Source organism: Polaromonas sp. CG_9.5 (assembly GCF_035984465.1).
Taxonomy (GTDB): domain Bacteria; phylum Pseudomonadota; class Gammaproteobacteria; order Burkholderiales; family Burkholderiaceae_C; genus Polaromonas.
The window spans coordinates 1-112,363 of record NZ_JAXCHR010000009.1 but is presented as its reverse complement, the minus strand read 5'-3'; the positions used below and the strand labels follow the sequence as shown (position 1 = coordinate 112,363).

The window sequence follows — 112,363 nt, the reverse complement described above, 5'->3', positions numbered from 1 at the left end:
CTGTAATACGTACCTTCTGCATTGGAAATTGCAAGAACCAGCCCCAAGCGGCCATCGAGAAATCCAAGGCGCAAAAAATAAGTCCGGAAAAAAGCCCAGAACCCGTGCCCCAGCGCTTTGCTGAGAGACGCTGTCTTGCGTTTGTTCAGCAAGCTTTTGGCACCTGCGCTTGAATATCGATTGGTTTTATCAAGGACTGCTTCAAGGTCTCTGAAACTTTCATGCAACAACGGTGAATGCAAAACACCGACCTTGCTTGAAGTCAGGATTTTTTCATGCACAAGGTCATCGGAGAACCGGGCCGAATGACGGCGAAACAAGCGCGTTACACGATCAGGGTACCAACCGGAATGGTGCATGTACTGCCCGCAATAACTGGAAAGGCGCGGGAAAGAATAAACGTCAAAATCATTGGACTTGATCGCAGCGAGGATTTCAGCTTGCAACTCGGGTTGCACGCGCTCATCGGCATCGATTGACAGCACCCAGTCTGAATCTGCCAATGCCAGTACCCGGTTTTTCTGGACGCCGAACCCCTGCCAATCGGCGTTGGTACTGACTTTGGCACCCAGCGCTTTCGCAATCTCGACGGTGTTATCCGTGCTTCCAGAATCCAGCACGATGACCTGATCTGCAAAGGCTACTGAGCGCAGGCAAGCCTCAATGTTATGCGTTTCATTTTTGGTGATAACTGTGACGAACAAGCTTGGCAAGGGGCTCCTTTTTATAACGATTGCCAGAGTTTTTAAGCAACCGCCTTACCCTGATTTGCGTAAAGCATAGCAGAGCGTCCTCTGTATATCAGCGGTTCGCCGCATTGGGGAATCATCGATAATGCGGGCAAATCATCACCCGCCACTTGACCCATTTTGTTAATAAAGACGATAAATTTCCGGCTTGCTGCCATCTGCTTTGCTGCGGCTTCCGTGGGATTGTCGATGGTGATCATCAGCATGGCCAAGCTTTTACTGGTGGTCTGTGGCCTGACAACATTGCTATTCGCCAGGCGCCTGCCTGCGATTGAAAAACCGCTGGCTGAAATGCGCACCCCGATTGCGGTGCTGATTGCATTTTTTGCTTTTGCTCTCAGTCTTTTCTGGAGCGTGGCGCCACCTGCTGAAGCCTTGGAGTCTCTGGCCAAATATGGCAAGCTGATCATGATCATCTTGATGCTGCTCTTGATCCGTGACCGGCGCGAGGCTGGGTATGCGCTAGGGGCGTTTGTAGCGGCACAGATATTCCTGCTGGGAAGTTCATGGATGCTTTTCGCACATGTTCCTGTGCCTTGGGCAACATCGAATATGGCGCTGAGCGAGTACGCAGTATTTTCCAGCTACCTTGACCAAGGCATCATCAGCGCCGTATTTGCGGCAATTTGCTGGCATTTCAGGGCGTATGCACTTGGCCGGTTCGGTCGGCAAGCTGCTCTATTTTTGGCACTTACAGCGCTTGCCAACGTCTTTTTTGTACTGAGCGGACGCAGCGGCCATGTTGTTGCGATCGTGCTGCTATCCATGGCGGTCATGTGGGAACTTCCAAAGAAATACCGCGCAGTTGTGGTTCTGCTGCCGTTCCTTCTAGCATTGGGCTTGTTTTTCAGTTCAACCAAAGTGAGAGATCGATTGACTCTGGTCGAAACTGAAGTGCAATCGTATTCAAACCAAACAGCGCCTTCCACATCTACAGGCATACGACTTGATTTTTGGCTCACTGCGATGCAGGCGATTGCCCAGCATCCCCTCGCTGGCGCTGGCGTTGGCAGTTGGAGCACTGAATTCAACCGGCTTCAACGCGAGAAAAATCCTGCCCACCTTGATATTGACAGCAATGGAAATCCGCATCAGGAATACCTTATGTGGGGTGTACAGCTTGGCGTTCCGGGCATCCTTCTTCTGGTTGCGCTGATGTTTTCAATTTTTCGTGACACCATGAAAATGGAAAGACACCACGCTCGCGCAACGCAGTCCGTACTCTTGGCATTGGTCATTGCCTGTCTTTTCAATTCTTCCATTTACGATGCGCAGATTGGTGATTTTTTCTGCATTCTGATTGGCTTGCTGCTGGCTTTGGGCCTCAGCAAGCCTGCCATTGAAGAGGGTTCGATGCCACTATACGAGCACGCTACGTGACCAAATCTCTGGAAAAAAGCATTTCTGATCTGCCGCAAAAGCAAACGTTGCTGCGCAGGCTGGGGCGCGTCTGGCCGTATTTCAGCGGCTCGCGATCGGGCTGGGCGCTGGCCATAGGCGCGACCATCGTGGCCTCAGCGACAGAGCCGTTTGTGCCCGCCTTGCTCAAGCCATTGCTTGACCGTGGATTTCAGCAGGACTCGTTCAACCTCTGGCTGGTCCCGCTCACTTTGATGATGCTCTTCATCATCAGAGGGCTGTCCGGGTTTCTTGCGCAGCTTGCACTGGCCAAGGTGACGAACGACGGGCTGCTCCAGCTGCGCAAGGCCATGTTTGGCAAACTCCTGAGTGCCCGCCTGACCTTGTTTACCGACCAGAATGCCAGCACCATTGCCAACACCGTGGTGTACGAAGTGTTCAACGGCTCATCGTCATTGATCAACGCCGTCATGCGGCTTGCCCGTGACGTGCTGACACTGCTGGCGCTGATCAGCTATCTGATTTACCTGAACTGGAAGCTGACGCTGATCGTTGGCTTCCTGTTTCCTGCGGTCGCGTTTGTTATCCAGGTCTTGTCCAAACGCCTTTACCGTTTGACTAAAGAAAGCCAAACGGCCACCGACAGCCTGGCTTATGTCGTGGAAGAAAATGTCATGGCGCATCGCGACGTTCGCTTGCATGGCGCGCAAGCCAGCCAAGCGGGCCGGTTTGACAGCTTGAGCCATTCCCTGCGCCACCTGTCAATGAAGTCCACTGCAGCCTATGCAGGCATGAGTGCGATCACCCAGGTGCTTTCAGCAATGGCATTGTCAGCCGTCATTTCCATCGCATTGATGCAAAGCGCCGAAAACACGACTACGGTGGGCGGCTTTGTGGCGTTTGTCACTGCCATGCTGCTCTTGATTGCCCCAATCAAAAGCTTGTCGGATGCCACCACGCCCATTACGCGCGGACTTGCCGCACTGGAGCGCGGCTTGGACCTGATGGACTTGACTTCTGATGAAGCCAGCGGCTCGTTCGTGAAGGCAAGAGCGGCAGGCGACATTGAGTTTTCCAATGTCAGCGTAAGCTATAAAACAGACGCGACACCTGCACTTCAGGGGTTCAGTCTTTCCATCGCAGCGGGCGAAACCCTCGCCATTGTGGGCGCTTCGGGTTCCGGGAAAACAACGCTGGTGAACCTGTTGCCCAGATTTATTGACATGACCACTGGCAGCATCACGCTCGATGGACAGGAAATTCGGGACTGGGATCTGTTGTCTCTGCGTGCGCAATTTGCTTTTGTGAGCCAGCATGTTGTCATGCTCAACAGCAGCATCGCCGATAACGTGGCGCTGGGACAAGATGTCAACAGGGCGCGTATCGAAGAAAGCCTGGCGGCCGCCAATTTGGGCGCACTGCTTGCCCAGCTTCCGGACGGAATGGACACCGTTCTGGGGCACAACGCCATGCAGCTGTCAGGCGGTCAACGTCAGCGGCTAGCCATTGCGCGCGCACTTTATAAAAATGCACCTATCTTGGTTCTGGATGAAGCCACCTCTGCGCTGGACACAGAATCCGAGCTGGCCGTCCAGGATGCAATCAAGCGGCTGACGTCCCAGCGCACATCCCTGGTTATCGCGCACCGTCTGTCCACCATTCAAAATGCTGACCGCATCATCATGATGGATGCGGGGCAAATCATTGAGTCAGGCACCCACAAGGAACTGCTGGCAAAAAACGGGGCCTTTGCCCATCTTTACAGGCTTGGTTTTCAGGCCTCCTGAACTTTTGATGCTGGCTTATTGCAGCCGCTGGCCAAGTGATCATCGGGCAATGACGCAGACGTATTGACGTCGTTTCAGCGCGCCTGAATTTTTGTAAATGCGTGCATGTCCGCATAAAACTCGCTGTCTCCGCCGCGTGTGACTTGGTCTTCCACAGGTTCAACTTCCATTTCTCCCAGAAAACTTGACCGCATGCTGACTGCTGTCGGCAGTTTTTCTGCGCTCACCACAATGTAGGCAATGCCGCAGTCCAGCAGCAATGTTTCCTTGAGTTCGTGGCTGCCTTTGGTGAAGGTTGGCTTGCCTGACACGTCCACGCATCCGATGATTGTGCCGCCTGCTGTCGAGATGGTGAAGGTCGTGTAAATACCTTCGAGCAATTCCAGCCAGTGTTCGCTCTTGGCACGGCTATCGGCTAAGGTATTGGCATTGATGCTTGCGTTATAGGTGTCATGCAGCATCGTGAAGCGCAGGATCGGAACCTTCACCATGACGATATGGTCAGGAAAGCAGCTCCTTAACCAGACCCAGACTTTTTTTTCGTGGCCGCTGACGATTTTTCTGGCGCGCAGCGGCCAATGGTCAGGCAAACGCGGCTTGATCTTGGTTTTGCGGCGCAACCACGCTGCGCAAAGCAGGGCGCCCAGCGCTGACCCCGCCAACAGGCTCAGGCTTGATACCAGTAAAACCCCAGTGTTCAAAATATTTTTCCTTGGTTATCCGCTATGGCTGATGCGGTTGGCCCTGGCTGCACCCACCTGTCCCGGGATCAGCAAACTTTCGCCGGTTGTCACAAAACACTGCGCATCATTAACGACGTGGCAGCCTGCCGTCAAGTAGTCCGTGAAGATCAGTCTGGCGCATAAAAGACCTTCAAGACGCACGCCGTTGATTGCGCACGCAGCGACTCCAGAAAACGCCCCACATCTTGCGCGCGTTACCATTGCGTTCCCTTGTTTTCGTCCTGATCCAGTGCGATTAAACACCTACCTATTCACTCTTTGAGTTTCATCATGAATTTTCTGCACAAAATCGCGGCGGCGACCGGCATTGTTTTGTTCGCGCTTGGCAGCGTCCAGGCGCAAAACAAGGAACTGGTCGTTGGCTCCAGCGCCACTTACCGGCCTTTTGCCTACGAAAATCCGAACAAGGAAATCATTGGCTACGACGTGGACATCATCAAGGCAGTCGCCCAAAAAGCCGGCGTGCCCATCAAGATCGTCAATACGCCCTGGACCGGCATTTTTGCAGCCTTGAACAATGGCGATGTCGACCTGATCATCTCCGGCGTCACCATCAACGACAAGCGCAAACAGTCCTACGACTTCACGGCGCCCTATTTTGAAGCCCGCCAGCTGATTGCCGTGCACAAGGACAGCAGCGTCAAAACACTGAAAGACCTGGCCGGCAAAAAAATCGGCGTTGTCAATGGCAGCACGGGCGACGACATCGCCTCACGCCAGTTCGGCAAAACCAACTCCGACATTCGCCGTTTTGAAAGCACACCGGTCGTGATCTCCGAGCTGGTCAACAACGGCCTGGATGCCGCCATTGGCGACAACGGTGTGATTTCCTTCCGGGTGCAAGAGCACAAGCAGCTCAAAACTGTCAACGACCCGAGCTTCCCGAAAGAGTTCTTCGGCATCGTGGTCAAGCAAGGCAACAAAGCCTTGCTTGACAAGCTCAATGCCGGCCTGGTGGCTGTCAAGGCCGATGGCAGCTACGCGCAGATCTATAAGAAGTGGTTCAACGCTGATGCGCCTGTTCTGCCCGCGCAATAAACACTAAACGTCATTCTCTATGGAGCAAGTTCTCTGGTTCGGCTGGTTTCGGGCCGACATCATTTCAGAATATGCCGTGCTGTTTTGGCGCGGCCTTCAAATGACCATCGCCGTCACCCTGATCTGCATCGTTCAGGGTACGGCGCTTGGTCTGGCGATTGGTCTGGCGCGCGTGGCCGAAGCACGTCATTCCCCGGCCAAGCAATTATGCAAATACCTGCTGCAGTGGCCTTCAGCGGTGTATGTGAGCTTCTTTCGGGGCACGCCGCTGTTTGTGCAGATTTTGCTGATCCACTTTGCCGTGCTGCCGCTGTTTATCAATCCGACGGACGGCCTGCTGATTTCCGGAGAAACCGCACGCGAGCTGAAGCAAAACTATGGCGCCTTCCTGTCGGGCGTGGTGGCGCTGACACTCAATTCGGGCGCCTATATTTCCGAGATTTTCCGGGCCGGCATTCAGTCGATTGACCGGGGCCAGGTGGAAGCGTCGCGCTCTTTGGGCATGTCGTTTCCCCGGACGATGTACCACATCGTGCTGCCGCAGGCTTTTCGCCGCATGCTGCCGCCGCTAGGCAACAACGCCATTTCGCTGCTTAAAGACTCGTCGCTGATTTCCGCGATTGGACTGGCTGAACTGGCGTATGCAGCCCGCACGGTGGCCGGCGCTTATTCGCGCTACTGGGAGCCGTATCTGACCATTTCGCTCATGTATTGGGTACTCACGCTGGCCTTGGCCTATGGCGTCAAACGACTGGAGGACCGTTATGGACGAGGTGATTCGCGTTAAAGGGCTGACCAAACAGTTTGGCAAGCTCGCCGTGCTGCGCGGCATTGATTGCTCCATCAAGGCAACCGAAGTGGTGTGCGTTATTGGCCCTTCAGGCTCGGGCAAAAGCACATTTTTGCGCTGCCTCAATGGCCTTGAAGACGCGTCCAGCGGCGAGGTGCTGGTACACGGCATTTCGGTGCACGAACCCAAAACCGATGTCGATGCGCTGCGCTCGGAAATCGGCATGGTGTTCCAGCGCTTCAACCTGTTTCCGCACAAGACAGTGCTCGAAAACATCACGCTCGCCCCCACCAAGGTGCGCGGCCTGACCGGGGCGCAAGCGCGTCTGCGGGCCAGCGAACTGTTGGAAAAAGTCGGTCTGCTTGACAAGATCGACGCCTACCCGAATCAGTTGTCGGGCGGCCAGCAGCAGCGCGTGGCGATTGCACGGGCGCTGGCCATGCAGCCACGCATCATGCTGTTTGACGAACCCACGTCTGCGCTGGACCCTGAAATGGTCGGCGAAGTGCTGGCCGTCATGCAGTCGCTGGCCGAAGAAGGCATGACCATGGTGGTCGTGACCCACGAGATGGGCTTTGCCCGCCAGGTGGCCGACCGGGTGCTGTTCATTGACGAGGGGCTGGTGGTTGAAGAAGGCATACCGGCCGCGATTTTTGACCACCCCTCCGAAGAGCGCACACGCCGGTTTCTGAGCAAGGTGCTGTAAGCAGTGGGCGGGTTCTTGCTGCGCAGACCAGAATCGGTAGTAGCAGGAAACGCCGGTATCGCTGGCAACCCGTCGGGGCTGGAATGAGAATTTCAGCCCCGAATCATGACTTCAGCCAGTCATTTCACCGCCCGGCATGCTTGATGCCCTCAAAAAACCTGAATTCATGATAAAAAATGCCGCTTGCGCATACTGTACGGGCGCTGGCAGCTATTATTAATATAGCAAATGATGGTGGGCGGCAATGCGTTCAGCGTTTGCGCAGTGGATCCAGCAGCGACGACAGTCCGTTGTGGTCAATCTCGTGCATCAGCGCCAGCAGGCGGCCAATTTCACCTTTGGGAAAGCCTTCCCGGGCGAACCAGTTCAGGTAGTTTCCCGGCAGGTCGGCAATCAAGGTGCCCTTGTATTTGCCGAAAGGCATTTCGCGCTCCAGCAGCAGCGGCAAATCTTGCGCGCTCACGTTCAGCCCCCGGCCCGTTTGGCAGTAAAGCCCTGCTTGCCCAGTGCCTGCATCACCTGATCGCAATGGTCGCCCTGCACTTCAATCACCCCGTCTTTGACCGTGCCGCCCGAGCCGCAGGCCGCCTTGAGTTGCTTGCCCAATTGCATCAGCGCCAGCTCATCCAGCGCCAGCCCGGTGACCAGCGTGACTGTTTTTCCGCCCCGGCCTTTGGTGCTTCGGGAGACACGCGCCACGCCGTCAGATTTGGGAACTGCCTTGGTCAGCTTGCAAACGCAGGCTGAGATTGGCTGGCGGCAGTCCGGGCACATGCGTCCTGAATCGGTCGAATAGACAAGGCCGGTGTTGGAGAGTGCTTTTTTCATCATCAGGGTGTTGCGGTTGCGAAATACGAGGGGCCGATGGTTGAATCGTCAGGATGCTCACTGAATGAGTGGGCGAAAAGCTTGCTAAACCCGCGTTTATGAACCCAATCAGCCTCCAGCGCATGCAGCACGGGCGCAAGCAGCTATTTATTTAATAGCAATCAGCCAAGACACTCAACGCGGCTCAGGCGGTGCGCGGAATTCCGAAGCCGGGTAGTCAGGTGCGGCGTTGGGGGGCGGACGGTAAAACTCTGGACGCCTTGGCCTGCTGGAGTCTAGCGGCATCAGGTCATTCGGTATCGGCGGGCGCTGCACGTTCTGCTCCTGCCGTGGCATGTCCGGCTGGCGTAATGCTGGCGGCGGTGGCGGTGGCGGTGGCGGTGAAGCCGGGCCGTAGCCTATTGGGGGCACGGGCGGCAATTCGTTCAAGGGGATTGCGCGCGATTCTTCGGGCGGATAGTTGTTGTCGGGTGGCGGTGCGGCGTCATTTCCCTGACCTTGCATCGGTTCGGCATCGGCTGAAGGGTTGTCCTCGTCGGAGCTGATCGCGCCGGCGCTGGCGGGGGCCGCCGCAGTCGACGGGGCCTCAAAACGCGCTTGCGGGTCAATCACCTTGCTTTTCAGCGCGTGCTGGAAAAAATCACCCACTATAGGCAGCGCACTGCGCGCGCCCTGGCCCCAGCTGTCGCCCATCGTCACCCGGTTGTCGTTAAAGCCGACCCACGCGCCAGCCACCAGTTCCGGATGCATCAGGATGAACCAGCCATCGGTATTGTCTTGCGTGGTGCCGGTCTTGCCCGCCACATCGGCCTGAATGCCGAACCGGCTGCGAATGCTGGTGCCCGTCCCCCGGTCAACCACGCCGCGCATGGCGTCTACCAGCATTTGCGCCGTGGTGACGGACAGGGCGGTTTCCGGCGACTTGGCGCGAAACGCTTCAAGCACCCCGCCGTTGCGGTCTTCAACCTGCGTGAACAGCACCGGCTCGATGTAGTGGCCGTCGTTGGCAATCGTGCTGTAGCTCGACACCATTTCCTTCAGGGTGACGGGGCTGGTGCCCAGCGCGAGCGAAGGCACCCGTTCGAGCTTGCTCTGGCGCACGCCCAGGGCTTTGGCCAGTTGGGCCACTTTTTCGGGGCCCACCAATTGCATGACCTGGGCGGTGATGGTGTTTTTGGAATACATCAGGCCCTGGCGCAAGGTCAAGGTCGCGCCGCTCGGGCCGCCGCCATCGGTTGGCCGCCAGAAAGCGCCGTTGCCGAGCGGAATTTCCACGTTTCGATCGACAAACGTGTCGGTGGGTTTGGAGCCGTTTTCAAACGCAGCGCCGTACACGAAAGGCTTGAAGGTAGAACCTGGCTGCCGATGCGCCTGCTGGACATGGTCAAACTGGTCTTGTGTGAAGTCACGGCTGCCGACCCAGGCGCGCACTTGGCCGTCACGCGGGTCCATCGCCAAAAATCCGGCCTGCAAACGCGTTTTTTCGTCATGCAGCTTCTGCATGAACGCCTCGTCAGACTGTAATTTTTTCAGGGCGAGTTCTTCGGTTTCCCCGGCCTCAATGGCGGCCTTGAACTCGGGCGTTGCCCGGATGAACGCCTGCACCAGCTTGTTTTTGTTTTTCCAGCCCGCGCGCAGCCCCCACTGCGCATTGGCCAGGCGTTGCAGACTGTCGGCCTGACGCGCCACGGCGGCATTGGCCATTTTTTGCAAGCGCGAATCGATGGTGGTGCGCACCACCAGCCCGTCGGCATAGATGTTGTAGTTGTTGCGGTCAGCCCACTCGATCAGCCAGCGCCTGAGCTGCTGGGTAAAGTGAGGGGCCGGGCCGAGGGTTTCGATCTGCCGCTCAAAATCAATCTTGAGCGGCATTTTCTTGAGCGCCTCAAACTTGGCCTGCGCCAGTTTGTCATGCTTGACCATTTGCTTGAGCACGATGTTGCGCCGCTCGACGGCGCGTTCAGGGTTGATCACCGGGTTGTAGTAACTCGTGCCTTTGAGCATGCCGACCAGTGTGGCGCTTTCGAGCACATCGAGTTTGTCCGCCGACTTGTCGAAATACGTGCGCGCGGCCATTTCAATGCCGTAGGCGTTGTACAGAAAAGGCACGGTGTTCAGGTAAGTCTCCAGAATCTCGTCCTTGGTGTAGACCGACTCAATTTTCAAAGCCGTGATGGCTTCCTTGAGCTTACGTTTCAGCGTGGCCTTGCGGCCAATTTCTTGGGGGAACAGATTGCGCGCCAGTTGCTGTGTGATGGTCGAGCCGCCTTGCAGGTCGCCCTTGACGGTATGGAGCACGGCAGACACGGTTCGCGTCAAGTCCATGCCGTGGTGCTGGTAGAAGCGGTGGTCTTCGGTGGCGATCAGCGCGCCCACCACATGGGGTGAGATGTCGGCCAGCTTGACCCATTCGCGGTTGGCCCGCTTGAACACGGCCAGCTCTTCGCCATCGGCCGACAGCACAACAGACGGCCTGGCGTCCCTGACATTGTTCAGATCGGAAATGCTGGGCGTGAAGGGAATCAGCGCCAGCGTATAGAGCAGCAGCAGGACGGGAATGGCCAGAACAGCCAAGACGATCTGGCGCCGGGTGAGGTGACGCAGCCGGTCAGGAAGGCTGAAAGCAAATTGCTTGAAACGGGGCAGGAGCATTTTCATTGCCGCGATTCTAGGGTGCGGCCGCCCACCCCATGTTGCATGGGTGTTGCCACCTTATGCCAAGGCGCTGGTGTACTGCAAGCCAGGCCAGCCAGCGTCAGTGCCGACTCTGCATAATCACTTTCATGAACCAGGCCCCCAAAAGCATCACGATTGACGAACCACCGGCACGCCGCCTGATGCTCGCGCAGGCAATTGAAAGCAGCGACCCGCAAGGCAAGTTGCTCAGCCCGGTCGAGCGCGAAGAAGTCGACCGGCTTGCGCTACAGTCCGCCAGAAAAGGCTTGCCAGCCCACAATGGCGTGACTGCGCTGACCGACGCCAATGTCCAGGCCTTCTTGCAAGAGCGCGCAACGCAGGTGCTGCGCATCACCGAAAACCGCAATCCGGCGCTGGCGTCGCTGCAGCAAGCCAGCGCCTGGACGCATTGGCTGGGTTGGGCCGCCTTCCTGGGGGCGGGTCTTTTGGGCACCGTCTCTGACCGTATTGCCAATCCGCATCGGGTAGACCTGCTGTCGTTGCCACTGTTGGCCATCCTGGCGTGGAATCTGGTGGTTCATGGCGCCTTGATCGCCAGCTATTTCCTGCACCGGCAGCGCCAACGTCCAGAGCACCCCGCGCCGACGCCCTTGCTGCGCTGGGCCGGCGGCTGGCACAACTGGCATCGCCGTGCGGGCCAGTTGCGCACCCAAGTGACCGCCCTGTTCGTGCGCAACTGGTATGGCGCAACCGCCGCGCTGCAAGCCCAACGGGGGCGCAAGGTGCTGCATCTGGCGGCGGCGGGTTGGGCCTTTGGCATCGCCCTGTCCATCGTGACGCGGGGGCTGGTGGTGGAATACCGTGTCGGCTGGGAAAGTACGCTGCTGAATGCCGACCAGGTGCATGCCATTCTGCGCGTGCTGCTTTTGCCGGCGATGGCGCTGTTTCCGTTTCAAGGCTTCACGGTGCAGGACATCGCCAGCCTGCAATTTGGCAACATCAGCAGCGGCAGCGGCGCGGTTGCCGGCGCGCGCTGGGTCTATCTTTATGCCACTTTGCTGGCGGTCGTGGTGATTTTGCCGCGCCTTGGGCTGGCGATGTATGCCGCCTGGCGCGAGCGGGTGCTGTCGCGGCGCATCGTGGTGAACCTGAACGCGCCTTACTACAAGCGGCTGCTGGCCGTGCTGAACCCGACGCGCATCCAGCTGGGGCTGGTAGCGCTCCGGGAAGAAGACCGGGCTGCGCTGCTGCGCATCCTGCACCCTCGCCCCAAAACGCTGCAAACCCTGGAAAGCGGGCACGAAGGGGCGCTGGCCTTGCTGCGAACAAGTACCGGCGAAGAACTTTTCCTGGCCCGGACTGTGTCGGTCAGCCAACAGCCACCGCTGCAAGCGCCTGTACCCAATAACCCTGCTGGCTGGGGCGAACGGATTTTTGGCCGACTGCTGCCACGGCGTGCTGCCAGCCCGCCTGCGGCGCAAGACAGCCTGCTTCAAAGCACCCCGGATGACAGCGATGCGCTGCTGCTGGTGGTGCAAAACGCTGACGATATTGAAGCGGCCTTGCCGCTACCCGTTGAATCCGGTAAGTCAACGCTGCTGCTGGTCAACGCAGCAGGCCGCACAGAAGCCGATGCGGAAGTCGCCGTCGCGCGGTGCCGCACCCAGGCGCGCGCCCTGGGCCTGTATGCCGAAGTGATCGGGTTTAACAGCTTTGCGAAATGCTGGGTACAAGACCCCGTCCTTCTTGAGGCGCTGGCGCGCAGCATGCCCAGCCATAAAAAAGAAAGCTTTGCCCGGCTGGCGGATGCCTGGCTCAGCCGCAATCAAACGCTTTTTGCCAAATCCATGCAGCTGATTGCCACCCAGCTGTTCAATGCCGCCCGCGAAGTCGAAGAAGTGCGCAGCGCCCTGCCCTATGTCAAAAGGCTGATCAGCCCCAGCGACAGGCAAGCCGACACGCAGGCCAGAAAAGACGCGATGGCTGCCGTGGCCGAACGCTTGCAGCGCGCCCTGCGGCACACCCATGTCCAGTTGCTGCGCCTGCACGGCATTGACGATGCCCAAGGTGCCTTGCTGGAGCAGCCGCTGAAAGAAAAATTCGACTTTCAGGCGCCCATCAACGCAAAAGAAGCCGGCTTTGCAGGCGCTGCCACCGGAGCCGCTTCGGGCGCCTCCATCGACCTGGTCACCGGCGGCATGACGCTGGGCGTGGCAGCGGCGCTGGGCGCGTTGATTGGCGGCGGCGCTGCATTTGCCGGTGCCGCCTGGAAGAACCGGGCAACGTCCGCCGGCACCACGCTCGTCCAGCTCAGCGACGACATGCTGCAGGCGATGACGGCAGCAGCGCTGCTGCGCTACCTGGCGCTTGCACACCTTGAGCGCAGCGCCAGCGACGGCGAGTCGCAAGAAACACTGGCGGGCTGGGAAAACAAGGTGGTTGCAGCAGTTGAGGCCACGAAGGACAGCCTCATTCGCTTTTGGGCCGAGGCACGCCAGCCCCAAGGCAAACCGCCCGCCATTGACGACTTGACCGCCGTGCTGCAAACAACCCTGCGCAGCGTGCTGGAGCGGCTTTATCCGGGCAGCCACGACGGCCAGGAAAGCTTGCTGAACCTTGGGTTGCCTGAACAATGAAATCCTGAAGGCACAATATCCGCATGAACATTGTGATCCTCGAAACCTGTATTCGCTTCTGAAAAACAGAAGTAAATTTTTAAATCTACGCTTAAAGTTACGCTAATCAGTTACGGCACTGCCGGATACCGGCGCTCTTCGATGTCCAGTATCTGGTTGACCTGGTCAGCTACTGCGCCGTAGCTGGCGCGGCAATCGGCGATGGCTCTGCTGACATCTCGATCAGAGGCAGCGGCTTGGGCCGGACTCGCAACGTCGCTGGCAACGGCTCGCACTGGCTGACTACCGATGGCGTTGAGCATGCCGACAGTGCCAGCATCAAGGCAAGCACGGCCAGACAATTTAGCAATTTTTTCACGAGCGTCCCCGAGTTGATTTGATAGCGTTGCCACAGCGCTGGCGTGGCTGTCGGCGGCTTGATCACTGAATTTTCGCCGCTGCCGAGAATCACTTTCGCGCAGCTCCTTGGCCACCAGCTCGCGCTTCGCATCAATCCCCACGTGGTACTTTATGCCTGCCGCACCGCCGGCCGTGAAGATGACCAGCGCCAGCACCAGCTGCAGGGCCCAGCTCATGACAGCGCCCGTATACCCAGCTGCGCGCCGGCGTCGGTGATGGTGATGACGCGGTTGCTGATTTTGTCAGGCGTGCGGGTCGAAACATGCACCCACTGCTTGCCCTTAACGCCCTCTAGAACCAACTGCCCAATGCCCAGCGGGGCCATCAACTGAGACAGCAGCTTGGCGACGGTGTAGGGGTTGCCAAAACCGGGCACCACGATGTCGGCCGCATGCCCCTGCGCGTGGTCGCTTGATGTGACACCACCCACGGCGCGATTGACAGCGGGCGAGCGGTAGCCGCTGGTGACCGTGACGGGCGCGCCCAGCTCAGCGCGGATGCGCTCCAGCATTTCGGCCGTGCGCACCAAGCGCGGTACCAGCTCAGATGCCGGGGTGTTGTCCAGGCCCAGGCGCTGGGCTGTGGTGCTGTTTGTCAGTTCAGCCAGGGAAAAGTGTTGCGTGAGTTTCACAGGAGTCCTTTGTTGACAGGCAATAAAAAACCCGCTCAATGGCGGGTTCGTTGGGATTGAGGGATGAATTGGTTTGCTCAACCTTCCTTCACACAGATTCGAATGCTTGGTCGAAATTCATGATCCATCCTTTGGTAATTCAGTTTTAGTTGCCGCTGCAGCTGCCGCTTTCGCAGCAATCCACCCGACTGCGCCGTCGGTCACAGCAGACAGCAGCCGTTTCGTACTTTCTTCAATTAGCGAGATAAACCCGCCACGCAGCAAGCCTGCAGCAAAAATGCAGCCGACCATGACCCATTGATTGACCGGGCCGCGCGCCGTTTGCCAGATCATCAGCATCAAAAACGCCAGCGCGCCGACGACGAGCGAGATTGCCGCGTCCACCGCGCCTTCTTGCAGCACGCGGTACGTCGGCACTTCGCTGCGCAGCGTCATGCCGGTGCGCACCGCGCCTGCGACCAGCGAGATAAACCCCGCAGTGCCGAAACTGGCCCAGTCGATGCGTTTCCAGAAAAACACGGCCAGGCTGTCCACCCCCGCATCAGCCGCCGCTGCTTGCACCTGCATCGCCGTGGCCAGCAACAAAATCCCGACATACCCGTGCAGCCACATCAAACGCTTACTTGCTCGCATACACCCCCCTGTGCGGTGGGTGCCTTGCTGGCACGGATGACGCGGCTGTTGTGCCAGCACGCCACCAGCAGTCCGGTGACGATCAGCATGGTCGCGCTGCCACGATATGAGTCAACAACATGGGGGATGTCCAATCGGTCGGCAAATGAAGACAGCACCGCGTACCCGATGCCGCCCATGAACAGGCCAACACAGGCCGCGCCCTCGCACCGGCGCGTCAGCGGCGCGTTAGGCACCATCGCCAGCGTGACAATCAGCGGCGCAATCAGCAGCGCAGTCGTGGCGAACCAACACACGACAATCAGCGGATAAGCGCTTTGCGCCGCCAGTTTGTAGGCCCAGCTTGACGGGTAGCTCCAGGCGTAACGCGCAGGCTCCAGCGTTTCGCGCAGCATCCAGATCAGGTCAAACACGGCCCACCACCGGAGCGAGGTGATGACCTGCTCCAGCTTGAGCTTTGCACGCGCGTGCGACTGGCGCTCAAACTCACCGGCCTTGTGCTCCCGGTCTTGCGTCAGCCGCACGGACAGGAGCTGCTCGTTGCACTGGCGCAGATTTTCTGAGAGGTTAGCCAGAACAGCTTTCATGAAATGCCCAGCCCAGCACCAAAAATGCTTGACCTCACACCATCACCACGCCACGCTTCTCCAGCTTGAACTTGAGGTAGTCGCGCAGCTCCAGCAACTGCGCCTGCGTCATCACCGAGGGAAACAACATGGATGCCGCCCAGCGCGCAGGCTGGCTGGTGCTGCTGGGACGCGCACCGAACGGGCCAATGCGAAAGGTGTTAACAGCGGGTGCTACGACTGCTGCCCCTGTAATAGCTTGCATCCCTGTGCCGTCATGGGTGTACAGCGCCGGGCCCGCTGCAGCGCTGGCCGAACTGGCTGCAAAGCCAATAGACCCTGCAGCCAGAGTAGAGATGGGGGCCGTTAATAAGGCTGCACCCCCAGAGAACGCTCCGCCTACGCGCGTTGAAGGCGAGAAACCTTGAACAATGTCGCTGCCGGTAATACCGCTGTGCCAAGTTCCGCACAAACCGCGTTGGAGTCCTGCGCCCCCGGTAATCAAGTCCGCCACCACAATGTAGGTGAACGGGTGCGTCGGGTTCAGCGTGATGCCGGAATTGATGGCGCTGGCGTTATCCCCAGCGAAGCTCATTTCCACGTAGCCCTGCCGGTAGGCAGGAACCCCCGTACCGACCAGCGAAGCATTGGGGATAATGGCATTCGGTGCAAGGTTTTTCAGGCTTTGGGCCTGATCGCCGCCGAACAGCCAAAAGCCGGACATGAGGGAGGCATAGGGGACGGTCTTGTCCACGACATTGGTGAAGTTGGCACCAGCTATTTTGATTGAAAAAGGCATGAGAATCTTTCGAGGGTGGGTTAAATGGTGCGGCTGAACAGGACAGACCAGTTGTGCATTGGCTTGCCAATGGCGGCATAAACCAGCTGGTCGCCTGCTGAGTCGCGCAGGTTGCCACCGCCGCCTGTGTAATTGGTTTTTCCAACCACATTGATATGCCCATACTTGACCGTCCAACCGGGCTGTGGGGGTGTGGCGAACGTCAGCCGCACACGGTTAGGCCCAACAATTGAGACTGCGCTGATAGCTACTACCGCCGAAGCACCGTCGAATACAGTGATGCCTTGATTGACCTGTGCGGGCATGCCAACCGTGTCAAACACCAGGCCCTCTTTGTTGAAGTACAAGTCCAGGGTGTTACCCAAGACAGCATGCTGCACAGGCTTGAGTGGTTGCCAGTCCTTGCCGTCAATGAGCACACGCTTGTAAACAAGTCCGTAATACCCGCCTAACCACTTCGACGACTGGCCTTTCAGGTGGGTTCCATCGTAGAAGTCCATAAAGTAGATCGGTGTGGCTACCTTGAAAAGCGGGGACTCTTCGCTAAGCTCAAGTTGTGCAGGCGCAATCGTGTCACGGGCTGCATAGCCGCTCAGCTGATAGCCAATGCACAGAATAGGACTGATTTGTCCAGTTGCAGCCTTGCCGTCAATCTGGTAGTCGGCAATCATCTGTTTGAGCTTGGATTTGTACGTCCCTTTTGGCATTGCGGCGTCTGACTCGCCCTGCGTCCAAGTGATAGCCTGCCAAGCAAACGACCGCCCGCTGCTGGTTGCGATGGCCTTGCCTGAAGCTGCCTGCGAAATCGACCGCTCATACATGCCAGTTGCACCCCCTTTGCTCAGCCGGTCAATCGTCTCACCACTGTTGCCGTTGCAGCAAGACAGTAGCTGGTAGTCATTCAGGGTGTAGCTCAGGCCATGTTCGGCAGCAATCAACGCCTTGATGTGGCCGGATGTGCCGTACATCGGATTTTCTCCACCCTGCGATGTTTGCGTATTAGCCACGGTCAACGCACTGGCGCTACCGGGACTGGTAGACATAGCACCAAAGCCGATGTTGTCGTACTCTTGCACGGTGGTGAGGGCAGCGTCCGAGCCGCCCGCCAGCGACTGCCCTTGCGTGGCAATAAAATTAAGCTGCGCAGAATAGGTGCCGCCGTAGCGCTCGACCAAGGGTGCGGCTGAACCGGGCTTCTCAAGCGGCGTAGACTCCAGCTTCCCATCTTCCCGCAACCCCAGAGCCACATTGCCCGCCTCATCCCGCACAGTCCAGACATACCCTGGCGTGACGGCATCTTCCACTGCTGCCCCCCCCACCGACTGCGAATCGAACTGGACTTTGGCGGCGCGGAATGTGCCATTGTCTGTGATGCCGATAGCTGCATTGCCGCTGTCGTCAAGAACTGACCACGCTAAGCCAAGCGGGGTTCTTGATGCAATGAATGCACTGCTTGGGTAGCGCCCCTGCTCGACTGCCACGCCTGCCACGTTTTTCCAAAGAATCAGCAAGTCGGTACTGCCGACAACCGGCGTCCAAAAATACTTGTTGGCAGTCGATGTCGTGTCTGTAATACCGATGGCCGTGGTGTCTTTGATGCCAGCGTTGGCCTGCGCTGCGCTCAGGGCAAGCTCTGAGCCGTTCTTGGCCGCCACAGCAGCGTCCTTTGCCGCACCCGCTTGGCCCACATAAGTAGCCGCCACGGCCTCGTCGACTAACGCAATAGCGGCCGGGATAGCATTGGCAACAGCGTTGTTTTTTGCAGCTTCGACGGCTGCAACCTTGGTTGTGATGGCATCTGTTGCCCCCTGCATCGTCTGCTTGATGTGGCCTAGCCGATCTGTTGCCGTCGGGCCCAATGATGTGGCGATGGCGGCGATGTGGTCAACGTCCAGTTTTGCGTTGTTCAAGTCCGTGATATTGATGGCTGGCATGTAAACCTTTCTGAAATAAAAAAAGCGCCTGTAAAAAGGCGCTTTGCGTGGGTTGATGAACGGTCAGTTGATGACGGAGGCTTTGGGCGGAATCGCCGCGTAATCGGCGGCGAAGTAGTCGGGCGAGTAGTTGATGGCGCGCACGGTGCAATATTGCGGGTCGGACAGGTCAATCTCTTGCACCAGCCAGGCCATGGCGCCGCGCGCCGAGTCGGCGGCAAAGCTGTAAATGGTGCGGATGCCGTCGGCGCCGTATTGCGTCGTGATGGCCTCGCTTGGGAGGCTTTGCAGGATGACTTTGTTCGCTGCGCTGCCGGCGGTGACGGGGATGCTTTGCAGCGAGCCATCGCGGCGCATCAGCACAATGGAGTGCGGCAGGCCGGGCGCAAAGGCCACGCCCTGGCTGAGCGTGAGTTCCAGACCCGCCTGCCCGACGACTTCGCCGTCAAAGCACTTGAACCGGGTGTTGTCAACCACGTCGATGCGGCTGTTGGGCAGCAAGCTGCGGGCATCCAGCGTCGTCGTGGTCTCGATGCTGATGCGCTGGCCCACCAGCTTGCGGTATTCGCGGTTGGCCCTGAGCCATGCCTGTGAAAACGAGCGGATACCGGCAATCTCGTACTTCTTCAGTTTCGTGTAGGCGCCACTGAGCGGCAGCGTGATCGTTTCCGACTGGTTACTGTCCGGATCCACATACACGAACTCGACGCCATCGCATTCCGCATCGCTGGCGAACTTGCGCGTGATGGTTTCGGCGTTCGGCTTTTTGTTGCGGTGCGTGAACAGCGCCGTGCTGGCGGCCTGCGCCCGGTCCAGCGCCAGGCGCAGCTTGCCGTTTTGCCGGTAGGCGATGCAAAACGCCGCGTTCGCAATGCTGATGATCGTCTCTTCAAAAGACACGTTGTCGCTGTCGAAGGTGAAATTGAACTGGCCGCAGGCCGGATTCCAGGCGTCGAGCTGCTGCTGCACGCTCCAGATTTGCGCCATATCGACTTCCGTGGCCAGGTCGCGCGCGCCGATCTTGGGGTCGGCACTGACGGCGGCGATGATGTCGACGATGCGGCTGGTCGCCACCAGCGTGCCGCCCGTGAAGCGGCCGGTCGCATCGAGCGTGCCGCTGAAGGTCGAGCCGTTGTACGCTGGCAGGTTGCGCGAAGCAATGCAGTTGACCTGGCGGGACTTGACCGCCGTGGCGCGGGCCGTGGCCTGGGTCACGGTGTGGATCGTCGTCTTGTTGCCGAACTCGGTCTTGGACACCGGGCTGACGCTGTACAGGTCGGCCCACTTGATTTCGTCCTGCACCGTGCCGCTAAACCCGTAGTCGTAATCGGTGGTGCGGCGCATGCGCACGCGGGCCGGGCCGGTCCACGCGGTGGCGTGCTCGACGGTTTCGGCGCGCTCTTCGCTGACGGAGCCCGACAGCGTGCCGGTGACGGTCTCGACGATGCCCAGCGGCGCCAGGCCGGCGCTCAGCTTCTCGATCTCGACGGCATAGCTGACGCTGGCCACGCTCTTGCCGCCGTTGTCCTTGAACAGGCCATTGGGCGCAATGAGGTTGCACCAGACTTCGGTGCGGCCGGCATCGGGCAGCGTGATCCAGTCGGTGCGGTCGCTCGCGCCCACGAGCTGGACGGTCGAATAGATGGGGGTGCTGGCCATTACGCGCTCCCTCCGGTATCAGGTGGCGGCGGGTCGGCCGTGATCAGGTCAGCCGGGATCGTGACCGGCCAGTACATTCCGCTGACGGTGATGGTGCCATCGCCGACGCTAACAATCGTGTACGTGCCGGTGTAGTCGTGGTTTTCATAAAAACCCGGCGAGACTTCGATCGTATAAACATCCATAACAACGGCGATCTGGTCGCCCACGGCGCACACAGCGTTGAAATTGGGCTGTCTGGCGGTTTGCGTGATCACGCCGCCAGGCGCATAGCTGTATTGCGCAGAGCCGGGCAGATGCCCCTGGTTGGGCGCTTTGAGCGTGAGGCCGTCCACCTCGATGGCACGGCTGACCGTCAGCACGTCGTCAATGATGGCGTCGCCAATCAGCAGCTCGGGCGCGTGGCCGCTGTTCGGGCTGGTGAAAGGCCCGTACACCGCGGCGCTGGCGCCATTGATGTCGCTGATCAATGTGTCGCCATCGCGCAGCTGGCTCAGGCTGTAGTAGCCGCGCCCGACGCAGTAGTACCCATACTCGAACTTGCGGTGCCCGATGTACTTGTTGTAGGTCGGCATCATCAGCGACGGGATGCTCTTGACCGTGCCGTAGATGTCTTCGACCCGCTCCAGCAGGCGCACCTGGTTCTCCCGGCTGCCCAGGGCGTTGTTGGGCGACTGCTGGGTGCGGTTGATGTTGCCCGGCAGAACCGGCTTGGGGATCAGCAGGATGGTGGCCACCGTGACCGCCACGGCAATGATGATTGCCCAGGTGAACGGGTCAAACCCGCCCGGGCTTTGCAGGATCACGTATTCGGCGCAGTCGCCGGCCAGGATGGCGCGGGCGTCGTGGCTGATTTCGTTTTCAGTGGACGGCTCGCCCTTGAAGATCTGCACCTTGACCTCGGGCACATCGCCATAGTGCGCCAGCAGCCACTCGGCCAGGCTGGGCGCCTCAAAGACTTGCGGCGCCACCACGGCAAACGGGTGGTCATACAGGCGGATGCGCGTCATGCCTTGGCCCAGAACTGCACGACCTCGAAGGCGTCGCGGATCACCGACAGTTCTTCGTACAGCGTGATGCCGGTCAGGGCGTGCAGCACCTTGCCCTCAAAGTAGATGCCGCAATGGTGAATGCCGACACGCTCGGTCTTGCCCAGCAGCACGATGCACAGGTTCACCGGCTCGGCCGATTCCACGTAGCCATGCTGGCCTTTGCTCAGCGCGATGCGAAACTCCGACGCCATCTGCCGCACCGAGCGGTTGATGGTCCGAAAGGTCAGCGGCGTGGCGCCGGTCTCGGTGGCCACGACGTCGGCCACCAGCGACCAGCAGCCTTGCAGCCCGTAGTCCTTGGCCAGGTAGTCATTGACGATCATAAAAAGCCTCTCAGCATCGGAATGTCTTTCGGTGTGTAGCTCTCGCCGGTGCGCAGCATCGACAGGCGCGGCGAGACGGCGGTGATGTTGGCCACGCCCTTGGCGTAGCTGATGGACTCGACCTGCAGCCGGGCGCTGGCCTGGGGCACGCTCAGGTCATCGCTCAAAAATTCGCGGTAGATGATCACGATCTTTTCCAGCGTGTCCACCGGAATGCGGTCGAGTTCGTTGCGCAGCGTGTTTTCTTCATCGACCGTGGAGATGGCAATGCTGAATTTCTGGTCAAGGTGGCCTTCGCTGCCGGCCAGCTTGATTTCAAAATTCACCGGCCGCATGACCCGCACGACGCCGGACACCGACGTGGTGCTGACGTAAGGCTCGCGCCACAGGTGATAGGTTTCGGACATGGCGCTGTGCCATATCTCCAGCGTCTGCACGGTGTGGATCGTCTGCGGCGCCGAGGCCAGGAAGGTGCGCAGGCGGGCTTCTAGGTTTAGGCTCATGGCGCCAGCACCCGGGTGTCGTGGTTGGCCAGGACGGCCAGGCGGCGCAGCAAATAAGGCATGCCGATGACAGTGGGCACAAAGTTTTTTGCCGTGCCCGCCGGGCCGGAGGCGATCACGCGCAGGGTCCTGGGCGCAGGCCGCCGGATGATGGCGCTCATTTCGTCACCGCCAGGGCCAAACAGAACCGGCCGGCCATCACCACGTCGACGCGCCCGCCAGGGAAGGTCACCCGCAGGTCGTACACGCCGGACTCGCAGCTCAGGGCAGCCGTGGCCGGCGCATCGACCAGCAGCTCGATGATGCCGGTGGCGCCCGCCAGCAACAGGCGGGTGTTTTGCGTGGACAGTTCGAGCAGCACCGGCGTGGCCGGGGTCGCGCGCAGCTGCATGCGGGCCGTGCAGCCGGTCAGGTCGATGGGCTGGCCGTCGTCGTCCAGGTATTCGAAGGACAGCATCCAGGTGGCGCCCTGGTCGAGGCTTAAGGTTTTGTTGATAGCTTGACTCATTTTTTGGCCTTAGAAGTTGAGCACCAGGGTGTCCAGGGTGGCGAAGCGTTCGAGCCTGGCCAGCAGGGCATCGGCATCCGGGCCGAGCACGGTGTAGATGCTGATCAAGGCATCGACCTCGGCATCGGTCATGCCGTAGGCCATGTTTTCAGCTTCGACGACGAAGGACACGGCCATCGCCCGGCCGCCGGTGCGCGCGGCCGAATAGCTGCCCGGCACGATGTTGCACAGGTGCGGCGCGGTGCCGAAACCGCTGTCCAGCGGCATGGTGAACGAGCGCGCGCCCTTCCCGACCAGCCGGTGGTACCAGACAGTCCAGACGGCGAACTCGTCAGGCGTCAACATCAGGGTGACGCTGAATTTCTCCAGGCCCCGGTCGTAGTCCAGCGCATAGGCCGCCACGCCGCCGGCAATGCCGTCACGCACCGCGCCGCCCGCGCCTTCGACTGAATAGGCCGCGACCGTGGGCGTGAAACCGGCTGGCAGCGCGGCCGCGCTCAGCCCGTAGGCCGCCACGGCCGCGTCGCTCAGGCCGTAGGCCATGTTTTGGGCCTCGACGACGAACGACACCAGCGTGACGATGCCGCCGGTGCGCGTGGCCGAGTAGCTGCCGGGCACGATGTTGACCTGGTGCTCGGCGGTGCCCAGGCCGCTGTCGAGCCGCATGCCGAAGCGCACGGCGCCTTTTTTGATCGTGCGTGTGTAAAACAGCACCCACAGCACGAGCTGGCCGGCATCCAACACCAGCGTCACGGAAAAGCGCTGCGTGCCCCCGTCGTATTCCACGCTGTAGCGGGATGGGCCGCCGGCCGTCTCGGTGCGCAGCACGCCGCCCGGCCCGTCGTGCGAGTAGGCCGCCACTGTGGGCACCAGGCCGGTGGGCATGGTGGGCACTTAGCGGCTCCTCGGGGCGCTGAAGTTGCGGCCAAAGGCGCGACTGGTCTTGCTGTTGGGGTCGCCCATCTGCGAGGCCACGGTGCCGACCGCCTCCTGGATGATCAGGGCGCGTTCGGTGGCGCTGATGCGCTGCTCGGTCACCTGGCCGATGGGCGCGCTGGTGTTGTTGACAATGGTCAGCTTCATCTCGCCGCCGGCGCCGCCACCTGACGCCAGTCCGCGAATCACATCGGCCTGCGCCTGGGGCAACACCATTTCTTTTTCGTGCAGCTGCGCGATCGGGTTCTTGCCGGCCGGGATGTCGTAGCCGCCCTCGGCGCTGACCTCGGCAATGGCCATGCCCGCCACCATGCCGGCTCGGGCATAGCCTGTTGCCAAAATAATCCCCGACATAGGCAAGCCGAAGATGCCAAGCTGCCCTTGTGCCTTCTGCGCGGCCACGTTGGTCTGCATGATGATTTCAGCAACGGCGATGGCTTTGCTTGCCAAAAATGCAGCTTTGCCCAGTGCACTTTGCTCTTGTCCGGCCTTTTGCATCAGTCCATAGAGCGCGTCTGCAGTCTCGCCATACATACTGAGCGAATTCATTTCATGTGCAGCCTGCATATCAGCCTTGGCCTGCTCATGCCGGGCGGTCTCGGCTTCCATAACTTCATTGACCAGCCGGACGTTTTCAGCCTTGTCATCGTGGAATTTCTGCAGTTCCTGCATGCGCAGGCCATAGGCCAGCACTTCCTGGTCAACTTCGCTCATCAGGCCGATGCGGATCTGCTCCACATTGGCTGCATTGCGCGCCGTTTCCTTCGTCTTTTCCGCTTCGATCTCGCGGATGGCGTTGATCGAGTCCTGTTCGTCTTTCTGGCGCAAGACCTGACGCTCAGTGGAAATGCGAATCGCTTCCTTGGTCGAGTCGATTTCCTGAGCAATGGCCTTTAGCCGTGCCTCTTGTCCAACGTCAACAGTCAACGTGCCATTGCGAATGTCAGACAGCAGTTTTTCAGACAGCGTCAACTCGTTGGTCTTAGAAATCTGGTTTTGCAGATTTTTTACATAAGCCCTGTAGTCGGCATCCGGGTCTTTGCCTTTTGGCCCCTTTGGGCTTTTTGGCGTTTTCTCTGCAAATTCCTCTCGAATGCGCTTTTCAATTTCTGGCGTGAAGGCCCCGCCCATATCTTTTTTGGCCTTTTTTAATTCGGTGGCCAGCTTTTCTGCTTTGTTGGCATATTTGGTCATCCATTCGTCTGCCTTGGATTGCTGACCCACCGCAGCAATCCCATCGCTCAACTCCTTGACCGTGCCCAGCTGCTTGATGCGCTCGTCATATTTCCCCTGCAGTTCCACCATTTCAATTCGCTCAACGCCAGTCAGCTGGTTGCCTTTGGCTTTGAGCGTGTTTAATTTTCCAAGTGTCTGTGCGGCATCCTGCGCGCCTGCGCTGTCTTGCTTGGCAATTTCAGCCTGCCCGTTTTTAGCCAGGGCCAAGCGCTCGCGCAGTTTATGGATTTGCTTGTCCAGCAAGGCAGTGATCTCACGTGAGCTGGTCTGCGTGCTGGCCAGGGCATCGGCGTTGGCATCCGTGGACGACTTCCCCCACAGCATCCAGGCCGTGACACCCAACCCCAAAATAGTGGTAATGGCGCCAATGGGGCCACCCAGCAGCGCGAGCGCACCTGATGCGGTAGACGCCGCAAGCGAAGCACCTTTTTGCGCAACAGATTGTGCTATCAATGCCTCAGTGTGGGCCACTGAAGCGGCTGCAGCGCGGGCTTGTGCAGGAATCAGGCCATTGGTGGCCACAGCAAGTGCCACAGCACCTTCAGCCGACAGCACAGAGGCACGGAGCTCTGCTACCCGCGCTGTCGCAAGTGCCACCGACGAGGTTGTAGCGGTCACCTGCGCCTGTGCGGATGCCAGTGTCGCCACGGCTTGCGCCTGGCTTGCTGCCATAGCTTTATACGACTCAACGGCAACCCCTGCGGTCCACTGGGCCAGTTTGGAGGCCCCCAGCGTGACGGTGACGCCGGTCAAGAGTCCCAAATTGTTCGTCAGGCCATTGATGCCGGTGGTCAGCACGCTGACAGAGCCGCTGGCTTGCGCTTCAGCACCGACGAACAGCATCACTTCATTTTTGAGATTGACGAAAGCGCCGCTGATGGTAGTGATGGCTTTTGCTTCTTCTCGCAGATCTGCAAGCGCCTTGGGCAAAGACATTGCCAAGACTTCGCTGGTCAGCTTTCCGTCTGTGGCCATCTGCTTGAGTGCGCCCACAGGAACGCCAATACCTTCAGCCAAGGCCCTCATGAGCCGTGGTGCGGCTTCATTGACCGCATTGAATTCTTCACCACGCAAAGCGCCAGAGGCAAAGGCCTGCGACAGCTGCAGCGTGGCTGATGCCGACTCAGCCGTCGTGGCGCCGCTGACTTTCAGCGCAAGATTGACTGTTTCCGTGATGTCGGCGACCGTTTGCTGCGCCAGGCCAAGCTCTTTCGTGCTTGTCATGATGCGGGCATACAGCACGCCAGTGGCGGCTATGTCGGCCTGCGAACCCTTGGCGATTCGCTGCACATCGGCAAATGACTGGACAAACTCGGCCTGCGAGTCGCCCGCGAGTTTGAGCTGTGCCTGGAACTTGGTGTATTCGTCCGTCAGGGTGATGATCTGACCGATACCCATACCCCCCACTGCCACAGTGGCCAAGCTGGCAAGTGCCATTTTTACCGATGCAGCTGTCGCGTCAAGACCGGCCAAAGCCCTTTGCGCTTGCGCGCTGGTGGCATCGATTTTCTTCATCGCTTGCTCGGTCTGATAGGCCGCTTTCCCCATGTCTGCCGTGAACTTGGCCATATTGGCTTCAAGCGAAACGACCAAAGAACCCAATGCGGCCATGTTTTATCCAAATAAAAAAGGCCCACGGGTTAGCGTGAGCCTTGGAATTAAAAAGCCCGAGCGCGGCGGGCTGTGTCTCGGTCAGAAGTTCTTCAGTCGATCTACTGCAGAGTCGTTTTTAAGCGCCTTTCCCATGGATTCAGCAATGGCGTTGAACTCGCTGACGATCTGCGGATAGTCCTGCTTTGGCGGCGAGGCCCACCCGCAACTGGCAATTGCTTTACCATCTACAAGCGTCAACTGCAAACGAGCTTTTCCGTCTTTGGCAATAAAAATGATGTCGTAATTCGACGCGCACGGAATGGAGGGGATCATCACCGAACCGGTGGATAAATTCCAGTTCGCCACGGCCTTGCCGATGATCGTGCCCTCTTTTTCATCCTCAACCCGGTTCACTGCCTTGCTGTTGCCATAAGACAGCGCCAGATAGTTGCGGGCGCTGGTGAACAGCTCTTTTTGCGACTTGCCGGGCGCTGGGTAGTCATAAATGAACTCTCGCTGCTCCGTTGTGATCGGTAGCTGCTGGGGCTGAACGGTCACGCAACCCGTCAAAAAAATAGCACCCGCAAGAATCAAAATATGCATATCAGTCCCTGTTTAGTTGGGGCTAATCATGCCATCAATCCGGCGCCTTCCCGAACATCGCAGCGCGGATCAAATTGCTCTGCGCCACCGGGTCATCCAGCAGCACCGGCTCGGCTTCATCCACCCGCTGGCCGGTGTCGCGCCAGTGAATGAAGTCCTCTGCCTTGTACGGCTCTGGCCGGGCCTTGCTGTCGCGGTTGACGTTTGCCAGTACAGAGACAGCCACGCCGTGCCGCAAGTCGGCTATCGTTTCCCCGAACGGCTCCAGCTCGTAATAAGCCTGCCATTCGGTGAACTCGGCTGAACTGATTTCGAGCTGGGCCTGCCTTACGCTTTTGCCGAGTTCTTTGGCAAGACGGAACCAGAATCGTCGCTCTGGCCGCTTTCTGAGTTTTTTACGGCCTCCTCCACCGCACCGGCGCCCAAACCGTTCAGTCGCATGGCCACGGCCGCCGGCACATCGAGCGACTTGGCGCTTTTGGCATGCAGCGCAGCCATATCCTCGGCAGAAAACAGGCGCTTGCCCGCATCGTCAACAAGAGTCGCTACCAATAGGGCGGCGCTGAATTTACCCATCGGCATGGCTCCATCAGTTGAGATGGCGGCGCGGAATTCGTCGCGTTCCTGGCCGGTCATGGCGCGCACGCGCACGGTGCCGCCCCAGGCCGGAACATGCACGTCTTCGTGCTTGAGGTCGGACGCGCCCAGGATGGCGCTTTTGCTCAGGAGCCCGCTCATGACCACACCACCGGGCCGCTGATTTTGCAATCCACCGAACCCTTGAGCACGGCATTCACGCCGCCGGCGGTCGGCACCGACTTGACCAGCATCGCGAAGGTGGCAATGGCCGCGTCAGGCAGCGTCAGCTTCATGCCGGTCAGGGCGCCGCTGATGCGGGCGGCGCGCACAGCCATCTGGCCCGCATCGGTCTTGAGGCGTTTGATCTCAAAGCCGAATTTGCCTTCATCGACCAGCCCGCTGATGTATTCCATCGCCGTGCTGTCCAGGTCGGTGGTGTCAATGTCGGAGGCCGAGCCGTCCATGCCGCTGAAGGACAAAAGGCCGTTGATTTTGAGCCAGACCGGGACGGCCAGCGTGCCGGTGTTGATGTGCAGCGTGCTGCCTTGGGCGGAAATTCCAGACATAACAATTTTCCTTTGGATGAAAAAACCCGCTCAGTAGCGGGCGGGTTGAGAAACGGGTGCTGGCTACAAATGCCAGATGGAGGTGTCAAGCATCACGCGGTGCAGCTTGGTGTCGGGCTCAAAGCCGTCCTCTTCGGACAGCACGATGTTTTCATTGCTCCAGCCTTTCAGCGCGGCCTTGACCGCGGCAGCCGTGCTTTGCGCCGCGCCGTAGCTGGCCGCCCACACATCGATCTGCAGGCGGGTGTTGATCAGGTTGCCGGTGCCGCCGTTGGCGTCGAGCGTGGCCTGCTCGATGGCGGTGATACGGGAATAGGTGATGTAAGGCGTAACGGTTGACGCGGTGCCCGCCGGGTAGGCGCGTCCGGCCACGGCGCCTGACACCAGCGCGACGAAATCGGTTTGAACGCTCATGTTTTGGCCAACTCCCGTGCATATTTTTGGATGCGTTCGTCGAGCTTGGCGCCGATGCCGTTCACGGCATCTTCTTTCTTGGTCTCGAAGGCCGGGCGCAGGAAGGGGCGCGGCGCCATCTTCGACGTGCCGAACTCCATGAAGCGCCAGTAAAACGTGGTGCCGTCGTCCTTGTAGGTCTTGCCGGCCTTGCCCGACTGCTTGTTGGCCTTGTTGTTCGCATACTTGGCCACACCCTTGCGCACGCCGACGTAAAAGGTTTGCTGCATCGGGCCGGACTGCTCGCGGATCTGCTTCTGGTAAAAATTGGCCTTCAGCGCGCCGGTGTCTTCGGGCGCCTTGGCGATGGCTTCTTTCTTGATGACGCCGGCGCCGGCGTTGACGGCTGCGCGCAGGCCGTTGCGCGCCACGCGCTCGGGCAGCTCGCGCAGGGCGGCGGCGAGTTCCTTGAAGCCGGTCAGTTGCATGAATTCAGACACTGGCAATTCCCCTCTCACACATCAGCAGCAGTCCGTCTTGGCTTTGGCGCAAGACGGCCAGTACGTTGTAAATATCGGTCTTGTGCATGACCCGCATGGCTGCCACGATTCCAGGCCTACAGCGGATCAACACCTTTGTGGTGACCGTGGCCTGTGTCGCTTGTGCAGCAATGAACTCGCGGCCTGACAAGTCGGTGACGCTGGCCCACACGGTCACCACGTCAGCCCAGCCAGCCAGCGGTTCGCCGTAGGCATCTTGCCCGGTGGCAGGCGCTTGGATGGTGACGCGCTGGTCAAGTTTTCCGGCTTGCATGGTCACATGCCCATCCCGACACGGAACGGCTGCAGCAAATCATCTACGCCCCTGGGCAACTCGGTCGCTGTGCTGCCGGTGTTGACCGACTCGCGGTTGGCGTACAAATGGCCCAGTGTCAACAGCACAGCCGCCTTGATCATGTCGTTCACCACCATCGGGTCGCTGCCGGCCGTGCCGTCCAGCACGGCGGCGGCCAGGGTCGCACTGTCGGCATACACATTGCGGTTGAGGTGCTGCATGGCGGCCTCTCCGGCAGCACCCAGCCACAGCGCAATCAGCGCGTCGTCCTGGGTGCCGTCCACCCGCAGGTGCAGGCGTGCGGTGGCGATGTCGACCAGCATTTATTCGCCTTCGGCTTCGGTGGTTTTTTCAGCGGCTGCGTCTGCTGCAGCGGGTTCGGCCTTTTGGCCGTCAGCGGTGCTTGCCTCGCCGGCTGAAACCTCAGCGTTGGCAATTTCGGGGTATGGCGCGGCGTCTTCAGCGGGCTTAGGTGCCGTTTTGGGTGCCTGACGCCGCACCGAAGCCGCTTTTAGCATCACGGTGAGGGGGGTTGCTTTTTTGGCTTGGGTGTATTTGGCCCCGTTGGCTTCCTCAACCAGGTGCTTGGCAAAGGCGGCGTCGGTGCGCAGAATGTCGCCCGTGTTCAGCGTGCCGTAGCGCTGGGTAATGACCATGCCGGTGATCTCGACTTCGACTTGTTCCATGAAATAACTCCTGAAATGCAAAGGGCCTGACGCTTGGCCAGGCCCCTTGCCGATTGAAAACCCGGTGCTTACGCGGGAACGAGAGCGCCGTAACGGGCAGCGGCCGGCTTTTCAACCGTGAGTGCCAGGCGGCGTTCGGCGCGGATGGTCAGCAAGTTGAGCTGGAAGTTGTTTTCGTCGGAGTCGCTGATCTCGACCACCACGCCTTCGCGGTTGTGAAGCGTGGCGGCCTGGGCCAGGCTGCCGACCCACACGTTGCCGGCCGTCATGGCGTTGGATGCCACCACCGGGCGGCCGAATAGGCTTGGCGGCACGCTGGAGCCGGGGTCGCCCAGCAGGTAGCGGCCCTGGCCGTCTTTGGCCAGGCGCATGGTCCACCAGTCGCCCGTGTTAAGGATCACGACGTCGGACGGGTAGTCGGCCAGTGCCGCGTCACCCATCATCTTGCCGATCAGGTCAAACCGGTTGGTGGGCGACAGGCCCAGCGCCGTCAACGATGCAGCGGTGTAGCCGTGGGCGGTGAAGTTGCCGGCATTGGTCAGGCCGTTGAGGTTGGGCGCGGTGCCATTGCCGGCGACCAGCTGGTTTTCAACCCGCAGGTTCACGCCATAGATCATGCGGCGGTTGATGTACGCGGCCAGGGCGGCGTTGTCCATCGCCAGCTGGCGCGTGATCTTGATGAAGTGGGCAATGGTGCTGACGGGCATGGTGCCGGGCACGAAGGTCAGGGAGCTTTGCGGCTTTTGCACGCCTTCAGCCGTTTCGGCAGCGGCATTGGTGAAGACGTTTTCACGCACCCAGTCGATGGCGTTGGAGGTGGTCGGAATGCTGGTCAGCAGGTCTTCGATGGTGAAGACGCGGAAGGCGCCTTCGACGATGCCGGGGCGGCGTTCGCTGAAGGTGTTGCCGATGGCGTTGGTGATGGTGTTTTTCACCTCCATCCGCACGCTGCCGCGCTGATCCGGGCTCTTCAGGCGTGCCTGGTAGCCGGCGCCCTTGACGAACTCGGCGCCCGGGCTTTCGACCTTGACTTCATCGTCTTTGGTGGCAGTGGATTTTTGCTCCAGGGCCAGCATGCGGTCGGCCAGCGTGCGCTGCTCGATGCCGATGGTGTCGAGGGCGGTCTTGGTGTCTTCAGAGACTTTGCCCAAAGACTTCATTTCGCCGTCGGCTTTTTGCGACATGGCGGTGAGTTTGCCTTCTACGGCGTCGAGTGCTTTGAGGATTGCTTCAGACATGCTGATTTGCCTTTTTAAAAATGAAAAAACCACCTGAAAAGGTGGCCAAAGGGTGGAACTGATACGCCTATGCGGCGAGTTTCTGGATTCGGGCCAAAATCTCGCCGATTCTTTTCGCCTCGCCGTCTTTTTGGGCATCCCGCCCGTCAAAGATCGTCTTGGCGCGGGAGACAATCGCCATGGCCTCCCATTTGCCCAGCCCTGCATCCCGCAGCAGCCGCTCAATATCTCGCTCTGTCTTACACTCAGGCAACAGCGCTTCAAAATCAACATTCTTCACGTCAACAATGCGCGCGGCGCTGTCGGCAGGAAACACCACGGGCGATACCTCTACCAACCTTGTCCACTTGTGGATCAGCCGGCCGCCCTGGTCGGTGCTTTTGAAGTCGCCTTTGGCCAGCATGCCGCCAATACTCAGGCCATCGAGCGTTTCATGCAGCATGGCGGCACGAACGTCTGACGCCAGGCTGTGATTCGGGGTCGTCTCGCCCTCGACCCAAAAACCGTGCGAATCCTCGTCTGCATTGGTGTATTTACCCACCGGCATGTCCCACTTGTGCATGTAAAACATCTTGGGCATGCCGTAGTCGCGCAAAGTGTCAAGGAATGCGCCTTTTTTAATGGTGTCGCCGTATGAATCAAGGCCGTCCCACACCGACGCATAGCCCTTGAAGGTGCCCGTTTCAGCATTGAATTTCAGCTCAGTGGCTGACAGGCTAAGTGTTTTTGTCAAATTCATGGTGTGATTTCTTTCATTGCGCGATGACCGTGCCGCCACCGCCCGAAGCGGCCTGAACTTTTCCCAAGCTAGACACCGGCACAAGGTTGGACTGGGCGTGCAGCGTCTCGGTGCCTTCGATGTAAGGCCAGCCTTCGAGCTGGCGCGCCTCGGCGATGTTGATAACGCCGTTTTGCAGCAGCCGGGCATAGTTCTCTGCGCGGTCTTTGGGGTTGCCGCGCAGCAAAGCGTCCAGGCTGAATTCAGCGCTCATGGTGGCGCGCTGGCGCGGGGTCATGACACGCTTGCGCACCGCCTGCTCGATGTTGACCAGCATGGGCCGCAATGAAAACTTGTGAAAGCCGTCAACGATCTCGGCAATGCCGCTGCCCCAGGTGGTGACGTTGGCGTGGTGCACCAGCACCGGCGGCACGTCAAACCAGCGGCATATCTCTTCGATGCCAAAGTTTCGTGTCTCCAGCAGCTGCTGGTCTTGCGGGCTGATGCTGAGCTGCTGGTATTTCATGTTGGCTTCGAGCACAGCCAGGCGTGAGGTGCTGCCGCTGGCCAGCTCGGCGTAGCTGGCGCGCAGGGATTCGCGCTGTTTGTCTTTCAGAATGGTGTCAATCATCAGCACGCCGGTCGGCTTGCCGCTGTTGCCGAACACCTTGGATGCGTTGTCTGCGGCCTTGGCTTGCTCGTCGGTGGTGGCGCGCATGAATTCGAGCTTGGACAGGCCAACGGTGCCGTTGCCCAGATTCTTCAGGTGCAATACGTTGGTTTCAGCCAGTATGGCGACGCTGCCATTGATGGTGTATTCGTAGGCCATCGCGCCGTCATCCAGCACAAAAGGCGTGACCTGGTCGGCGGGCATGGGCCACAAAGCCACCGCTTCGCCGTCGGCAGCACGGTCGATGCGCGCATAGGCGTTGCCGCGCAGGTCGTGGTTCATCATCATGGCGCGCCAAAATTCAAAGGGCGTCATGCGTGAGTTGGGCGTGTCGTGCAGCAGCGCATACAGGCGCGCGGTTCGGGCCAAGGTTTTTTGCCCTGCTTTTTGCTCGTAAACGAAGAAAGGCAGGCTGGCCACGGCGCTGGCGCGGCGCTCAATGCAGGCCCACACGGCGCTCATCTGCAGCGCGCCATCGACACCCAAGTCGCGGGCGATTTCAGTCAAGGATGAACCGGGCTTGGTGCTTTGCTGCCCCCCGCTTTCGCCCAAGGCCCCGCCCCAGCCAAACCAGCGGCCCACTGTCGTGAAAATTTTTGCCATTACATGATGATCGGGTTGTTGATGACATCATCAAAGTTGTCAACAGGTAGGTTTTGCAGCGCCCGGCCGAGCGCCATGAGCATGGCCATCGGGCCGTCGATCTTGTTTTCGGGCCGCTCTTTGGTCGGGCTGCGCAATTCGTTGAACTTGGACACCTTGACCACCAGGTTGCTGACCATCCAGGTCATGACCGGGTTGCCGTCAAATACCAATTTCTTTTCCAGCACCAGGTTCTCGACCTGGATCAAAGGCGGCGTAAAAAACAGGGCGCGCTGGGCAATTTCGACCAGTGGCAGGCCTTCTTCGATCAGCTTGCCGGCAAAGTACATGCTCAGCGCCGGGTCAAAGGCAATTTCCTGCACGTCAAACAGGCGGCAGTAGCTGCGCATGTCTTCGGCCAGCACGTCAAAGTCGGTGATGTCGCCGTCGGTGACGATGACGTGGCCGGCCCGGGCCCAGCCGCTCAGGTGCGCATTGCCGCTTTCCTGCACGGCCAGCTCGTTCAAGTACAGACGCGTGCACACATGCCACACGCCATCACGCTCGAACACCAGGCACAGCGCGGCGAAGTCTTTTTTCTGCGCCAGGTCCAGGCCCATCCAGCATTTCTCGCCGGCAAAGTCGGGCAGGTGCAGCGTGGTGTCGGCGCATTTGGCCCAGGCCACCATGTCCATCCAGGCGCTCTCGCCGTTGACCCAGACATTCAGGCGCTTGGTGAAAAAGTTGTTGCGGGAGCTTTCAGAGTTCTCGGCGTTGCGGCTGGCGGCTTCCATGTCGTCGCGCAGCACAGATTGGAGCCAGTTCGGATTCGCTTTGGCCCAGCTGGCTTCAATAAAAGGGTTGTCGCCGTCGTCTATCGAGTAAATCACGCCGAAAGTGCTGTGGTCATCGATCACGCCGTCGAGCACCTTGGTCAGATAGGTGCGCCGTTCGTAGCAGATGCCGCTCAAATCAGTGCCCGACGTGGTGATGTTCCACAGCAGCGACTGCTCCCGGGCACCCCGGGCGGTGTCGATCACGTCGTACACGGCGCGGGTTTTGTGCGCATGCAGCTCATCGAGCACGGCGAAATGCACGTTCAGGCCGTCGAGCGTGCTGCCTTCAGCGGCCAGCGGCTTGAAGGCGCTGGCGGTTTCGCGCACCGTCAGCGCATGTTGCAGGATAGCCAGGCCCAAGTCGCGCAGGCCTGGCGAACGCTCGGCCATGGCCTTGGCGTCGTCGAACACGATGCGCGCCTGGTCTTTGGTCGTCGCAGCACTGTAGATCTCGGCGCCCTGCTCGCCGTCAGCCGTCAGCATGTACAGGGCGACGCCGCTGGAAAAAGTAGATTTCGCATTTTTGCGAGGTACCTCCAGGTACACGTCGCGGAATCGGCGCAGGCCGGTGTCCTTGTGCACCCAGCCGAAAATCGTTGTCAGGATGAATGACTGCCAAGGCCCCAGCTCGATCAGCTTGCGGTCGCGCGCCCACTTGCCCTTGATGTGCGGCAGCAGTTCAATGAAGCGACATGGCCTGGCGGCGGCGGCTTCGTCGAACACCCATGGCCATTCATCGGACACGGGTTTTGCCAGGTCGTCTTCCTGGCGTTGCACGGCCAGCCGGACCCACTTGCAAGCAGGGACCAGGCCTTCAAGCACGTCGCGCATGTAGCCGCGTGCGGCGGCAATGTGGTCAGTCATCGAACGAGGGCAAAGGCGGCGAAGCCTTGGGCCGTGGGCTTGGCTTCGACGCCGGGCAGTTCTTGCTGCAGGTAGTTCGACGGCTGCACCCGGGCGCGGGCCGCTGGCGACAGGCCAAAATGCATCAGGTAGCGGTTGACCTGCTCGCGGTGCGACTTGATCAGCTGCACCATCACGCTTTGCTGGGCGTAGCCGCTGGGCGTGACCGCATGGCTGGCCTCGTACACGGCGTCGGCATACTTCTTGCCGCTGGCCTCCAGCAAATCGACCTTGCCGTTGAACGCGGTTTCCAGTTCAGTCATCCGGCCCACCGCCTGGCAGTACAGCCCGAGCGCGGCGCGGTCCAGGCCGCTGACCAGGCCGAGTTCTTCCAGCAGCGGCGTGATGCGCTTCCATTCCTTGCGCGCCTCGACGCCCAGGTGCTTGGGCATCGACGGCACTTCGACGCGCGGGTTCACGCCGTCCGATAAATCGAGCGCGCGCTTGCCGGGGTTACCTTCCAGCAACTTCAGTGCAGCTGGCTTCGGCAGTGGTCCGCGTGATCCAGTCATACTGAAATTCCTTGCTACTTAATTGATAGCTCAAAAGCCATACCCGACAAGCGGGAGAGTACCCCTCCCCCCGAAACCTGCGCGTGTGAAAAAAGAGGGGAACGGTCGGTTTCCGGTGGCGAGGGTTTTGACTTTTTTACCCCCCCTGGGTGCCTAAAAATGAGGCAGATGCCCAAAAAACAGGCAGATGCTTAAAAAACAGGCATTTCAGGCAAATCGTGACCGGCGCAGGCCTCGCACCGCTTCAGCCTTGCTTTTGACCTCATGGCAGGGCTCGCACAGCCCTTGCACGTTGTCGGCATCATCCGCACCGCCTTCAGCCAGTGGCGTGATGTGGTCCCGCTGCGTGGCCAGGGCAACCCGGCCTTGACGCTCGCATGCAGCACACAGCGGATGCGCGGCAAACAAAGCAGCTCGCATCGCCTGCAATCGCCGGCCCGTGATGCGCTTCGTGGCGGTGACAGGCTTGTTCCATACCGGCTTGGGATGCTTGGCACAGCGGCCCGAGCCGTCATGCACCAGGGCACCGCAGCCGACTTTCGTACAAGGGCGTGGTGCAGCTTTGGGCATAAAAAAACCCCGCAAGCCAAAAGCCGACGGGGTTGAATAAAACGCTGAGCCTGATGCGGAATGCACCGAAGCCACAGCTTGCCTGAAATGTACCTGAAGTCTCTATGTGGACAAACTATTTCTAACGCGCGTTGCGGCGTGTGTCTTGCGCCGCCTTGCGGTCGGTGTACCACTGGGCCAGCTTGACATCGGCCATGCCCAGGTTGCCCGCCACGGTGGACTCAGCGCGGCCCAGCGCCCGGGCTGTGCCCTTGATGCCGATGCCCTTGATGTAGTACAGCATCAGCGTCTGGAACAGGTGCGGTGCCGGCACCTTGAGCGCGCTGACCGCTTTGTCCATGACCGACGCATCGACCTCATCGACCGGCAGGATGACTTCATGATCCCGGTCAACCACACATGCCAGAAACACCGACTGCGTGGCATAGCCCAGGCCACCGGCCCGGTTGCGTTCTGCCCACAGCGCCCAGTTGTCCAGCGCCTGCTTGACCCATTCAATGCGCGCCATATTCAAGCCTGCCCTTCAGGCGTATGGAAGATGCACACGAACGAACAACCGAACTCCACCATCAGTTTGGCCACATGGTCAGGCAGCGGCCCCGTGGCAAACGGCGTGCCCACCACCCGGCCACCCTCAAATGCGTAGAAGCAATTGGTCTCACCGCGCAAGCCACGACGCACCAGCTCAAACGCCACGTTGCCAATCTCAGCGGCCTTTGCCTTGATGGCCTTGTAGGTCTCAGGCATGTACGTCTGAATTTCCACGATCTTGGCACTGACATCGACCTTTGCTGTCTGAGTGTCCATACTGTCCATCCTTTTCTATAGAGGTAATAAGGTGAAGGTGTCTGCCCGCGAGCGCGAACGCGTCTGTGCGCCTCTGCATGGGCATGCCTGCATTAATGAGGTGAAGGTGAACAAGGTAGGCCATGCAGCAGCTTCAACTCCCCAAAAGGAGATTTACAGAAGTACCAAGCCCTCTATGGGAGCGCCTGGACACCTTGGACACTGGGGTGCTAGGTCATGGGCCCACGCACTGATATCCCCGCCACCGCGCGGCAATGGGGGCGCAGCGCACCTCCCAGCCTTTCAGGCGCGGTGGCGTGAATCACACCTCCCCCAGCGCTTGCAGCACGGCGCGTTTGCTGCGCCATGACCTGTCGGTCAGAACGGCGCATCATCAGCTTCCTGTTTTATGGTTTGAACGGTCGCGCCCACCGGCTCAGGCGGGTCTTCCTGAGGCTCAGGACGCGGCCACACGTCAGGCCGGGCATATCCCCAGGCTCTGACGCCGTTAATCATTTTCTTGACGCGTGTCCAGCCTTCATGCTCGAACCAGTTACGCATCTGTTGCTCAAGCGCCGGGTTGCTCTTGGCAGAGTCCACGCCCAGAGCCAGCGCCATCTGTGCAATCGTGATGAACTCCGTCAAGCAGTTGACCGTAGACGAAATCCCTTCCGTCTTGCCCTGCCGGGTCAGCACATTCAGCATGTCGCTCATGACAGCCGTTTCTACCAGGCGGCTTTCCTGCACTGGCACAAACAGCCGCAATTCGTCTTTCACCGACGGCGTGAACTGCACCCCCTGCCCGTACAGCACAAAGGCCTCGGCCAGCAGCTGCTCGCGGTACTTGCGCACCCAGTCGATGTTGATGATGTTGCGCACCGGTACCGGCCAAAACCGCCGGTTGCCCGTGCGGTCGCGCAGATAGGTCGATTCGTTGGTGGTGCCGACCAGCACGCACTGGCGCGCAAACGCCTCGACCACCCGCCCATACGATGGCCGATAGCGGTCAATCTTCGCCGTGATAAACGCCTTGATCAGCCCGATTTCAGCCTTGCCAAAGTTCGCCAGTTCGGCAATCTCATACATCCACAGGCCTTGCACCTGTTCCTGGCCTTCCTTGCCGCGACTCACATCAAAATGCGTGTCGCTGAAATACGCCGTGCCCGCCAGCGCTTCGACCAGCGTCGATTTGCGAAACCCGCCCGGCCCTTCAAGCACCGGGCAATAGTCGAACTTGCAGCCCGGCTCCATCACGCGGTTGACCATGCCCAGCAGCCAGTAGCGGCCCACCAGCTTGAAGTATTCAGCCATTGCCGGCGTCAAGGATTCGGGCGATTCGCCCAGCGCATGAATCAGCCACTTGTCAATCCGCTGCACGCCGTCGTGCCGTATGTCTGCCAGCCAGAGCCGGATCGGGTGAAACGGCCGCGCATGCGCGGCCGTCTCAATGGCTTCCATCAGCGCTGCCCGTGTGATGCTGGGCAGGCCGTAGGTGCGTGTCAGGTAGTCGCCCAGGCGCAGATCCACCGCGCCCGTGATGGGCCCGGCCTTGCCGTGTTCCCACGGCCACGGCAGGCGCGCATCAATCGCATTGCTCAGCTCATTGAGGCCCAGCACATCGCACAGCGCTTCGTCATGTTCCAGCGCCGCAATGACCAGTTTGCGCGAAACCAGCCAGCGCGACTTGTCCGCATCCCAATAGGGTTTGAGCCACCAGGGCAGCGGCATGCCCGACTGGCCCACTTCGCACTCCACCGGTGCTGTGCCAACGAGGCCATCGATTTTTTTTGCGGCCGCATCCATCGCAGGCGATTCAGGCGCCTGCAGCGGCTGTGCCCGCGCAAAGAACGCCAGCACCCGCTCAGCGTCCCAGCCATCCGTGTTGATGGCATCCGCGCAGTCCCAGCCGTCAACCACATCGCCCGGTGCAGGAATGGGCAGCATCTGCACCGTGCAGGCGTGTGCATCGCGCAACAGCGCACCAATGCCCAGCATCGCCGCCATGCCCGGCTGCTTGTGCGCAGGCAGCAGCGGCTTGGCTTGCTCGGCCAGGTGCTTGGCCAGCTGGCCCGCCTCATCATCGGCAAACGCCTTGCGCTCTGCAGCCGTCAGCGGAACCCGCTTGGCGTCACAGTCCGGCCACAGCAGCACCGTGCAGCCCGTCAGCCAGTCCCACAATGCTTTCTTCCAGGCCTTGCAGCCGCCCGGCCAGCTCGCCACCAGGTACACGCCCGGCGTGTGCGCTTCCAGCAGCGCATGCAGCACGTCCGCCTTTTTCTCACCCTCGACCAGCACCACCGTGCGGCCCGCGGGCAGCGTCTGCGCCGGGATGTACAGCGGCCGCGGTTCGTCCCACTGCTTCCAGCACCACTTGCTGGCCCCGTCACGCGCACTGGTGCAAAACGTCAGCGGCAGCGTTTCCTTGCCGCCATCGCTGGTGCCAAAGCGCACCACATAGCCCAACAGCTGGCCATCGAGCCGGTAAGCGGCCGTGTGCTGAATGTCGGACGGCTGGCGGTACTGGTGCGCAAACGTGGCCGCCGGCGCAAACTCGGGCACCGGCACCATCGTCTGCCAGCCTTCATCCGTTTTGGGCTTGGGCACAACAACCGGCACCGGCCGTGGTTCACGCTTGGGCGCGTCTGACCCACTGCGTACCGGCTGCACGCCCGCCACATCTTCCAGGCCTTCTTCCCGCGCCACCTGCAATGCCGCCTTGCCCATGGTCAAGTCGTAGCAGGCTGCGTACAGGCTGACCAGGTCATTGCCGCGTTCATCGCCCGCAAAGTCTGCCCACTTGCCCGACGACAGGTTTACTGCGCAGCTGTCGCCCGCGCCACCCTGCACCGACCCGCAAACATATTCATGGCCCCGTTGCACACCGCCCGGCAGCCACATTGACACCAGCGTGGCAGAACGGGCCAGCAGCGCATCGGCCAACGCCGCAAAGTTGATAGGCGGTAACGCGTCGTGCGAACTCATCAGGCCGGCGCCTTCGCCCAGCCGGCCAGGCAGGCGCCCACTTCCACCCAGCCGGGCAGCTGTGTCGCCTCGGTCAGTGCCGGTGCGTATTCGGCCACCGGCCGGTTGCGGTACGTCACCCGGCGCAGGCCCACGATGCGCAACTGGCCCCGGCGCTTGAGCTTGGGCACCAGCACACGCGCCGACGCCTTGCCCACTTGCGCATGTGCCGCCAGTTCGGCCAGCGTCACGCCCCGGCCCGCCGCTGACAGGCGAAGCGCCGTTTGCAGCAGCGCCGTGGCTTCTTCACTGCGGGGCCTCATGCGGCACTGCCAGCGGTATCGCGCCTGCCCGCCCGGTAGCGCGCATTCACCGCCGTCATCAGCGCCGAAACGTCGCGCACCAATGTCGCGCAGTCTTTTTCAATCCGCTTGCGCTCGTTGTCGGTGATCACATCGTCTTCCAGGGCGCAGACCGTTCTGCGCACCACCTCGCCCGAGTCCCGCAGCACCTCTGACAGGCGCTTCATGCAATCGCTTTCAGGGGTCAGCAGGCATTGCGGCAGGGCCAGCAGCATGTGCCCGCATTGCGCCGCAAACGCCGACAAAATGCGCATGTCGCCACTCATGAGCGAGACCTTCACCGCCGTGTCCAGGCCCAGTTTGGCCGTGCCCACGCGCGCCACTTCATGGCTCAGCGTGGTTGCGTTCTTGCCGATGCGCGGCGCCAGAGATTCGGCACCGCCCGCATAGTCATGCACCACGTTGTAGGCCGCATCAATCACATTCATCTCACAAACTCCGGGCGTTGTTGTGACTGACAGCGCCGGCCAGCCCGGCAACACTACAGCCATGCATCAAGAAAAACCCCCGCACCACCCCGCCAGCAGGAACACCGCACGCCTTCCCGCGCGCAGTGGACTGTGGTGTATGAGCGGAGTAGCCCAGCAGGCCGGCTGGCAGTGCGTGGCGATGCGGGGTGGGAAAAGGCGAGTGCCCGCAGTCAGGGGAGAATGGCGTTCTCACACAACCAGAACGACTGAAAAGGGCACCCATGAAAAAACACGATCCGTTCGACGCACTCATCGCCAGGCAAAAAAGCATGCCGGAGCACATCCGGGAGTCGGCCATCGAACTGACCGACACGCTCAATGTGTGCCGGGCCGCCGTCGAATCCGTCTTTGGCGAACATGCCAAGCCCGAACATGCCCTGGCGCTGCTGGCGCACGTCATGGAACGGGCAGACGGGAAACATCAACGACTATTAGCTCGCTTTGGGCGCGATATGGACGGCGAAGCTCTACCACCATCAGACACCCCGTAAAGCCCGACGGCACGGGCAGCGTCACCTCGGCGGCCAGGAAGTCATCCTTACGCACACTGTCAAAGCGCTCCGTGTCATCCCACACCGGCAAACTCGACAAAAATTGTTGGGCATTCATCTCAAACTCCTTTGGGTTTTTGCTTGTTGGCCTGGGCCTGCAGGAACTCAGCATGGGCGGCCGGGGTTGCTTTACATTGGGCGTTCCACAACACCCCACGAAAGGCCCCGGCCATGAACGAAGAGATACCACTATTTCCCGTTGCCACCTTGACAGTCGGCCCAGTACCACGAATGGGAATCGTCGTCATGAGGCCCGACTTTCTGACGACGTTGATGCAGTCGCCTGCACAAGCTCAGCCGGGCCGAACGTACGCGTTGACAGTTCCGCAGGCTCATTACCTGGTAGAACAAATTCAGAAGTCACTTGCGATGCTGGAAAATTCACCCTCTCCAGATGGCGGCAATCTGCTGCAGTAAGTAGGCAAGCCTGGGCCGGTTTGATATTGCGCACGTCAAACCCCCTTCACCAGCACAGCAGGCAGCGCAAAGCCGAGCCGGTCAATCGGGGCATTGAGCTTGCGGCGCTCGGTGACGCCATCCCACGGTGCATCCTTCTTGCGCAGTTCCTCGGCGGCTTGCTTGATCTCGACCGTGGCCTCATGCAGGGCGGCCTGGGCTTGTGCTACGGTTTCAATAGCTGGTTGTGCAGGTGTGGCCTGCGCTTGGGCCAGTTCCGGCCATACAACCTGCCAGCTATTGGGCAGCATTTCTTTGCGTGTTACTTGCCGATCAGTGAACGCTTCAATGGGCGCCATGTGTTCAAAAGGAACGGGCTTGTCCCCATTGACTATTTTTGACACAAATGACGGAGGCACTTTGAGAAATATAGCCAATGCTTTAGCACGACCATGCTTAAGTTTTACCCATTTTTTAAGTTCCATAGATACCATTATATTGCCCAATGGGTACTTTAACAAATTACCCTTTGGAAAATTTACCAAATGGGTCTAATTTGGCACTATTCATTGGTGCAAACCATTGATGAAACTAGGCGTGTCCGCTTAGAAATGCTGATAAAACAGCACGGCAGCAAATTAGCCAATTTAAATGAGGCGCTTGGCTACGAACGAACGCATTCACAGCTGGCGCGGATCAGAAATAAAAATGCCCGAACAGATCGCCCTGGAAAGTTTTTCATCATGGGTGATGAACAGGCGCGCGAAATTGAAGAAAAACTCTCGCTGCCTGTTGGCTGGATGGACACGCCGCCGACCCATGCAGAAATTCATGGTGAGCCTGATCAGCGGGAAATGATGGGGGAACTGATGGACTCGCTGCCGCCCGAGGATGTAGCAATTGCCATGCGCATGCTCGCTGCGCTTAAGGAATCAGCCAGCCCAAAGAAAAACGGAACCGACCACTGAGCCCAAGGCCAGCGCCACCATCCTGCCGTTCAAGCGGCGTGGAATCTGAATCCTTTAGAAATACAACAAAAACGATGCTGTTCTATCACCCCATTTCCAACCCCCCAACGCCAAGTGAAGACTGGCATGAGCGGTGGAATGGCCCAGACCAAGGGCTGATCTGTAGTTGGCTACGCGGTATCGAGAAAAGCCAAGAAAACCCTGACTTGGCGGCCAAGGCGAAGGCGGGCGAATTGCCAATCTTGTCTTGGAAAGGCGGGGTCGTCAAAACCATAAAAACCAAAACAAAAGCTGGCTCCATGGCCTATCTGGCCACTTGGCAGGGTTTGCGTGGCGAAGACCTCAACATCGACCTTGATATTGAGATCAGCATGACTTGCAGTCGTACTGGCGTTCCGGTTTTGTTCACCAATCAAATTCAAAAACTTCTAGAAACCGAAGAAAACGAGGACGCATGATTGACGATTTCGCCACCCAAGTGGTTTTGCAAAAACGCAAACTCAACAAAGGAATCGAGCTGCTGCTGGGACTGGTGACCGGCATGCTTGCCGATGGGCATTTAAATGATCTGGAGGTTAAATTCCTCAACGCCTGGTTGACTGAGCATGACGATGTTGCCGCCGTTTGGCCGGGCAATATGGTAGCCAAGCTGGTCAGCGAAATGCTGGCCGACGGCACTGTGACTGAATCCGAACATGCCCGGCTGATAAAAATGCTGACGGACTTGACTGGCAATAATTTTGCGCAGACCGGCTCTGTCACCGCAGAAGTGATAACGCTGCCGGTTGATGAGCAATGCCCGGTTTCACTGCGCGATGCAAACGTGTGCCTTACCGGAGAGTTTTTATTTGGGGCCCGTGCAAAGTGCGAAGAAGTGGCAAGCCATGCCGGTGCCACCTCTTACAACACGGTCACCAAAAAAATCGCCTACCTCGTGATTGGCACCAACGTATCGCCTCACTGGGCACATACCTCTTATGGCCGCAAGATAGAGCAAGCCATCGAACTGCAGCAAAAAGGCCACCCGATCAAGATCATTTCAGAGCGGCGCTGGCTGGATGCAATGTCTTGATCTAAAACCAAGAAAGATGCCCAGTGACCCAAGCGACCAATCCTTTTCCCCCGCCAGACCCTGAGCGCAAAGACTACCGCCCTCCCCAGCCTATCGACCGGCCACGAGCGCCGCTGCCGAGAATACAAGCGGCGTAGCAATCACCCCGTAACGGCAGCGGTCCAGCCATGCCGAAACCTGCAGGTTCCTGATCTTTGTCTTGTTGATCTGGATCTGCAGGTTTTCCATTTCAAAAGCCAGCACCTGCGTTTGCGACAGGGCAAGATCGGGCTTGTAGATGTGGGCAGGCTCATTGAAAAGTGTTTGGGTTTCTCGGGTCACGATGCATTTAGCCGTCAGGATGGCTGCCATGCCACACAGCCAGGCCGCAGCCAAGGCGCACCCCCATTCGACAGGGCCAGCACCGCCGGCAAAAATGCGAACCCCATAACTTAGCAACCCAGCCACCGCAATCAACACCAGGGAAAGCAGCGTGTTGGCCTGTCCCATCAAAAAGTCGCCAGTTGCCAGGCGCCCCCGAAGGTGTTCCCTGCCGCACCGTTCTGCCCACTCTGCATAGTTCCAGTCTGCCATAACCACTCCTTCGCACCAGTTGACCACAGCCGCCCCTTGAGGCGGTTTTTTTTCGTCTGTCATCGTTCATTCCTTAGCCCGCACCGTGCTGGCGGTTGAATTATCGCAAATAAATACCCAGTGGGTATTGTTTTATAGTGCCCTTAGGGCAATAATCACTCCAAGCCGCACTTCAAGCGGTATCTGGAGTGACCCCATGCAAATGCCTTCCCAACCCCGTGCAGACGCCTGCACACCGCCGCCCACTGGCGCCGTGCCCGCAGGCCGCACCAGCCTGAGCCTGAACACCACCCGCCAGGTCTGGCTGTCCGCCCTGCCCAAGGGCGCGAACAAACTGGTGCTGCTGTGCTTTTGCCAGCACCTGAACGATGGCAGCGCGCTGAGCTGGCCGTCGATTGCCCGCGTGGCCACGATGTGCGGCATGAGCGAGCGCACGGTGCAATGCCACATCCGCGCCTTGGTGTGCGCCGGCATCTTGATTCCCCGCCTGCGCACCGGCCGCACCACGCGCTATGCCGTGGCCTTGAGTGGCCTGCAGGCGCTGGCGTTTGAGACCGACACCGTGGTGCTGAGCAGCGCACCCGAGTTGTTCGAGGCTGTGGATAACTTTGAAGCGCCTGCTGAAATTGTGGACAACCTTGCGCCGACCCCCGCAACTTTTGCACTAAACCTGTCGGAAGTTGCACCCCAACCCGCAGAAAACGACACAAAACCTGTCGAAATCTGCACCCTAACGGTAGATGGAACGCCTATTGAACTGAAAGGAACAGAAGACGGCGCACCGGCATTGCCGGCGACGCTGCTGATGTTTGACCAAGTGGCCCCGCAAGTCCGGGCGGACTTCGCCGCCATCCGCAAACAAAAACGCAAAGGCGCGGTGACGGCAACAGAGCTTGAAGACCTGTGCCAACAAGCCGCACTGGCTGGCCTGACGCTGGAGCAAACGCTGCGCACTTGCTGCGTGCGCAAATGGGCACGATTTGAAGCTGCATGGTTTGTTGACAGCCAAACCGCCCGGCCTGCGCTGTTTGCCGTGACCACGCCCGCCCCGGCTACCCCGCCCCAGCCGCGCACCGTGCTGGCCGCGCCCGAAGTGGCCGCCGCTGGCCGCCAGCGCCTGAGCCTGATTCGCTCGACACCGCCCGCCCCGCCTGTGCCCGTCGCCGGCATCCAGATTGGCGCCACCGGCCCCGGCTGGGCGCACACCATCGTCAACAAGCACCGTCAAGGCCAGCACGTCGGCCACGCTGCACTGAAAGACGCCTGCATTGCTTTGAAGATCACCCCGGCCAGCCTGAGCGCTGCCCGCCTGCACTGAAAGGCGCGCGTGATGAAAACCCAACCCCTTGATTTCGCCCTGCCGCGCTGGCTGTACCTGGTGCTGGCCGTGCTGGCCGCTGCCATCGGCCTGGCCAGCAGTGCGGTAACGGCCAAGTTCTTCATTTTTGGCCTGCAGCGCGTCGAGCCGGACACGTTTGCCCGCGAAGCCTTGATTGCCGCCGGCCTGCTGATGATCGTCACCGAGCTGGCCGCGTTTGGCCTGGCCGCATTGCTGCCCAAGCACCAGCTGCGCGCCCTGCGCTGGCAGCTGATGGGGTGCGGTGTGCTGCTGCTGGCGTTTGAGTCGGCCACCATCTATGTCACGCAGGTCACGCTGGTGAAGGCGGGCGAATCGGCTGCGCTGTCAAGCGGCACCCGCATGGCCGACCTGCGCGCCAGCATCGACAGCCGGCGCGCGGCGGCGGCAGGCCTGCGCGCCAACGCCGCCCGCCAGTCGGGCAGCATTCACGGCGTGAACCGCGTGGCCGGTGCCACTGCCCTGCGCCAGTCGCTTAACGCCGACCAGCAAGTCGAGCCGCTGGCCGCAGAGCTGGCCCGGCTGCAGGCCGAGCAGCGCCCTACCCTGACTGATGTGCTGGGCAGCAGCGGCATGCTGGCGTACAGCGTGGCGCGGGCGCTGTTGATCAGCATCATGGGCTTGGTGATGTTTGGCGCGGCCGGTGCCCTGCTGCGCGGTGCGCTGTGCCTGCCGGTGCGCGCCGTGGCTGTGCCTGTCGCCCTGCCGGTCCGTGCTCAGGCCAGCACACTGCCCGCCTGGACCACCCGCATGCCCAAAGTCGGCACCGCAGCGGCTGCAGCGGCCGTGCCCATGGGCGCGATGGCCGCCCCGATGGCTACCTACGCGCCGCCCCTGCCCACACCGCCATCGATCAGCGCGCCCGCTGTGCTCAGGCAAGCACAGGCCACGCTGGCCGGTGTGCCTGCGCAGGCACAGCCAGCACCGCGCCGTGCCCGCCGCGCCACCGCCGTAGCCGATGGCCAAAAGATGGACGCCGGCACCCGTGGCAAAGCAGCCGCCCGTTACCTGCGCATCAAGTCCGCCGTGCTGGCCGGCAGCCTCAAGCCGTCGGTGCGCAGCCTGCAAGCCGCAGAAGGCGGGGGCACGCTGGTGGCCCGGCGCTACCTGCAGCAGCTGGCCGCCGAACGCGTCATTGAGCGCGCAGGGCAGGGCTGGGTACGCATTGCCACCGCGCATCCGGACCAGCTGACGCTTGACGGCCTTTGAGCCACCCCGACAACGACAACAAAAACCATCCTTTATGAACCTCACAAGGAACCCCATGCCAACCTCACTCAACACTGCCGCTGCAGGGCAATGCTGCACCCACGACTGCAAGCAGGGCCGCGCCTGCCCGCTGCGGGCGCTGCGCCAGGCCCAGCGGCGCGAACAGGCCCTTGCCCGCCCCAAGGGCCACGTAGACCCTGTAGCGCCTTATCGGGTGGCAGTGATGCTGGTTTTGCTTATCACCCTTTTCATCATCCTGTCCGTTTACCTCTGGCTCTAAGCGGCCAACCCCATGCACGAAATCATCCCCGTCACCCGCATCGAGCGCGAAGCTGCACAGGCCGCACGCGACTACAGCGACATCAACGACGCCTGTCCGTACCCATTCGGCAGCAGCGCTGGCCAGCTGTTCAAGCACCTGTTCCTGCAAGCCCGCGAATCAGCAACAAAACCACCTATTACGCAAGCCACACGGGCGCAAGCAGCTACTGAATCCATAGCATGAAAACCACATCAAAGCCCACCAAAACCGCGCCTGCCCACCTGGCACGGCCAGCCAGCAAAGCCGCGTTTGTGCCGCACGCGCCCTACAGCGACGCCGCCATGAAGACCATGCGCACACTGGTCAAAGACGTGCAAGACGCCCGCACGGGCAATGCAAAAACCCACAGCTACAGCGCTTACCCGCATTACGACGGCGCAGAACTCAAGCCCTGCGTGGGCCGCCTCGATGCCACCCACGCCCTGACCCTGCCCAGCCGCACCAACAACCGCCTGCATTACCCCGACGGCCGCATCACCGACATGGCCGGCAACTCCTTGAAAGAAACCTGGAGCAAAGCATGAGCCTCAAAGAATACGCCGCCGACAACGGTCAGCAGTTGCCCACCCAGCCGCTGCCCACGATCGACCAGTTCGCCCACATCGAAACCCGGCAGATCGTCGCCAGCCTGACCAACCCACGCACCACCTTCAACCAGCCAAAACTGCAGGAGCTGGCCGACAGCATCGCCGCCACGGGCGTTCACCAGCCCATCCTGGTGCGGCCCTTGCCCGGTAGCCGCGTGTCTGAAACCGACCGGTTTGTTGAATACGAAGTCGTCGCCGGCGAGCGCCGCTTTCGGGCTTGCACGATGGCCGAGCTGAAAACCATCCCCGCCATGATCCGCGCCATGACCGACGGCGAAGTGCTGGAAGTGCAGATCATCGAAAACCTGATCCGCGACGACCTGACTGAGCTGGAAGAAGCCCAGGGCTACGACCGCCTGATGCAGCACAGCAGCCTGAGCGCCGACGCCGTGGGCGCCAAGATCGGCAAAAGCCGCAGCTACGTCTATGCCCGGCTCAAGCTGCTGGACCTGGCCGGTGAATGCCAGCAAGCCCTGCGCGATGGCAACCTGGACGCCAGCAAGGCGCTGCTGCTGGCCCGCATCCCCGACCACAAGCTGCAGCTGAAAGCGCTGAAGGAAGCCACCGAACTGCGCGGCGGCGAAACCTGCAGCCTGCGCTCGCTGCAAATCTGGCTGCAGCAAAACGTCATGCTGCCGCTGGAGCGCGCGCCGTTCCAGATCACCGACGCCCGCCTGGTGGAAGTCGCCGGCAGTTGCACCAGCTGCCCCAAGCGCACGGGCGCCGCGCCCGACATTTTTGCCGACGTGTCCGGAGCCGACATTTGCACCGACCCGCCGTGCTACCAGAACAAAGCCAGTGCGCACCAGCTGCGCAACCTGACGAAGGCCGAAGGCAAGGGCATGCGCCTGATCAGCGGCACCGAGGCTAAAACGATTTGCTATGAAAAAAGCAACACCCTGAACGGCTACAGCGCGCTCAGCCAGGTGCGCGCAGACGCTGGTGGTGAACGGCTCGACACGCTGCTGGGCGAGGGCTTTGAAGGCGCGGTGCTGATTGAAAACCCGTGGACGCATGCGCTGATCGAAGCCGTGCCGACGGCAGAGGCCGAGGGCGTGTTGCTGGCGCGTGGGTTGATCAAGGCCGACGTGGCGAAGCAAGGCAAGGCCGAACGCGTCGATGCACAGATCGAACAGATCAAGAAAGCCACGGCACGCGAGATTGAAAATGGGTTTCGGGAAGCGGCGTATGCCGCCATTGCAGGCCGCATCATGGCCACGCCCGACGCGCTGGCCAGCGACCTGCTGAGCCCGGCCCTGCTGCGCGCCTGGCTGATCAACCTGATTGACAACACCCCCAGCAAGGAAATGGCCAAGTGGCTGCAGATGACGCTGCCCGAAGACCAGCCCGAATCCCAGCGTGAAGAAGCGGTTCGTCTGCGCATCCAGGCTACGTCCGGCGCCATGCTGTACCGGGCCATGGCCATGGCCATGATTGCGGAAGATCGCTACTTTTTTGGCCCGCTGCAGGACACCAATCCGACGCCCATCTTTGCCGCCATCGCTGCGCCCCACTGCATCGACCTGCCCGCCCTGCGCGCCGACGTGACAAAAACTGTCAAAGCCGACGTGTCCGCTCGAATTGCCGCCCTGAAAGCGCTGAACAAACCCGAAAAACCGCCTGTACCCACCGCCCCGCTGGCGCAGCCAGATACTGCGCCCGTCGCTGGCGCTAAACCGGGAAAGGCCCAAAGCGCGCCGGCTGCGCTGCGCAAGCCCAGGCTGTCGGCCAAGGAAGCCCAGTCAGGCATCGCCCAGGCGATGCAAGGCATTGAAGCCGGGCAGGTGCCCTGCCCGGTCGCGCCCGGTGGTGACACTGCGCAGGCGCAAACACCAGGCCAGCAAGTAAACAGCCTGGAGCCGATTCAAGGCACTTTGCCCGTCGGTGTGGTCGCCTTGGGCCAGCGCGTCAAAGTGCTGGTCAACGTCAACACCCAGCAAAGCAAGTGGATAGGCAAAACCGGCACCGTCACCGCCAAGATGGGCGACACCGGCTGTGATGTGACCTTTCGCGGCCGCGCTGGCGGCATTGCCAGCTTTGACGTGACGGAAATTGAGGTGGTGGCGTGATCAAAGAACGCATCCTGCGCTGGGCACGCGCCCGCAAACCCGACTTTGTCATCGGTGGCCATGCAGACCCCTACCTGCTGCGCTGGTGGCTGATTCCGCGTAACCCGGTTTTTAACATCTACGTTCATCAGTTCCTGCGCAGTGACGACGACCGGGCGCTGCACGATCATCCGTGGCTTTTCAATATGAGTTATCTGCTCGATGGGCGTTATCTGGAATGGCTTTTCTTTAAACGCCCTGATGATGGAAGTGTCGTTTCGTGGGGTCGATGTGCGGTCCGTCAAGCCGGAGACATCAAGCTCCGATTCGGCAGCGCCCCCCACCGGATTGAATTGACCAACGGCCCGTGCTGGACACTGTTCATCACCGGCCCGCGCTACCGGGCGTGGGGGTTCCACTGCCCGAAAGGCTGGGTTCACTGGCAAAAATTCACCGCCCGAGGTGACAAGGGCGCTATCGGCCGGGGGTGCGACCAATGAAAAAAACCACTGCCCACGGGCTAAAGCTCAAACGACAGCAGGCGCATGCACGGTGCGGCCAAGCCAGTGCGGCGCATGCAAGCCCGGTCGGGCGCGCCGTCATGGCCAAGGAAGAGGTCGACAGCGTGACCGAGCTGATGACGCTCATGACAGCGGACAGCGTCAGGATTTACCTCACCGAAGACGGCGAGCGCGACACCAAGCTGCTGGCCAATCTGACCTTGGTGCTGGGTGTCGGTGCAGAAGTAGCGTTGGCTTTTGCACCGCACAACCCCGAATCCAGACGCCTGCATGCGGCCCTGCGCACAGTCGTGCAATGCAGCGTGAACGGAGGGCGCTGGAACAGCAGCCAGGCCAAGATCCTGCACGAAGCCGCACAACTGGCCACCGAGGTCTTCCTGGCGCAACCCGTCTTTGGGGCCAGCATTTTCCCCGGTGCGTTCGAGCTGGCAGAAAAAGTCAGAAACGGCACAGCCCGCATGTCGGATGTGGCCGGCGCCGAGATCTACAACACCCCAACACTATCGCCCCCAGTGCCGGAACAAGAAATGGAAAAAGCATGACCGCCAAAATGAACACCCCCATCAACCCAGTAGCCGAAGCCATCCGCCTTCTGCGCGACAACGCGGAAAGCATCAAGTGCTGCATGTCCGTTGCCGGTGTGCCGATGTGGAGCGACGACCAGGACAGCAAGCAGTTGTACGACGAGCACGTCGAGGCGGCTGATGCGCTGGAGCGCTGGGCGGCTCTGCAGACGGGGCCCCATGTCGGGGATGTGGTAGATATGGTTCAACCAGCTGAGACAGTGAAAAATATAGCGAACTTTGAACACTGGTATGCAGAAAAAGGCCGATTCCCAACATCTGCCAAAGGTCTGGCATTACGTGCATGGGATGCAGCCAAAGCTGATTTACCCGATGGGGTCATCCTTATGTGTGGCAGTGACCTTATCCCTAAACCACCAACAGATCCAACAGGTGCAGCCATCAAGCTGAAACTGGTGCGCGACTGGAGCAGCTGCCTGAATATCCAGCAGTGGGATAACTTGGGCGGGCTGGATGTGGGGGTTCACTACCTATTTACCGGAGAGGTTCGCAATGGCTGAAAAAACCAATGTCGTCAGCATCAAGCCTGCCTATCTTGACCGCCATTCAGTGGCCGCATTCGTCAGCCTGTCCGTTGTCGCAATGGAGCGCGCCGTGGTAGCCGGCACATTCCCCAAGCCGCGCCAACTGACCAAACAGCGCGTCGGCTGGCTGGTGCGCGATGTAGAGGCGTGGTGCGAAAGCCGACCGACCTCAAGCATCCTGCCCGTTGCCAACTGCGGCCAGCGCGCAGAGCTTGTCGGACAGGCACTGCAGCCATAGCCGGCGCTCTTTGTCGTAGCGGTGCAGGTTGTAGATGCCGGCCACCCCCGGCTGGACGTGGCCCAAAATGGATTCAGCCACTTCGCCGGGGCAACCCAATCCCGCCAGCAGGGTGCGGGCGGTGCGGCGCAAGTCATGCGGCGACCAGTGCGTGACGCTGAGCCGCCGTCGCACCACATCGGGCCGCTGGACGGAATACGGCTGGCGAAAGTTGACCTGCGACTGGATGCTGGGCTGCGCCGGGTGCCCCTCTTTTGATTTTGAGGGGAACAGGTGGCCTTTCGGGCTGGCCTGCAGCCGGCGCTGCACCACGTCGAGCGCCTTGCCGATCAGCGGCACGCGCAAATCCATCGCATTTTCCCGCTTGGCGTTTTTCTGCAGCGCTTTGGGCACGGTCCACCACCAGCCATCCGGCTCTTGCGTGATCTGGCTGGCATGTATCTGGACAATCTCCCCGCCCCTGGTAGCCGTCCATAAATAGAGCGTCAGCACATCCCGCACCACTTGGGACAGCAGCGCAAAATCTTCCCTCAGCAATTGCCTGATTTCCGCATCAGACAGGACGCGCTTGGCAGTCCCTTTATGAACGCCGTCCCGCACCGCGCCCTTGCTGCGCAGTTTGCCCGCCATGATCTGGCGCCACCAGTTCGGTGCGTCTTCATGCAGTTTCCCGGCATCCAGCGCCAAGTCCCATGCGGCCCCCAGTTCGTTGCGCACGCTGCGCGCCGCCACAGGCTTGTCAGCCAGGCTGGAAATCAGGTCAAAGGCAATGCGGCGAGTGATGCTGTCTGCCGGTTTGTCAGCCAGCGGCGCGATGGCTTTATTGAGCCGGGCCGCAATGGCCCGCGCGCCGTCGGCCTTGCGGTTGACAGCCAAATGGCCGCTGATGTAATCGGCCACCAGGTCGGCAATGGTGTATGCATGCACCTGCACAGCGCGACGTTGCTGCTTTTTCTCTAGCGCCGGGTCAGCACCAGCGTCGCGCCGGTCCTTGAGTTTTTGCCATTCGGTTGCCGCCTGAGAAGCTGGCATGGCGGGCCAGTGGCCCAGTTTGATCTGGCGCATCCGGCCATCGACCGGGCTTTTGTAGCGGTACGTCCAGGATTTTGACGATGCTGTAACCTCAAGGCGTAAGCCTGGGCAACCTTCAACGACAATGTGCTCTCCGGGCTTGAGTAGCTTCGCCGTACGTGCATCGAAACGCATAAATCACCACCTTGCGGCGCAGAGCGCAAGGGGTTACGCCAAAAGCTACGCCAGTCGGTGAAGTGTATAGGTTGCGGGTAGGGGGTTGGTAGAGGTGGCGGGCGGCGTAGGTTTCCAAAAAACCAACAACTTTGCCAATGAAATGAGAAAAAATTCTGAGTTAAATCAGCAGGTTAGAAGAGTTTTAAAATCATGAACATTGTGATCCTCGATGACTACCAGGATGCAGTCCGCAAATTGGCCTGCGCGACCAGGCTGCAGGCCCATACCACCAAGGTGTATACCAACACCGTCAAGGGCACAGGACAGCTGTCGGTTCGGCTAAAAGACGCAGATGTGATTGTGCTGATTCGCGAGCGCACCCATCTCACCCGGCAGCTGATTGAAAAGCTGCCAAAGCTCAAGCTGGTGGTGCAAACGGGGCGCATCGGCAGCCATGTCGATGTCGCCGCCTGCACGGAGCGCGGGATTGCCGTGGCCGAAGGCACCGGCTCGCCCACCGCGCCGGCTGAATTGACTTGGGCGCTGGTCATGGCAGCCATGCGCCGCATTCCCCAGTATGCAGCGCACTTGAAGCACGGCGCCTGGCAGCAGTCAGGACTGAACGCTGCCTCCATGCCGCCGAATTTCGGCCTGGGATCGGTCTTGAAAGGCAAAACGCTGGGCATCTGGAGCTACGGCAAAACCGGTCAGCTGGTGGCCGGTTATGGCCGCGCTTTTGGCATGCGGGTCATCGTCTGGGGCAGCGAAGCATCGTGCGCCCGCGCCCAGGCCGATGGCTATGAACTGGCACCCGGCAAAATCGAGTTATTCAAACAATGCGACGTGCTCAGCCTGCACCTGCGCTTAAGTGAAAAAACCTTCGGCAGGGTGACGCTCGAAGACATGTCACACATGAAACCCACTGCCTTGCTGGTCAATACCTCGCGCGCGGAGCTGATCGAACCCGAGGCGCTGGTTACGGCCCTAGAACGCGGGCGTCCGGGCATGGCGGCCATTGATGTGTTTGAGTCCGAGCCGGTCTTGCAGGGCCATGCCCTGCTGAGCCTGGAGAACTGCCTGTGCACGCCGCATATCGGCTATGTCGAGCAAGACAGCTATGAAATGTATTTCGGCGCGGCCTTTGACAACGTACTCAATTTCATCAAGGGCACGCCGACCCACATCGTCAATCCAGAAGCACTGCAAGTCAGCCGCTAAATCATCCCTCTCTTTCAACCCCAGCTTGGCTCTTACTTAAAAATGCAAACAATTTACAAAACTGTCGGCGTTGTCGGCACCGGCGCGATGGGTCGCGGCATTGCACAAATCGCCGCCCAAACCGGCAGCGTCGTCATCTTGATGGACGCCCAGTCAGGCGCGGCTGAAAAAGCCCGTGAAGCCCTGTTCAGCCAGTGGGACAAGCTGGTCGAAAAAGGCCGCATCGACGCTGGCGTGGCAAGCGGCTACAAGCGCCAGTTGCGCGTAGCCGGCGCGCTGGCTGAGCTGTCCGGCTGCGATCTGGTGATTGAAGCCATTGTCGAGCGGCTCGACATCAAAAAAACGCTGTTCGCCGAACTCGAAACCATCGTGCCAGCCCAGACCGTGCTGGCGAGCAATACCTCGTCACTCTCGGTCACGGCGATTGCTGCAGCGCTCAAGCACCCGGAACGCTTTGCCGGCTACCATTTTTTCAACCCGGTTCCACTGATGAAGGTGGTCGAAGTCATTGCCGGACTGAAAACCAGCGCCGATACCTGTCACGGCCTGAGCCAGTACGCACGCCAGATGGGCCACACACCCGTGCAGGCGCAAGACACGCCCGGCTTCATCGTCAACCATGCGGGCCGGGGCTACGGCACGGAAGCGCTGCGCATCGTCAGCGAAGGCATTGCTGATTTCGCTACCATCGACCGGATTTTGCGCGACCAGGCCGGCTTCAAGCTCGGCCCTTTCGAGCTGATGGACTTGACCGGGCTGGATGTGTCGCATCCGGTGATGGAGTCGATTTACCACCAGTATTACGAAGAAGACCGCTATCGCCCCAGCGTCATCACCGCGCAGCGTCTGGCCGGCGGCGTGTTGGGCCGTAAAACCGGCGAAGGTTTTTACCGCTATGAAGGCAGCGCGGCGCAGGTTCCAGCCGAAGCGCCGGTTCCTGAAGTGACTGAAATGCCGCCGGTCTGGGTGTCGCATCGGGCGGCCCGGCGTTCGGAATTGCTGGACCTGCTCAAAACCTTGGGCGCCCAGATCGAAACCGGCCAGTCGCCCTCGCTTCAGGCGCTGACGCTGGTTGCCCCGCTGGGCTTTGATATCACGACGGTGGCTGTGGTCGAGCGGCTGGACCCGGCACGCACCGTCGGCATTGACATGCTGATCGACGACGCCGCCACGAAACGCCGCGTGCTGGCCACCAACCCGGCCACCCGCAGCGACATGCGCGATGCGGCCCATGCACTGTTTGCGCGCGACGGCAAAGCCGTCAGCGTGATCCGCGACAGCGGCGGTTTTGTCACGCAGCGTGTCATCGCCACCATCGTCAACATTGCCAGCGACATCTGCCAGCAGCGCATCTGCAGCCCCCAAGACCTGGAAACCGCCGTCACACTGGGACTCGGTTACCCGAGGGGGCCGCTGGCGATGGGAAACCTTTATGGCCCGACCAATGTGCTCGAAGTGCTGTTCAACATGCAAACCGTGTACGGCGACCAGCGCTACCGCCCGTCGCCGTGGCTGCGCCGCCGGGGCGCGATTGGCCTGAGCCTGCTGCAAGAAGAAAGCTGACATGTCGGGCGCTTTGACAAGCACCAGCGAAGGCAGCACCCTCATCCTGACCTTGAGCGATCCTGCGCACAAAAATGCGCTCGGCCCCGACATTTACGCGGCAGGCATCGAGGCTCTGAACGCCGCCGAAAACAACCCTGAAATCCGCAGCGTGGTGATTACCGGCGAAGGCGCTGTGTTTTGCGCGGGCGGCAATCTGCAGCGGCTGCAGGCCAACCGGCGCGAATTGCCCGAAGTGCAGGCGCAGAGCATTGAAGCGCTGCACAACTGGATTGACGCCATCCGCACTTATCCCAAGCCGGTGATTGCCGCCGTCGAGGGCGCAGCCGCTGGTGCCGGGTTTTCGCTGGCGCTGGCGTGCGACTTTATCGTCGCGGCTGGCAATGCCGTGTTTGTGATGTCTTACAGCACCGTGGCGCTGTCGCCCGACGGCGGCGGTAGCTGGAGCGTGGTGCGCGCCCTGCCCCGCGCCCTGGCCAGCGAACTGCTCATGGGGGCCGAGCGCATCAGCGCCGACCGGCTGCATGCGCTGGGTGTGGTGAACCGCGTCACGGCTGCAGGCGCTGCGCTCAGCGAAGCCCTGGTATTGGCCGCCCGGCTCAATGCACGGGCGCCCAATGTGCTGGCCAGCATCAAGGAGCTCATCAACGATGCGCCCGCCAACACCATGAGCCAGCAAATGGACAACGAGCGCAATCACTTCGTTCGCAATCTGCATCACGCCAACGGCGGCGAAGGCATTGAGGCGTTTTTGCAAAAACGCACGCCGCATTACCGTTAAAACGCTGCTGGACGCGCCAGGAAAAAGAAAACGCCACGCTCGCAAACCGTGGCCGTTTTCGATTCCAAAAATTATCAGCGCCCGGTCAAGGTGCGCTCTTATTTTGATAGCTGTCTGCGCAAGTGGGCCGTGCACAAGCGCATGATTTGATGCTAAATTCATGCCTGTTTACCGTTTTTTAACCCTGCGCAGCCATGACATGCACCCGTCAGGCGCGGCGGGGCCGCTTTTGGCCATTTGACGCCGCTTTCGCCATCGGTTAAAAATTCACCGCGTGCGCGACACGCATGCGACAGTTGACCGCCTCAACGCAGGTCGCTAAAGCGACAATGCAAAACTTCTCAGTCACCGAAAAGACACACCATGGACGCTCCTATTCTTACCATAGACGAAAGAACGGCCATCAACAGCGGCCGCTGGTTTTCATCCCTTTCACCTTCCCTGAGGCATGACATTCTTCGATGTGCTTACGTCAAACGTTTCAAAGACGGCGACCTTATTGCGGCCCGGGGCGACCCGCCGGAAGAATGGATTGCCTGCGCCACGGGCGCGGTGCGCGTGAGCTCAACTTCACTCTCTGGCAAGCAGGTGACGCTGACTTACGTAGAGCCGGGCATCTGGTTTGGCGATGTGGCGATTTTCGACGGCGAACGGCGCACGCACGACGCTTATGCGCATGGCACCACCACCATGCTGTGCGTAGCGCGCGCCGATCTGCGCAAAATCCTGACCCAGCACGTCGAACTCTACGAAGCCCTGCTGCGCCTGCATGCACGGCGCATTCGGCAGTTGTTCGGTCTGGTGGAAGACCTCAACACCTTGCCGCTGCGCGCGCGCCTGGCCAAACAATTGCTGCATCTGGTGCGCAGCTACGGTGTGCCCAGTCTGTCCAACGGAAGCGACACCCGCATCAGCCTGCAACTGGCGCAAGAAGAACTGGCGCAGTTGTTGGGCGCGTCACGCCAGCGCGTCAACCAGGAACTCAAAGCCATGGAACGAGAAGAGGCGATTCGCATTGAGCCGGGCGGTCTGGTGGTGCGAAACCGTGAAACGCTCATGCGCATTTCAGAAGCGGATGCCGACAAATAACGAACGACAAGGAGACTGCAACGCATGAGCAATTTTGACCATTTCATCGGCACCCGCGCCGTCACCGACAGCCAGGCGTTTGATGCCGACGCCCTGAGCGCTTACCTAAAGGTGCATCTTGACGGCTTTGCCGGCCCCCTGAGCGTTGAGATTTTCAAGGGCGGCCAGTCCAACCCGACTTACAAGCTGATCACGCCCAGCGCGTCGTATGTGATGCGTGCCAAGCCCGGCCCGGTCGCCAAATTGTTGCCGTCAGCGCATGCCGTCGAGCGTGAATTCAAGGTCATGAAGGGCTTGCAGGGCACGGCGGTGCCGGTGCCAAAAATGTATTGCCTGTGCGAAGACGAATCGGTCATCGGACGCGCTTTTTATGTCATGGAATTTGTGGAAGGCCGCGTGCTATGGGACCAGGCCCTACCCGACTTGACAAATGCCCAGCGCGGCGAGATTTATGACGAAATGAACCGTGTCATCTCCGAGCTGCACAAGGTCAAGTTTGCAGAGCGCGGGCTGGCCGACTACGGCAAGCCGGGCAACTACTTCGAGCGCCAGATTGGCCGCTGGAGCAAGCAATACACCGCTTCCATCACCCAGCCCATCCCCGAAATGGACCAGCTGATGCAGTGGCTTCCCGCCCACATTCCGGCCAGCGCGCGCGACGAAAGCATGGTGTCCATCGTGCACGGCGACTTCCGGCTCGACAACCTGCTGTTTCACCCTACCGAGCCGCGCGTGCTGGCCGTGCTCGACTGGGAACTGTCCACGCTGGGCCATCCGCTGGCTGACTTCAGTTACCACTGCATGGCCTGGCACATTCCGCCGGGCGCGTTTCGCGGCATTGGCGGGCTCGATGTGTCTAGTCTGGGAATTCCTACAGAAGTAGATTACATCCGACGCTATTGCGAGCGTACCGGACTCACCACGCCCGAGGCGCTGAAAGCCGACTGGAACTTTTACCTGGCCTACAACCTGTTTCGCCTTGCCGCAATTTTGCAAGGCATTGCCAAGCGGGTCGAAGCCGGCACCGCGTCCAGCGCACAGGCCGTCAGCTCAGCAGCGGGTGCGCCCCTGCTGGCAAAAATGGCCTGGGACTTTGCGCTTAAAGCGCAGGCTTGAGCCGCTAATTCGCCATCCGTTTTCCGACCGCATCCTTTTCACTTCAGGAGATTTTCATGGACTTCGACTACACCCCCAAAGTACAGGAACTGCAGGCACGCCTGCTGAAGTTCATGGATGAGCATATCTACCCGAACGAAGCACGGTTTTTCCGGGAAATTGCCGAAAACCGGGCTAATGGCAATGCCTGGATTCCCACTACGCTGATTGAAGAGCTCAAGCCCAAGGCGCGCGCTGCCGGTTTATGGAACCTGTTTTTGCCGCATTCACCGCGCGCCCCTGAAGGCCTGTCCAACCTCGAATACGCACCGCTGTGCGAGATCATGGGCCGCGTCCCGTTTGCCGCCGAAGTCTTCAACTGCTCTGCGCCCGACACCGGCAACATGGAAACCATCGCCCGCTACGGCTCCGAAGCCAACAAAGACGAATGGCTGGACCCGCTCCTCAAGGGCGAAATTCGATCGGCCTTCCTGATGACCGAGCCTGAAGTCGCCTCTTCGGACGCCACCAACGTGCAGTGCCGCATCGAACGCGACGGCGACGACTACGTGATCAACGGCCTCAAATGGTGGTCGTCGGGTGCTGGCGACCCGCGCTGCGCGGTGTACATCGTGATGGGCAAAACCGACCCTGAAGCCGGCCGCCACGAGCAGCAGTCGATGATCCTGGTGCCCGCCAATTCACCCGGCGTGACCGTGATCCGGCCCTTGAGTGTTTTCGGCTACGACGACGCACCGCACGGCCACATGGAAGTTCGGCTGACCAATGTACGGGTTCCCGCCGCCAATTTGCTGCTGGGCGAAGGGCGTGGCTTTGAAATTGCCCAGGGTCGCCTTGGCCCCGGACGCATTCACCACTGCATGCGCAGCATCGGCATTGCCGAGCGCGCGCTGGAATTGATGTGCAAGCGCCTCAACACCCGCATCGCCTTTGGCAAGCCGATTGCCCGCCAGTCGGTGTGGAGCGAACGCATTGCCGAGTCCCGCTGCATGATTGAGCAAGCTCGCCTGCTCACCCTGAATGCCGCCTACATGATGGACACCGTGGGCAACAAGGTGGCCAAGGCGCAAATTGCGATGATCAAGGTAGTCGCGCCCAGCATGGCCTGCCAGATCATCGACTGGGCCATTCAGGCGCACGGCGGCGGCGGCGTATCGGACGATTTCCCGCTGGCCTACGCCTATGCCAGCCAGCGCACGCTGCGCCTGGCCGACGGCCCGGACGAGGTGCATCGCGCTTCACTGGCCAAGCTGGAACTGGCCAAACACCTGACCATTCCGGGTCAAGTCGATATGCCGGTGACGCGCGGCTGCTAAGCTGAACTAACCTGGCACAGGGCGCAGTTTGCTATCTTATAAATAGCATCCTGCGCCCTTCCTGTATGCGCCAGCGGCATTAAACACTTTTTTTTAAGCACACACGGCAGCATGCAAGTCCGCACAAGGCGGAGTTTTGCCTTTTCTTTTAAAGTGGCTCCATATTGACGAAGGAAACCAAATGATCAACGTTTACTCCTGGCCTACGCCCAACGGCCACAAAGTCCACATCATGCTGGAGGAATGCGGTCTTCGACTGGGCCGTGACTGGCAGGTGTTTCCCATCAATATCGGCGCTGGCGACCAGTTTCAACCCGATTTCTTGGCCATCAGCCCCAACAACAAGATTCCAGCCCTGGTCGATCCGGTCGGCCCCGACGGCAAACCCATTTCCCTGTTTGAATCCGGCGCCATCCTGCTTTACCTGGCCGCTAAAACCGGCAAATTTCTGCCGAAAAGTGACCGGCTCAAATTCCAGGTGCTGCAATGGCTGATGTTCCAGATGGGCAGCGTCGGGCCGATGCTCGGGCAAACCCATCATTTCCGAAAATATGCGCCGGAAAAGATCGACTACGCCATCAACCGCTACACCAACGAAACCAGGCGTCTGTACGGTGTGATGGACAAACAGCTCGCCACCCACAAATACATCGCCTGCAATCAGTACACGGTGGCCGACATCGCGATTTATCCCTGGGTGCGAAGCTGGGAAGACCAGGGCATCGACTGGGCAGACTATCCGCACCTGAAAGCCTGGTTTGACCTGATCAGCGCGCGCCCGGCAGTCCAGCGCGGCGTTCAGGTGCTGGCGGAGCTGCGCAAGCCGATTCGTGACGAGAAAGAACGTGAAATTCTTTTTGGCGCAACGCAGTACCAAAAAAGATGAAGTCAAAAAGCATTAATTCCGAGCGCTGTCAAAAATCTTGTGCAGCACAGCAAGAATGCCAATCTTTCGTCATATAATAATCAACAAGGCGGAGTGTGGCGCAGCCTGGTAGCGCACCTGGTTTGGGACCAGGGGGTCCAAGGTTCGAATCCTTGTACTCCGACCATAATTAATTAAAAAAAGCTCACTAGGTGGGCTTTTTTTATATCTGCCCGTAGCTCAGTTGGATAGAGCATCAGCCTTCTAAGCTGAGGGTCGGGGGTTCGATCCCCTCCGGGCAGACCAAATCAGCCCTTCATACCGTCTCACAACACATCAGAACCCGCATGTTTACTCGCATGGCGGGTTTTTTGTTGTCTCCCTTCAATCAATGACGCCCGCTAGCCTTCGCGTTTTCACGCGTAGGGTGCGTATCCCTGTCTTCTTTTTTCAACCACCCCATGAAACTCAAAATACTTGTAGGCACGATGACCGGCACCGCCACCTTGGTCGCCCAAGCCATTCAGATGGAATGCGCCGGTCTGCTCAGCGCTATCGAGATCGAAGCCATGGATGATCTTGGCATCAGTGTGTTTGACACAGACAACCCGCAAGAGGTGATCTACCTGATTTGCACCTCGACCTACGGCGCAGGCGATGTACCCGACAACGCACAGGCCTTGTATCAATCGCTGGACACCGAGCCCCGCTATCTGGGCCATGTACGGTACGGCGTGATGGGGCTGGGCGACAACGGGACGCACCAGCAAACCTTCTGTTTTGGGGCAAAGAAATTTGATGAGCGCCTGCAGGATCTTGGCGCGCAGCGGCTCGGAGAACTCTGGTGCCACGATGCCAGCGCCGATAGCCTGCCCGAAGCCGCAGGCGCGCAGTGGAGCCGTCAGTGGCTGGAAGAAGTATTGCAGCGCAGCTAACGCTTTGGGGTCCACCGCTGGAATCAACGGGCAACGTTTCAACAAACCGACAAACAGGCGCACTTTCAAGCCCCTCTGCCAGCCAGCCAGATTCAGTGATCTCCGCCGCGCGCAGGCCATGAATGAACCTATTTGTATCGAATAAGCACAAATAAATTCTTTAGAAGTAAACAATTTAACCCTCAATCTCGGGTTTTACACTAGAAGCGCCAACAGAAAGCCGTTTTATTATTCGCAGATAACTGTCAATTTCAAAAAAGGAAATGTCCATGTCCACTCGTCGCCAGGTACTTGCCCGCAGTGCTGCTGTTATCGGTGCCGCCTCCAGCGGGCTGTTGTTGCCTGAAATGGTGCGCGCCCAAACAAGCAAGCTTCGCGTGGGATTTATGCTTCCTTACACCGGCACGTTCAGCCAGTTGGGTGTGGCGATTGAAAACGGCTTTCGCATGGCGATCAACGAACAAGGCGGCAGGCTCGGCGGACGCGAGATTGAATATTTCAAGGTGGACGACGAATCCGAGCCGTCCAAGGGCGTTGAAAACGCCAACAAACTGGTGCAGCGCGACAAGGTCGATGTACTGGTCGGCACGGTGCATTCGGGTGTGCAGATGGGCATCCAGAAAGTCGCTCGCGACAGCGGCGTTCTGTGCCTGATTCCGAATGCCGGCGTGCATGCCGCCACGCGCGCGCTGTGTGCGCCCAACGTGTTTCGCACCTCCTTCAGCAATTCCCAGCCGACGCGCGCTTTGGGCCAGGCGATGGTCGCCAGAGGCCACAAGAAGGCTGTCTGGATCACCTGGAAATACGCCGCCGGCGACGAAGCGTTTGAAGGCTTCAAGGAAAGCTACACAGCAGCGGGCGGCACCATCATCAAGGAGCTCGGCCTGCCCTTCCCCAACGTTGAATTTCAGGCCCTGCTGACTGAAATTGCCGCGCTGAAACCCGATGCGGTGGCTTGCTTTTTTGCCGGCGGGGGCGCGGCCAAGTTCATCCGCGACTACGCTGCCGCAGGCCTGCAAGGGAAGATTCCACTTTATGGCTCGGGCTTCCTGACGGAAGGTGTGCTTGAAGCCGCCGGGCCGGCCGCAGAAGGCATCGTCACCACCATGCATTACAGCGACTCACTCGACACGCCGCGCAACAAGAAATTCCGCCTCGACTACGTCAAAGCCTACCGCACCCAGCCTGACGTGTATGCGATGCAAGGCTACGACACCGGCTTGCTGCTGATTCAGGGGGCGAATGCCGTGAAGGGCGACCTGAACAGCAAACCCGCCCTGTACAAAGCCTTGGAAGGCGCCACCATCGACAGCCCGCGCGGCAAGTGGACCATGAGCAAGGCGCACAACCCGGTGCAAGACATTTACCTGCGCGTGGTCGAAAAGAAGGAAAACAAGGTGATCGGCATCGCCGCCAAGGCACTGGCTGACTCCGGTGCCGGCTGCAAGATGGTCTGACGCTGACAGTCCTGCGTTGATGGGAGGTTTTTAAGCCTCCCATTTTTTTGTCAGCCTCACTTTTCTTGCGTTCACCCTGCGGGCCTTCAATGACACTGCCTTCGACAATCCGGGAAACACCCTGATGGATATCGCCACTTTTTTCATCCAGCTGCTCAACAGCGTTCAGTACGGTCTGCTGTTGTTCATGCTGGCTGCCGGCCTGACGCTCATTTTTGGCATCATGGGCGTCGTCAATCTGGCGCATGGCAGCTTTTACATGCTGGGTGCTTATTTGGCCTGGTCACTCAGCGCGCAATTGGGCAGCTTGATGCTGGCTATTGGGGTTGGCGTCGCGCTGTCGCTGGTGTTTGGGCTGGCACTTGAATGGCTGCTGTTTCGGCATTTTTACCAGCGTGACCACCTCGACCAGGTGCTGCTGACTTTTGGCCTGATCTACATTTTTGAAGAATTGCGCTCCATCTTTTGGGGCGACGATGTGCACGGCGTCGCGGTTCCAGACTTGCTCAGCGCCTCTATTGCACTGACCGACAACCTGTCATATCCGGTCTACCGCCTGTTTATGTCGGGCGTTTGCCTGGCTTTGGCGGCGGGTTTATATCTGCTGATTTCCAAAACCCGACTCGGCATGAAGATACGCGCCGGCGCCTTCAACCGCGACATGGCCGAGTCACTGGGCGTCAATATCAAGCTGATCCATGCTGTCGTGTTTGCACTCGGTGTCGGGCTGGCGGCGGTGGCCGGCATGGTGGCCGCGCCGGTGGCCAGCGTCTACCCCAACATGGGCTCGCAAGTGCTCATCATGTGTTTTGTGGTGGTGGTAATTGGCGGCATCGGGTCGGTGCGCGGTGCGCTGATTGCTGCCCTGCTGGTCGGCCTGGTCGACACCTTCGGCAAAGTGCTGCTGCCGCAGGTGGCCGGCATGCTGGTGTATATCTTGATGGCGGCGGTGCTGCTTTGGAAACCGGAAGGGTTGTTCAAACAATGAGCACGCCAAAACAAAACATGGAAATCCTGCCGCGCGGCGTGCAGATGACGCTGGGCCTCGGGCTGATCGCGCTGTGCGCGTTTCCGTTTACCAGCACCGACTACTACACCGAGATGATCACGCGCATGATGATCATGGCGATTTTTGCCATGAGCCTGGACTTGCTGCAAGGCGTGACCGGGCTGGTTTCTCTGGGCCATGCGGCCTACTTTGGTCTGGCCGGGTATGCGCTGGCTTTTTTGACGCCAGCGGGCGAGCCGGTCAGCCTGTGGTGGAGCTTGCCGGTGGCCGTGCTGGGCTCAGGGCTGGCGGCGCTGGTGATTGGATTTTTTGTCGTTCGCACCCACGGCATCTACTTCATCATGGTCACCATGGCTTTCGCGCAAATGGTGTTTTTCCTGTTTTTTGACAATAAGGTGCTGGGCGGCTCTGACGGGCTTTACATCAACTTCAAGCCCGACACGGCAGTGTTTGGCTGGGTGCCGTTTGACCTGGACAGCAAGCGCACGCTGTATTACTTCACGCTGGGCGCGATGCTGCTGGTCTATGCATTTTTGCGGCGGCTGCTCTGGAGCCCGTTTGGCCGGGCGCTGGCGGGCATTCGTGTCAACGAACACCGCATGCGGGCGATGGGTTTTGCCACCTTTGGCTACAAGCTCGCCGCTTTCACGCTGGCCGGCGCTCTAGCCGGTCTGGCGGGCTACCTCTGGGGCATCCAGACGGGTTACATCAACCCCGAACTCATGGGGTTTCAGATGAGCGCACACACCATCATGATGGTGGTGCTGGGTGGCATGGGCAATTTTGCCGGTGCGATTGTCGGCGCGTTCACCTTTGAATACCTGCTGCATGTCTTCAAGGACTTGCCGCAGGTCGGCAGCGTCAACCTGGGCAAACACTGGCAGCTCTGGATGGGCCTGTTCATCGTGCTGCTGATCACTTTCGCGCCACGCGGCGTGCTGGGCCTGGCCAGCCGGCTCGGCAAGTCCAGGCCGTCCAGCGCCAATGACACGAACACCCACACTGACAAGGAGGACGCGTCATGAACGACGTTCTCTTGAGCGCCAAAAACCTCACCAAACGCTTCGGCGGCCTGGCTGCGGTCAACGATGTGTCGGTCGATCTCTGGCGCGGCCGCATCCATGCCGTGATTGGCCCGAATGGGGCCGGCAAGTCCACGCTGACCAATTTGCTGTCGGGCGATTTGCCGCTCACCTCGGGTTCCGTGCAGTTGGGCGACAAAGACGTGACCGGCTGGCGTCCCGAAAAAATCTCTGCGCAAGGCCTGGGCCGCAGCTACCAGAAAACCAATATATTTTTACCCTTCACGGTCTGGGAAAACGTCCGGCTGGCGGCACAGTCCCGCGCGCCGCACGCGGCCAGCTGGCTCAGTCGCGCTATAAAATACAGAGCAATCAACGACCGTGCAGAAAGCGCTATCGCCCTTTCTGGCTTGAAAAACCGGAAAAACAGCATTGCCGGCACCATCAGCCACGGCGAACAGCGCCAGCTTGAAATCGCCATGACGCTGGCGACCGGGCCGCAGGTGCTGCTGCTCGACGAACCGCTGGCCGGTATGGGTGCCGTAGAAGCCGAACGCATGGTCAGCTTGCTGCAAAGCCTGAAAAAAGACCACGGCATCTTGCTGGTCGAACACGACATGGATGCCGTTTTTGCGCTCGCCGACCAGCTCACGGTGATGGTCAACGGCCAGGTCATTGCCAGCGGTACGCCCGCTGAAATCCGGCTTGACGCTAGCGTACAAGCGGCTTATCTGGGCGAAGACATCGGGGAAGAAAGCGTATGAAGCCTCAAGACCTGCTGATCCATGCGCAAAAGATCAACACCTACTACGGTGCCAGCCATATTTTGCGCGACCTCAGCTTTAGCGTGGCACGCGGCGAAACCATCGGCCTGATGGGCCGCAACGGCATGGGCAAGAGCACGCTGCTCAAAAGCATCATGGGCCTGGTCAAGCCGCGTTCCGGTTCGGTCGAGATTGCCGGCCAGCCGATGACGGGGCGCGCACCGTATGAAATCGCCCGGCTCGGCATCGCCTACGTGCCCGAAGGCCGGGGTATTTTTGGCAACCTGAGCGTCGTCGAAAACCTGAAAATGGCCGCACGCGCCGGCACGCGGGGCCAGCGTGACTGGACGTATGACCGCGTGCTCGACACCTTTCCGCGCCTGAAGGAGCGCCTGAGCCACGGCGGCCAGCAGCTCAGCGGCGGGGAGCAGCAAATGCTGACCATCGGGCGCGCGCTCATGACCAATCCCGACGTGCTAATCCTGGACGAAGCCACCGAAGGCCTGGCGCCGCTGATTGCCCGCGACATCTGGCGCATTTGCCGGCTGGTGCGCGAAACCGGCATCAGCAGCGTGATAGTGGACAAAAACTGGAAGCACGTCAGCCAGATCACCGACCGCAACGTGATTCTGGTCAAGGGCGAAGTGGTGTTTGAAGGCAGCTCGGACACGCTGCATGCGCAGCCCGAACTGCTGCAGCAATACTTGGGCGTCTAAAGCACCAAGCGTTAAATCCGTTTGATTAGTCCATCGCGGCAAGCAAAGCGCCAAGGCTTTTTTACTATTAAATAAATAGCTGTCAGCGCACGTACAGCCTGCACAACAGGCACTTTTTACCTGATTAGATACATGCATCAGACACTGCAAACCGTCATTCCCGCGAAGGCGGGAATCCAGCCGGAGTTGGGCATCGAACACTGGATTCCCGCCTTCGCGGGAATGACAGAGGGAAAAAACGTCTGAGGGAAGTAGCTAATCAGGACTTTTTATGCTTAAAAGGCATTTTTCAATCGCTTGGAGCCCGGTTGGCGCGCCGGTTTCCTCAGGGCGGCGTCACCACGCCTGCTGCACTGCGGCGCTGCTGCAAAAACGGCGGCAGCCCCTGCAGCAAACGCTTGCCGTAACTGGTGTTGACCAGCCGGCGGTCATAGCAATAGACAAACGCCCGGTCGGTTTCAAGCCGTATCGCCCGACCCGCCCATTGCGCCAGCCGGATCGCAGTGGCCGGCACCACCAGTTCACTGAACGGATCGCGCCCCACCGAGCGCAGCCATTCGGCCCGCGCCTCGCCGACCGGGTCGTCTGGCGGCGCAAACGGCAGCTTGGCGATGAACACGCTTTCGCACAGCTGCCCCGGCAAGTCCAGCCCCTCGCCAAACGACTGCATGCCGAAGATGACCGATGCGCCGCCGGCCTCGACGCGTTCGCGGTGGCGCTGCAGCAGCACGGTGCGCGGCAATTCGCCCTGCACCAGCACCGTGCCGCGCAGCGTGCCGTCCAGCGCGGCAACCGCCTGGCGCATCTGCTCGCGCGACGTGAACAGGCACAGCGCGCCGTGTTCGACCTGCGCCACATCCCCCAGCAGGCACTGCACCATTTCAACCGTGAAGGCTTCGGCCTGCTTGGGGTCTGCCCGGGTTTCGACGGTCACGAAACGGCCCTGGCTGGCGTAGTCAAACGGGCTGGCGACTTCCAGCGCCGTGACGGCCTCGTCATTTTGCAAACCCGACTCGCGCAGGTAAAAGTCAAACTGGCCGCAACTGGTCAAGGTGGCCGACGTGACGACCGCCGCGCGCACGCGCGACCAGAAATTGTTGCGCAGCGTGGTGCCCGGCAAAATCGGGCTGGCATGCGCCTTGATGACCACCATGCCGCTGTCCATGCCGCCGTCGCTGGTTTCAAAGGTGAACCATTTGGCCACTGGCACGCTGTCTTGTTCGGTTTCGGCGGATTTCAGCAGCAACTCGGTCGTGGCCTGCATTTTTTCCAGCCGGGGCGACAGCATGCCGAGCTGCGCATACAAAATCGACAGCCGGCGCGCCTCGTCGGGCTGGTCGCGCATGGCGGTGCGCAGGGCCTTGGCAATCTCGTTCAGCAGCGCCAGAAAACTATCGGCCAGCACGCTGAGCAAACGCAGCGGCTCGTCCAGCGCCTCCGGCAAGTGGCCGCGCGGCAGACGAAAACGCACCGGCCCGTGCGCCGAGCGCGAATTTTTAAACTCCTGGCCGTGCATGTCCATCAGCAAACGGCTCAAGTCCACCATGCCCTGGCGCAACTGGGCGGCCAGGCGCGGCGCGTCTGACGCTTCAGACACATTCATCAGCCCGCCGGTGCGCCGCGCCCGGGTGGCCAGCGTTTCCAGCCAGAGCGTGCGGCTCAAATCCATCGACGCCGCGAAATGGTCAAGCGCCACGACAGGCAGGTGATGGCCTTCATCAAGCACCAAGAGGCAGTTGTCCAGCTCGGGCAACATGCGCGAACCCAGCGACGACATCAGCAAATCGTGGTTCACCACAATCACCTGCGCGCCGACCAGTTCCTTGCGCTTTTCAAAATAGCTGCACTGGTTGTAGACCGGGCAATGCTTGCTGGTACACGAGCTGGCCTCGGCGGCCACCGGCGACCAGAAGTCGGACTCGGGCGGCTGGGCCAGGTTGTCACGGTCGCCGTCCCAGGCGCCGCTGGCCAGGTCGCGTACCAAGGACGCATAAAACGTGCTGCGCGCCTGCATCACGTGCAGCGGCGCGGCGGCGAGTTCGTCGGTGAACAAATCGTCGTCTTCGCCCTCGTCTGCCGTGCCGGCGTGGCGCGACAGCTTGAGCTTGCAAACATAGCGCCCGCGTCCCTTGGCCAGGCCAAAGCGGAAATCCTGCGGCAAGATGGCGGCCAGCGCGGGCAAGTCCTTGTTGACGAGTTGCTCTTGCAAGGCCACGGTGGCGGTCGAAATCATCACGCGGGTGTTGCGCGCCAGGGCGGCGGCAATGGCCGGCGCGCAATACGCCAGCGACTTGCCAACGCCGGTGCCGGCCTGAATCACGGCAATGGCACGAATCGGTTCATCGCCGCCCTCTTCGATTTTGCCGAGGGTGGCAAGGCTGAAAATCTGGGCGACTTTTTCGGCCATCAGGCGCTGGCCGGGGCGGTCGCGAAAGGAGCCAGAAGCGTTCACGGCATGGTCAAAGGCGTCCAGCGCCAGCCGGGAAATGTCGTCAGGGAGCATTAAAAAAAGAGGTTGGAAGCAGCGAAAACTGCTTGGCCGATGAGTTTACCCCGCCGGTTTTTTCAGCCCTGCAGTCAGGCTATTGGGGCGACTCACAGCAGCGGCAGCAGTTCACGCCGCAAGGTGTCGGCTGTCATGCGCTGCGAAAAAGACGGCCAGAGGCATGAAATTGGGTGCGACTTTATCGCCGGCTGCGGCGGGTTCCCACAGATGACACTGTCGCCCGTTTTCAATGGCGCGCCGGGTTTTGCGGTAAATTGGGGGTCATTTCAACCGCTGGCGCTTATGCATCGGGCACAAGCAGCTCCTAATTAAATAGCAAATGACACACACTCCCGCTTTGCCCTTCCAGCCCCTTCAGGGCGTCCGCATCCTGAGCCTGGCACTCAACCTGCCCGGCCCGGCCGCGCTGATGCGCCTGCGCCAGATGGGCGCCACTTGCCTCAAGCTCGAACCACTCGGCGGCGACCCGATGGGCCACTACAACCCGGCGGCCTATGCGCAACTGCACGAGGGCATCGAGCTGCAAAAAGCAGACCTGAAAACCGCCCAAGGCCAAGAAGTTTTGCACCGCGCACTGGCCGAAACCGATGTGCTGCTGACCTCATTTCGCCCGTCGGCGTTCAAAAAGCTGGGCATTGCCTGGGATACGCTGCAGGCGCGCTACCCGGCCCTGTCGCAAGTCGCCATCGTCGGCAGCCCCGGCGAGCGCGCTGAAGAACCCGGCCACGACCTGACCTATCTGGCCGAAAACGGCCTGGTGCCGGGCATGGAACTGCCCGCCACGTTGTATGCCGACATGGGCGGCTCGCTGATGGCGACCGAAGCCGTGCTGCAGGCCTGCATGCTGCGGCGCAGCGCAGAAAGCAAAGGCGTGTTCATTGAAGTCGCCCTGTCAGTGGCCGCCGGTTACCTGGCGCTGCCCCGGCAATGGGGGCTGACGCAGCCGGGCGGCTGGATTGGCGGCGCGCATGCCGGTTATCGAGTCTACGCATGCAAAGATGGCCGCGTCGCGCTGGCCGCGCTGGAGCCGCATTTTGCAGCGGCGCTGTGTGCGGCGGCGGGCATGGCGGCGTCTGATATCAACACGCTGCTGGCCCCCGCCACGCGCCAGCACATCGCGGATTTCATGCTGACAAAAACGCGTCAGGAACTGGACACGCTGGCGCTGGAAAAAGACATTCCGCTGCACACGATGGCTTGACATGCGCTGGCGGCAAAGCGGCTGGCACGCGTGCTTCACCACCCCGGTCACCCGGCTTGCGCTGAACGCGCTTACTGCAGCTGCTTCAAAATCCGGCCAAATATGCCGTTCACGATTTGTGACAGCGGATCATTGCGGCGCTGCTGCTGCCGTTGATCCGGCGAAGGCGGTGGTGGCTGCGGGGGCGACGGACGGCTGCGCGGTATGTCAAATTCGGCGTTTTGGTCCAGCAAGCGGTTACGCAGCGCCTGCTGAAAAACATCGCCCACCATCGGCAGCGCACTGCGCGCGCCCTGCCCCCACGACCCCATCGTGACGCTGTTGTCGTTGAAGCCGACGCGGGCGCCGGCCACCAGTTGCGGATGCATCATGATGAACCAGCCGTCGGTGTTGTCCTGCGTGGTGCCGGTCTTGCCGGCCACGTCGGCGGTGATGCCGTAGCGCTGGCGAATGGCGCTGCCGGTGCCCTGGTCAATCACGCCGCGCATCACATTGACCAGCGTCAGCGTTTGCGCGCGCGGCATGGCCGGCACGCTTTCGGTGATGGGCGCAAAAGCTTCGAGCACCTGGCCCTCAGCGTTTTCGACCTGCGCCACCAGCACCGGCAGCTTGTAGTCCCCGCCATTGGCAATGGAGCTGTAAGCGGCGACCATTTCCAGCAGCGTGACCGGGCTGGTGCCCAGCGCCAGCGAAGGCACCAAGTCCAGCTTGCTCTGCCGTATACCCAGCGCCTGCGCCAGTTGCCCGACCTTTTCCGGCCCGACTTTTTGCATCAACTGGGCGGTGATGGTGTTTTTGGAATACACCAGACCGTCATACAAGGTGGTGGCAAGGCCGGTCGGCGGTGTCGCATCGCTGGGCGTCCACACGTCGCCGCTGTCAGAGGTGATGGCGACCGGCCGGTCAATCAAGGTGTCTGAGGGGCTCAATCCCTGCATGAACGCTGCGCCATACACAAAAGGCTTGAAGGTCGAACCCGGCTGGCGACGCGCCTGGCTGACATGGTCAAACTGTTCCTGCGCAAAGTCGCGGCTGCCGACCCAGGCCCGCACCGCGCCACTGCGCGGATCGACCGCCAGAAAACCGGCCTGCAGCACGGCCCTCTCCTGGCCCGCCTTGCGCTGGCCGTCGGCGAGCTTTTGCAGCTGGCCCAACTGCCGCGCCACGGCCTGATTGGCCAGCTTCTGGATGCTGGCGTCGAGCGTAGTGCGCACCCGCAGGCCATCAGAGTAAATGTTGTAGCCCTTGCCGTCGGCCCAGCCAATGAGCCATTTGCGCAGGTGCTGTGCCACGTGCGGCGCCATGCCGAGCGGCTCGACCTGGCGCTCAAAGTCCAGCTTCAGCGGCCGCTTGGTGAGCGCCTCCAGCCGGGCCGGGTCAAGCTTGCCGCGTTTGGCCATCTGCCCCAGCACCAGGTTGCGGCGCGCCTTGGCACGTTCCGGGTTTAGCACGGGGTTGTAGTAACTCGTGCCCTTGAGCATGCCGATCAGCGTGGCACTTTCCAGCACATCGAGCTTTTCGGCAGATTTGTCAAAGTAGGTGCGCGCCGCCATTTCAATGCCGAAAGCGTTGTACAAAAACGGCACAGTGTTGAGGTAGGTTTCCAGAATCTCATCCTTGGAATACACCGCCTCGATCTTCAGCGCGGTAATCGCCTCCTTGACCTTGCGCGTGATGGACGTGGCGCGGCCAATTTCCTCGGGGTACAGGTTGCGCGCCAGCTGCTGCGTGATGGTCGAGCCGCCCTGCAACTCGCCGGACAAGGTGCTGATCACCGCGCCTATCGTGCGCCGAAAGTCGATGCCGTGGTGTTCGTAGAAACGGTGGTCTTCGGTGGAAATCAAGGCATTGATGACATGCGGCGATATTTTTTCCAGCCCCACCCATTGCCGGTTGATGCGCTTGTATTCAGCCAGCACCGTGCCATTGGACGCCAGCAACACCGACGGCACCTCGGATTTGGCCTTGCGCAAGTCGCCAATACCGGGCGTGAAGGGAATCATCACCAGTACATACAGCAGCAACAGCACCGGAAGCAACAAAGCCGACCGCACCGGATAGCGTTTGATAAGGCCTACGAGGCGATGAAACTGCACGGCAGCAATGGTTTTAATGGCGGAAAGACGGGAAAGGACGGGAGACATGGGGGGAGAGTTTAAAGGCGCGCGCAGTGGGCAGCGCATTCGCCGGGCGATGGCCCGAAGCGGTCACCCGCCCAGCACTGCGATTGAAGTAAATTTGCTATTAAATAGAGAGCTGCTTGCGCCCGCCCTGCTTGCGCAAGCAGCCTGTTTAATGCATAAACCCGCCGCTAGCTCTGAAAAAACGCCTTTGCAGCACGCGCCGGCGTAGTCGGTTGGCCGATAACGCGGGAATTCACGCTCATTTCAAGCATAAAATCAGGGATTGCTAAAACTGTATTGCTAAAAATCATCAGTTGAGACAAGCTACTGGTCATGACATTGCAATGCCCACGCTGCCAAAGCGCACAAATGCGTAAATCGGGAATCAGCCGCCACGGCCACCAAAGATGGATGTGCAAGGCGTGCGGGCGCACCTTTGGTGACAAGAACCACCGGCGGATCGACAGCCAAACGCGTGATAAGGCGTTGGCGCTGTATGCCGAAGGGATGTCCGCGCGCGCCATTGAAAGGGTGGTGGGGGTGAGCCACAACTCGGTGCTGGGGTGGGTACGCAAGGAAGTCGAAGACTATGCGCTTAAGCCCCCGCCAGCAGCTGAGCAGCAAGTGGTCGAGATCGACGAGATGTGGAGTTACGTGGGCTCCAAAAAAAACCGATCTGGCTGTGGTGGGGGATAGAGCGAAGCACCCACCGGATCGTGGCTTGGGCACTGGGAGACCGGGGTACGGCCACGGCCCGGGTAATTGGCCAACAACTGACAAATGCACAGCACGTTCAGTACTGCACCGACCAGCACAAGCCTTACTGCGCCATTTTGCCCCGCATGCGGCACACGCAAAGCAAAGCCCATACGCACCACATTGAGAGCATGAACAACAAGCTTCGGTGTTACCTGGCGAGACTGCGCAGGAAGACGCATGCATACAGCAAGAGCGCCAAGGCGCTCTTGCATTCGATCCTGTTCGTATGGAAGCGCAAATTTGCCGCCCCGCTGCAGCCCCAAACTGGCTCTATTGTGAGCCCGAGGGTTTGGGATGACTCCATTAAAATACCAATTTAGCAATCCCTCAAATCAGCCGTTTGCGCAATAGCCACGGGCGCTATCAGCTATTTTTTAGATAGCAATATCTCTACCGCTCAAGCCGACACAACCGCTTTACAGAGCCTTTCCGAGCCGCGCGATGCCGTCCTCGATCTTTTTCACATCCGCCGTGGCAAAACTCAGCCGGAAAGTGGACATGTCCGGATTCGCCGCATAAAACGGTGCGCCGGGCACAAACGCTACGCCTTGCTCAATGGCTTTTTTGGCGAATTCACCGGCGTCTGTGGTTTTTCCGCCCTCACCGGTCAGATGCGCCCAGAAAAACAGCCCGCCCTGCGGCTGCTCGAAAGCCACCGCATCGCCCAGTTCGCGCTTCAACGCCGCACCCATGGCGACGGCGCGCTCGCCGTAGACCTTGCGCACATGGGCCAGTGTGGCCGGCATCCGACCCGCCTTCAGGTATTGCGCAGCGGTGGCCTGGGCAAAGGTGCTGGTGTGGGCGTCGCTGAACTGCTTGCACATCACCGCATTGGCCAGCAGCGCCGGCGGGGCAATCATCCAGCCGATACGCAGACCGGGCGACAGCACTTTGCTCAGTGAGCCGCAATGCGCCAGCAGTTCGCGGCTGCCGGGCACGCTGCCGCTCAAGGCCAATAACGACGGCGGCGGCGCTTCGCCAAAGTACAGGTCGCCGTACGGGTCGTCTTCCACGATCAGCGTCTGGTGCTTCACGGCCATTTCCAGCACCTGCCGACGACGCTCTAAGCTAAGCAGCGCGCCGCTCGGGTTGCCGAAAGTGGGAATCAGGTAGACGAACTTGGGCTGGTGCTCGGCAATCAGTTGTTCGAGTTCCTCGGTTTTCACGCCGTGCGCGTCGGTCGGCGCGCTGATGACTTGCGCGCCGTACAGGCGAAAGCACTGGATGGTCGCCAGAAAGGTCGGGCCTTCGACAATCACCTTGTCGCCGGGCGAAATCATGGTCTTGCCAAGCAAGTCCAGCGCCTGCTGGCTGCCGGTGGTGACGATCAGCTCTTGCGGCGACACCGTAGCGCCCTTGCTGGCCATGAAGGCACTGAGTTGCTCGCGCAGCGGCTGGTAGCCTTCGGTCGCGCCGTATTGCAATGCAGCGCCCGGCTCTTCGTTCAGCGCCTTGCTGCTGGCGTCCTTGATGCCTTCAATATCAAACATCGCCGGATCTGGAAAGCCGCCGGCAAAGCTGATGATGCCGGGCTTGCCCAGCAGTTTGAAAAGCTCGCGAATGGCAGAGGTTTCGACGTTGTTCAGGCGGTCGGCAAATTGCAATGGCATGGTTCGGTCTTTGAATGAAATGTCGGTGAAGGTTTTGGGGAAACGCTGAAATTGACGGGCTTATAAAGCGTTGGCATGCATGGTACTGCGCTCAACGCTTTTTTAACGTCGCGCCCTGAGCGCCCTACACTTTGCGCCATGAAAACCAGAGACATCGAACCGTTTTTTGCCACGCTGAAAGCCGCCAATCCGCTGCCGGTGACCGAGCTGGAATACACCAGTGTGTTTGAGTTGCTCGCCGCCGTGCTGCTGTCGGCGCAGGCCACGGACGTGAGCGTGAACAAGGCCACGCGCCGGCTGTTTCCCGTCGCCAACACGCCGCAAGCCATGCTCGACTTGGGGCTGGAGCAGCTGGAGGGCTATATCAAGAGCATCGGCCTGTACCGCACCAAGGCCAAAAACCTGTTGGCGACCTGCGCGCTGTTGGTCGAGCAGCACGGCGGCCAGGTGCCGCGTACACGCGAAGCGCTGCAGACGCTGCCGGGCGTGGGCCGCAAGACGGCCAATGTGGTGCTGAACTCGGCGTTTGGCGAAGCCGTCATGGCCGTTGACACGCACATTTTTCGCGTCAGCAACCGCACCGGGCTGGCCCCGGGCAAGAACCCGCTGGAAGTCGAGCTCAAACTGATCAAGCGCATTCCGCCGGCTTATCTGGTCGATGCGCACCACTGGCTGATTTTGCATGGGCGCTATGTCTGCATTGCCCGCAAGCCGCTGTGCTGGCAATGTGCAGTCGCGCCGTATTGCGACTTCAAGCCCAAAACCGAAGCGCCACCCGCCTGAAGAACGCCCGCCCGGTTCACGCCCCGGGCAACTTCGCGCAAGAGCTATGAAATCAACGTTTTATAGTCAAAAAGGCTGCTTGCGCATGCTGCATAATCGCAAGCAGCTACTATTTTGATAGTGAATTCATCGCCCTCGTCAAGGCAAACCGCCAGGCCGCTGCCTCAGCGCAGGCGAACCATCAGCTCCGACGCGTCTTGCCGAACTTCCACCAGCGACTCGAAATCCTGCAGCATGGCCATGAAATTGGCAAAGCCGTGTTCCTTGGGGTCAAACGTCGAATCCAGACGCTTGATCATCTGCCAGAGGGCCGACTGACTCACCCACGCATCGCCTTGGTTGGCGGCCAGCAAGCGCGTCGCACGCCTGAAAATATCTTTGGCGGCATCGGACTGAAGTGACTGGGCGGGCGGGGTTCCGGGCACGTCCGGGTCTTGCACCAGATTGTCGTAATAGCGAAACTCGTGGCAGCTCTTGGCCCAGTGGCGGTTGGTGTTCTGGCGCGTGCCCACGCCCATCAGCGTGCGGCCTGCGGCCTTGACCTTTTGCGACAAGGGCATGAAATCGCTGTCGCCGCTGACGATGATGAGTGTGCCGATATGCGCAAAACGGCCCATGTCTTCCACCGCGTCCAGGCACAGCTTGATGTCAGCGCCGTTCTTGGCCGAGCCGCCCGGCGGAAACATCTGGATCAGCTCGACCCCGCTTTGCAGCAGCGCATCGCGGTAGCGGCTGAAATACTGCCAGTTGCAATAGGCGCGGTTGATGGCAATCGGCCCGAACGAGGCGGCCAGATCGACCACGGCCTGAATATCAATAAGCGGTTCCTGCACCCGAAAGCGGTTGTCCTGCTTGCTGTAAGCGCCTTCCTGGCGCGCCTCGCACAGGCTGGCGTGCAGGTTTTCAAAGTCCCAGTAAAGTGCAACCGAAGGGACGGGTTCGCTGGCGCTTGGGCGCATGAAGGCTCCTTGAGTGAAACGGCGATGCTAACGCGCCGGCACTATAGCCGACTGAACGCGGCCTGCACCCAACACGCGGGGCATACCCGGCTTGTTTTCTCACCTTAAATTTCAGTGCAAGACACGGCTTTTTCGGGCAGCGTATTCTGCTTTTTTTAAAGGAACGCCCCATGCCGCCACGCTTGAGTGCCCAAGATTTTGACCAGGAACTGCTGATTCTTTTTGATGCGTATGTCCACGGCAGCCTGGACCGGCGCGGCTTTCTGGCGCAGGCGCAAAAGTTCGCCAAAGTGGGCGTCACAGCCGCCGGCCTGCTGGCCGCGCTGAGCCCGAATTTTGCCGCCGGCCAGCAGGTTCCCAAAGACGATGCGCGCCTGAAAACCGAGCGGATCAGCTACCCTTCACCGGCAGGCAATGGCAGCGTCAACGGCTATCTGGCGCGTCCCGCGAGCGCTGGCGCCAACAAGTTGCCAGCCGTGCTGGTGATTCACGAAAACCGGGGCCTGAACCCGCATATCGAAGACATCGCACGCCGTCTGGCACTGGACGGTTTCATGGCCTTTGCGCCCGACGCGCTCACGCCGCTGGGCGGCTATCCGGGCGACGAAGACAAGGCCAGGGAACTGTTTGCCACGCTCAATCAAGCCAAGGCACTGGAAGATTTCGTAGCGGCCGCCGAGTGGCTCAATGCGCGCCCTGACGCCAGCGGCAAGCTCGGTGCGGTCGGTTTTTGCTACGGCGGCGGCATCGTCCACGTGCTGTCTAGCCGATTGCCCCAGCTCAATGCAGCGGTGCCTTTTTACGGCAATGTGCCCGCGCCCAGCGAAGCGGCCAAGGTCAAGGCCCCGCTGCTGATTCACCATGCCGCCGTCGACGAACGCATCAACGCCGCCTGGCCCGCCTATGCCGCCGCGTTAAAAACGGCGGGCGTGAAGTATGAAGAGCACCAGTATCCGGGCACACAACATGGCTTCAATAACGACACCACCCCGCGCTACGACGCCGCAGCCGCCAAACTGGCATGGGATCGCACCATCGCTTTCTTTAAAAGCCGGTTGCAGGCGGCTTGATAACGTGAATGGCGGATGGCCAGAGTGCGCGCATGTATACACAGCGCCTGCCTTGGCTTGAATTCATCAGGCTGACTCTGCAGCCGTAGAAATTTCAAATGCAATTGCCCCGAGTCTTTCACGTTAGCGGGTAAACCTGTGCGGTCGACTGCTATAATTTGTGGCTAAGCGGAAGGGTGGATGAGCGGTTTAAGTCACACGCCTGGAAAGCGTGCGTAGGGTTATACCTACCGCGGGTTCGAATCCCGCCTCTTCCGCCAGAAATTGATAAAAGCCCATGTAAATCATGGGCTTTTTTTCGTCTGCCTGTTTTGATTGTCAAATAATAAGGTCGTTGGCGCTGGCCGGAAATAGATCGGCTGCACCGATTTTCAGGTAGCCGGCTCAAGCATCTAAATTCGTCACGGCCTGCAACCCAAAAGGGTCAAAATTATTTTTTAATGCTTTGGATGCGATTTATCCCATAGCGCCCAAAAATGCGACATTTTTTATACAGCAGGCATAAAAAAAGGACTTGGCATTGAAGCTAAGTCCTTGATTTCATCGAATTTATTGGTGGGCGGTGCAAGTTTCGAACTTGCGACCCCTGCAGTGTGAATGCAGTGCTCTACCCCTGAGCTAACCGCCCTATCGGTCAGCTTTCAATTATATGCTGACTTTCAGGCTACCTTTTCAATTTCTCTGTTTTCAAGCCGCCACACCGTTTTCCCCCGACTGCTCTTGTCCAGCAAGGACAGCACTTTTTCATGCGCATCCCTTTCCTGCTCGCTGGCAATAAGCACAGGCAACTCAAATGTGCGCAAATCAACACTCACCTTTTTCTCGTCGCTCTGCACAGGACTGCCCACATCCATCATCAGACTGTTTTGTCCGCGTGTGAGATTGATGTACACATCAGCCAGCAGCTCTGCATCGAGCAAAGCGCCGTGCAAGGTACGGCCTGAATTGTCTACCTCCAGCCGGTCGCACAGCGCATTGAGCGAGTTTCTCTTGCCCGGAAACATCTCCTTGGCCATCATCAGGCTGTCGGTCACCTTGGCCACACACTGCCTGATAGGTGCCCTGCCGATGAGTTCAAGTTCCTTGTTCAGAAAACTCACGTCAAACGGCGCGTTGTGAATGATGACCTCGGCACCCTGCAGGTACTCCAGTAATTCGTCAACCACGGCTGAAAACTTGGGCTTGTCTTTCAGGAATTCATTGCTAATGCCGTGAACCTTGAGCGCATCCTCATGGCTGTCTCGGCCGGGATTCAGGTAAAAATGCTTGTTGTTGCCCGTCAGCTTTCGGCGCACCAGCTCAACGCAGCCGATTTCAATGATGCGGTCACCGTTTTCAGCAGACAGCCCCGTGGTTTCAGTATCCAGAACAATTTGACGCATGGTTTTGACTCTCTCTGGACACCCGCTTAGTGAAGTTCCTTGGCGTGGTTGATCGAGTATTTGGGAATCTCGACCGTCACATCGCTTTGCGCCAAAAAAGCCTGGCAGCTGAGGCGCGAGTTGGGCTCCAGCCCCCAGGCGCGATCCAGCAAATCTTCTTCGCTTTCATCGAGCTCGTTCAGGGATTTAAAACCTTCGCGCACGATGACATGGCAGGTCGTACAGGCGCAGCTCAGATCGCAGGCATGTTCAATGTTGATCTTGTTGTCAAGCATGGCCTCGCAAATGGAGGTTCCGGCCGGGGCGGTGATTTCAGCGCCTTCGGGGCAATATTCCGGATGGGGCAGTATTTTGATGATGGGCATGGTTTCGATCTGGACAGGTTGAAGAAAGAAGACGGCTTTCAGACCGACTCGATGTTTTTTCCGGCAAGGGCTTTCTGGATGCCCCGGTTCATGCGATGCGCGGCGAAAGCCTCGGTGCCTTTGGCCAATGTCTGCGTGGCCGCCTCAATGGCAGCGGCATCACCGTTTTTGCGCGCCTCAGACAAGTCAGCCATCAAATGATCAATTTGCGTCTGTTCGCTGGAACTGAGCAAATCTGCATCGGCAGCCAGCGCGCTTTGCGTGGCCAGGATCATGCGGTCGGCATCGACTTGCGCCTCGGCCAGTGCGCGCGAACGCATATCCTGCTGGGCAGTTGAAAAGCTCTCTTGCAGCATGCGGGCGATTTCCTCATCCGACAGGCCGTAGGAAGGCTTGACGTCAATGCGGGCTTCGACGCCGCTGAGTTGCTCTTTGGCATTGACGCTGAGCAGGCCATCGGCATCCACCGTAAACGTCACGCGGATACGCGCTGCACCCGCAACCATCGGCGGAATACCGCGCAACTCAAAGCGCGCCAGACTGCGGCAATCAGCCACCAAGTCTCGCTCGCCCTGCACAACATGCAGCGCCAATGCCGTCTGGCCGTCCTGGTAAGTGGTGAAATCTTGCGCCATCGCCGTGGGGATGGTCTGGTTGCGCGGCACGATGCGCTCAACCAGTCCACCCATGGTTTCAATGCCGAGTGAAAGCGGAATTACGTCCAGCAGCAGCAAATCGGCGCCGCTGTTATTGCCTGCCAGCTGGTTAGCGGAAATCGAAGCGCCGAGCGCCACCACTTCGTCCGGGTTGAGGTTGGTCAGCGGTTCACGCCCGAAGAAGCTGGCGACGGCTTTGCGTACCTGCGGCATACGCGTTGAGCCGCCGACCATCACGACGCCCTGAATCTCGTCCTTGCCCAGCGCGGCGTCACGCAACGCCTTGCGCACCGCCATCAGGGTGCGCTGCGTCAGGTGCGCGCAGGCCGTCTCGAAGTTTTCGCTCTTCATTTCAAAATTGATGGCCGCTTTGGTCAACTTCACCACAAACGGCACTGAAGGCGCTGCCGACAAGGCTTCCTTGCAGGCGCGCGCCGTTTTTTGCAATGCAGCCTTGTCTGACGCCGTCAATGTGTCGGCAGCCAGGCCGGCTTTGTCCAGCGCCCATTGGACAAGGGCACGGTCGTAGTCGTCGCCACCGAGCGCCGAATCGCCGCCCGTCGCGACGACTTCAAAAACGCCTTGCGACAAACGCAGGATGGAAATATCAAACGTGCCGCCTCCGAGGTCGTACACAGCATAGGTGCCCTCGCTCGCGTTATCCAGCCCATACGCAATAGCGGCCGCAGTCGGCTCATTGATGAGGCGCAGCACATTCAATCGCGCCAGTTGGGCCGCATCCTTGGTCGCCTGGCGCTGGGCGTCATCGAAATAGGCCGGCACCGTAATCACGGCGCCATAAATATCATCGTCAAACGTGTCTTCGGCACGCTGGCGCAGCAAGGCCAGAATTTCGGCACTGACTTCGACCGGACTTTTTTCGCCAGCAATGGTTTGCACCGTCACCATGCCGGGCTTGTCGATGAAGCGAAACGGCATCTGGTCGCGGTTGCCAATGTCGTTGATGCCCCGTCCCATCAGCCGCTTGGCTGATGAGATCGTGTTCAACGGGTCGTTGATCTGCGCTGCCAGCGCATCAAAGCCGATTTGCGTCCGCCCATCTTCAAGATAACGAACCACGCTGGGCAACAAGACGCGGCCCGCATCATCTGGCAGGCATTCAGGCGTGCCATTGCGCACACTGGCCACCAGTGAATGGGTGGTGCCCAAATCAATGCCAATCGCAATGCGCCGCTGGTGCGGGTCAGGCGTCTGGCCGGGTTCGGATAATTGCAGGAGTGCCATGGCGCTGTTCTTTTCTGATTTTTGGGTGGGCTTTATTGTCCCAGCTGGTCGATGCGCGCATCCACCTCGCTGGCAAAACGTTCGATAAACATAAGGCTTCTGACCTGCTGGGCGGCCGCCGCAAAGTCTTTTTCCTGATCCAGTATTTGCTCTATTTTTAATAGCTGCTTGTGCCCGATGGTATTGGACTCCAGCGCTATTTTATCCAGATCATCAATGCTTTTAGCGTCTTCCAGCGCTTCGCGCCATTCCATCTGTTGCATCAAAAAATCTGACGGCATGGCGGTGTTGTTTTCTGCATTGATCGGCGCGCCGTTCAGCTCGCACAAATAGCTGGCCCGCTTCATGGGGTTCTTGAGCCGCTGGTAAGCCTCGTTGATGCGCACCGACCACTGCATCGCCACGCGTTGGGCGGCAGCGCCCTGGGCCGCAAATTTGTCAGGATGCGCTTCGCGCTGCAGCTCTTTCCAGCGGGCGTCAAGCTGCACCCGATCCTGGGCGAATTGGACAGGAATGCCGAAAAGTTCAAAGTCAGTGGATTGAAGGTTCATGGGAATAAAAAAGCCGCCAGCACATTCAGTGAGGGCGGCTTTGAAAAAATTGCGCACCGTTGCGCATGAGAAGAAACGCCTTCAACGAGCCGGGTCAAACCCGAAAGCTCTCACCGCACCCACAGCGGTCACGCTCGTTGGGGTTGATGAATTTAAAGCCTTCGTTCAAGCCTTCGCGTACAAAATCGAGCTGCGTACCGTCGATATAAGCCATGCTTTTGGGGTCAACCAGCACCTTCACGCCGTTGTCTTCAAAGACGACATCTTCAGGCGCAATTTCGTCAGCATATTCCAGCTTGTAGGCCAGCCCTGAACAGCCAGTGGTCTTGACGCCCAGGCGCACACCCACGCCCTTGCCGCGCTTCGTCATGTAGCGGGTCACGTGGCGGGCAGCAGCGTCGGTAAGGGTAACGGACATAGTAAATCGCTCGAAATTCGACAGGTTGATCAGTGTGCGGCTTCAGCAGCAGGCATGTGCTTTTGCTTGTAGTCGTTCACGGCGGCCTTGATGGCGTCTTCGGCCAGGATGGAGCAGTGAATCTTGACCGGCGGCAAGGCCAGTTCCTCGGCAATCGCGCTGTTCTTGATGCTGGCCGCCTGGTCCAGCGTCTTGCCCTTGACCCATTCGGTCACGAGCGAGCTCGAAGCAATCGCCGAGCCGCAGCCGTAGGTCTTGAAACGCGCGTCTTCAATCACGCCCGTCACCGGGTTGACCTTGATTTGCAGTTTCATCACGTCGCCGCAAGCAGGCGCGCCGACCATGCCGGTGCCGACGGTTTCATCGCCCTTTTCAAAAGAGCCGACGTTGCGGGGGTTTTCATAGTGGTCCACCACTTTTTCGCTGTATGCCATTGAATTTACTCCTTGGTTCTGGTTACTGGACAGAGGCCTTGTCACAAGCCGTCTGGCTGTCTGTTAATTAATGCGCCGCCCATTGGATGGTGGACAAGTCCACGCCATCCTTGAACATTTCCCACAGGGGAGACAGGTCACGCAGCTTGGCCACGTTTTCCTTGATGGTGGCCACGGCGTAATCGATTTCTTCTTCGGTCGTCCAGCGGCCAATCGTCATACGCAGGCTGCTGTGCGCCAGTTCATCACTGCGGCCCAGGGCACGCAACACATAGCTGGGCTCCAGGCTGGCTGACGTGCAGGCCGAACCACTCGACACCGCAAGGCCCTTGATGCCCATGATCAGCGATTCGCCTTCGACGAAGTTAAAGCTCATGTTCAGGTTGTGCGGGACACGCTTTTCAGCGTGGCCGTTAAGGAAAACTTCCTCGACATCCTTGAGTCCATTCAGCATGCGCTCATGCAATGCACGGATGCGCTTGTTTTCTTCATGCATCTCGGCTTTGGCAATACGGTAAGCCTCGCCCATGCCAACGATCTGATGCGTCGGCAAGGTGCCCGAACGCATGCCGCGTTCATGGCCACCACCGTGCATTTGGGCTTCAAGACGCACGCGGGGCTTGCGGCGTACATACAGCGCACCAATGCCTTTGGGGCCATAGGTCTTGTGCGAAGTCAGGCTCATCAGATCGACGGGCAGGGTTTGCAAGTCGATATCCACGCGGCCTGTCGCTTGCGCGGCATCCGTATGGAAAATGATGCCTTTTTCGCGGCACAACGCACCGATGGCGGCGATGTCCTGAATCACACCGATTTCGTTGTTGACGAACATGACGCTGACCAAAATGGTGTCAGGCCGAATCGCCGCCTTGAGCACTTCCATGTCCAGCAAGCCGTCTGGCTGAACATCCAGGTAAGTCACTTCAAAACCCTGGCGCTCCAACTCGCGGCAAGTATCGAGCACGGCTTTGTGCTCGGTCTTGACAGTGATCAGGTGCTTGCCTTTGGTCTTGTAAAAGTGCGCAGCGCCCTTGAGAGCCAGATTGTTGGATTCGGTCGCGCCGCTGGTCCAGACGATTTCACGTGGGTCGGCGCCAATCAGCTCGGCCACTTGTTCACGGGCTTTTTCAACAGCGGCTTCAGCTTCCCAGCCCCAGGCATGGCTGCGGGAGGCCGGGTTGCCGAAATGCTCGCGCAACCAAGGGATCATTGCGTCCACCACGCGCGGATCGCAGGGGTTGGTGGCGCTGTAGTCCATGTAAATCGGGAAGTGTGGAGTTTCCATGTGGCTGGCTCTTTAATTCTTGGCTGGCGGGCAGCTTAAAACAATAATTTTCCTGCAATGCAATCCAGATCCGTCAGGATTTGGAAAAAGCGTTGCCGAGGGCGAAAACGGAATTGGGCGCATTGACGCGCATGGGTTTGGCAATGGGCGACGCAAAGATGGCTTTTTTAACTTGTGGCGTGCTTTCAACCACAACGCCTTTGGCCAGTTGCTCGTCCACCAGTTTTTGCAGGCTGACGGAATCCAGAAACTCAACCATGCGGCTGTTCAGTGATGTCCAGAGGTCATGCGTCATGCAGCGGGTGCCGTCACCCAGACAGTTTTCCTTGCCGCCGCACTGCGTTGCATCGATCGGCTCGTCGACTGAAACAATGATGTCGGCCACCGTGATCTCGGAAGCCTTGCGGCCCAACGTATAACCGCCGCCGGGGCCACGGGTGGACTCGACCAGTTCATGGCGACGCAGCTTGCCGAACAACTGCTCAAGGTAAGACAAGGAAATTTGCTGACGCTGGCTGATGGCAGCGAGCGTGACCGGGCCGTTATTCTGGCGCAGTCCCAAATCAATCATCGCGGTGACCGCAAAACGGCCTTTGGTCGTGAGACGCATATCAAGCTCCTTCAAGTGTGCTTGGCTGTCGCTTAGACCCTGAAAGCTTATGACCTTCAGGGAACTTCTCCTCTTTTCCCGGCCAGTCAAATGGCGCATTTCGGGATGTTTTTTTATTTTTTCTTGTTCCTGACTAATTTCGTCAAGTATACCATGTCAGGGTCTTTTTTGCCTGCGGCCTGCCAGCGAGTCAAGGGATAACCCGATGTGCAAGCCGTTTGGAAAATGGTTGATTTGTTTCGACCACGCCGTCAGGCGGCCGATGAAATCGGCACCACGTTGTCGATTCCGGGCGCGCCAAAAGCCTGCGCCTTCAGCACATGCAACTGATCACGAACCCGGGCCGCTTTTTCGAATTCCAGGTTTTTGGCATGTTCGACCATCTGCTTTTCAAGCCGCTTGATTTCGCGCGCAATGTCTTTTTCGCTCATGTCCTCGACCAGCGCTTTTTGCATTTCCAGCTTTTCGGCCTCCTTGCCGGATTTTTCGCTGTACACGCCATCAATCAAATCCTTGATGCGCTTGACCACGCTGCGCGGCGTGATGCCATGCAGCTCGTTGAAGGCCAGTTGCTTGTCGCGCCGGCGCTCAGTTTCGCCCATCGCTTTTTTCATCGACTCGGTGATCCGGTCGGCGTACAGGATGGCGCGGCCATTGATGTTGCGGGCGGCGCGGCCAATCGTCTGGATCAGGCTTCGCTCCGAGCGCAGGAAGCCTTCCTTGTCAGCATCCAGAATCGCCACCAGCGACACCTCGGGAATATCCAGCCCTTCGCGCAGCAGGTTGATGCCGACCAACACATCAAATGCGCCCAGCCGCAGGTCACGCAAAATTTCGACCCGCTCCACCGTTTCCACGTCGCTGTGCAGATATCGCACCTTCACGCCGTTTTCAGTCAGGTAATCCGTCAACTGCTCGGCCATGCGCTTGGTCAGCGTGGTGATCAGCACGCGTTCATTGATTTCCACGCGAATGCGGATTTCCTGCAGCACGTCATCGACCTGATGCGTCGCCGGTCGCACTTCCACCTGCGGATCGACCAGCCCGGTTGGCCGCACCACCTGCTCGACCACCTGCCCCGCATGCTCGTTTTCGTACGCTGCCGGGGTGGCGGAGACAAAAACCGCCTGCCGCATCTTGGTTTCAAACTCTTCAAACTTCAGCGGCCGGTTGTCCAGCGCGCTGGGCAGCCGAAAGCCGTATTCGACCAGCGTGGTCTTGCGTGCCCGGTCGCCGTTGTACATGGCGTTGAGCTGGCCAATCATGACGTGGCTCTCGTCCAGGAACATGATCGAATCCTTGGGCAGGTAATCGCACAGGGTTGACGGCGCAGAGCCCGGCGGCGAGCCGCTCAAATGACGGGTGTAGTTTTCAATGCCCTTGCAATGGCCGATTTCACCCAGCATTTCCAGGTCAAACCGGGTGCGCTGCTCAATGCGCTGGGCTTCAACCAGCTTGCCGTCGGCAATGAACTGGCCAACGCGCTCCGACAATTCGAGCTTGATGGTTTCCACTGCCGTCATCACCTTGTCGCGCGGCGTCACGTAATGGCTTTTCGGATACACCACAAAACGCGGGATTTTCTGCTTGATGCGTCCCGTCAGCGGGTCAAACAGAGAAAGTGTCTCGATTTCGTCGTCAAACAACTCGATGCGAATGGCCAGCTCCGAATGCTCGGCTGGAAACACATCAATCACGTCGCCGCGCACGCGGAAAGTGCCGCGCGAAAAATCAGCGTCATTGCGGCTGTACTGCATGCGAATGAGCCGTGCAATCACGTCGCGCTGGCCCATTTTGTCGCCAATACGGGCAATGAAACGCATCTGGGTGTAATCCTCAGGCGCGCCAATACCGTAAATGGCGCTGACCGTCGCGACGATCAGGGTGTCGCGCCGCTCCAGCACGCTTTTGGTGGCAGAGAGCCGCATCTGCTCGATGTGCTCGTTGATGGCCGAGTCTTTTTCAATGAACAAATCACGCTGCGGCACATAGGCTTCAGGCTGGTAGTAGTCGTAATAGCTGACGAAATACTCGACCGCGTTTTTCGGGAAAAATTCGCGAAATTCGCTGTAAAGCTGTGCCGCCAGCGTTTTGTTCGGCGCAAACACAATCGCCGGCCGGCCCAGCCGCGCAATCACATTGGCCATGGTGTAGGTCTTGCCGGAGCCGGTCACGCCGAGCAGGGTCTGGAACACTTCACCGTCGTTGATGCCTTCCACCAGCTTGTCGATGGCCTGCGGCTGGTCGCCCGCCGGCAGGTAAGGCTGAAACAGCTCAAAGGGTGAACCGGGGAAACGCACGAACTGGCCCACGCCGCTCGAATCTGCTGCTTCGGTGATGACTTGCGTTATTTCTGGCATAAAAATCTCGATTAAGCCCCGCTAAAATTCGGAGCAACTGAACAGATTAAGACATTCGGGCGAAAATGGGAATTGCAATCCCCTGCCCCGCTGCCCCTTTTCTCCCGCGCCCAAAGCGCTGCAATCCGCCGCATTCAGGCAAATTTTTCACTTCTGAGGATATTTCATGTCTTTGTTTACCGCCGTCGAAATGGCACCCCGTGACCCGATCCTGGGCCTGAACGAGCAATTTGGAGCCGACACCAATCCCGCCAAGGTCAACCTCGGCGTGGGCGTGTATTACGACGACAACGGCAAGCTGCCCTTGCTGGAGTGTGTGCAGGCGGCTGAAAAACAGATGATGGAGTCGCCCAAGGCGCGCGGTTACCTGCCGATTGACGGCATTGCCGCCTACGACTCGGCCGTCAAAGGCCTGGTGTTTGGCGCTGACAGCGAACCCGTCACCTCGGGCCGCGTGGCCACGGTGCAGTGCATTGGCGGCACGGGCGGCCTGAAAGTCGGCGCTGACTTTTTGAAGCGCCTGAGCCCGGATGCCAAGGTCCTGATCAGCGATCCGAGCTGGGAAAACCACCGCGCGCTGTTCACCAACGCCGGCTTCACGGTCGAAAGCTACCCGTATTACGACGCAGCCACGCGCGGCATCAACTTCGACGGCATGCTGGCCGCGCTGAACGCGGCGCCTGCCAGCACCGTCGTCGTGCTGCACGCCTGCTGCCACAACCCGACCGGCTATGACATCACCGCCGCCCAGTGGGACGAAGTCGTTGCCGCTGTCAAGGCCAACAACCTGGTGGCCTTTCTGGACATGGCCTATCAGGGCTTTGGCTACGGCCTTGAAGAAGACGGCGCTGCCGTCGGCAAGTTTGTCGCTGCCGGCCTGGACTTTTTCGTCTCCACCTCTTTTTCCAAGAGTTTCAGCCTGTACGGCGAACGCGTCGGCGGCCTGAGCGTGGTCTGCGAGAGCAAGGAAGAAGCCGGCCGCGTGCTGAGCCAGCTCAAGATCGTGATTCGCACCAACTACAGCAACCCGCCGATTCATGGCGGCACAGTGGTCGCCACGGTGCTGAACACGCCCGAGCTGCGCGCGCTGTGGGAAAAGGAACTCGGCGAGATGCGCGTGCGCATCAAGGCCATGCGCCAGAAGCTGGTCGATGGCCTGAAGGCCGCTGGCGTCCAAGAAGACATGGGTTTCATCACGAAGCAGATCGGTATGTTCAGCTACTCTGGCCTGTCCAAGGACCAGATGGTTCGCCTGCGCAATGAATTTGGCGTCTACGGCACGGACACCGGCCGCATGTGCGTAGCCGCGCTGAACAGCAAGAACATCGACTACGTCTGCGCATCGATTGCCAAAGTGATGTGAAGCCGCGCTTGGCGTGCCAAAAAGACGCCTTTTAAAGCCCATGCCAGTCAGCGCCCCGTTGACTGGCATTTTTTACGTCAAATCAGCCGCTTGTGCAGGCTGCATGGGCGCTGACAGCTCTTTTTTCAATAGCAATTAACGCAAGTGGCAGCGCATGACTGTATCAGCGCTGACGGGCCTGCCTGACGACCAGCGTCAGTGCCATCACGGCAATCAGCACAAAGCAGACAAAAGACCAGTTGGCAATCGAGCCGCCCAGAAAGGTCCAGTCAATCGCGGTGCAGTCGCCACTGCCCTTGAAAATCATGGGAATTGCGCGCTTGAGCGGAAAGGTTTCGATCATTCCGTAGAAATCCCGGCCGCACGAGGCGATTTCGGGCGGATACCACTGCAGGAAACTCTGCCGCGCCGCCACAAACGCGCCAAAGCCCGACAGCAACACCAGCAAGCTGGCGCCGGTGATCAGCACATTGCGCCGGGCGCTCAGGGCGCTCACGCCGGCAACCAGGGTGACCAGCACCAACGCATAGCGCTGCACGATGCACATCGGGCAAGGCTCCAGCCCCACTACATGCTGCAAGTAAAGGCCAAAAGCCAGCAGCGCCACGCCTGCTGCCGCCGTCAGTGCGAGCAAGCGGCGCGGCATGGTGTCGAAATACGTCAAAAACATTCAATTCCCTATTGGTTGATCGATTCAAGGATTGTCCGATGGTTCGTTGAACGCGCCCCGGATTAGTTCCCGCAAAAATCGACCTGGCCGCGCGGGGAAAAGCCTGCACGGGTCAGGGCGCAAGCGCTATGGTGTGCCATCACTGCCTGTGAAACCAGCACGCTTGCTACTGAATCAATAGCTGCCAGCGCCCATCCAGCTTGCGCAATAGGCCTGTTTGATACCAAAAAACTGTTTTCTGGTCAGCGCAGACCGCTCTGGCCGTCAAATCCCCTCGCCTGCCTCGACGAACACGCGTGCATTGCGCGGCGTAACGACCAGCTTTTCTCCTTCCTTCAGGCCCATGTCCCTGAACTGGTGCGATGGCATTTGCACTTCAATCAGCGACTCAGCCGATGGCTTGTCTGAATCGACCGGAATCAGTTCCAGCCGGGCAATCGGGCCGATGACAATCGCGCGGTCCAGCGTCGCGACGATGCCGTCGGCCCCTGGCGTATAACGCGCCACATCGAAATCGTGCGGCCGCACATAGGCGAAGGCCTTGGCGTTTTGGGCGCTGCTGTGCTCGGGCGCATTGAGCGTCAATCCGTCGAGCTGGATTTCGCCCTCATGGGCGCGGCCATGAAACAGGTTCACGTCGCCGAGAAAACCATAAACGAACGGGCTCGCCGGATGGTCCCAGACCTGTTGCGGCGAGCCGATCTGCTCGACCTTGCCCTGGTTCATCAGCACCACGCGGTCAGCGACTTCCAGCGCTTCTTCCTGGTCGTGCGTGACGAAAATGCTGGTCACATGCAGGTCGTCATGCAGGCGGCGCAGCCAGCGGCGCAACTCCTTGCGCACCTTGGCGTCGAGCGCGCCGAAGGGCTCGTCGAGCAGCAGCACCTTGGGCTCGACCGCCAACGCGCGCGCCAGAGCAATGCGCTGGCGCTGCCCGCCCGAGAGCTGCGACGGAAAGCGGTCGGCCAGCCAGTCGAGCTGCACCAGCCCGAGCAGCGAATGCACTTTTTCCTTGATCTGCGCTTCGCTCGGACGCTGGCTGCGTGGCTTGACGCGCAGGCCAAAGGCGACGTTCTCGAACACCGTCATGTGCCGGAACAGCGCGTAATGCTGGAACACAAAGCCGACGCCGCGCTCGCGCACATGCACGTCGGTGGTGTCCTCGCCGCTGAACAAAATGCTGCCCTGGTCGGGCGTTTCCAGCCCGGCAATGATGCGCAGCAGCGTGGTCTTGCCGCAGCCCGAGGGGCCGAGCAAGGCGACGAGCTCGCCGGCTTCAATGTCCAGGTTCACGTCGCTCAAGGCCTGGAAGTTGCCAAACTGCTTGCTGACGTTGCGAATTTCGATACCCATGATTTATGTTTCCAGCGTTTTTTCAGCGAACAGCGGCCAAGGCCTGCGGACGTTCCGGCGGCAGTTCAGCCGCCGCCTTGATTTCAGCCTCGTGCCGCCATTCGGCGAACGACTTGATGGCCAGCGTGACCAGCGCCAGGATGGCCAGCAGCGACGCCACGGCAAACGCAGCCACCGACTGGTATTCGTTGTACAAAATTTCCACATGCAGCGGCAAGGTGTTGGTCTGGCCGCGAATGTGGCCCGACACCACCGACACCGCGCCAAACTCGCCCATCGCCCGTGCATTGCACAAAATCACGCCGTAGATCAGGCCCCACTTGATGTTGGGCAGCGTGACGCGCCAAAACGTCTGCCAGCCGGTCGCGCCCAGCACGATGGCGGCCTGCTCCTCGTCATTGCCCTGCGCCTGCATCAGCGGAATCAACTCGCGCGCGATGAAGGGAAAGGTCACGAACACGGTCGCCAGCACGATGCCCGGAACGGCAAAGATGATCTTGATGTCATGCGCCTGCAACCACGGCCCAAACCAGCCCTGCGCGCCGAACAGCAGCACATACATCAGGCCCGCAACGACCGGCGATACGGAGAACGGCAGATCGACCAGCGTCGTCAAAAACGACTTGCCGCGAAACTCGTACTTGGCAATCGCCCACGCAGCAGCCACGCCAAACACCAGGTTCAGCGGCACGGCAATCGCGGCGGCGATCAGGGTGAGCTGGATGGCCGACCAGGCGTCAGGCTCCTTCAATGCTTCAAGATAAGCGCCAAACCCTTTGCGCAGCGCCTCGGTAAAGACAGCAGCCAGCGGCAGGATCAAAAACAGCAGCACGAACAGCAGCGCCACGGTAATGAGCGTGTAGCGCACCCACGGCGCTTCGGTCGTGCCGGCCTTGGTGCGGCGAACGGGTTGGCTAGACGGGCCACTCATGACGAGGCTCCTGTGGTTTTTCGCTGCCAGGTCTGCAGCGCATTGATGACCAGCAACAAGACGAAGGAAATCACCAACATCACCACCGCAACAGCCGTGGCACCGGCGTAATCGTACTGTTCCAGCTTGCCGATGATGATCAGCGGCGTTATCTCGGAAATCATCGGCATGTTGCCGGCAATGAAGATGACCGAGCCGTATTCGCCGATGGCGCGGGCGAATGCCATCGCAAAGCCGGTCATCAGGGCCGGGGCGATGTGTGGAAAGATCACTTTGGTGAAAATCTGGAAGCGGTTGGCGCCCAGCGCCGTGGCGGCTTCTTCAAGCTCTTTTTCGGCGTCTTCAAGCACCGGCTGCACCGTGCGCACCACAAATGGCATCCCTACAAAAATCAAGGCAATCACCACGCCGGCAGGCGTGAACGCCAGCTTGATGCCCATGGGTTCAAGGTACTGCCCGAGCCAGCCGTTACCGGCCAGCAGCGCCGTCAGCGAAATACCGGCGACGGCCGTGGGCAGCGCAAACGGCAAATCCACCAGCGCATCGACGATTTTCTTGCCCGGAAACTTGTAGCGCACCAGCACCCAGGCCAGCAGCAGGCCAAACACCAGATTCACCAGCGCGGCAATCAGCGACGCGCCAAACGTCAGCCGATAAGACGCCATGACGCGCGGCGACGTAACGGCGAAGACGAACTGCTCCCACGTCAGCGTGAAGGTCTTGAAGAACAGCGCGGCGATAGGAATCAGCACGATCAGGCTGAGGTACAGCACCGTGTAACCCAGCGTCAGTTTGAACCCCGGCAGCACCCGCTGCGGTGTTCTTTTGGCGCCGGAACGAAGAGGGGGCGCCACCCCGGCGGATGGCGCCCCGGAAGTCAATGAACGCATGTTTACCGGACGGTGTAGAGCTTGTCGAACTGGCCACCGTCATTGAAGTGGACTTTTTGCGCGTCGCTCAGCGAGCCAAACATTTCCTGCACCGTGAAGAGTTGCACCGGCTTGAAGATGGCGCTGTGCTTTTTCAGGATGGCCTGCGAATACGGACGCATGGCATGCTTGGCCGCAATTTCCTGGCCTTCGTCGGAATAGAGGTAGTCAAGGTAAGCCTTGGCCAGAACCGCCGTGCCTTTCTTGGCCACGGTGCGCTCGACGACTGCCACCGGGTTTTCGGCCAGGATGCTGATCGACGGATAGACCGCATCGACCTTGCCTTCGCCGAATTCCTTGTTCACCGACACCACTTCTGACTCGAAAGTCACCAGTACATCGCCAATATTGCGCTGCAAAAAGGCCGTGGTCGCATCGCGCCCGCCCTTGCCCAGCACCGGCACGTTCTTGTACAGCTTGCCGACGAACTCGGCGGCCTGCGCATCGGTCGCGCCCTTCTTCTTGGCGTAACCCCAGGCGGCCAGGTAGGTGTAGCGGCCGTTGCCGCCCGTTTTTGGGTTAACCACGATGACCTGGATGCCGGGCTTGGTCAAATCGTCCCAGTCCTTGATGCCCTTGGGATTGCCGTTGCGCACCAGGAACAGCATGGTCGAGGTGGTCGGCGACGCATTGCCGGGGAAACGCTTGGCCCAGTCCTTGGCAACGACGCCGGCATTGGCCAGGAATTCCACATCGGTCGAGGTATTCATGGTCACCACATCGGCGTCCAGGCCGTCGGCCACCGAACGCGCCACGGCGCTGGAGCCGGCATGCGACTGGTCGATTTTCACGTCCTTGCCGGTGGTTTTCTTGTAATGGGCGATGAACGCTGCGTTGTAGTCTTTGTAAAACTCACGTGCCACGTCGTACGAGCCGTTCAGCAGGGTCTGGCTTGAAACGATACCGCTGGCGGCCAGCGCCAGCGTTGCAATGGCAATTTTAAATTTGGAGGTCATGCGGTTTCCAGGAAGGCAAAGTCAAAAAGATAGCAAAAGCGCCGATTATTTGTTCGGCTGCGGTGTCATCCGCAGATAAGGACGCACGGCGGTGAAGCCCTTGGGAAAGCGCTGCGCCAGCTCGGCAGGGTCCTGAATGCTCGGCACGATCACCACGTCGTCGCCGTCTTTCCAGTTCACCGGCGTCGCCACCTTGTGGCTGTCGGTCAGCTGCAGCGAATCAATCACGCGCAGGATTTCATCAAAGTTGCGCCCGGTGCTGGCCGGATACGTGAAGATCGTGCGAATGACTTTCTTCGGGTCAATGATGAACACGCTGCGCACCGTGGCGGTGGTTGAGGCGTTCGGGTGAATCATGTCGTACAGGTTGGCGACCGTCTTGTCGGCATCGGCCAGGATCGGGAAATTGACCGTCGTGTTCTGGGTTTCGTTGATGTCTTTGACCCACTCGCCGTGCGAGTCCAGCGGATCGATGCTGATGGCGATGGGCTTGACATGGCGCTTGGCAAATTCACTGGCCAGCGCGGCGGTTTTGCCCAGCTCTGTGGTGCAAACCGGCGTGAAATCAGCCGGGTGCGAAAACAGCACCACCCATGAATCACCGGCCCACTGATGAAAGGAAATCGGGCCTTCGGTGGAGTCCTGGGTGAAGTCGGGTGCAATGTCGCCAAGTCTGAGAGTCGCCATGCAATGCTCCTGGGGTGAAAGTGAATGAACGCATTGTGCAGACAAACCCTTAAACATCAAAAGAATATATAGCTCTTAATTTATGGACAAATAAGAATATAGAAACTCAATTTACCTGGCGCTGCCCTGTTGCGGTTTCGCCCAGTCAGCGTTCAGAAATCGACCGAACCAGCCGGCAGCGCAACGCAAACGCCGCCACAAACGCCCAATCTGGCCCGGTCACTTTCCCGCTGGAGAGGCAAGGTTACGCAGGGCAACCGCCAGCCCCGGCGCAGGCTTGGCGCCCGAAGTGCGTTAAAACGCCCTGCCCGGCGGCGCGGCCACTGGCAAAGCAGGCGGTGAGCAAATAGCCACCCGTGGGCGCTTCCCAGTCGAGCATTTCACCGGCGCAAAACACCGGCGGCATCAAATCAGCCGGCGTGGTGACGCGCAGATGCGCATCCAGCCCGCCAAACTTCACGCCGCCCGCGCTGCTGATGGCTTCGTCAATTGGCCGCGCGGCCAGCACCCGCACCGGCAGCGCCTTGATGCCGGCGGCCAGCTGCACCGGGTCGGCAATCGCTTCTTTGCCCAGCACTTCATACAGCATGGCGGCCTTGATGCCGTCCAGGTTCAAGCGGCTCTTGAGGTGGCTTGAGAGCGAACGCGAACCGCGCGGATGCCGCACCTCGACCAGCACCTGTTCAGCCGTCTTGTCGGGCAGCAGGTCGAGCGTGAACGTGGCGCTGCCGTGCGCGGCAATTTCATCGCGCAGCAAGCTGGACACTGCATAAATCAGGCTGCCTTCCACCCCCGTCGCCGTGGCCACGAACTCGCCCTTGCGGCTGAAACTGCGGCCCTGCGAATCGGTGAAATGAATCGCCACCGACTTGAAGGGCTGGCCCGCAAAGCGGCTGGAGAAATGCTCGGTCCAGCCGGGCTGGGGTGCCGGGCTTTGGCCGATCAGTTCGCGCAAAAAGTTGCGCCGGGTTTCGCCCTGCTCGGCCACTTCTGCGGCGGCGCCGGCCACCACGTCAAAGCCGCAGTTCGACGGCTGCAGCGGTGCCACCGCCACACCGCGCTCGGCCAGCAGCGGCACCCACGCGCCGTCAGAACCCAGGCGCGTCCAACTGCCGCCGCCCAGCGCCAGCACCACGGCATCGGCCTGTGCCAGCACCTCGCCCGCCGGGGTTGAAAACTTCAGCGCGCCGTCTTCGGCCCAGCCCAGCCAGCGATGGCGCATCGAAAACTGCACGCCCGCCTGGCGCAGGCGCTGCAGCCAGGCGCGCAGCAGCGGCGCGGCCTTCATGTCCTTGGGAAACACCAGCCCCGAGCTGCCGACAAAGGTTTCAATGCCCAGCGCTTCGGCCCAGGCGCGCAGTTCAGCCGGTCCAAACTCGGCCATTAGCGGCTGCAAGCCGGCACCGTGTTCGCCATAGCGGCGCATGAACACCTCGGGCGGCTCGGAATGCGTCAGGTTCAGACCGCCCCGGCCAGCCAGCAAAAACTTGCGACCCACAGAAGGCATGCTGTCGTACAGCCGCACGGAAACGGACGGGCCGGCGCTGGCCAGAATTTCAGCCGCCATCAGGCCGGCCGGGCCGCCGCCGATCACCGCGACGCGCAGGGGTTGGGAAAGAGGTGTTTCGTGGTTCAAGGGGAAATCCGTCTGCACAGAAAGTGCCATGTGAGGTGAAAGGTGAAGGGCTGAACAAAACTGGGGCCAAGGCTTCGAACGCTCTGTTTTTGATAGCTGTATACGCCCGTGTACCGTGCGCAAGCGCCCTAAAAGACTTGAATTTTCATCCAAAACGTGTTACGGGCGGCTCTGGCTGAAGGCCCCGATTATTGCAGGCTCATTCCACAGGCAGCGCTGGCGTCTTGCCGTACTGACGCCCCAAACCGATGGTGCATGAAGAAATGACACCTGCGCCAACCCGCGTCATGGCGAACGAAGCGCAACCATCGATGCCGACGCGTCATCAGCGCTGCAGCGCCACGGCCTGCCGCCTTCGGGTGATGGCATGCTTTTTTGCCATAAACGGCCACGGCAAAAAGGCCAGCCCACCGGGGCACGTGCAGTTAAAGTCCTTCAGTCAAACGCCGTCAGCCGGCCCCCATCACGCCCCCAACAAAAAATCATGGCCCTCAAAAAATCCGAACTCTATTCTTCCCTCTGGAAATCATGCGACGAACTGCGCGGCGGCATGGACGCCAGCCAGTACAAAGACTATGTGCTGGTGCTGCTGTTCGTCAAATACGTGTCTGACAAATACGCCGGCGATGCCCATGCGCTGATCGACGTGCCCGCTGGCGGCAGTTTTGCCGACATGGTGGCGCTGAAAAACGACAAGGAAATTGGCGACAAGATCAACAAACTGGTCGCACGCCTGGCGGAGGCCAATGAAACGCTCAAGGGCGCCATCAACGTGGCTGACTTCAACGACGAAGAAAAGCTCGGCAAGGGCAAAGACATGGTAGACCGGCTCACCAAGCTGGTCGGCATTTTTGAGGGACTGGACTTTGGCCGCAACCGGGCCGAAGGCGACGACCTGCTGGGCGATGCCTATGAATACCTGATGCGCCACTTCGCCACCGACTCCGGCAAAAGCAAAGGCCAGTTCTACACGCCCGCCGAAGTCTCGCGCGTGATGGCGCAGGTGATTGCGCTGGGCAAGGCCAAAGACGCCCGCCAGAGCATTTTTGACCCGACCTGCGGATCGGGCTCGCTGCTGCTCAAAGCGCATGACGAGGCCAAAAGCCGCACCGGGCTTGATCTGGCGCTGTACGGCCAGGAAATGGACAACGCTACATCGGCCCTGGCGCGCATGAACATGGTGCTGCACGACTGCCCGACGGCTGAAATCTGGCAAGACAACTCGCTGGCCAGCCCGCATTTTGTGCAAAACGGCGCGCTGCAAACCTTCGACTACGTGGTAGCGAATCCGCCGTTCTCGACCAAATCGTGGACCAACGGCGTGAACACCGCCAACGACCCTTACGCGCGCTTTGACTACGGCACGCCACCCGACAAGAACGGCGACTATGCGTTTTTTCTGCACATCCTCAAGTCGCTCAAAAGCACTGGCAAAGGCGCAGTCATCTTGCCGCACGGCGTGCTGTTTCGTGGCGGCGCGGAAGGCAGCATTCGCAAAAGCATCGTGCGCCAGGGTTTCGTCAAAGGCATCATCGGCCTGCCTGCCAACCTGTTCTATGGCACGGGCATTCCGGCCTGCATCATCGTGCTCGACAAGGAAGGCGCGGCGGGCCGCAACGGCATTTTCATGGTCGACGCCAGCAAGGGCTTCATCAAGGACGGCAACAAAAACCGCCTGCGCGCCCAGGACATGCACCGCATCGTGGACACCTTCACCCGCCTGGCCGAAGTGCCCAAATACGCCCGCATGGTGCCGTTGGCCGAGATTGCCGGCAACGACTTCAACCTGAACCTGCCGCGCTACATCGACAGCACCGCGCCCGAAGACCTGCAAGACATCGCGGCGCATCTGAAAGGCGGCATTCCGCTGCGCGACATCGACGGCTTGGCCGCCTACTGGCAAGAACTGCCCGGCGTGCGCCAGGCGCTGTTTGCCGACGCCGACCGGCCCGGTTACTGCCAGCTCAAAGTAGCGCCCGGCCAGATCAAGGCCACCATCTTCGGCCACGGTGAATTTACCGCCTTCAACCAGACCGTGACGCAGCGCTTTGCCGACTGGAAGCAAGCCCACACGCCGCGCCTGAACGGCATCCAGCCGGGCGACCGGCCCAAGGCGCTGATTGAAGCGCTGTCCGAAAGCCTGCTCAAGGCGTTTGACGCCGCGCCGCTGATTGACGCCTACGACGTGTACCAGCACCTGATGGACTACTGGGCCGAAACCATGCAGGACGATGTCTGGATGATTGCCACCGACGGCTGGAAAGCCGTGCAGACCGGCCAGCCCAACACCGACCTGATTCCGCCCGCCCTCATCGTCGCCCGCTTTTTTGCCGCCGAACAGCAGGCGCTGGAAACGCTGCAGGCCGCGCGCGACGCCATCGGCCGCCAGATGGAAGAGCAAGACGAAGAACACGGCGGCGAAGACGGTTTGCTGTTTGAGGGCAAAACCGACAAAGGCAAGCTCAGCGCCAAAAGCGTCAAAGACCGGCTGAAAACCATCAAAGGCGACCCGAACGCCAAAGACGAGGCCAAAGCGCTCGAAACCTGCGCCGCGCTGATTGAACAAGAAGCCAGCGCCGGTAAAAAAGCCAAGGACGCGCAAAAAACGCTCGACGCCAAAGTAGCCGCCCAATACGCGCAACTGAGCGCCGCCGACATCCAGACGCTGGTGATCCAAGACAAATGGCTGGCCGCACTGACCGCCAGCGTGCAAAGCGAACTCGATCGCGTCAGCCAGGCGCTGACCGGGCGCATCCGCCAGTTGGCCGAACGCTACGCAACGCCGCTGCCCGCGCTGTGCGACGAGGTGGACGTGCTGACGGGCCGGGTCGATGCGCATTTGAAAAAGATGGGGTTTGAATGGTGAAATCGCCATCCGGTTCGTTCCTCCACGCACTCCTGCAGTGCAGCGCTTATTAAAGAAACCAGGCTTTTTTTTAATAAGGCAATTTCTTATTTAAGGTTTGTTCACCATGCAAGCTAATTCCAGCGCCCACACCCTGCCCCTGCTGCCCGATTTGGGCGACATCGAAACCAAGCCCGTGCTCAAAAAACTCGCCCGCGCGCACCAGGCGTTGGCCGAACTCAAAGGCGTGGCGGCCAGCATGCCCAACCAGCGTATTTTGATCAGCACCTTGTCGCTGCAGGAAGCCAAAGACAGCTCCGAAATTGAAAATATCATCACTACCCACGACGATCTTTACCGCAGCGACAGCGTCCGTCGCCACTTCATCACCCTGGCCGCCAAAGAGGTACATAACTACGCAGAGGCTCTGCGCGCCGGATTCGAGCGCGTACAACAAACCGGCCTGCTCACCATCAACGACATTCTGACCATCCAGGCGGGCATTGAAGAAAACCACGCCGGTTTTCGCAAGCTTCCCGGCACGGCGCTCAAAAATGACCAGACGGGCGAAACCCTCTACACCCCGCCCCAGCACCCGGATGACATCACCGCGCTAATGAGCAACCTGGAGCGCTTCATCAATGACCCTGATCTGTGCGACTGGGATCCACTCACCAAAATGGCGGTGATTCACCATCAGTTTGAGAGCATTCACCCGTTTTACGATGGCAATGGCCGCACCGGGCGCGTCATCAACATCCTGTATCTGGTGCAGCAAGGGCTGCTCGATACGCTGGTGCTTTACCTTTCACGCTATATCAATCAGCACAAGGCCGACTATTACCGCCTGTTGCAAGCCGTGCGTGACAACCAGCACAACAGCGAGCCGTGGCAAGACTGGCTGATCTTCATGCTGAGTGGCGTCGAGCAAACCGCCCGCCAGACCACTACGCTGGTGGTACAGATCAGGACACTGATGCAGGAGGTCAAGCACCGCCTGCGCACAGAGCTACCCAAACTCTACAGCCAGGACCTGATCAACAACCTGTTTCATCATCCGTACACCAAGATCGATTTCTTGATGGAAGAGCTGATGATCCATCGAAACACCGCCACTAAATATCTGGAGGAACTGGTGCGCATTGGCTTGCTGACCAAGCACAAGCTGGGCAAAGACAACTACTACCTCAACACCGACCTGTACGACCTGCTGCATGGCGTGGGCGAGCGCAAGGCAGGCGACATGTCATGACGGATGCGCCTTTAACATCGCGGCCAAACCCTGTGCATGTTTCCATGACATGCACAAGAAAACCAACTTTCTTGTGCATGTCATGGAAACATGCCACTAAAACCGCCCCATCGTGTGCATGAAGCCCACCCTGATTTTTCACGAAGCCCACCCATGACCCACTCAGAACGCGTGCCTGCCGCCCTGCAGGAAAAATTCAACGCCATCAGCCAGGCCACCGACGCTTTTTGCGACTTGCGGCTGAATGACGATTACAAAAAAATGGTTCGCGCCGCGCTGGCCGCGCTGAGCCGCAAGCGCCCTTCGCCGCTGCTTAAAAGCAAGGACAACGCCTGGGCGGCGGGCGTGGTGCATGCGGTGGGCATGGTGAACTTTTTGTTTGACCCGTCGCAAACCCCGACCTGCACGGCGCCAGAGATTTACGCCCATTTCGGCGTGAGTTCCAGCACCGGCCTGCTGCGCTCGAAAGAAACCCGCGACGCCTTGGACATGAGCCAGTTGTCTCCGGAATGGACGGTGGCCGGCAATAGGGACAACAACCCGCTGATCTGGCTGCTCGAAGTCAACGGCCTGCTGGTCGATATGCGGCACATGCCGCTGGAGGTGCAGGAAATCGCGCTGGCGCAAGGGATGATTCCGTATATTCCCGGCCAGAAAGACGCGCAGCCATGAGCGCGGCGCTGAACGCAGAAGTGCCCGAAGGCTACAAGCTGACCGAGGTGGGGGTGATTCCGGGGGATTGGGAGGTTAGTCTGCTCCACGAAATTTCTGAAAAAATTATGGTCGGAATCGCCAGCGCGGCAACTCACGCCTACCGAGATAGGGGGATCGTTATGTTTAGAAATCAGAACATCAAACCCGGATATTTAGATGATTCAGACATACTTTACATAGCTGAGGAATATGAAGAAACTTTCAAAAATAAGCGACTAAAGTCCGGTGACTTGCTCACTGCTAGAACTGGTTACCCTGGAACTACGAGTATCGTTCCACTTGCCTACGAGGGCGCTCAAAGTTTTACGACACTGATTACTCGACCTCGCGTAAGTGCAATTGACCCCTCATATCTGTGCTATTTCATTAACTCAGAAGTCGGGCAATTATTTTTTGAGCAAAACCAAATTGGCGGTGGCCAAAAGAATGTAAATGCTGGCAGCTTGAAACAGCTTCCCGTTCCACTACCACCAACCCTTGAAGAACAACGCGCCATCGCCACCGCCCTGTCGGATGTGGATGCCCTGCTCGCCAAGCTGGACCAGCTCATCGCCAAGAAGCAGAACCTCAAACAGGCCGCCATGCAGCAACTCCTCACCGGCCAGACCCGGCTGCCGGGGTTTAGTGGAGATTGGGTGTTACGACCGCTGGCTTCGGTAGTTTCTGGTTTAGAGGCTGGCGTAAGTGTCAATTCGGTTGATCACATTGATCCGCATAGCTCAACTGAGCCGTGCATTCTCAAAACTTCAGCCGTTTTCGATGGGAATTTCGATCCGGCTGAGTGCAAGTTGATTGACCGCCGAGATATAAGTCGCGCAAAGCTTAGCCCTCGCAAAGATTCGATCATCATCAGTCGAATGAACACGCCCAATCTCGTTGGCGAAGTGGGTTACGTGGCACAAGATTTCCCAAATCTCAACTTGCCAGATCGCTTGTGGATGACTCGTTTCGTAAGTGGCGCAGATATTTCGGCCCGCTGGTTGGCTTACGTGATGAGCAGCACTCAAATCAAAGAACTCATTAAGGGCCTTGCTACCGGCACCAGTGGAAGCATGAAAAATATTGCAAAAGGCGCTTTGCTGTCTTTGCAATTGACATTTCCGCCGAAGGCCGAGCAAACCGCCATCGCCACCATCCTCTCCGACCTGGACGCCGAACTCGCCGCCCTGCAAGCGCGGCAGGACAAGACCCGCGCCCTCAAGCAGGGAATGATGCAGGCGCTGCTGACCGGGCGCATCCGGCTGGTCTGATCGCTGCGCCTGTCCAGTCAGGCCATTTCTCCAAAACTAATGATCAAATTAGGCTCTAGCGCATACTGCACGGGCGCAAGCAGCTATCAAAACAAGAGTATTTTCAGACCCAAAAACTTGTCACAAGCCCGTCACCAGACCAACATTTATTGACTTTTATCTTTAATCCGATAAATTATCTTTAACAAAATAATTAAAGATAATTGAATGATCCACTACCCCCGAACTGCGCTGGCCGAAGAGCTGGTGACCGCGCTGCAAGGCAAAGCTGCTTTCAGCGATGCCCACAACGGGTTGTTTCTGGCGGCACCCCGGCGCACCGGCAAATCAACTTTCTTGCAAGCCGACTTGCAGCCCGCGCTGGAACGCCAGGGCGTGGTGGTCGTTTATGTGGATTTGTGGGCCGATCAGCGCCGTGACCCGGGCGCGCTGGTGGCCGATGCCATTGGCCGGGCTTTGCAGCCGCACCTGGGGCGCGTGGCCCGGCTGGCCAAAGCGTCGGGGCTGGAGAGCGTGACGATTGCCGGCGCGCTGAAGATTGATACCCGCAAGATCGGCCAGCTTGATGGCGCCACGCTGCCCGATGCACTGCGCGCTTTGCTTGAGGCGGCCCGGGCCCCGGTGGCGCTGATCATTGACGAAGCACAGCATGCGCTGACCAGCGACGCCGGCGAGGCGGCCATGGCCGCGCTGAAGTCGGCGCGCGACCAGCTGAACCGGCCGGGCACCGCCAACCTGATGCTGGTGATGTCGGGGTCTGACCGCGACAAGCTGCTGCGCCTTGTCAACACCAACGGGGCACCGTTTTATGGCTCACAAATTCAGCGCATGCCCGAGCTGGGGCCGGACTTCATTGCGCATATTGGCCAGTTGATTGAAACCCAGCGGCCCGACCTCCAGCCCGTGGACACGCCGGCGCTGCTGACGGCTTTTCAGCGTTTTGGCAGTCGTCCGCAGTTTTTCATGGAGGCGCTGGGGCAGGCGCTCAGCCCGCTGGCAGCCTTGAATACGCGTTTTGAGTTGGCCATGGCGCAAGCCGCCGGGCAGCGCCAGGCCGACGATGAGGCGCAAATGGAGTCGGAGTATCTGGGCCTCAAGCCCGTGGAGCAGGCGGTGCTGTGGCGGCTGCTGGCGCAGGGCCAGCGCTTTCGCCCTTATGACGCCGAGGCGCTGCGCTTTTACCGTGACAAGACCGAAGACGGCGTGAGCCCGCAAAAAGTCCAGAACGCGCTGGAAGCGTTGCGCCAGCGCTCACCGGCCATCGTCTGGAAATCAGCCCGGGGCGAATATGCCGTGGACGACGCGGCCATGCACCGCTGGTTTGAGCAACGCGTAGCGGCCAGCACCTGGCCACCCGTCGGGCGGCAAACCGATCTGGATTTTGAGACTGTGAAACCTGAATAACATGCTGTCGGCACACAAGAACAAAGGCAACTCATGACCACCGTCGGCCAAACCGAAAAGAAAACCCAGTCCCGCGTCGTCGCCCTGCTGCGCGACCGGCTGCATTACCGTTACCTGGGCAACTGGGCGAGCCGCGTGGGCAATAGCAACATTGAGCCGGAACTGCTGAGCGCCTGGCTGGCGGTGCAAGGCGTGCCGCCGGCGCTGGCCAAGCGGGCGATTTTCGAGCTGCAAAAAGTGGCTGGCGACACCAGCCAGCGCCTGTACGAGCGCAACCGCGCGGTGTACCGGCTGCTGCGCTACGGCGTGAAGCTGAAACCCGAGCTGGGCGAAAACACCGTCACGGTCTGGCTGGTGGACTGGCAGAACCCGCACGCCAACGACTTTGCGTTTGCCGAGGAAGTCACGGTGAAGGCGGCCAATGCCAAAGCCGCCGGCAAGCGGCCCGACATCGTGCTGTACATCAACGGCCTGGCGCTGGGCGTGCTGGAGCTCAAGCGCTCGACGATTTCCGTGTCAGAAGGCATTCGGCAGAACCTGGACAACCAGGAAAAGGCGTTCATCGAGCCGTTTTTTTCGACGATGCAATGGGTCATGGCGGGCAGCGACAGCGCGGGTCTGCGCTACGGCACCACGGGCACGCAAGAAAAATATTACCTGCAGTGGGTTGAAGACGGCGGCGACTTTGCGGCAGAGCCGAATTTGCTCGACCGCCAGCTGTTGCAGGTGTGCCGCCCTGCCCGGCTGCTGGAGCTGGTGCATGATTTTGTGGTGTTTGACGCGGGCATCAAAAAGCTGTGCCGCCAGAACCAGTATTTTGGCGTGAAGGCGGCGCAAGACTTCATTGCGCGGCGCGAAGGCGGCATCATCTGGCACACCCAGGGCAGCGGCAAGAGCCTGACGATGGTCTGGCTGGCCAAATGGATTCTGGGCAACCGGCCCGGCGCGCGGGTGCTGATCATTACCGACCGCACCGAGCTGGACGAGCAGATTGAAAAAGTGTTTACCGGCGTGAACGAAACCATTTGCCGCACCCAAAGCGGCGCAGACATGCTTGCGCGGCTGAACAGCCTTGAAGAAACGCTGCTGTGTACGCTGATCCACAAGTTTGGCGGCAAAAGTGGCGATGACGACCGCAACGACCCCGCCAGCAAGGAAGCCGCGCAGGCCTTCATGGCGTCGCTGCGCAACCTGCCCGCCGACTTTGTGGCCAAGGGCGACCTGCATGTGTTTGTCGATGAATGCCACCGCACGCAAAGCGGCGACCTGCACACGGCCATGAAGGCGCTGCTGCCCAATGCGGTGTTTATCGGTTTTACCGGCACGCCGCTGCTGAAAGCCGACAAGCAAAAAAGCATTGAGGTGTTTGGCCGCTACATCCACACCTACAAGTTTGACCAGGCGGTGCGCGAAGGCGTGGTGCTGGACTTGCGCTACGAAGCGCGTGACATTGACCAGTCAATCACCTCGCCCAAGAAAATCGACGACTGGTTCGAGGCCAAAACTCAGGGTCTCAACGACCTGGCCAAGGCCCGGCTCAAGCAAAAGTGGGGAACGATGCAGCGGGTGCTGTCAAGCCAGTCGCGGCTTGAGCAAATCGTGGCGGACATCTTGCTCGACATGGCGATCAAGCCGCGCCTGAGCGACGGCCACGGCAACGCCATGCTGGTGGCAGGCAGCATTTACGAAGCCTGCAAGTTCTACGAGCTGTTCAGCAAGACCGAACTGAAGGGCAAATGCGCCATCGTCAGCAGCTACGCGCCGGGCGTAGCGGATGCCAAGGGCGAAACCACGGGCGCGGGCGACACCGACAACCTGTTCAAGTACGGCGTGTACCGGCAGATGCTGGCCGACTGGTTTGGCGAATCGCCCGAAGCCGCGCAGGGCAAGGCCGGCCCGTTCGAGCTGGCGGTAAAGCAAAAATTTATTAAAGAGCCGGGCCAGATGAAACTGCTGATCGTGGTGGACAAGCTGCTGACCGGCTTTGACGCGCCGTCGGCGACTTACCTCTACATCGACAAGCAAATGCGCGACCACGGCTTGTTCCAGGCGATTTGCCGCGTGAACCGGCTTGATGGCGAGGACAAGGAATACGGCTACATCGTCGATTACAAGGATTTGTTCAAAAGCCTGGAGGGCGCGGTGCAGGACTACACCAGCGGCGCGCTGGATGGTTTTGACGCCGACGACGTGAAAGGTTTGCTGGAAAACCGGCTGGAAAAAGCGCGGGATGACCTGGAAGACGCGCGGGAAGCCGTCAAGGCGCTGTGTGAACCGGTGCATCCCCGAAAACAGCCTGTAGATTACTTTCGGTTCTTTTGCGCGAAAGATTCGGGCGACGCTGCTCAGATCAAGGAAAACGAGCCCAAACGGCTCAAGCTCTACCAGTACACCGCCCGCCTGCTGCGCACCTATGCCGCGATTGCCAGCGAACTGGCCGGCGCAGGCTACAACGCGCAGGAAATCACGACGCTTCAGACCGAGGTCGATCATTACGCCCGGGTGCGCGACGAAGTCAGAATCACCAGCGATGACTTCATCGACCTGAAAGCCCACGAGCCGGCCATGCGGCATTTGATTGATACCTACATCCGGGCCGAGGACAGCGAAAAGCTGTCGGTGTTTGATGACCTGACGCTGATTGAGCTGATCGTCGAACGCGGGCCGGACGCGGTCAACGCCCTGCCCGAGCGCATCCGGCAAAGCGAAGAAGCGGTGGCCGAAACGATTGAAAACAACGTGCGCAAGCTGATCATCAACGAGTCGCCGGTGGACCCGGCCTATTACGACAAGATGTCTGCGCTGCTCGATGCGCTGATTGCGCAGCGGCGCCAGGGCGTGCTGGGCTACAAGGACTATCTGGAAAAAATCGCCGCGCTGGCGAAGCAGGCGACGGTGCCGGGTGGCACGGCAGCAAGCTATCCGCCTGAAGTGAATACGCCGGCGCTGCGGGCGCTGTTCAACAACCTGGGCAGCCGCTTGCCTGCTTTGGCGCTGGCGGTGGATGCGGCGATCCGGGCCAGCCTGATGGCCGATTGGCGCGGCAGCAGCCTGAAAATCAAAAAAGTGCGGTTGGCCATCCGGCATGCGCTGGCCGCTGCGATGCCGGCCAGCCTGGGTGGGGTTGCCACGGAAGCGGGCGCAAGCGTCGCAGTGCCGCCCGACCTGGACGCTGAAACCGACCGCATTCTGGCGCTGGCGCAGCAGCAGCAACATGACTATTGAAGCTGCCGTGCAGCGCCTCACGGTCAGCGGCATTGCCGTGGAAGTGGTGCGCAAGGACATCAAGAACCTGCATCTGGGGGTGTATCCGCCGCTGGGCCGGGTGCGCGTAGCCGTACCGTGGGTGATCAGCGATGAAGCCGTGCGGCTGGCGGTGATTGACAAACTGGGCTGGATCAAACGCCAGCGCGCCCAGTTTGCCAAGCAGCCGCGCCAGTCCGAACGCGAGATGGTCAACGGCGAAAGCCATTATTTTCTGGGGCAGCGCTACCGGCTGCGCGTGCATGAACACGCGGGACCAGCGCGCGTAGCGCTGCGGGGAATTGCGTCGCTCGACCTGTTCATGCGGCCAGGCAGCACGGCCCAGCAGCGCGAAACGGTGCTGTTGCACTGGCACCGGACACAGTTAAAGGCGCTGATTCCGCCGCTGTTGGCGCACTGGCAGCCGCTGCTGGGCGTAGCGGTGTCAAGCTGGGGTGTCAAAAAAATGAAAACCAAATGGGGTTCGTGCAACGTGGCGGCGCGGCGCATCTGGCTGAATCTGGAACTGGCCAAAAAGCCCGACTCCTGCCTGGAATACATCGTGGTGCATGAGCTGGTGCATTTGCTGGAGCGCCAGCACAACGCGCGCTTCACGGCGCTGATGGCGCAGCATTTACCCGACTGGCAGCAACGGCGCGCTTTGCTGAAAGCGTCCGTGCTGGGGCATGAGGTCTGGGCGTATTGAAGACCTCAATGACGGCGGGTGGCCTGTTCAGCCGAGTTCCACCATCGTTCCCAGCCCCGTCAGAAAAGCCGCTTTCACCGTGGCGTCGGGGTAGATCAATTGCACGGCGGCGCGGTAGGTGCGCATTTGGGCGATCAGTGCGGGCTGCAGTTCGGGGGCCGGGGCGGTCTTGTAGTCGAGCACCCACCACTGGCCTTCGTAACCGGCGTCCTGGCGCCGTACCAGCCGGTCCATGCGCAAAGGCTGGCCTTTGTACACCAGGTCTACTTCGTTGCCCTGCCAGGCCACCGCGTTACTCCAGGCCCAGGCCCCCTCGCCGTGCAGGATGCGCTGCGCCAGCGCGCTGGCTTCTTGCGCCTGGGCTGGATTGAGGCGAAATTCACGCGCCACCGCGCCCACATGCGCCGGCGACGACGGGCCGCCCCACTCCAGCAGGCGGTGCATGGCCTTGCCAATGCGGGCAATGGCCGGGTCTTCTGGCGGCTGTGCATCAAGGTCCACATCCGGCGCTTTCACGTCGGGGGCAGGCGGCAGTTCGGGCAGCATGAATACTGCAGCGGCTGGCGGCGCGGCGCTGGCCAAGTCGGGGGCGCTGACCACTATCTCTGTCGTCTCCTGAATAAAAAGTGCGCCCGACGGGGTTGCCATCGCAATCGCCACGTCCAGGCACACATCGACTTCAGCCAGCTCCAGCGGCGGCGCAAAATCCTGCAGCCGCTGCCACCAGCTGTCGGTGGTGGCCCGGTGCGGCACGATGGAGGAAATCACCAGCGTGTGCCGGGCGCGTGTCATGGCGACGTACAGGGCATTGAGTTCTTCGCGCTTGCGGGCGGTCTGTTCGGCGGCCAGCGCTTCGCGGGCGCATTCCGGCGGCAAGCTTTCGCTGACCAGAAAAACAAACTTTTGCGGCGCGGCGGCTTCGCCGGGCCAGTCAATCAGCACGCCCATGCTGTCGGCATTGCGCTCGACGGTGTCAGTGTCGAGCAGCAGCACGGCTTCGGCTTCCAGCCCCTTCGCGCCGTGGATCGTCAGCAAGCGCACGGCGTCACTGTTGACGGCCACCGGCGCCCGCAGGCCGCCCGCCTTGAGCGCCCGCACCAGACCGTAAGGCGTGGCATAGCGCCCGCCGCCATGACCCAGCGCCACGCCGAGCAAGGCGCGCAAGTTGGCCAGCACGGTGCTGCGCTGGGTGGCCGGCGCGGCAGCCGCAAAACGCGCCAGCACGTCGCCATCGTCATAAATGGCCTGCAGCGCATCGTGCGGCGGCAGGCTGTCCAGCCAGCCTTTCCATCGCATCAAAACAGGCGACAGCGCTTGCAGTTCGGGCGCAAGCAGCTCTGTTTTTTGTAGCAATTCAAACCACGGCAGGTGCAGTTCCCGCTTCAACAGCGCGATCTGCAACAGGCTGGCATCGTCCAGGCCAAACAGCGGCGAACGCAGCGCCCGCGCCAGTGACAAGTCGTGCTGTGGCGACACCAGCACATCGAGCAGCGCCACCATGTCCAGCACTTCGCAGCAGTCGATCAAATCGGTTTTTTCGCCGATCTGGGCCGGTATGTTCAGCGCCCGCAACTCTTGCTGCAGCGGCAGCAGGCCGGCCCGCTTGCGCGACAGCACCATCACCTCCCTGGGCTTGAGGCCGGTGGCGATTTGCCCGGCAATCCACGCGGCGGCCTGACGCGCTTCCAGCGTGCGCAGGGTTTCCTCGGGCAGCTCGCGCGGCGTCGTCAAGCTGTCGCGCCAAAGATCGGCCTGCGCCGCATCGCCATCGGCCTGCGCGCCAGTGAGCCGGGGAATTGGAGGCAAGCACCCGGTTTCACCCTGCCGGGGCGAGTCGGTGGTGTGGTCCCGAAAACCGTCGTAGCCGTCCAGCGTGCGGGCATGGCCCATGACGGCGTTTACCGTGGCAATTACGTCCTGCGCATTGCGGCGGGTGTGGTCGCAACTGAGCAAATCGCCGCCCAGGCCCTCGACTACAAAGGCCTGCGCGGCGCGAAACACCTGCGGCTCGGCGCGGCGAAAGCGGTAAATGCTTTGTTTCGGGTCGCCGACCAGAAACACGCTGGGTGCTGCGCCCGCGCCGCCATAGCCGCTCAGCCACGAAGACAGCGCCTGCCACTGCAGCGGGTTGGTGTCCTGGAACTCGTCAATCATCAGGTGCTTGATGCTGGCGTCAAGCCGCTCTTGCACCCAGCCGGCCAGCACCGGGTCGCCCAGCATGACCAGCGCGGCGCGCTCGACATCGTTCATGTCCACCCAGCCACGGTCGCGCTTGAGCTGGATATAGGCAGCAATCAGCACGCGGCTCAAGCGCGCCATGCGCTGCTGGTGCAGCCAGGCGGCATGCTGCTGGCGCGCCTTGCACAGCGCCTGCAATTCAGGCTCGGCCTCTTGCGCGGCGGTAAATTTGGTGAGGTTGTTCGTCAGCCGGTCTTCGTCCGCCACGAAAAACGCCTTGCGCAGCATGTCGCAACGCAGCGCCAGGTTGTCGGTTTCAAAGGCCTCCACCACGGCGGCAGCGGCCTTTTGCGGTGTCTTGTTTTTCTCGGCGCCCAGTTGGCGCGCACGCGCCAGCCAGGTTTGCTGTGCGGCCGGGCTGGCCAGCACCTGCTCCGGAAAATCGAGCGCGGCAAATTCAGGAAAAAGAACCGCGAACGGCTGAACCGACGCATCGACCACGCCTTTTTCGTCGGCCAGCAAAAACTCGGTTCGCTTGTCCAGCGCGGTCTTCAGCGCCTTGTCGGTTTGAAAGCGGCCGTGGCTGCGCACCAGCGTTTCAAAATCGGCCTTGAGCGGCGCATCGGCCATCACTGCCGCATAAAACCGCCGCCAGACCAGCGCGCGCGCCGGGCCGTCGTCTTCGAGCAGTTCGTAATTCACCGGCATTTCCAGCCGGTGCAGCACCGCCACGGGCGCATTGCGCAGCAAGGCGGCAAACCAGCTGTGAAAGGTGCGAATCTGCACCGAGCGGCCGTTGGCGAGCATGGAGCGGTATAAATTTGATAGCTGCTTGCGCACGTCTGCATTGGACTGCGGGCTTTTTTGGCTTGAAACACCGCGCATGACGAGCTCTTGGCGCAGCGTCTCGTCGTCAGCATGGGTGAATTCTTTCAGCCAGTCGTCCAGCCGCTCGCGCATTTCACCGGCGGCTTTGCGGGTGAAGGTGATGGCCAGGATTTCATGCGCCCGAACGGCTTCGCGCAGACTGCCGTCGGCCTGTACCTGAAGCGCAGCGCCGTCGAGCAGCGCCCGCACGATGCGCGACACCAGCATCCAGGTCTTGCCCGCGCCAGCGCAGGCCTCGACCGCCACGCTGCGGCGCGGATCACAGGCAATCGCGTAAAACGCGTCAGCAGAAACGGACTGGCCGTTGCATTCATAAGCGGCGGTCATATCAATTTTTTTGTTATAAAAGTGTCGAAATTAAAGACTTATTCACATTTTAAAAAACAATCCCAACAAAAACAGCAAAAGCATTTCAAAAACAAAAACCTGCGAGAGCTAAATACCAAACAATAATAAAAATTGAAACTAATAATGATAAATATTATTATTTTTTTGACAATATGAAAAAGTCGGTAAATTTTCTAAAAAAAAGTGGAAATTTTTTTACATCCATATCGCTTGTTCCACAGCATTTCTAATTCTTTTTGCTTTTGCACTTCCAATAAGTGGTAGTTTTTGAAGATCTTCAACTGATACTTTTACTACATCTTGTACAGTATTTAACCCGCCTTTAATTAACGCATTAATAATTAACTGTGTTAAACCATATGGAATAGCTTGACTAATTTCCAATTTAGACACATGTAAAGATAAAATATCAAGAGCAATCTCGCCATGAGGTTCAGGGCAATTAAAATCTGTCAATCTAGAATTGGGTGGATATTCTACAAGTTCATCATTAGCAAGGGTGACACGAAGCAACGAACTAATTAATTCGTAAGACATAGTATTTCCTGGAATACTCTCAAAAAGAGGACCCAAACTAAGTGCATATCTAGGCCCACGTCCTGATGAACTCTTCCAAAGAGATCGCGATGCTTCCCTTTTAGAAATAAACCCAGTATATTCTAGAATTTCGAATACTTTTCCTATACGTTGTACATGATCACGATGCACGAGCATTGCGTTAACTTTACGCCTTCCACAATCTTCAAAAATAATTGGTGCGATTCTCTCAGCAATATCAAGCATTGGAACATACGCACCAAGTTTCGTCTGAAGCTCATCCAACGCAGGATACAAATAGCTACTAGACAACCATTTCAATCCTTCACCTACAATTTGAACTGAAATAATTTTATGAGTATCTAAATATGCACAGAGCGCGTTAAATGCTCTAACATTACCCAGTACCGATCTACCCAGCAAAAAACCTAATATCGGCTTTAACCTAATTTCTGTTTTCTCTAATAATTTCGGATTATTAGCCTCAAGCAATTTATTAAAAAAATCACCGAAATCAGGCGCTCTTTCATCACGCTGCGCTTCCACAATAGTCGCATCACTGTAAAAATCAAAACGAGCTCCAAATTTTGTAACTCCGGGATATATCGCCGCTTTACAGGAGACAACGCTAGAAGAAATAGTTCTAAAAAAATCAAAAAATCCAACAAGCGAAACTTCTCGTCCAATGTGAGCGACATCGTCAAACATTAAGACAATTCGACGTTGCAAATTTGCTCCCAGCTCGCCTAAAACCTCTTTTAAATCCGCGATAGTAACTATAGATTTTTCTTGTGAATTATATTTAAATCCGCGATCAATTATTTCTTTTTTAATTAAATTCGCAACATAAGGAATTAGTATAGATAAATATTGATCTGCTTGCGCAGCCAAAAGCGGGAAATATCTTAAACTAATATATACGGAAAATACTGACGCTTCATTATTTTTCATTCTCATGTGCGCAGCCAGCATATACGCACTCTTGCCACTCCCCCGAGGCCCCCTAAGCAAAACAGGTCCAGCCACCACAAGTCTTCTTATAAGTTGCTCATCCGTTTGAGAGAACAAATGATAGTGTTTAAATTCGGCGTCAGTGAACTCTTCCGCAGCAAGTCGAAGCCCAATGTCATCCATCTGCATTATTTTCCTTTAGTAGTTATCTGTAACTCAAGTTTTCGAAGCGTATAAAGAGCATTATCGGGAGGAAATGATCTTGAAAAAAGTGGACTGATATGTGTTGCCGTTGCGAGTAAAAGAACGAGCATATAGCAATCCTGCATATGCTGCTCTATCGCTTCTTGGTTAAAAGCAGTACGATCATCTAATAAATATTCTGCATGTACACCTTTTGATAGAGTACTGTATATCTGTGCCAAACGCCCTTTTATCCATTCAAATGGTTTATCTTGATCACTAAGATTAAGCAACCACTTAGAATTTGTATTATCCTGATCGGCTAGCCAGCGTAAACCTGGTGAAATGGCTACCTCACCGACATGCCATCCAAGAGCACTGCGCTCCACTCCTTTATCTAAGCATTTTGACTCCCAAATAGTTCCATTTGGGTGTTTTGTATTTGGAAAAATATCTCCTGTCCAAGTAACAGAAGAAGAGTTCTGGCGCCCTATTTCGAAAGATATATCGCGTTGATTTTTTCTAGCAGCAATAACTCTTAGAGGATCAATCCTAGCCAATAAAGCTGTCAAAGATAATTCAAGAAATTTTCTAGCAAGAAAAGGAAAAACAGCAGAGGCGGGCGGCGTTGTTGCATAAATCCCTCCAATGACGAGGCATCCCCCTGGCCCCCCATTTTTAGGCGGTCCGGACGGATTTAGGGCTTGCGAGTACCACCA

113 protein-coding genes and 4 tRNA genes (1 of these 117 cut by a window edge) are annotated in these 112,363 nt (G+C 59.6%); 50 read left to right on the top strand and 67 right to left on the bottom strand.

Annotation, left to right across the window (positions count from 1 at the left end):
• Window positions 1-713: the 5' portion of a glycosyltransferase family 2 protein gene (locus tag RCH06_RS09355; RefSeq protein ID WP_327081186.1), read on the bottom strand. 55 nt of this gene lie to the left of the window's left edge; only the first 713 of its 768 coding nucleotides appear in the window; it begins with the start codon at window positions 711-713; its stop codon lies beyond the left edge, outside the window.
• Window positions 714-745: 32 nt separating this feature from the next.
• Window positions 746-955 (bottom strand): hypothetical protein, encoded by a 210-nt coding sequence (locus RCH06_RS09350; protein ID WP_327081185.1) that lies wholly within the window; start codon window positions 953-955, stop codon window positions 746-748.
• Here RCH06_RS09350 and RCH06_RS09345 point away from each other — a divergent pair.
• Together RCH06_RS09345 and msbA are read left to right on the top strand one after the other, a co-directional pair.
• The gene (locus RCH06_RS09345; protein ID WP_327081184.1) at window positions 954-2,129 is read left to right on the top strand and encodes an O-antigen ligase family protein; all 1,176 of its coding nucleotides are present in this window, start codon (window positions 954-956) and stop codon (window positions 2,127-2,129) included. The two genes, RCH06_RS09350 and RCH06_RS09345, sit on opposite strands and share 2 nt — an antisense overlap.
• A gap of 8 nt (window positions 2,130-2,137) precedes the next feature.
• On the top strand, window positions 2,138-3,895 hold the full coding sequence (gene msbA, locus RCH06_RS09340; protein WP_442799633.1) for a lipid A export permease/ATP-binding protein MsbA: 1,758 nt from the start codon (window positions 2,138-2,140) through the stop codon (window positions 3,893-3,895).
• A gap of 74 nt (window positions 3,896-3,969) precedes the next feature.
• On the opposite strand, the gene RCH06_RS09335 is transcribed toward msbA, so the two are convergent.
• On the bottom strand, window positions 3,970-4,386 hold the full coding sequence (locus RCH06_RS09335) for a hypothetical protein (RefSeq protein WP_327081183.1): 417 nt from the start codon (window positions 4,384-4,386) through the stop codon (window positions 3,970-3,972).
• A gap of 522 nt (window positions 4,387-4,908) precedes the next feature.
• Here RCH06_RS09335 and RCH06_RS09330 point away from each other — a divergent pair.
• The 3 genes from RCH06_RS09330 to RCH06_RS09320 are packed head-to-tail and all read left to right on the top strand — an operon-like array spanning window position 4,909 to window position 7,172.
• Entirely contained in the window at window positions 4,909-5,676 is a 768-nt protein-coding gene (locus RCH06_RS09330) for a basic amino acid ABC transporter substrate-binding protein (protein ID WP_327081182.1), read from the top strand.
• Between the two features lie 19 nt (window positions 5,677-5,695).
• Window positions 5,696-6,463: an amino acid ABC transporter permease gene (locus RCH06_RS09325; RefSeq protein WP_327081181.1), complete on the top strand. Its 768-nt coding sequence runs from the start codon at window positions 5,696-5,698 to the stop codon at window positions 6,461-6,463.
• A complete protein-coding gene (locus tag RCH06_RS09320) occupies window positions 6,441-7,172 on the top strand; it encodes an amino acid ABC transporter ATP-binding protein (RefSeq protein WP_327081180.1) in 732 nt (243 codons plus the stop codon). The genes RCH06_RS09325 and RCH06_RS09320 overlap by 23 nt, the downstream gene beginning before the upstream one ends.
• Before the next feature lie 250 nt (window positions 7,173-7,422).
• Here the strand turns inward: RCH06_RS09320 and RCH06_RS09315 are convergent, their stop codons facing one another.
• The 3 genes from RCH06_RS09315 to RCH06_RS09305 form a co-directional block, all read right to left on the bottom strand.
• A complete protein-coding gene (locus RCH06_RS09315; RefSeq protein WP_327081179.1) occupies window positions 7,423-7,635 on the bottom strand; it encodes a DUF3820 family protein in 213 nt (70 codons plus the stop codon).
• A gap of 2 nt (window positions 7,636-7,637) precedes the next feature.
• A complete protein-coding gene (locus RCH06_RS09310) occupies window positions 7,638-8,000 on the bottom strand; it encodes a translation initiation factor Sui1 (RefSeq protein WP_327081178.1) in 363 nt (120 codons plus the stop codon).
• 174 nt (window positions 8,001-8,174) lie between these two features.
• Entirely contained in the window at window positions 8,175-10,658 is a 2,484-nt protein-coding gene (locus RCH06_RS09305) for a penicillin-binding protein 1A (protein ID WP_327081177.1), read from the bottom strand.
• A gap of 125 nt (window positions 10,659-10,783) precedes the next feature.
• Between RCH06_RS09305 and RCH06_RS09300 the strand changes: the two genes are divergently transcribed.
• A complete protein-coding gene (locus tag RCH06_RS09300) occupies window positions 10,784-13,273 on the top strand; it encodes a DUF3482 domain-containing protein (protein ID WP_327081176.1) in 2,490 nt (829 codons plus the stop codon).
• Between the two features lie 110 nt (window positions 13,274-13,383).
• On the opposite strand, the gene RCH06_RS09295 is transcribed toward RCH06_RS09300, so the two are convergent.
• The 34 genes from RCH06_RS09295 to RCH06_RS09130 all read right to left on the bottom strand — a co-directional run bounded on the left by RCH06_RS09295 (window position 13,384) and on the right by RCH06_RS09130 (window position 40,272).
• Window positions 13,384-13,848 (bottom strand): hypothetical protein, encoded by a 465-nt coding sequence (locus tag RCH06_RS09295; RefSeq protein WP_327081175.1) that lies wholly within the window; start codon window positions 13,846-13,848, stop codon window positions 13,384-13,386.
• Window positions 13,845-14,303 (bottom strand): D-Ala-D-Ala carboxypeptidase family metallohydrolase, encoded by a 459-nt coding sequence (locus RCH06_RS09290; RefSeq protein ID WP_327081174.1) that lies wholly within the window; start codon window positions 14,301-14,303, stop codon window positions 13,845-13,847. Before RCH06_RS09290 ends, RCH06_RS09295 begins: the two co-directional genes overlap by 4 nt.
• Window positions 14,304-14,420: 117 nt before the next feature.
• A complete protein-coding gene (locus RCH06_RS09285; protein ID WP_327081173.1) occupies window positions 14,421-14,936 on the bottom strand; it encodes a hypothetical protein in 516 nt (171 codons plus the stop codon).
• Complete coding sequence (locus RCH06_RS09280; protein WP_327081172.1) at window positions 14,915-15,523, bottom strand: hypothetical protein; 609 nt, start codon at window positions 15,521-15,523, stop codon at window positions 14,915-14,917. The genes RCH06_RS09285 and RCH06_RS09280 overlap by 22 nt, the downstream gene beginning before the upstream one ends.
• Before the next feature lie 34 nt (window positions 15,524-15,557).
• Window positions 15,558-16,301 (bottom strand): hypothetical protein, encoded by a 744-nt coding sequence (locus RCH06_RS09275; protein ID WP_327081171.1) that lies wholly within the window; start codon window positions 16,299-16,301, stop codon window positions 15,558-15,560.
• Window positions 16,302-16,321: 20 nt separating this feature from the next.
• Window positions 16,322-18,235, bottom strand: a complete 1,914-nt coding sequence (locus tag RCH06_RS09270) for a sialate O-acetylesterase (protein WP_327081170.1) — start codon at window positions 18,233-18,235, stop codon at window positions 16,322-16,324.
• Between the two features lie 63 nt (window positions 18,236-18,298).
• Window positions 18,299-19,894, bottom strand: coding sequence for a host specificity factor TipJ family phage tail protein (locus tag RCH06_RS09265; RefSeq protein ID WP_327081169.1), 1,596 nt, complete (start codon window positions 19,892-19,894; stop codon window positions 18,299-18,301).
• A complete protein-coding gene (locus RCH06_RS09260) occupies window positions 19,894-20,904 on the bottom strand; it encodes a hypothetical protein (protein WP_327081168.1) in 1,011 nt (336 codons plus the stop codon). Before RCH06_RS09260 ends, RCH06_RS09265 begins: the two co-directional genes overlap by 1 nt.
• Window positions 20,901-21,269 (bottom strand): hypothetical protein, encoded by a 369-nt coding sequence (locus tag RCH06_RS09255; protein ID WP_327081167.1) that lies wholly within the window; start codon window positions 21,267-21,269, stop codon window positions 20,901-20,903. Before RCH06_RS09255 ends, RCH06_RS09260 begins: the two co-directional genes overlap by 4 nt.
• The gene (locus RCH06_RS09250) at window positions 21,266-21,772 is read right to left on the bottom strand and encodes a DUF1833 family protein (protein ID WP_327081166.1); all 507 of its coding nucleotides are present in this window, start codon (window positions 21,770-21,772) and stop codon (window positions 21,266-21,268) included. Before RCH06_RS09250 ends, RCH06_RS09255 begins: the two co-directional genes overlap by 4 nt.
• Window positions 21,769-21,933: a hypothetical protein gene (locus RCH06_RS09245; RefSeq protein ID WP_327081165.1), complete on the bottom strand. Its 165-nt coding sequence runs from the start codon at window positions 21,931-21,933 to the stop codon at window positions 21,769-21,771. The genes RCH06_RS09250 and RCH06_RS09245 overlap by 4 nt, the downstream gene beginning before the upstream one ends.
• Window positions 21,930-22,280: a hypothetical protein gene (locus RCH06_RS09240; protein WP_327081164.1), complete on the bottom strand. Its 351-nt coding sequence runs from the start codon at window positions 22,278-22,280 to the stop codon at window positions 21,930-21,932. The genes RCH06_RS09245 and RCH06_RS09240 overlap by 4 nt, the downstream gene beginning before the upstream one ends.
• Before the next feature lie 9 nt (window positions 22,281-22,289).
• Complete coding sequence (locus tag RCH06_RS09235; protein WP_327081163.1) at window positions 22,290-23,174, bottom strand: hypothetical protein; 885 nt, start codon at window positions 23,172-23,174, stop codon at window positions 22,290-22,292.
• The gene (locus RCH06_RS09230; protein WP_327081162.1) at window positions 23,175-26,063 is read right to left on the bottom strand and encodes a tape measure protein; all 2,889 of its coding nucleotides are present in this window, start codon (window positions 26,061-26,063) and stop codon (window positions 23,175-23,177) included. It abuts the gene before it with no gap.
• Window positions 26,064-26,144: 81 nt separating this feature from the next.
• The gene (locus RCH06_RS09225; RefSeq protein WP_327081161.1) at window positions 26,145-26,648 is read right to left on the bottom strand and encodes a DUF4468 domain-containing protein; all 504 of its coding nucleotides are present in this window, start codon (window positions 26,646-26,648) and stop codon (window positions 26,145-26,147) included.
• A gap of 34 nt (window positions 26,649-26,682) precedes the next feature.
• Entirely contained in the window at window positions 26,683-26,958 is a 276-nt protein-coding gene (locus tag RCH06_RS09220; RefSeq protein WP_442799632.1) for a phage tail assembly protein T, read from the bottom strand.
• A 17-nt stretch (window positions 26,959-26,975) separates the two neighbouring features.
• On the bottom strand, window positions 26,976-27,386 hold the full coding sequence (locus RCH06_RS09215) for a hypothetical protein (protein ID WP_327081159.1): 411 nt from the start codon (window positions 27,384-27,386) through the stop codon (window positions 26,976-26,978).
• On the bottom strand, window positions 27,383-27,793 hold the full coding sequence (locus RCH06_RS09210; protein ID WP_327081158.1) for a phage tail tube protein: 411 nt from the start codon (window positions 27,791-27,793) through the stop codon (window positions 27,383-27,385). Before RCH06_RS09210 ends, RCH06_RS09215 begins: the two co-directional genes overlap by 4 nt.
• A 63-nt stretch (window positions 27,794-27,856) precedes the next feature.
• Window positions 27,857-28,207: a DUF3168 domain-containing protein gene (locus tag RCH06_RS09205; protein ID WP_327081157.1), complete on the bottom strand. Its 351-nt coding sequence runs from the start codon at window positions 28,205-28,207 to the stop codon at window positions 27,857-27,859.
• Window positions 28,204-28,686, bottom strand: a complete 483-nt coding sequence (locus RCH06_RS09200; protein ID WP_327081156.1) for an HK97-gp10 family putative phage morphogenesis protein — start codon at window positions 28,684-28,686, stop codon at window positions 28,204-28,206. The genes RCH06_RS09205 and RCH06_RS09200 overlap by 4 nt, the downstream gene beginning before the upstream one ends.
• Window positions 28,679-28,999 (bottom strand): phage head closure protein, encoded by a 321-nt coding sequence (locus RCH06_RS09195; RefSeq protein ID WP_327081155.1) that lies wholly within the window; start codon window positions 28,997-28,999, stop codon window positions 28,679-28,681. Before RCH06_RS09195 ends, RCH06_RS09200 begins: the two co-directional genes overlap by 8 nt.
• A 2-nt stretch (window positions 29,000-29,001) precedes the next feature.
• Entirely contained in the window at window positions 29,002-29,343 is a 342-nt protein-coding gene (locus RCH06_RS09190) for a head-tail connector protein (RefSeq protein WP_327081154.1), read from the bottom strand.
• The gene (locus tag RCH06_RS09185; RefSeq protein WP_327081153.1) at window positions 29,344-29,706 is read right to left on the bottom strand and encodes a hypothetical protein; all 363 of its coding nucleotides are present in this window, start codon (window positions 29,704-29,706) and stop codon (window positions 29,344-29,346) included.
• A 68-nt stretch (window positions 29,707-29,774) separates the two neighbouring features.
• Window positions 29,775-30,944 (bottom strand): phage major capsid protein, encoded by a 1,170-nt coding sequence (locus tag RCH06_RS09180; RefSeq protein ID WP_327081152.1) that lies wholly within the window; start codon window positions 30,942-30,944, stop codon window positions 29,775-29,777.
• 67 nt (window positions 30,945-31,011) lie between these two features.
• Window positions 31,012-31,683, bottom strand: a complete 672-nt coding sequence (locus tag RCH06_RS09175; protein WP_327081151.1) for an HK97 family phage prohead protease — start codon at window positions 31,681-31,683, stop codon at window positions 31,012-31,014.
• Between the two features lie 13 nt (window positions 31,684-31,696).
• Window positions 31,697-32,935, bottom strand: coding sequence for a phage portal protein (locus RCH06_RS09170; RefSeq protein ID WP_327081150.1), 1,239 nt, complete (start codon window positions 32,933-32,935; stop codon window positions 31,697-31,699).
• Window positions 32,935-34,614, bottom strand: a complete 1,680-nt coding sequence (locus RCH06_RS09165; RefSeq protein ID WP_327081149.1) for a terminase large subunit — start codon at window positions 34,612-34,614, stop codon at window positions 32,935-32,937. Before RCH06_RS09165 ends, RCH06_RS09170 begins: the two co-directional genes overlap by 1 nt.
• Window positions 34,611-35,165, bottom strand: a complete 555-nt coding sequence (locus RCH06_RS09160) for a phage terminase small subunit P27 family (RefSeq protein ID WP_327081148.1) — start codon at window positions 35,163-35,165, stop codon at window positions 34,611-34,613. Before RCH06_RS09160 ends, RCH06_RS09165 begins: the two co-directional genes overlap by 4 nt.
• Window positions 35,166-35,372: 207 nt before the next feature.
• Window positions 35,373-35,735, bottom strand: a complete 363-nt coding sequence (locus tag RCH06_RS09155; RefSeq protein WP_327081147.1) for an HNH endonuclease — start codon at window positions 35,733-35,735, stop codon at window positions 35,373-35,375.
• Between the two features lie 121 nt (window positions 35,736-35,856).
• The gene (locus RCH06_RS09150; RefSeq protein ID WP_327081146.1) at window positions 35,857-36,243 is read right to left on the bottom strand and encodes an antiterminator Q family protein; all 387 of its coding nucleotides are present in this window, start codon (window positions 36,241-36,243) and stop codon (window positions 35,857-35,859) included.
• A 2-nt stretch (window positions 36,244-36,245) separates the two neighbouring features.
• Window positions 36,246-36,542: a hypothetical protein gene (locus RCH06_RS09145; protein ID WP_327081145.1), complete on the bottom strand. Its 297-nt coding sequence runs from the start codon at window positions 36,540-36,542 to the stop codon at window positions 36,246-36,248.
• 357 nt (window positions 36,543-36,899) lie between these two features.
• On the bottom strand, window positions 36,900-39,503 hold the full coding sequence (locus RCH06_RS09140; protein ID WP_327081144.1) for a VapE domain-containing protein: 2,604 nt from the start codon (window positions 39,501-39,503) through the stop codon (window positions 36,900-36,902).
• Window positions 39,503-39,805 carry a hypothetical protein gene (locus tag RCH06_RS09135; RefSeq protein ID WP_327081143.1) on the bottom strand — a complete coding sequence of 101 codons (303 nt, stop codon included), beginning with the start codon at window positions 39,803-39,805 and terminating at the stop codon, window positions 39,503-39,505. The genes RCH06_RS09140 and RCH06_RS09135 overlap by 1 nt, the downstream gene beginning before the upstream one ends.
• Window positions 39,802-40,272 carry a phage regulatory CII family protein gene (locus RCH06_RS09130; protein WP_327081142.1) on the bottom strand — a complete coding sequence of 157 codons (471 nt, stop codon included), beginning with the start codon at window positions 40,270-40,272 and terminating at the stop codon, window positions 39,802-39,804. Before RCH06_RS09130 ends, RCH06_RS09135 begins: the two co-directional genes overlap by 4 nt.
• A gap of 263 nt (window positions 40,273-40,535) precedes the next feature.
• Between RCH06_RS09130 and RCH06_RS09125 the strand changes: the two genes are divergently transcribed.
• Together RCH06_RS09125 and RCH06_RS09120 are read left to right on the top strand one after the other, a co-directional pair.
• Window positions 40,536-40,805 carry a hypothetical protein gene (locus RCH06_RS09125; RefSeq protein ID WP_327081141.1) on the top strand — a complete coding sequence of 90 codons (270 nt, stop codon included), beginning with the start codon at window positions 40,536-40,538 and terminating at the stop codon, window positions 40,803-40,805.
• A 231-nt stretch (window positions 40,806-41,036) separates the two neighbouring features.
• Window positions 41,037-41,282, top strand: a complete 246-nt coding sequence (locus RCH06_RS09120; protein WP_327081140.1) for a hypothetical protein — start codon at window positions 41,037-41,039, stop codon at window positions 41,280-41,282.
• 35 nt (window positions 41,283-41,317) lie between these two features.
• Here RCH06_RS09120 and RCH06_RS09115 read toward each other — a convergent pair whose 3' ends face one another.
• Window positions 41,318-41,746: a transcriptional regulator gene (locus RCH06_RS09115; RefSeq protein ID WP_327081139.1), complete on the bottom strand. Its 429-nt coding sequence runs from the start codon at window positions 41,744-41,746 to the stop codon at window positions 41,318-41,320.
• 84 nt (window positions 41,747-41,830) lie between these two features.
• Between RCH06_RS09115 and RCH06_RS09110 the strand changes: the two genes are divergently transcribed.
• Genes RCH06_RS09110 through RCH06_RS09100 form a run of 3 tightly spaced genes read left to right on the top strand, consistent with a single transcriptional unit; the run spans window position 41,831 to window position 43,301 of the window.
• On the top strand, window positions 41,831-42,229 hold the full coding sequence (locus tag RCH06_RS09110; protein ID WP_327081138.1) for a hypothetical protein: 399 nt from the start codon (window positions 41,831-41,833) through the stop codon (window positions 42,227-42,229).
• A 38-nt stretch (window positions 42,230-42,267) separates the two neighbouring features.
• Complete coding sequence (locus RCH06_RS09105) at window positions 42,268-42,687, top strand: hypothetical protein (RefSeq protein WP_327081137.1); 420 nt, start codon at window positions 42,268-42,270, stop codon at window positions 42,685-42,687.
• Entirely contained in the window at window positions 42,684-43,301 is a 618-nt protein-coding gene (locus RCH06_RS09100) for a BRCT domain-containing protein (RefSeq protein ID WP_327081136.1), read from the top strand. The genes RCH06_RS09105 and RCH06_RS09100 overlap by 4 nt, the downstream gene beginning before the upstream one ends.
• A 90-nt stretch (window positions 43,302-43,391) precedes the next feature.
• On the opposite strand, the gene RCH06_RS09095 is transcribed toward RCH06_RS09100, so the two are convergent.
• Window positions 43,392-43,901, bottom strand: coding sequence for a hypothetical protein (locus RCH06_RS09095; protein ID WP_327081135.1), 510 nt, complete (start codon window positions 43,899-43,901; stop codon window positions 43,392-43,394).
• 169 nt (window positions 43,902-44,070) lie between these two features.
• Here RCH06_RS09095 and RCH06_RS09090 point away from each other — a divergent pair, with 169 nt between their 5' ends.
• Genes RCH06_RS09090 through RCH06_RS09045 form a run of 10 tightly spaced genes read left to right on the top strand, consistent with a single transcriptional unit; the run spans window position 44,071 to window position 51,264 of the window.
• Window positions 44,071-45,192, top strand: a complete 1,122-nt coding sequence (locus tag RCH06_RS09090) for a helix-turn-helix domain-containing protein (protein ID WP_327081134.1) — start codon at window positions 44,071-44,073, stop codon at window positions 45,190-45,192.
• Between the two features lie 12 nt (window positions 45,193-45,204).
• Complete coding sequence (locus tag RCH06_RS09085; RefSeq protein ID WP_327081133.1) at window positions 45,205-46,440, top strand: hypothetical protein; 1,236 nt, start codon at window positions 45,205-45,207, stop codon at window positions 46,438-46,440.
• Between the two features lie 55 nt (window positions 46,441-46,495).
• Complete coding sequence (locus RCH06_RS09080; RefSeq protein WP_327081132.1) at window positions 46,496-46,720, top strand: hypothetical protein; 225 nt, start codon at window positions 46,496-46,498, stop codon at window positions 46,718-46,720.
• Between the two features lie 12 nt (window positions 46,721-46,732).
• Window positions 46,733-46,945 (top strand): hypothetical protein, encoded by a 213-nt coding sequence (locus RCH06_RS09075; RefSeq protein WP_327081131.1) that lies wholly within the window; start codon window positions 46,733-46,735, stop codon window positions 46,943-46,945.
• Window positions 46,942-47,286 carry a hypothetical protein gene (locus RCH06_RS09070; RefSeq protein WP_327081130.1) on the top strand — a complete coding sequence of 115 codons (345 nt, stop codon included), beginning with the start codon at window positions 46,942-46,944 and terminating at the stop codon, window positions 47,284-47,286. The genes RCH06_RS09075 and RCH06_RS09070 overlap by 4 nt, the downstream gene beginning before the upstream one ends.
• Window positions 47,283-49,418, top strand: coding sequence for a ParB/RepB/Spo0J family partition protein (locus tag RCH06_RS09065; RefSeq protein WP_327081129.1), 2,136 nt, complete (start codon window positions 47,283-47,285; stop codon window positions 49,416-49,418). The genes RCH06_RS09070 and RCH06_RS09065 overlap by 4 nt, the downstream gene beginning before the upstream one ends.
• Complete coding sequence (locus RCH06_RS09060) at window positions 49,415-49,897, top strand: hypothetical protein (RefSeq protein WP_327081128.1); 483 nt, start codon at window positions 49,415-49,417, stop codon at window positions 49,895-49,897. Before RCH06_RS09065 ends, RCH06_RS09060 begins: the two co-directional genes overlap by 4 nt.
• A complete protein-coding gene (locus tag RCH06_RS09055; protein WP_327081127.1) occupies window positions 49,894-50,460 on the top strand; it encodes a hypothetical protein in 567 nt (188 codons plus the stop codon). The genes RCH06_RS09060 and RCH06_RS09055 overlap by 4 nt, the downstream gene beginning before the upstream one ends.
• On the top strand, window positions 50,457-51,002 hold the full coding sequence (locus RCH06_RS09050; protein WP_327081126.1) for a hypothetical protein: 546 nt from the start codon (window positions 50,457-50,459) through the stop codon (window positions 51,000-51,002). Before RCH06_RS09055 ends, RCH06_RS09050 begins: the two co-directional genes overlap by 4 nt.
• Window positions 50,995-51,264 (top strand): helix-turn-helix transcriptional regulator, encoded by a 270-nt coding sequence (locus tag RCH06_RS09045; protein WP_327081125.1) that lies wholly within the window; start codon window positions 50,995-50,997, stop codon window positions 51,262-51,264. The genes RCH06_RS09050 and RCH06_RS09045 overlap by 8 nt, the downstream gene beginning before the upstream one ends.
• On the opposite strand, the gene RCH06_RS09040 is transcribed toward RCH06_RS09045, so the two are convergent.
• A complete protein-coding gene (locus RCH06_RS09040; RefSeq protein ID WP_327081124.1) occupies window positions 51,196-52,470 on the bottom strand; it encodes a tyrosine-type recombinase/integrase in 1,275 nt (424 codons plus the stop codon). The genes RCH06_RS09045 and RCH06_RS09040 overlap by 69 nt on opposite strands.
• A gap of 192 nt (window positions 52,471-52,662) precedes the next feature.
• Here RCH06_RS09040 and RCH06_RS09035 point away from each other — a divergent pair, with 192 nt between their 5' ends.
• The 15 genes from RCH06_RS09035 to RCH06_RS08965 all read left to right on the top strand — a co-directional run bounded on the left by RCH06_RS09035 (window position 52,663) and on the right by RCH06_RS08965 (window position 66,303).
• Entirely contained in the window at window positions 52,663-53,670 is a 1,008-nt protein-coding gene (locus tag RCH06_RS09035) for a D-2-hydroxyacid dehydrogenase family protein (RefSeq protein WP_327081123.1), read from the top strand.
• Between the two features lie 42 nt (window positions 53,671-53,712).
• Entirely contained in the window at window positions 53,713-55,233 is a 1,521-nt protein-coding gene (locus tag RCH06_RS09030) for a 3-hydroxyacyl-CoA dehydrogenase (RefSeq protein WP_327081122.1), read from the top strand.
• Window position 55,234: 1 nt separating this feature from the next.
• Entirely contained in the window at window positions 55,235-56,014 is a 780-nt protein-coding gene (locus tag RCH06_RS09025; protein ID WP_327081121.1) for an oxepin-CoA hydrolase, alternative type, read from the top strand.
• A 363-nt stretch (window positions 56,015-56,377) separates the two neighbouring features.
• Window positions 56,378-57,103 (top strand): Crp/Fnr family transcriptional regulator, encoded by a 726-nt coding sequence (locus RCH06_RS09020; RefSeq protein WP_327081120.1) that lies wholly within the window; start codon window positions 56,378-56,380, stop codon window positions 57,101-57,103.
• A gap of 24 nt (window positions 57,104-57,127) precedes the next feature.
• Window positions 57,128-58,219: a phosphotransferase family protein gene (locus tag RCH06_RS09015; RefSeq protein WP_327081119.1), complete on the top strand. Its 1,092-nt coding sequence runs from the start codon at window positions 57,128-57,130 to the stop codon at window positions 58,217-58,219.
• Window positions 58,220-58,275: 56 nt separating this feature from the next.
• The gene (locus RCH06_RS09010) at window positions 58,276-59,535 is read left to right on the top strand and encodes an acyl-CoA dehydrogenase family protein (RefSeq protein WP_327081118.1); all 1,260 of its coding nucleotides are present in this window, start codon (window positions 58,276-58,278) and stop codon (window positions 59,533-59,535) included.
• A 181-nt stretch (window positions 59,536-59,716) separates the two neighbouring features.
• Window positions 59,717-60,421: a glutathione binding-like protein gene (locus tag RCH06_RS09005; protein WP_327081117.1), complete on the top strand. Its 705-nt coding sequence runs from the start codon at window positions 59,717-59,719 to the stop codon at window positions 60,419-60,421.
• Window positions 60,422-60,510: 89 nt separating this feature from the next.
• A tRNA-Pro gene (locus RCH06_RS09000) sits at window positions 60,511-60,587 on the top strand.
• Window positions 60,588-60,629: 42 nt separating this feature from the next.
• A tRNA-Arg gene (locus RCH06_RS08995) sits at window positions 60,630-60,706 on the top strand.
• Window positions 60,707-60,861: 155 nt separating this feature from the next.
• A complete protein-coding gene (locus tag RCH06_RS08990; RefSeq protein ID WP_327081116.1) occupies window positions 60,862-61,335 on the top strand; it encodes a flavodoxin domain-containing protein in 474 nt (157 codons plus the stop codon).
• Window positions 61,336-61,604: 269 nt separating this feature from the next.
• Entirely contained in the window at window positions 61,605-62,792 is a 1,188-nt protein-coding gene (locus RCH06_RS08985) for an ABC transporter substrate-binding protein (RefSeq protein WP_327081115.1), read from the top strand.
• 124 nt (window positions 62,793-62,916) lie between these two features.
• A complete protein-coding gene (locus tag RCH06_RS08980) occupies window positions 62,917-63,780 on the top strand; it encodes a branched-chain amino acid ABC transporter permease (protein ID WP_327081114.1) in 864 nt (287 codons plus the stop codon).
• Complete coding sequence (locus tag RCH06_RS08975; protein WP_327081113.1) at window positions 63,777-64,826, top strand: branched-chain amino acid ABC transporter permease; 1,050 nt, start codon at window positions 63,777-63,779, stop codon at window positions 64,824-64,826. The genes RCH06_RS08980 and RCH06_RS08975 overlap by 4 nt, the downstream gene beginning before the upstream one ends.
• Window positions 64,823-65,587 (top strand): ABC transporter ATP-binding protein, encoded by a 765-nt coding sequence (locus RCH06_RS08970; protein WP_327081112.1) that lies wholly within the window; start codon window positions 64,823-64,825, stop codon window positions 65,585-65,587. The genes RCH06_RS08975 and RCH06_RS08970 overlap by 4 nt, the downstream gene beginning before the upstream one ends.
• Window positions 65,584-66,303: an ABC transporter ATP-binding protein gene (locus tag RCH06_RS08965; protein ID WP_327081111.1), complete on the top strand. Its 720-nt coding sequence runs from the start codon at window positions 65,584-65,586 to the stop codon at window positions 66,301-66,303. The genes RCH06_RS08970 and RCH06_RS08965 overlap by 4 nt, the downstream gene beginning before the upstream one ends.
• A gap of 325 nt (window positions 66,304-66,628) precedes the next feature.
• On the opposite strand, the gene dinG is transcribed toward RCH06_RS08965, so the two are convergent.
• The gene (gene dinG / locus RCH06_RS08960; RefSeq protein ID WP_327081110.1) at window positions 66,629-68,806 is read right to left on the bottom strand and encodes an ATP-dependent DNA helicase DinG; all 2,178 of its coding nucleotides are present in this window, start codon (window positions 68,804-68,806) and stop codon (window positions 66,629-66,631) included.
• Window positions 68,807-69,128: 322 nt separating this feature from the next.
• Between dinG and RCH06_RS08955 the strand changes: the two genes are divergently transcribed.
• Window positions 69,129-70,010, top strand: a complete 882-nt coding sequence (locus RCH06_RS08955; protein ID WP_327081109.1) for a CoA transferase — start codon at window positions 69,129-69,131, stop codon at window positions 70,008-70,010.
• Window positions 70,011-70,081: 71 nt separating this feature from the next.
• On the opposite strand, the gene RCH06_RS08950 is transcribed toward RCH06_RS08955, so the two are convergent.
• Window positions 70,082-72,154: a penicillin-binding protein 1A gene (locus RCH06_RS08950; RefSeq protein WP_327081108.1), complete on the bottom strand. Its 2,073-nt coding sequence runs from the start codon at window positions 72,152-72,154 to the stop codon at window positions 70,082-70,084.
• Between the two features lie 312 nt (window positions 72,155-72,466).
• Between RCH06_RS08950 and RCH06_RS08945 the strand changes: the two genes are divergently transcribed.
• A complete protein-coding gene (locus RCH06_RS08945; protein WP_327081107.1) occupies window positions 72,467-72,829 on the top strand; it encodes an IS1 family transposase in 363 nt (120 codons plus the stop codon).
• Window positions 72,778-73,212: an IS1 family transposase gene (locus RCH06_RS17890; RefSeq protein WP_442799628.1), complete on the top strand. Its 435-nt coding sequence runs from the start codon at window positions 72,778-72,780 to the stop codon at window positions 73,210-73,212. Before RCH06_RS08945 ends, RCH06_RS17890 begins: the two co-directional genes overlap by 52 nt.
• Before the next feature lie 96 nt (window positions 73,213-73,308).
• Here RCH06_RS17890 and RCH06_RS08940 read toward each other — a convergent pair whose 3' ends face one another.
• Window positions 73,309-74,496 carry an aminotransferase-like domain-containing protein gene (locus tag RCH06_RS08940; RefSeq protein WP_327081235.1) on the bottom strand — a complete coding sequence of 396 codons (1,188 nt, stop codon included), beginning with the start codon at window positions 74,494-74,496 and terminating at the stop codon, window positions 73,309-73,311.
• A 144-nt stretch (window positions 74,497-74,640) separates the two neighbouring features.
• Between RCH06_RS08940 and nth the strand changes: the two genes are divergently transcribed.
• Entirely contained in the window at window positions 74,641-75,285 is a 645-nt protein-coding gene (gene nth / locus RCH06_RS08935) for an endonuclease III (protein WP_327081106.1), read from the top strand.
• A gap of 164 nt (window positions 75,286-75,449) precedes the next feature.
• On the opposite strand, the gene RCH06_RS08930 is transcribed toward nth, so the two are convergent.
• Window positions 75,450-76,244 (bottom strand): NYN domain-containing protein, encoded by a 795-nt coding sequence (locus RCH06_RS08930; RefSeq protein ID WP_327081105.1) that lies wholly within the window; start codon window positions 76,242-76,244, stop codon window positions 75,450-75,452.
• A 170-nt stretch (window positions 76,245-76,414) separates the two neighbouring features.
• Here RCH06_RS08930 and RCH06_RS08925 point away from each other — a divergent pair, with 170 nt between their 5' ends.
• Together RCH06_RS08925 and RCH06_RS08920 are read left to right on the top strand one after the other, a co-directional pair.
• Entirely contained in the window at window positions 76,415-77,314 is a 900-nt protein-coding gene (locus tag RCH06_RS08925; protein WP_327081104.1) for a dienelactone hydrolase family protein, read from the top strand.
• A 170-nt stretch (window positions 77,315-77,484) separates the two neighbouring features.
• A tRNA-Ser gene (locus RCH06_RS08920) sits at window positions 77,485-77,574 on the top strand.
• Between the two features lie 293 nt (window positions 77,575-77,867).
• On the opposite strand, the gene RCH06_RS08915 is transcribed toward RCH06_RS08920, so the two are convergent.
• The 10 genes from RCH06_RS08915 to uvrB all read right to left on the bottom strand — a co-directional run bounded on the left by RCH06_RS08915 (window position 77,868) and on the right by uvrB (window position 86,620).
• Window positions 77,868-77,942: transfer RNA gene (locus RCH06_RS08915), tRNA-Val, on the bottom strand.
• Between the two features lie 31 nt (window positions 77,943-77,973).
• Window positions 77,974-78,696, bottom strand: a complete 723-nt coding sequence (gene dnaQ / locus RCH06_RS08910) for a DNA polymerase III subunit epsilon (protein ID WP_327081103.1) — start codon at window positions 78,694-78,696, stop codon at window positions 77,974-77,976.
• A gap of 26 nt (window positions 78,697-78,722) precedes the next feature.
• Window positions 78,723-79,061, bottom strand: coding sequence for an ISC system 2Fe-2S type ferredoxin (gene fdx, locus RCH06_RS08905; protein WP_327081102.1), 339 nt, complete (start codon window positions 79,059-79,061; stop codon window positions 78,723-78,725).
• A 38-nt stretch (window positions 79,062-79,099) separates the two neighbouring features.
• Entirely contained in the window at window positions 79,100-80,962 is a 1,863-nt protein-coding gene (gene hscA / locus RCH06_RS08900) for a Fe-S protein assembly chaperone HscA (RefSeq protein ID WP_327081101.1), read from the bottom strand.
• A gap of 32 nt (window positions 80,963-80,994) precedes the next feature.
• Entirely contained in the window at window positions 80,995-81,513 is a 519-nt protein-coding gene (hscB, locus tag RCH06_RS08895) for a Fe-S protein assembly co-chaperone HscB (protein WP_327081100.1), read from the bottom strand.
• 94 nt (window positions 81,514-81,607) lie between these two features.
• Window positions 81,608-81,931 (bottom strand): iron-sulfur cluster assembly protein IscA, encoded by a 324-nt coding sequence (gene iscA / locus RCH06_RS08890; protein ID WP_011801674.1) that lies wholly within the window; start codon window positions 81,929-81,931, stop codon window positions 81,608-81,610.
• Between the two features lie 29 nt (window positions 81,932-81,960).
• The gene (gene iscU / locus RCH06_RS08885) at window positions 81,961-82,365 is read right to left on the bottom strand and encodes a Fe-S cluster assembly scaffold IscU (RefSeq protein ID WP_327081099.1); all 405 of its coding nucleotides are present in this window, start codon (window positions 82,363-82,365) and stop codon (window positions 81,961-81,963) included.
• Between the two features lie 67 nt (window positions 82,366-82,432).
• Window positions 82,433-83,650 carry an IscS subfamily cysteine desulfurase gene (locus RCH06_RS08880; RefSeq protein ID WP_327081098.1) on the bottom strand — a complete coding sequence of 406 codons (1,218 nt, stop codon included), beginning with the start codon at window positions 83,648-83,650 and terminating at the stop codon, window positions 82,433-82,435.
• Between the two features lie 73 nt (window positions 83,651-83,723).
• The gene (gene iscR / locus RCH06_RS08875; RefSeq protein WP_327081097.1) at window positions 83,724-84,260 is read right to left on the bottom strand and encodes a Fe-S cluster assembly transcriptional regulator IscR; all 537 of its coding nucleotides are present in this window, start codon (window positions 84,258-84,260) and stop codon (window positions 83,724-83,726) included.
• Between the two features lie 251 nt (window positions 84,261-84,511).
• Complete coding sequence (gene uvrB / locus RCH06_RS08870; protein ID WP_327081096.1) at window positions 84,512-86,620, bottom strand: excinuclease ABC subunit UvrB; 2,109 nt, start codon at window positions 86,618-86,620, stop codon at window positions 84,512-84,514.
• A gap of 166 nt (window positions 86,621-86,786) precedes the next feature.
• Between uvrB and RCH06_RS08865 the strand changes: the two genes are divergently transcribed.
• Complete coding sequence (locus tag RCH06_RS08865; RefSeq protein ID WP_327081095.1) at window positions 86,787-87,983, top strand: amino acid aminotransferase; 1,197 nt, start codon at window positions 86,787-86,789, stop codon at window positions 87,981-87,983.
• Between the two features lie 163 nt (window positions 87,984-88,146).
• Here RCH06_RS08865 and RCH06_RS08860 read toward each other — a convergent pair whose 3' ends face one another.
• The 7 genes from RCH06_RS08860 to RCH06_RS08830 form a co-directional block, all read right to left on the bottom strand.
• A complete protein-coding gene (locus RCH06_RS08860) occupies window positions 88,147-88,653 on the bottom strand; it encodes a disulfide bond formation protein B (protein ID WP_327081094.1) in 507 nt (168 codons plus the stop codon).
• Between the two features lie 264 nt (window positions 88,654-88,917).
• Window positions 88,918-90,006 (bottom strand): sulfate/molybdate ABC transporter ATP-binding protein, encoded by a 1,089-nt coding sequence (locus RCH06_RS08855; protein WP_327081093.1) that lies wholly within the window; start codon window positions 90,004-90,006, stop codon window positions 88,918-88,920.
• Between the two features lie 22 nt (window positions 90,007-90,028).
• Window positions 90,029-90,937 carry a sulfate ABC transporter permease subunit CysW gene (gene cysW, locus RCH06_RS08850; protein ID WP_327081092.1) on the bottom strand — a complete coding sequence of 303 codons (909 nt, stop codon included), beginning with the start codon at window positions 90,935-90,937 and terminating at the stop codon, window positions 90,029-90,031.
• Window positions 90,934-91,827: a sulfate ABC transporter permease subunit CysT gene (gene cysT / locus RCH06_RS08845; protein WP_327081091.1), complete on the bottom strand. Its 894-nt coding sequence runs from the start codon at window positions 91,825-91,827 to the stop codon at window positions 90,934-90,936. Before cysT ends, cysW begins: the two co-directional genes overlap by 4 nt.
• 2 nt (window positions 91,828-91,829) lie before the next feature.
• Window positions 91,830-92,822 (bottom strand): sulfate ABC transporter substrate-binding protein, encoded by a 993-nt coding sequence (locus RCH06_RS08840; RefSeq protein WP_327081090.1) that lies wholly within the window; start codon window positions 92,820-92,822, stop codon window positions 91,830-91,832.
• Window positions 92,823-92,867: 45 nt separating this feature from the next.
• A complete protein-coding gene (locus RCH06_RS08835; protein ID WP_327081089.1) occupies window positions 92,868-93,509 on the bottom strand; it encodes a peroxiredoxin in 642 nt (213 codons plus the stop codon).
• 244 nt (window positions 93,510-93,753) lie between these two features.
• Window positions 93,754-95,175 (bottom strand): TIGR03862 family flavoprotein, encoded by a 1,422-nt coding sequence (locus RCH06_RS08830; protein ID WP_327081088.1) that lies wholly within the window; start codon window positions 95,173-95,175, stop codon window positions 93,754-93,756.
• A gap of 454 nt (window positions 95,176-95,629) precedes the next feature.
• Between RCH06_RS08830 and RCH06_RS08825 the strand changes: the two genes are divergently transcribed.
• The 7 genes from RCH06_RS08825 to RCH06_RS08795 all read left to right on the top strand — a co-directional run bounded on the left by RCH06_RS08825 (window position 95,630) and on the right by RCH06_RS08795 (window position 106,559).
• The gene (locus tag RCH06_RS08825) at window positions 95,630-98,011 is read left to right on the top strand and encodes a type I restriction-modification system subunit M (RefSeq protein WP_327081087.1); all 2,382 of its coding nucleotides are present in this window, start codon (window positions 95,630-95,632) and stop codon (window positions 98,009-98,011) included.
• Between the two features lie 106 nt (window positions 98,012-98,117).
• Window positions 98,118-99,242, top strand: coding sequence for a Fic family protein (locus RCH06_RS08820; protein WP_327081086.1), 1,125 nt, complete (start codon window positions 98,118-98,120; stop codon window positions 99,240-99,242).
• Window positions 99,243-99,395: 153 nt separating this feature from the next.
• On the top strand, window positions 99,396-99,914 hold the full coding sequence (locus tag RCH06_RS08815; protein WP_327081085.1) for a DUF6398 domain-containing protein: 519 nt from the start codon (window positions 99,396-99,398) through the stop codon (window positions 99,912-99,914).
• Window positions 99,911-101,206: a restriction endonuclease subunit S gene (locus tag RCH06_RS08810; protein WP_327081084.1), complete on the top strand. Its 1,296-nt coding sequence runs from the start codon at window positions 99,911-99,913 to the stop codon at window positions 101,204-101,206. Before RCH06_RS08815 ends, RCH06_RS08810 begins: the two co-directional genes overlap by 4 nt.
• Before the next feature lie 207 nt (window positions 101,207-101,413).
• Window positions 101,414-102,610, top strand: coding sequence for an ATP-binding protein (locus RCH06_RS08805; protein WP_327081083.1), 1,197 nt, complete (start codon window positions 101,414-101,416; stop codon window positions 102,608-102,610).
• Between the two features lie 33 nt (window positions 102,611-102,643).
• Window positions 102,644-105,835: a type I restriction endonuclease subunit R gene (locus RCH06_RS08800; RefSeq protein ID WP_327081082.1), complete on the top strand. Its 3,192-nt coding sequence runs from the start codon at window positions 102,644-102,646 to the stop codon at window positions 105,833-105,835.
• Window positions 105,825-106,559, top strand: coding sequence for a M48 family metallopeptidase (locus RCH06_RS08795; protein ID WP_327081081.1), 735 nt, complete (start codon window positions 105,825-105,827; stop codon window positions 106,557-106,559). Before RCH06_RS08800 ends, RCH06_RS08795 begins: the two co-directional genes overlap by 11 nt.
• Window positions 106,560-106,586: 27 nt before the next feature.
• Here RCH06_RS08795 and RCH06_RS08790 read toward each other — a convergent pair whose 3' ends face one another.
• From RCH06_RS08790 to RCH06_RS08780, 3 genes are all read right to left on the bottom strand, one after another.
• Window positions 106,587-109,952 (bottom strand): UvrD-helicase domain-containing protein, encoded by a 3,366-nt coding sequence (locus RCH06_RS08790; RefSeq protein ID WP_327081080.1) that lies wholly within the window; start codon window positions 109,950-109,952, stop codon window positions 106,587-106,589.
• A gap of 216 nt (window positions 109,953-110,168) precedes the next feature.
• Window positions 110,169-111,644 (bottom strand): helix-hairpin-helix domain-containing protein, encoded by a 1,476-nt coding sequence (locus RCH06_RS08785; RefSeq protein ID WP_327081079.1) that lies wholly within the window; start codon window positions 111,642-111,644, stop codon window positions 110,169-110,171.
• A 5-nt stretch (window positions 111,645-111,649) separates the two neighbouring features.
• On the bottom strand, window positions 111,650-112,363 hold a 714-nt coding region (locus RCH06_RS08780), incomplete at its 5' end, for a hypothetical protein (protein WP_327081078.1).

Excerpts from the sequence above, each read along its gene's own strand:
- RCH06_RS09345 (WP_327081184.1), top strand. The coding sequence starts at position 954 with ATGGCCAAGCTTTTACTGGTGGTCTGTGGCCTGACAACATTGCTATTC.
- RCH06_RS09350 (WP_327081185.1), bottom strand. The coding sequence starts at position 955 with ATGCTGATGATCACCATCGACAATCCCACGGAAGCCGCAGCAAAGCAG.
- RCH06_RS09335 (WP_327081183.1), bottom strand. The coding sequence starts at position 4,386 with ATGGTGAAGGTTCCGATCCTGCGCTTCACGATGCTGCATGACACCTAT.
- RCH06_RS09330 (WP_327081182.1), top strand. The coding sequence starts at position 4,909 with ATGAATTTTCTGCACAAAATCGCGGCGGCGACCGGCATTGTTTTGTTC.
- RCH06_RS09325 (WP_327081181.1), top strand. The coding sequence starts at position 5,696 with ATGGAGCAAGTTCTCTGGTTCGGCTGGTTTCGGGCCGACATCATTTCA.
- RCH06_RS09320 (WP_327081180.1), top strand. The coding sequence starts at position 6,441 with ATGGACGAGGTGATTCGCGTTAAAGGGCTGACCAAACAGTTTGGCAAG.
- RCH06_RS09310 (WP_327081178.1), bottom strand. The coding sequence starts at position 8,000 with ATGAAAAAAGCACTCTCCAACACCGGCCTTGTCTATTCGACCGATTCA.
- RCH06_RS09305 (WP_327081177.1), bottom strand. The coding sequence starts at position 10,658 with ATGAAAATGCTCCTGCCCCGTTTCAAGCAATTTGCTTTCAGCCTTCCT.
- RCH06_RS09300 (WP_327081176.1), top strand. The coding sequence starts at position 10,784 with ATGAACCAGGCCCCCAAAAGCATCACGATTGACGAACCACCGGCACGC.
- RCH06_RS09295 (WP_327081175.1), bottom strand. The coding sequence starts at position 13,848 with ATGAGCTGGGCCCTGCAGCTGGTGCTGGCGCTGGTCATCTTCACGGCC.
- RCH06_RS09285 (WP_327081173.1), bottom strand. The coding sequence starts at position 14,936 with ATGCGAGCAAGTAAGCGTTTGATGTGGCTGCACGGGTATGTCGGGATT.
- RCH06_RS09280 (WP_327081172.1), bottom strand. The coding sequence starts at position 15,523 with ATGAAAGCTGTTCTGGCTAACCTCTCAGAAAATCTGCGCCAGTGCAAC.
- RCH06_RS09275 (WP_327081171.1), bottom strand. The coding sequence starts at position 16,301 with ATGCCTTTTTCAATCAAAATAGCTGGTGCCAACTTCACCAATGTCGTG.
- RCH06_RS09270 (WP_327081170.1), bottom strand. The coding sequence starts at position 18,235 with ATGCCAGCCATCAATATCACGGACTTGAACAACGCAAAACTGGACGTT.
- RCH06_RS09265 (WP_327081169.1), bottom strand. The coding sequence starts at position 19,894 with ATGGCCAGCACCCCCATCTATTCGACCGTCCAGCTCGTGGGCGCGAGC.
- RCH06_RS09260 (WP_327081168.1), bottom strand. The coding sequence starts at position 20,904 with ATGACGCGCATCCGCCTGTATGACCACCCGTTTGCCGTGGTGGCGCCG.
- RCH06_RS09255 (WP_327081167.1), bottom strand. The coding sequence starts at position 21,269 with ATGATCGTCAATGACTACCTGGCCAAGGACTACGGGCTGCAAGGCTGC.
- RCH06_RS09250 (WP_327081166.1), bottom strand. The coding sequence starts at position 21,772 with ATGAGCCTAAACCTAGAAGCCCGCCTGCGCACCTTCCTGGCCTCGGCG.
- RCH06_RS09245 (WP_327081165.1), bottom strand. The coding sequence starts at position 21,933 with ATGAGCGCCATCATCCGGCGGCCTGCGCCCAGGACCCTGCGCGTGATC.
- RCH06_RS09240 (WP_327081164.1), bottom strand. The coding sequence starts at position 22,280 with ATGAGTCAAGCTATCAACAAAACCTTAAGCCTCGACCAGGGCGCCACC.
- RCH06_RS09230 (WP_327081162.1), bottom strand. The coding sequence starts at position 26,063 with ATGGCCGCATTGGGTTCTTTGGTCGTTTCGCTTGAAGCCAATATGGCC.
- RCH06_RS09225 (WP_327081161.1), bottom strand. The coding sequence starts at position 26,648 with ATGCATATTTTGATTCTTGCGGGTGCTATTTTTTTGACGGGTTGCGTG.
- RCH06_RS09215 (WP_327081159.1), bottom strand. The coding sequence starts at position 27,386 with ATGAGCGGGCTCCTGAGCAAAAGCGCCATCCTGGGCGCGTCCGACCTC.
- RCH06_RS09210 (WP_327081158.1), bottom strand. The coding sequence starts at position 27,793 with ATGTCTGGAATTTCCGCCCAAGGCAGCACGCTGCACATCAACACCGGC.
- RCH06_RS09205 (WP_327081157.1), bottom strand. The coding sequence starts at position 28,207 with ATGAGCGTTCAAACCGATTTCGTCGCGCTGGTGTCAGGCGCCGTGGCC.
- RCH06_RS09195 (WP_327081155.1), bottom strand. The coding sequence starts at position 28,999 with ATGCAAGCCGGAAAACTTGACCAGCGCGTCACCATCCAAGCGCCTGCC.
- RCH06_RS09190 (WP_327081154.1), bottom strand. The coding sequence starts at position 29,343 with ATGCTGGTCGACATCGCCACCGCACGCCTGCACCTGCGGGTGGACGGC.
- RCH06_RS09185 (WP_327081153.1), bottom strand. The coding sequence starts at position 29,706 with ATGGAACAAGTCGAAGTCGAGATCACCGGCATGGTCATTACCCAGCGC.
- RCH06_RS09180 (WP_327081152.1), bottom strand. The coding sequence starts at position 30,944 with ATGTCTGAAGCAATCCTCAAAGCACTCGACGCCGTAGAAGGCAAACTC.
- RCH06_RS09175 (WP_327081151.1), bottom strand. The coding sequence starts at position 31,683 with ATGAATTTGACAAAAACACTTAGCCTGTCAGCCACTGAGCTGAAATTC.
- RCH06_RS09170 (WP_327081150.1), bottom strand. The coding sequence starts at position 32,935 with ATGGCAAAAATTTTCACGACAGTGGGCCGCTGGTTTGGCTGGGGCGGG.
- RCH06_RS09165 (WP_327081149.1), bottom strand. The coding sequence starts at position 34,614 with ATGACTGACCACATTGCCGCCGCACGCGGCTACATGCGCGACGTGCTT.
- RCH06_RS09160 (WP_327081148.1), bottom strand. The coding sequence starts at position 35,165 with ATGACTGGATCACGCGGACCACTGCCGAAGCCAGCTGCACTGAAGTTG.
- RCH06_RS09155 (WP_327081147.1), bottom strand. The coding sequence starts at position 35,735 with ATGCCCAAAGCTGCACCACGCCCTTGTACGAAAGTCGGCTGCGGTGCC.
- RCH06_RS09150 (WP_327081146.1), bottom strand. The coding sequence starts at position 36,243 with ATGGCGCGCATTGAATGGGTCAAGCAGGCGCTGGACAACTGGGCGCTG.
- RCH06_RS09145 (WP_327081145.1), bottom strand. The coding sequence starts at position 36,542 with ATGGACACTCAGACAGCAAAGGTCGATGTCAGTGCCAAGATCGTGGAA.
- RCH06_RS09140 (WP_327081144.1), bottom strand. The coding sequence starts at position 39,503 with ATGAGTTCGCACGACGCGTTACCGCCTATCAACTTTGCGGCGTTGGCC.
- RCH06_RS09135 (WP_327081143.1), bottom strand. The coding sequence starts at position 39,805 with ATGAGGCCCCGCAGTGAAGAAGCCACGGCGCTGCTGCAAACGGCGCTT.
- RCH06_RS09130 (WP_327081142.1), bottom strand. The coding sequence starts at position 40,272 with ATGAATGTGATTGATGCGGCCTACAACGTGGTGCATGACTATGCGGGC.
- RCH06_RS09125 (WP_327081141.1), top strand. The coding sequence starts at position 40,536 with ATGAAAAAACACGATCCGTTCGACGCACTCATCGCCAGGCAAAAAAGC.
- RCH06_RS09120 (WP_327081140.1), top strand. The coding sequence starts at position 41,037 with ATGAACGAAGAGATACCACTATTTCCCGTTGCCACCTTGACAGTCGGC.
- RCH06_RS09115 (WP_327081139.1), bottom strand. The coding sequence starts at position 41,746 with ATGGAACTTAAAAAATGGGTAAAACTTAAGCATGGTCGTGCTAAAGCA.
- RCH06_RS09100 (WP_327081136.1), top strand. The coding sequence starts at position 42,684 with ATGATTGACGATTTCGCCACCCAAGTGGTTTTGCAAAAACGCAAACTC.
- RCH06_RS09090 (WP_327081134.1), top strand. The coding sequence starts at position 44,071 with ATGCAAATGCCTTCCCAACCCCGTGCAGACGCCTGCACACCGCCGCCC.
- RCH06_RS09085 (WP_327081133.1), top strand. The coding sequence starts at position 45,205 with ATGAAAACCCAACCCCTTGATTTCGCCCTGCCGCGCTGGCTGTACCTG.
- RCH06_RS09080 (WP_327081132.1), top strand. The coding sequence starts at position 46,496 with ATGCCAACCTCACTCAACACTGCCGCTGCAGGGCAATGCTGCACCCAC.
- RCH06_RS09075 (WP_327081131.1), top strand. The coding sequence starts at position 46,733 with ATGCACGAAATCATCCCCGTCACCCGCATCGAGCGCGAAGCTGCACAG.
- RCH06_RS09070 (WP_327081130.1), top strand. The coding sequence starts at position 46,942 with ATGAAAACCACATCAAAGCCCACCAAAACCGCGCCTGCCCACCTGGCA.
- RCH06_RS09065 (WP_327081129.1), top strand. The coding sequence starts at position 47,283 with ATGAGCCTCAAAGAATACGCCGCCGACAACGGTCAGCAGTTGCCCACC.
- RCH06_RS09055 (WP_327081127.1), top strand. The coding sequence starts at position 49,894 with ATGAAAAAAACCACTGCCCACGGGCTAAAGCTCAAACGACAGCAGGCG.
- RCH06_RS09050 (WP_327081126.1), top strand. The coding sequence starts at position 50,457 with ATGACCGCCAAAATGAACACCCCCATCAACCCAGTAGCCGAAGCCATC.
- RCH06_RS09045 (WP_327081125.1), top strand. The coding sequence starts at position 50,995 with ATGGCTGAAAAAACCAATGTCGTCAGCATCAAGCCTGCCTATCTTGAC.
- RCH06_RS09040 (WP_327081124.1), bottom strand. The coding sequence starts at position 52,470 with ATGCGTTTCGATGCACGTACGGCGAAGCTACTCAAGCCCGGAGAGCAC.
- RCH06_RS09035 (WP_327081123.1), top strand. The coding sequence starts at position 52,663 with ATGAACATTGTGATCCTCGATGACTACCAGGATGCAGTCCGCAAATTG.
- RCH06_RS09030 (WP_327081122.1), top strand. The coding sequence starts at position 53,713 with ATGCAAACAATTTACAAAACTGTCGGCGTTGTCGGCACCGGCGCGATG.
- RCH06_RS09025 (WP_327081121.1), top strand. The coding sequence starts at position 55,235 with ATGTCGGGCGCTTTGACAAGCACCAGCGAAGGCAGCACCCTCATCCTG.
- RCH06_RS09020 (WP_327081120.1), top strand. The coding sequence starts at position 56,378 with ATGGACGCTCCTATTCTTACCATAGACGAAAGAACGGCCATCAACAGC.
- RCH06_RS09015 (WP_327081119.1), top strand. The coding sequence starts at position 57,128 with ATGAGCAATTTTGACCATTTCATCGGCACCCGCGCCGTCACCGACAGC.
- RCH06_RS09010 (WP_327081118.1), top strand. The coding sequence starts at position 58,276 with ATGGACTTCGACTACACCCCCAAAGTACAGGAACTGCAGGCACGCCTG.
- RCH06_RS09005 (WP_327081117.1), top strand. The coding sequence starts at position 59,717 with ATGATCAACGTTTACTCCTGGCCTACGCCCAACGGCCACAAAGTCCAC.
- RCH06_RS08990 (WP_327081116.1), top strand. The coding sequence starts at position 60,862 with ATGAAACTCAAAATACTTGTAGGCACGATGACCGGCACCGCCACCTTG.
- RCH06_RS08985 (WP_327081115.1), top strand. The coding sequence starts at position 61,605 with ATGTCCACTCGTCGCCAGGTACTTGCCCGCAGTGCTGCTGTTATCGGT.
- RCH06_RS08980 (WP_327081114.1), top strand. The coding sequence starts at position 62,917 with ATGGATATCGCCACTTTTTTCATCCAGCTGCTCAACAGCGTTCAGTAC.
- RCH06_RS08975 (WP_327081113.1), top strand. The coding sequence starts at position 63,777 with ATGAGCACGCCAAAACAAAACATGGAAATCCTGCCGCGCGGCGTGCAG.
- RCH06_RS08970 (WP_327081112.1), top strand. The coding sequence starts at position 64,823 with ATGAACGACGTTCTCTTGAGCGCCAAAAACCTCACCAAACGCTTCGGC.
- RCH06_RS08965 (WP_327081111.1), top strand. The coding sequence starts at position 65,584 with ATGAAGCCTCAAGACCTGCTGATCCATGCGCAAAAGATCAACACCTAC.
- dinG (WP_327081110.1), bottom strand. The coding sequence starts at position 68,806 with ATGCTCCCTGACGACATTTCCCGGCTGGCGCTGGACGCCTTTGACCAT.
- RCH06_RS08955 (WP_327081109.1), top strand. The coding sequence starts at position 69,129 with ATGACACACACTCCCGCTTTGCCCTTCCAGCCCCTTCAGGGCGTCCGC.
- RCH06_RS08950 (WP_327081108.1), bottom strand. The coding sequence starts at position 72,154 with ATGTCTCCCGTCCTTTCCCGTCTTTCCGCCATTAAAACCATTGCTGCC.
- RCH06_RS08945 (WP_327081107.1), top strand. The coding sequence starts at position 72,467 with ATGACATTGCAATGCCCACGCTGCCAAAGCGCACAAATGCGTAAATCG.
- nth (WP_327081106.1), top strand. The coding sequence starts at position 74,641 with ATGAAAACCAGAGACATCGAACCGTTTTTTGCCACGCTGAAAGCCGCC.
- RCH06_RS08930 (WP_327081105.1), bottom strand. The coding sequence starts at position 76,244 with ATGCGCCCAAGCGCCAGCGAACCCGTCCCTTCGGTTGCACTTTACTGG.
- RCH06_RS08925 (WP_327081104.1), top strand. The coding sequence starts at position 76,415 with ATGCCGCCACGCTTGAGTGCCCAAGATTTTGACCAGGAACTGCTGATT.
- dnaQ (WP_327081103.1), bottom strand. The coding sequence starts at position 78,696 with ATGCGTCAAATTGTTCTGGATACTGAAACCACGGGGCTGTCTGCTGAA.
- fdx (WP_327081102.1), bottom strand. The coding sequence starts at position 79,061 with ATGCCCATCATCAAAATACTGCCCCATCCGGAATATTGCCCCGAAGGC.
- hscA (WP_327081101.1), bottom strand. The coding sequence starts at position 80,962 with ATGGCACTCCTGCAATTATCCGAACCCGGCCAGACGCCTGACCCGCAC.
- hscB (WP_327081100.1), bottom strand. The coding sequence starts at position 81,513 with ATGAACCTTCAATCCACTGACTTTGAACTTTTCGGCATTCCTGTCCAA.
- iscA (WP_011801674.1), bottom strand. The coding sequence starts at position 81,931 with ATGTCCGTTACCCTTACCGACGCTGCTGCCCGCCACGTGACCCGCTAC.
- iscU (WP_327081099.1), bottom strand. The coding sequence starts at position 82,365 with ATGGCATACAGCGAAAAAGTGGTGGACCACTATGAAAACCCCCGCAAC.
- RCH06_RS08880 (WP_327081098.1), bottom strand. The coding sequence starts at position 83,650 with ATGGAAACTCCACACTTCCCGATTTACATGGACTACAGCGCCACCAAC.
- iscR (WP_327081097.1), bottom strand. The coding sequence starts at position 84,260 with ATGCGTCTCACGACCAAAGGCCGTTTTGCGGTCACCGCGATGATTGAT.
- uvrB (WP_327081096.1), bottom strand. The coding sequence starts at position 86,620 with ATGCCAGAAATAACGCAAGTCATCACCGAAGCAGCAGATTCGAGCGGC.
- RCH06_RS08865 (WP_327081095.1), top strand. The coding sequence starts at position 86,787 with ATGTCTTTGTTTACCGCCGTCGAAATGGCACCCCGTGACCCGATCCTG.
- RCH06_RS08860 (WP_327081094.1), bottom strand. The coding sequence starts at position 88,653 with ATGTTTTTGACGTATTTCGACACCATGCCGCGCCGCTTGCTCGCACTG.
- RCH06_RS08855 (WP_327081093.1), bottom strand. The coding sequence starts at position 90,006 with ATGGGTATCGAAATTCGCAACGTCAGCAAGCAGTTTGGCAACTTCCAG.
- cysW (WP_327081092.1), bottom strand. The coding sequence starts at position 90,937 with ATGAGTGGCCCGTCTAGCCAACCCGTTCGCCGCACCAAGGCCGGCACG.
- cysT (WP_327081091.1), bottom strand. The coding sequence starts at position 91,827 with ATGCGTTCATTGACTTCCGGGGCGCCATCCGCCGGGGTGGCGCCCCCT.
- RCH06_RS08840 (WP_327081090.1), bottom strand. The coding sequence starts at position 92,822 with ATGACCTCCAAATTTAAAATTGCCATTGCAACGCTGGCGCTGGCCGCC.
- RCH06_RS08835 (WP_327081089.1), bottom strand. The coding sequence starts at position 93,509 with ATGGCGACTCTCAGACTTGGCGACATTGCACCCGACTTCACCCAGGAC.
- RCH06_RS08830 (WP_327081088.1), bottom strand. The coding sequence starts at position 95,175 with ATGGCACTTTCTGTGCAGACGGATTTCCCCTTGAACCACGAAACACCT.
- RCH06_RS08825 (WP_327081087.1), top strand. The coding sequence starts at position 95,630 with ATGGCCCTCAAAAAATCCGAACTCTATTCTTCCCTCTGGAAATCATGC.
- RCH06_RS08820 (WP_327081086.1), top strand. The coding sequence starts at position 98,118 with ATGCAAGCTAATTCCAGCGCCCACACCCTGCCCCTGCTGCCCGATTTG.
- RCH06_RS08815 (WP_327081085.1), top strand. The coding sequence starts at position 99,396 with ATGACCCACTCAGAACGCGTGCCTGCCGCCCTGCAGGAAAAATTCAAC.
- RCH06_RS08810 (WP_327081084.1), top strand. The coding sequence starts at position 99,911 with ATGAGCGCGGCGCTGAACGCAGAAGTGCCCGAAGGCTACAAGCTGACC.
- RCH06_RS08805 (WP_327081083.1), top strand. The coding sequence starts at position 101,414 with ATGATCCACTACCCCCGAACTGCGCTGGCCGAAGAGCTGGTGACCGCG.
- RCH06_RS08800 (WP_327081082.1), top strand. The coding sequence starts at position 102,644 with ATGACCACCGTCGGCCAAACCGAAAAGAAAACCCAGTCCCGCGTCGTC.
- RCH06_RS08795 (WP_327081081.1), top strand. The coding sequence starts at position 105,825 with ATGACTATTGAAGCTGCCGTGCAGCGCCTCACGGTCAGCGGCATTGCC.
- RCH06_RS08790 (WP_327081080.1), bottom strand. The coding sequence starts at position 109,952 with ATGACCGCCGCTTATGAATGCAACGGCCAGTCCGTTTCTGCTGACGCG.
- RCH06_RS08785 (WP_327081079.1), bottom strand. The coding sequence starts at position 111,644 with ATGGATGACATTGGGCTTCGACTTGCTGCGGAAGAGTTCACTGACGCC.